105 protein-coding genes and 4 pseudogenes (2 of these 109 cut by a window edge) are annotated in these 111,288 nt (G+C 71.1%); 47 read left to right on the top strand and 62 right to left on the bottom strand.

Translation table 11 applies throughout. From position 1 onward, the window contains the following. The 3 genes in view from cobO to cobI are tightly spaced (each overlapping or abutting the next) and all read left to right on the top strand, a layout consistent with a single transcriptional unit that may run on beyond the window. Window positions 1–494, top strand: partial view of a cob(I)yrinic acid a,c-diamide adenosyltransferase gene (gene cobO, locus ACZ5NH_RS21345; RefSeq protein ID WP_468777319.1) — the 3' portion only. 106 nt of this gene lie to the left of the window's left edge; 494 of the gene's 600 nt are visible here — the last part of the coding sequence; its start codon lies beyond the left edge, outside the window; its stop codon occupies window positions 492–494. Further along, a complete protein-coding gene (locus ACZ5NH_RS21340) occupies window positions 491–1,867 on the top strand; it encodes a cobyrinate a,c-diamide synthase (protein WP_468777317.1) in 1,377 nt (458 codons plus the stop codon). The genes cobO and ACZ5NH_RS21340 overlap by 4 nt, the downstream gene beginning before the upstream one ends. After that, window positions 1,864–2,613, top strand: coding sequence for a precorrin-2 C(20)-methyltransferase (gene cobI, locus ACZ5NH_RS21335; protein WP_468777316.1), 750 nt, complete (start codon window positions 1,864–1,866; stop codon window positions 2,611–2,613). The genes ACZ5NH_RS21340 and cobI overlap by 4 nt, the downstream gene beginning before the upstream one ends. Window positions 2,614–2,663: 50 nt before the next feature. On the opposite strand, the gene ACZ5NH_RS21330 is transcribed toward cobI, so the two are convergent. Continuing rightward, window positions 2,664–3,398, bottom strand: coding sequence for a ZIP family metal transporter (locus tag ACZ5NH_RS21330; RefSeq protein WP_451554425.1), 735 nt, complete (start codon window positions 3,396–3,398; stop codon window positions 2,664–2,666). Between the two features lie 117 nt (window positions 3,399–3,515). On the opposite strand from ACZ5NH_RS21330, the gene cobM reads away from it, so the two are divergent. The 6 genes from cobM to cobC are packed head-to-tail and all read left to right on the top strand — an operon-like array spanning window position 3,516 to window position 9,848. Then, a complete protein-coding gene (cobM, locus tag ACZ5NH_RS21325; protein ID WP_468777314.1) occupies window positions 3,516–4,334 on the top strand; it encodes a precorrin-4 C(11)-methyltransferase in 819 nt (272 codons plus the stop codon). Continuing rightward, window positions 4,331–5,578, top strand: a complete 1,248-nt coding sequence (cbiE, locus tag ACZ5NH_RS21320) for a precorrin-6y C5,15-methyltransferase (decarboxylating) subunit CbiE (RefSeq protein ID WP_468777312.1) — start codon at window positions 4,331–4,333, stop codon at window positions 5,576–5,578. The genes cobM and cbiE overlap by 4 nt, the downstream gene beginning before the upstream one ends. After that, window positions 5,575–7,269: a precorrin-3B C(17)-methyltransferase gene (gene cobJ, locus ACZ5NH_RS21315; RefSeq protein WP_468777310.1), complete on the top strand. Its 1,695-nt coding sequence runs from the start codon at window positions 5,575–5,577 to the stop codon at window positions 7,267–7,269. Before cbiE ends, cobJ begins: the two co-directional genes overlap by 4 nt. A gap of 5 nt (window positions 7,270–7,274) precedes the next feature. Beyond that, on the top strand, window positions 7,275–7,862 hold the full coding sequence (locus ACZ5NH_RS21310; RefSeq protein ID WP_468777412.1) for a precorrin-8X methylmutase: 588 nt from the start codon (window positions 7,275–7,277) through the stop codon (window positions 7,860–7,862). Continuing rightward, window positions 7,859–8,797 carry a sirohydrochlorin chelatase gene (locus ACZ5NH_RS21305; RefSeq protein ID WP_451554422.1) on the top strand — a complete coding sequence of 313 codons (939 nt, stop codon included), beginning with the start codon at window positions 7,859–7,861 and terminating at the stop codon, window positions 8,795–8,797. The genes ACZ5NH_RS21310 and ACZ5NH_RS21305 overlap by 4 nt, the downstream gene beginning before the upstream one ends. Beyond that, entirely contained in the window at window positions 8,787–9,848 is a 1,062-nt protein-coding gene (gene cobC, locus ACZ5NH_RS21300; RefSeq protein ID WP_468777308.1) for an Rv2231c family pyridoxal phosphate-dependent protein CobC, read from the top strand. Before ACZ5NH_RS21305 ends, cobC begins: the two co-directional genes overlap by 11 nt. A gap of 108 nt (window positions 9,849–9,956) precedes the next feature. On the opposite strand, the gene ACZ5NH_RS21295 is transcribed toward cobC, so the two are convergent. The 5 genes from ACZ5NH_RS21295 to ACZ5NH_RS21275 all read right to left on the bottom strand — a co-directional run bounded on the left by ACZ5NH_RS21295 (window position 9,957) and on the right by ACZ5NH_RS21275 (window position 14,604). Beyond that, complete coding sequence (locus ACZ5NH_RS21295) at window positions 9,957–10,859, bottom strand: SCO1860 family LAETG-anchored protein (RefSeq protein ID WP_468777306.1); 903 nt, start codon at window positions 10,857–10,859, stop codon at window positions 9,957–9,959. Between the two features lie 168 nt (window positions 10,860–11,027). Beyond that, window positions 11,028–12,119: an amidohydrolase family protein gene (locus tag ACZ5NH_RS21290; RefSeq protein WP_468777304.1), complete on the bottom strand. Its 1,092-nt coding sequence runs from the start codon at window positions 12,117–12,119 to the stop codon at window positions 11,028–11,030. A gap of 18 nt (window positions 12,120–12,137) precedes the next feature. Next, entirely contained in the window at window positions 12,138–12,932 is a 795-nt protein-coding gene (locus ACZ5NH_RS21285; RefSeq protein ID WP_468777302.1) for an amino acid ABC transporter ATP-binding protein, read from the bottom strand. Next, a complete protein-coding gene (locus ACZ5NH_RS21280) occupies window positions 12,929–13,762 on the bottom strand; it encodes an amino acid ABC transporter permease (protein WP_468777301.1) in 834 nt (277 codons plus the stop codon). Before ACZ5NH_RS21280 ends, ACZ5NH_RS21285 begins: the two co-directional genes overlap by 4 nt. Next, window positions 13,759–14,604 carry a transporter substrate-binding domain-containing protein gene (locus tag ACZ5NH_RS21275; RefSeq protein ID WP_468777299.1) on the bottom strand — a complete coding sequence of 282 codons (846 nt, stop codon included), beginning with the start codon at window positions 14,602–14,604 and terminating at the stop codon, window positions 13,759–13,761. The genes ACZ5NH_RS21280 and ACZ5NH_RS21275 overlap by 4 nt, the downstream gene beginning before the upstream one ends. A 124-nt stretch (window positions 14,605–14,728) precedes the next feature. Here ACZ5NH_RS21275 and ACZ5NH_RS21270 point away from each other — a divergent pair. The 6 genes and pseudogenes from ACZ5NH_RS21270 to thpD form a co-directional block, all read left to right on the top strand. After that, window positions 14,729–15,415, top strand: a pseudogene (locus ACZ5NH_RS21270) (aminotransferase class V-fold PLP-dependent enzyme); the annotation flags it as partial. 78 nt (window positions 15,416–15,493) lie between these two features. Beyond that, window positions 15,494–16,024 (top strand): DinB family protein, encoded by a 531-nt coding sequence (locus tag ACZ5NH_RS21265; RefSeq protein WP_468777298.1) that lies wholly within the window; start codon window positions 15,494–15,496, stop codon window positions 16,022–16,024. A gap of 255 nt (window positions 16,025–16,279) precedes the next feature. After that, a complete protein-coding gene (gene ectA / locus ACZ5NH_RS21260; protein ID WP_468777296.1) occupies window positions 16,280–16,798 on the top strand; it encodes a diaminobutyrate acetyltransferase in 519 nt (172 codons plus the stop codon). Between the two features lie 13 nt (window positions 16,799–16,811). Further along, window positions 16,812–18,083: a diaminobutyrate--2-oxoglutarate transaminase gene (gene ectB, locus ACZ5NH_RS21255; protein ID WP_451552291.1), complete on the top strand. Its 1,272-nt coding sequence runs from the start codon at window positions 16,812–16,814 to the stop codon at window positions 18,081–18,083. Between the two features lie 34 nt (window positions 18,084–18,117). Beyond that, window positions 18,118–18,522: an ectoine synthase gene (locus ACZ5NH_RS21250; protein WP_388634930.1), complete on the top strand. Its 405-nt coding sequence runs from the start codon at window positions 18,118–18,120 to the stop codon at window positions 18,520–18,522. 6 nt (window positions 18,523–18,528) lie between these two features. Beyond that, window positions 18,529–19,422 (top strand): ectoine hydroxylase, encoded by an 894-nt coding sequence (gene thpD / locus ACZ5NH_RS21245; RefSeq protein WP_468777294.1) that lies wholly within the window; start codon window positions 18,529–18,531, stop codon window positions 19,420–19,422. Window positions 19,423–19,731: 309 nt separating this feature from the next. Here the strand turns inward: thpD and ACZ5NH_RS21240 are convergent, their stop codons facing one another. The 5 genes from ACZ5NH_RS21240 to ACZ5NH_RS21220 form a co-directional block, all read right to left on the bottom strand. Beyond that, the gene (locus ACZ5NH_RS21240) at window positions 19,732–20,793 is read right to left on the bottom strand and encodes an aminotransferase class V-fold PLP-dependent enzyme (RefSeq protein ID WP_468777293.1); all 1,062 of its coding nucleotides are present in this window, start codon (window positions 20,791–20,793) and stop codon (window positions 19,732–19,734) included. A gap of 95 nt (window positions 20,794–20,888) precedes the next feature. Next, window positions 20,889–21,617 carry a DsbA family oxidoreductase gene (locus ACZ5NH_RS21235; RefSeq protein ID WP_468777292.1) on the bottom strand — a complete coding sequence of 243 codons (729 nt, stop codon included), beginning with the start codon at window positions 21,615–21,617 and terminating at the stop codon, window positions 20,889–20,891. 97 nt (window positions 21,618–21,714) lie between these two features. Beyond that, window positions 21,715–22,218 carry a GNAT family N-acetyltransferase gene (locus tag ACZ5NH_RS21230; protein WP_468777291.1) on the bottom strand — a complete coding sequence of 168 codons (504 nt, stop codon included), beginning with the start codon at window positions 22,216–22,218 and terminating at the stop codon, window positions 21,715–21,717. A gap of 62 nt (window positions 22,219–22,280) precedes the next feature. Beyond that, entirely contained in the window at window positions 22,281–22,889 is a 609-nt protein-coding gene (locus tag ACZ5NH_RS21225; protein ID WP_468777290.1) for a DUF1349 domain-containing protein, read from the bottom strand. Window positions 22,890–23,189: 300 nt separating this feature from the next. Then, window positions 23,190–24,719 carry an aldehyde dehydrogenase (NADP(+)) gene (locus ACZ5NH_RS21220; RefSeq protein ID WP_468777288.1) on the bottom strand — a complete coding sequence of 510 codons (1,530 nt, stop codon included), beginning with the start codon at window positions 24,717–24,719 and terminating at the stop codon, window positions 23,190–23,192. A 131-nt stretch (window positions 24,720–24,850) separates the two neighbouring features. Between ACZ5NH_RS21220 and ACZ5NH_RS21215 the strand changes: the two genes are divergently transcribed. From ACZ5NH_RS21215 to ACZ5NH_RS21190, 6 genes are all read left to right on the top strand, one after another. Further along, window positions 24,851–25,621: an IclR family transcriptional regulator gene (locus ACZ5NH_RS21215; RefSeq protein ID WP_365722126.1), complete on the top strand. Its 771-nt coding sequence runs from the start codon at window positions 24,851–24,853 to the stop codon at window positions 25,619–25,621. Between the two features lie 49 nt (window positions 25,622–25,670). Next, window positions 25,671–26,141 (top strand): GNAT family N-acetyltransferase, encoded by a 471-nt coding sequence (locus tag ACZ5NH_RS21210; RefSeq protein WP_468777286.1) that lies wholly within the window; start codon window positions 25,671–25,673, stop codon window positions 26,139–26,141. Window positions 26,142–26,219: 78 nt separating this feature from the next. After that, the gene (locus tag ACZ5NH_RS21205; protein WP_468777284.1) at window positions 26,220–27,161 is read left to right on the top strand and encodes a hypothetical protein; all 942 of its coding nucleotides are present in this window, start codon (window positions 26,220–26,222) and stop codon (window positions 27,159–27,161) included. Then, window positions 27,158–28,396 (top strand): sensor histidine kinase, encoded by a 1,239-nt coding sequence (locus ACZ5NH_RS21200; protein ID WP_468777282.1) that lies wholly within the window; start codon window positions 27,158–27,160, stop codon window positions 28,394–28,396. Before ACZ5NH_RS21205 ends, ACZ5NH_RS21200 begins: the two co-directional genes overlap by 4 nt. 30 nt (window positions 28,397–28,426) lie before the next feature. Then, window positions 28,427–29,086: a response regulator transcription factor gene (locus ACZ5NH_RS21195; RefSeq protein WP_388634950.1), complete on the top strand. Its 660-nt coding sequence runs from the start codon at window positions 28,427–28,429 to the stop codon at window positions 29,084–29,086. Between the two features lie 54 nt (window positions 29,087–29,140). After that, window positions 29,141–30,595: a peptidoglycan D,D-transpeptidase FtsI family protein gene (locus ACZ5NH_RS21190; protein WP_468777280.1), complete on the top strand. Its 1,455-nt coding sequence runs from the start codon at window positions 29,141–29,143 to the stop codon at window positions 30,593–30,595. A gap of 22 nt (window positions 30,596–30,617) precedes the next feature. Here ACZ5NH_RS21190 and ACZ5NH_RS21185 read toward each other — a convergent pair whose 3' ends face one another. After that, a complete protein-coding gene (locus ACZ5NH_RS21185) occupies window positions 30,618–32,015 on the bottom strand; it encodes an NCS2 family permease (RefSeq protein WP_468777278.1) in 1,398 nt (465 codons plus the stop codon). A 169-nt stretch (window positions 32,016–32,184) separates the two neighbouring features. On the opposite strand from ACZ5NH_RS21185, the pseudogene ACZ5NH_RS21180 reads away from it, so the two are divergent. Both ACZ5NH_RS21180 and ACZ5NH_RS21175 read left to right on the top strand, forming a co-directional pair. Beyond that, window positions 32,185–32,514, top strand: a pseudogene (locus ACZ5NH_RS21180) (sigma factor); the annotation flags it as partial. A gap of 40 nt (window positions 32,515–32,554) precedes the next feature. After that, window positions 32,555–32,938: a hypothetical protein gene (locus ACZ5NH_RS21175; RefSeq protein ID WP_468777414.1), complete on the top strand. Its 384-nt coding sequence runs from the start codon at window positions 32,555–32,557 to the stop codon at window positions 32,936–32,938. 3 nt (window positions 32,939–32,941) lie between these two features. Here ACZ5NH_RS21175 and ACZ5NH_RS21170 read toward each other — a convergent pair whose 3' ends face one another. From ACZ5NH_RS21170 to ACZ5NH_RS21130, 9 genes and pseudogenes are all read right to left on the bottom strand, one after another. Next, window positions 32,942–33,739, bottom strand: coding sequence for an HAD family acid phosphatase (locus ACZ5NH_RS21170; RefSeq protein WP_388634960.1), 798 nt, complete (start codon window positions 33,737–33,739; stop codon window positions 32,942–32,944). 165 nt (window positions 33,740–33,904) lie between these two features. Then, window positions 33,905–34,266: pseudogene (locus ACZ5NH_RS21165) on the bottom strand (beta-xylosidase family glycoside hydrolase); the annotation flags it as partial. Further along, window positions 34,260–34,890: pseudogene (locus ACZ5NH_RS21160) on the bottom strand (carbohydrate ABC transporter permease); the annotation flags it as partial. The pseudogenes ACZ5NH_RS21160 and ACZ5NH_RS21165, both read right to left, overlap by 7 nt. Window positions 34,891–35,030: 140 nt before the next feature. Continuing rightward, window positions 35,031–36,764 (bottom strand): L-arabinonate dehydratase, encoded by a 1,734-nt coding sequence (gene araD / locus ACZ5NH_RS21155; RefSeq protein WP_468777276.1) that lies wholly within the window; start codon window positions 36,762–36,764, stop codon window positions 35,031–35,033. After that, on the bottom strand, window positions 36,761–37,672 hold the full coding sequence (locus tag ACZ5NH_RS21150; protein WP_468777275.1) for a dihydrodipicolinate synthase family protein: 912 nt from the start codon (window positions 37,670–37,672) through the stop codon (window positions 36,761–36,763). The genes araD and ACZ5NH_RS21150 overlap by 4 nt, the downstream gene beginning before the upstream one ends. Continuing rightward, entirely contained in the window at window positions 37,669–38,316 is a 648-nt protein-coding gene (locus ACZ5NH_RS21145) for a GntR family transcriptional regulator (RefSeq protein WP_468777273.1), read from the bottom strand. The genes ACZ5NH_RS21150 and ACZ5NH_RS21145 overlap by 4 nt, the downstream gene beginning before the upstream one ends. A 120-nt stretch (window positions 38,317–38,436) precedes the next feature. After that, window positions 38,437–39,189, bottom strand: a complete 753-nt coding sequence (locus ACZ5NH_RS21140; RefSeq protein ID WP_468777271.1) for an MBL fold metallo-hydrolase — start codon at window positions 39,187–39,189, stop codon at window positions 38,437–38,439. Between the two features lie 952 nt (window positions 39,190–40,141). Continuing rightward, window positions 40,142–40,723: a TIGR03086 family metal-binding protein gene (locus tag ACZ5NH_RS21135; RefSeq protein WP_468777269.1), complete on the bottom strand. Its 582-nt coding sequence runs from the start codon at window positions 40,721–40,723 to the stop codon at window positions 40,142–40,144. Between the two features lie 3 nt (window positions 40,724–40,726). Then, on the bottom strand, window positions 40,727–41,173 hold the full coding sequence (locus ACZ5NH_RS21130) for a DUF6010 family protein (protein WP_388634972.1): 447 nt from the start codon (window positions 41,171–41,173) through the stop codon (window positions 40,727–40,729). Between the two features lie 143 nt (window positions 41,174–41,316). Here ACZ5NH_RS21130 and ACZ5NH_RS21125 point away from each other — a divergent pair, with 143 nt between their 5' ends. Next, window positions 41,317–42,546 (top strand): MFS transporter, encoded by a 1,230-nt coding sequence (locus ACZ5NH_RS21125; RefSeq protein WP_468777268.1) that lies wholly within the window; start codon window positions 41,317–41,319, stop codon window positions 42,544–42,546. Here the strand turns inward: ACZ5NH_RS21125 and ACZ5NH_RS21120 are convergent. Both ACZ5NH_RS21120 and ACZ5NH_RS21115 read right to left on the bottom strand, forming a co-directional pair. Next, entirely contained in the window at window positions 42,483–43,646 is a 1,164-nt protein-coding gene (locus ACZ5NH_RS21120) for a hypothetical protein (protein ID WP_468777266.1), read from the bottom strand. The two genes, ACZ5NH_RS21125 and ACZ5NH_RS21120, sit on opposite strands and share 64 nt — an antisense overlap. Window positions 43,647–43,677: 31 nt before the next feature. Then, entirely contained in the window at window positions 43,678–44,619 is a 942-nt protein-coding gene (locus tag ACZ5NH_RS21115; protein ID WP_468777264.1) for a 5-dehydro-4-deoxyglucarate dehydratase, read from the bottom strand. Window positions 44,620–44,832: 213 nt separating this feature from the next. Here ACZ5NH_RS21115 and ACZ5NH_RS21110 point away from each other — a divergent pair, with 213 nt between their 5' ends. The 7 genes from ACZ5NH_RS21110 (at window position 44,833) to ACZ5NH_RS21080 (ending at window position 52,281) form a co-directional block, all read left to right on the top strand. Then, window positions 44,833–45,642 carry an NAD-dependent epimerase/dehydratase family protein gene (locus tag ACZ5NH_RS21110; RefSeq protein ID WP_468777262.1) on the top strand — a complete coding sequence of 270 codons (810 nt, stop codon included), beginning with the start codon at window positions 44,833–44,835 and terminating at the stop codon, window positions 45,640–45,642. A 421-nt stretch (window positions 45,643–46,063) separates the two neighbouring features. Then, window positions 46,064–46,834, top strand: a complete 771-nt coding sequence (locus tag ACZ5NH_RS21105) for a DeoR/GlpR family DNA-binding transcription regulator (protein ID WP_468777261.1) — start codon at window positions 46,064–46,066, stop codon at window positions 46,832–46,834. A gap of 76 nt (window positions 46,835–46,910) precedes the next feature. After that, window positions 46,911–48,275, top strand: coding sequence for an ABC transporter substrate-binding protein (locus tag ACZ5NH_RS21100; protein ID WP_388634984.1), 1,365 nt, complete (start codon window positions 46,911–46,913; stop codon window positions 48,273–48,275). Then, window positions 48,272–49,207: a carbohydrate ABC transporter permease gene (locus tag ACZ5NH_RS21095; protein WP_388634986.1), complete on the top strand. Its 936-nt coding sequence runs from the start codon at window positions 48,272–48,274 to the stop codon at window positions 49,205–49,207. Before ACZ5NH_RS21100 ends, ACZ5NH_RS21095 begins: the two co-directional genes overlap by 4 nt. Next, complete coding sequence (locus tag ACZ5NH_RS21090; RefSeq protein ID WP_468777259.1) at window positions 49,204–50,031, top strand: carbohydrate ABC transporter permease; 828 nt, start codon at window positions 49,204–49,206, stop codon at window positions 50,029–50,031. The genes ACZ5NH_RS21095 and ACZ5NH_RS21090 overlap by 4 nt, the downstream gene beginning before the upstream one ends. After that, a complete protein-coding gene (locus ACZ5NH_RS21085; protein ID WP_388634990.1) occupies window positions 50,028–51,017 on the top strand; it encodes a zinc-dependent alcohol dehydrogenase family protein in 990 nt (329 codons plus the stop codon). The genes ACZ5NH_RS21090 and ACZ5NH_RS21085 overlap by 4 nt, the downstream gene beginning before the upstream one ends. Window positions 51,018–51,087: 70 nt before the next feature. Beyond that, entirely contained in the window at window positions 51,088–52,281 is a 1,194-nt protein-coding gene (locus tag ACZ5NH_RS21080; RefSeq protein WP_468777257.1) for a TerD family protein, read from the top strand. 80 nt (window positions 52,282–52,361) lie between these two features. On the opposite strand, the gene ACZ5NH_RS21075 is transcribed toward ACZ5NH_RS21080, so the two are convergent. The 5 genes from ACZ5NH_RS21075 to ACZ5NH_RS21055 form a co-directional block, all read right to left on the bottom strand. Then, window positions 52,362–52,928, bottom strand: coding sequence for a TetR/AcrR family transcriptional regulator (locus ACZ5NH_RS21075; protein WP_468777256.1), 567 nt, complete (start codon window positions 52,926–52,928; stop codon window positions 52,362–52,364). A gap of 61 nt (window positions 52,929–52,989) precedes the next feature. After that, window positions 52,990–53,553, bottom strand: a complete 564-nt coding sequence (locus ACZ5NH_RS21070; RefSeq protein WP_388634996.1) for a 2'-5' RNA ligase family protein — start codon at window positions 53,551–53,553, stop codon at window positions 52,990–52,992. A 174-nt stretch (window positions 53,554–53,727) separates the two neighbouring features. Beyond that, window positions 53,728–55,311, bottom strand: coding sequence for a TROVE domain-containing protein (locus tag ACZ5NH_RS21065; RefSeq protein WP_468777254.1), 1,584 nt, complete (start codon window positions 55,309–55,311; stop codon window positions 53,728–53,730). Between the two features lie 359 nt (window positions 55,312–55,670). After that, the gene (locus ACZ5NH_RS21060; RefSeq protein ID WP_468777252.1) at window positions 55,671–57,125 is read right to left on the bottom strand and encodes an alkaline phosphatase PhoX; all 1,455 of its coding nucleotides are present in this window, start codon (window positions 57,123–57,125) and stop codon (window positions 55,671–55,673) included. A gap of 184 nt (window positions 57,126–57,309) precedes the next feature. Then, complete coding sequence (locus ACZ5NH_RS21055; protein ID WP_468777251.1) at window positions 57,310–58,737, bottom strand: hypothetical protein; 1,428 nt, start codon at window positions 58,735–58,737, stop codon at window positions 57,310–57,312. Between the two features lie 266 nt (window positions 58,738–59,003). Here ACZ5NH_RS21055 and ACZ5NH_RS21050 point away from each other — a divergent pair, with 266 nt between their 5' ends. Then, window positions 59,004–60,830 (top strand): endonuclease/exonuclease/phosphatase family protein, encoded by a 1,827-nt coding sequence (locus tag ACZ5NH_RS21050; RefSeq protein WP_468777249.1) that lies wholly within the window; start codon window positions 59,004–59,006, stop codon window positions 60,828–60,830. Between the two features lie 90 nt (window positions 60,831–60,920). Here the strand turns inward: ACZ5NH_RS21050 and ACZ5NH_RS21045 are convergent, their stop codons facing one another. The 3 genes from ACZ5NH_RS21045 to ACZ5NH_RS21035 form a co-directional block, all read right to left on the bottom strand. Next, a complete protein-coding gene (locus tag ACZ5NH_RS21045) occupies window positions 60,921–61,445 on the bottom strand; it encodes a DUF3618 domain-containing protein (protein ID WP_388621102.1) in 525 nt (174 codons plus the stop codon). A gap of 301 nt (window positions 61,446–61,746) precedes the next feature. Then, on the bottom strand, window positions 61,747–62,448 hold the full coding sequence (locus ACZ5NH_RS21040; protein WP_468777247.1) for a hypothetical protein: 702 nt from the start codon (window positions 62,446–62,448) through the stop codon (window positions 61,747–61,749). Next, window positions 62,445–62,594, bottom strand: coding sequence for a hypothetical protein (locus tag ACZ5NH_RS21035; RefSeq protein ID WP_388621105.1), 150 nt, complete (start codon window positions 62,592–62,594; stop codon window positions 62,445–62,447). The genes ACZ5NH_RS21040 and ACZ5NH_RS21035 overlap by 4 nt, the downstream gene beginning before the upstream one ends. A 168-nt stretch (window positions 62,595–62,762) precedes the next feature. On the opposite strand from ACZ5NH_RS21035, the gene dapA reads away from it, so the two are divergent. Together dapA and ACZ5NH_RS21025 are read left to right on the top strand one after the other, a co-directional pair. Beyond that, a complete protein-coding gene (dapA, locus tag ACZ5NH_RS21030; protein ID WP_468777245.1) occupies window positions 62,763–63,665 on the top strand; it encodes a 4-hydroxy-tetrahydrodipicolinate synthase in 903 nt (300 codons plus the stop codon). A gap of 106 nt (window positions 63,666–63,771) precedes the next feature. Then, the gene (locus ACZ5NH_RS21025) at window positions 63,772–64,275 is read left to right on the top strand and encodes an HAD domain-containing protein (RefSeq protein ID WP_388621109.1); all 504 of its coding nucleotides are present in this window, start codon (window positions 63,772–63,774) and stop codon (window positions 64,273–64,275) included. A gap of 68 nt (window positions 64,276–64,343) precedes the next feature. Here ACZ5NH_RS21025 and dapD read toward each other — a convergent pair whose 3' ends face one another. From dapD to ACZ5NH_RS21010, 3 genes are all read right to left on the bottom strand, one after another. Next, window positions 64,344–65,330, bottom strand: coding sequence for a 2,3,4,5-tetrahydropyridine-2,6-dicarboxylate N-succinyltransferase (gene dapD / locus ACZ5NH_RS21020; protein ID WP_388621111.1), 987 nt, complete (start codon window positions 65,328–65,330; stop codon window positions 64,344–64,346). Between the two features lie 64 nt (window positions 65,331–65,394). Then, window positions 65,395–65,928: a TetR/AcrR family transcriptional regulator gene (locus tag ACZ5NH_RS21015; RefSeq protein WP_468777243.1), complete on the bottom strand. Its 534-nt coding sequence runs from the start codon at window positions 65,926–65,928 to the stop codon at window positions 65,395–65,397. Continuing rightward, on the bottom strand, window positions 65,928–66,251 hold the full coding sequence (locus ACZ5NH_RS21010; RefSeq protein ID WP_451553602.1) for a DMT family transporter: 324 nt from the start codon (window positions 66,249–66,251) through the stop codon (window positions 65,928–65,930). Before ACZ5NH_RS21010 ends, ACZ5NH_RS21015 begins: the two co-directional genes overlap by 1 nt. Window positions 66,252–66,379: 128 nt before the next feature. On the opposite strand from ACZ5NH_RS21010, the gene ACZ5NH_RS21005 reads away from it, so the two are divergent. Continuing rightward, window positions 66,380–67,171, top strand: a complete 792-nt coding sequence (locus tag ACZ5NH_RS21005; RefSeq protein WP_468777241.1) for an AbfB domain-containing protein — start codon at window positions 66,380–66,382, stop codon at window positions 67,169–67,171. Between the two features lie 68 nt (window positions 67,172–67,239). Here the strand turns inward: ACZ5NH_RS21005 and ACZ5NH_RS21000 are convergent, their stop codons facing one another. Genes ACZ5NH_RS21000 through ACZ5NH_RS20965 form a run of 8 tightly spaced genes read right to left on the bottom strand, consistent with a single transcriptional unit; the run spans window position 67,240 to window position 73,787 of the window. Next, complete coding sequence (locus ACZ5NH_RS21000) at window positions 67,240–67,572, bottom strand: metal-sulfur cluster assembly factor (protein WP_100825566.1); 333 nt, start codon at window positions 67,570–67,572, stop codon at window positions 67,240–67,242. Beyond that, the gene (sufU, locus tag ACZ5NH_RS20995) at window positions 67,569–68,036 is read right to left on the bottom strand and encodes a Fe-S cluster assembly sulfur transfer protein SufU (RefSeq protein WP_468777239.1); all 468 of its coding nucleotides are present in this window, start codon (window positions 68,034–68,036) and stop codon (window positions 67,569–67,571) included. The genes ACZ5NH_RS21000 and sufU overlap by 4 nt, the downstream gene beginning before the upstream one ends. 18 nt (window positions 68,037–68,054) lie before the next feature. Then, on the bottom strand, window positions 68,055–69,311 hold the full coding sequence (locus tag ACZ5NH_RS20990; protein ID WP_388621119.1) for a cysteine desulfurase: 1,257 nt from the start codon (window positions 69,309–69,311) through the stop codon (window positions 68,055–68,057). Next, entirely contained in the window at window positions 69,308–70,072 is a 765-nt protein-coding gene (sufC, locus tag ACZ5NH_RS20985; protein ID WP_399171927.1) for a Fe-S cluster assembly ATPase SufC, read from the bottom strand. The genes ACZ5NH_RS20990 and sufC overlap by 4 nt, the downstream gene beginning before the upstream one ends. 7 nt (window positions 70,073–70,079) lie before the next feature. Further along, window positions 70,080–70,397: a bifunctional 3-phenylpropionate/cinnamic acid dioxygenase ferredoxin subunit gene (locus tag ACZ5NH_RS20980; protein WP_153535175.1), complete on the bottom strand. Its 318-nt coding sequence runs from the start codon at window positions 70,395–70,397 to the stop codon at window positions 70,080–70,082. Further along, on the bottom strand, window positions 70,394–71,578 hold the full coding sequence (gene sufD / locus ACZ5NH_RS20975) for a Fe-S cluster assembly protein SufD (RefSeq protein ID WP_451553600.1): 1,185 nt from the start codon (window positions 71,576–71,578) through the stop codon (window positions 70,394–70,396). Before sufD ends, ACZ5NH_RS20980 begins: the two co-directional genes overlap by 4 nt. A gap of 56 nt (window positions 71,579–71,634) precedes the next feature. After that, complete coding sequence (sufB, locus tag ACZ5NH_RS20970) at window positions 71,635–73,056, bottom strand: Fe-S cluster assembly protein SufB (protein ID WP_076092455.1); 1,422 nt, start codon at window positions 73,054–73,056, stop codon at window positions 71,635–71,637. Next, on the bottom strand, window positions 73,053–73,787 hold the full coding sequence (locus tag ACZ5NH_RS20965) for a helix-turn-helix transcriptional regulator (RefSeq protein WP_468777236.1): 735 nt from the start codon (window positions 73,785–73,787) through the stop codon (window positions 73,053–73,055). Before ACZ5NH_RS20965 ends, sufB begins: the two co-directional genes overlap by 4 nt. A 182-nt stretch (window positions 73,788–73,969) precedes the next feature. On the opposite strand from ACZ5NH_RS20965, the gene ACZ5NH_RS20960 reads away from it, so the two are divergent. The 4 genes from ACZ5NH_RS20960 to ACZ5NH_RS20945 are packed head-to-tail and all read left to right on the top strand — an operon-like array spanning window position 73,970 to window position 77,570. Next, window positions 73,970–74,764: an AAC(3) family N-acetyltransferase gene (locus ACZ5NH_RS20960; RefSeq protein WP_468777234.1), complete on the top strand. Its 795-nt coding sequence runs from the start codon at window positions 73,970–73,972 to the stop codon at window positions 74,762–74,764. Between the two features lie 53 nt (window positions 74,765–74,817). Beyond that, window positions 74,818–75,741 (top strand): ABC transporter ATP-binding protein, encoded by a 924-nt coding sequence (locus ACZ5NH_RS20955; protein ID WP_388621128.1) that lies wholly within the window; start codon window positions 74,818–74,820, stop codon window positions 75,739–75,741. A 53-nt stretch (window positions 75,742–75,794) separates the two neighbouring features. Continuing rightward, window positions 75,795–76,511 carry an ABC transporter permease gene (locus ACZ5NH_RS20950; protein ID WP_451553607.1) on the top strand — a complete coding sequence of 239 codons (717 nt, stop codon included), beginning with the start codon at window positions 75,795–75,797 and terminating at the stop codon, window positions 76,509–76,511. A gap of 48 nt (window positions 76,512–76,559) precedes the next feature. After that, window positions 76,560–77,570: a COX15/CtaA family protein gene (locus tag ACZ5NH_RS20945; protein ID WP_468777410.1), complete on the top strand. Its 1,011-nt coding sequence runs from the start codon at window positions 76,560–76,562 to the stop codon at window positions 77,568–77,570. Window position 77,571: 1 nt separating this feature from the next. On the opposite strand, the gene ACZ5NH_RS20940 is transcribed toward ACZ5NH_RS20945, so the two are convergent. The 4 genes from ACZ5NH_RS20940 to ACZ5NH_RS20925 form a co-directional block, all read right to left on the bottom strand. Further along, window positions 77,572–78,312, bottom strand: a complete 741-nt coding sequence (locus tag ACZ5NH_RS20940; protein WP_468777232.1) for a DUF4111 domain-containing protein — start codon at window positions 78,310–78,312, stop codon at window positions 77,572–77,574. 18 nt (window positions 78,313–78,330) lie between these two features. Next, complete coding sequence (locus tag ACZ5NH_RS20935; RefSeq protein ID WP_451553597.1) at window positions 78,331–79,437, bottom strand: amidohydrolase family protein; 1,107 nt, start codon at window positions 79,435–79,437, stop codon at window positions 78,331–78,333. Window positions 79,438–79,585: 148 nt separating this feature from the next. Further along, entirely contained in the window at window positions 79,586–79,906 is a 321-nt protein-coding gene (locus ACZ5NH_RS20930) for a hypothetical protein (protein ID WP_388621135.1), read from the bottom strand. Between the two features lie 69 nt (window positions 79,907–79,975). After that, window positions 79,976–80,932, bottom strand: coding sequence for a heme o synthase (locus tag ACZ5NH_RS20925; RefSeq protein ID WP_468777408.1), 957 nt, complete (start codon window positions 80,930–80,932; stop codon window positions 79,976–79,978). A gap of 376 nt (window positions 80,933–81,308) precedes the next feature. Between ACZ5NH_RS20925 and tkt the strand changes: the two genes are divergently transcribed. The 5 genes from tkt to pgl are packed head-to-tail and all read left to right on the top strand — an operon-like array spanning window position 81,309 to window position 87,919. Continuing rightward, a complete protein-coding gene (tkt, locus tag ACZ5NH_RS20920) occupies window positions 81,309–83,396 on the top strand; it encodes a transketolase (protein ID WP_451553596.1) in 2,088 nt (695 codons plus the stop codon). 33 nt (window positions 83,397–83,429) lie between these two features. Then, window positions 83,430–84,548 (top strand): transaldolase, encoded by a 1,119-nt coding sequence (tal, locus tag ACZ5NH_RS20915; RefSeq protein WP_468777230.1) that lies wholly within the window; start codon window positions 83,430–83,432, stop codon window positions 84,546–84,548. 1 nt (window position 84,549) lies between these two features. Continuing rightward, on the top strand, window positions 84,550–86,088 hold the full coding sequence (gene zwf / locus ACZ5NH_RS20910) for a glucose-6-phosphate dehydrogenase (protein WP_388621142.1): 1,539 nt from the start codon (window positions 84,550–84,552) through the stop codon (window positions 86,086–86,088). Beyond that, window positions 86,085–87,140 carry a glucose-6-phosphate dehydrogenase assembly protein OpcA gene (opcA, locus tag ACZ5NH_RS20905; protein ID WP_468777228.1) on the top strand — a complete coding sequence of 352 codons (1,056 nt, stop codon included), beginning with the start codon at window positions 86,085–86,087 and terminating at the stop codon, window positions 87,138–87,140. The genes zwf and opcA overlap by 4 nt, the downstream gene beginning before the upstream one ends. Beyond that, on the top strand, window positions 87,137–87,919 hold the full coding sequence (gene pgl, locus ACZ5NH_RS20900; protein ID WP_388621145.1) for a 6-phosphogluconolactonase: 783 nt from the start codon (window positions 87,137–87,139) through the stop codon (window positions 87,917–87,919). The genes opcA and pgl overlap by 4 nt, the downstream gene beginning before the upstream one ends. 65 nt (window positions 87,920–87,984) lie before the next feature. Here pgl and ACZ5NH_RS20895 read toward each other — a convergent pair whose 3' ends face one another. From ACZ5NH_RS20895 to ACZ5NH_RS20875, 5 genes are all read right to left on the bottom strand, one after another. Then, entirely contained in the window at window positions 87,985–88,824 is an 840-nt protein-coding gene (locus ACZ5NH_RS20895) for a carbohydrate ABC transporter permease (protein WP_468777406.1), read from the bottom strand. 22 nt (window positions 88,825–88,846) lie between these two features. Further along, the gene (locus ACZ5NH_RS20890) at window positions 88,847–90,199 is read right to left on the bottom strand and encodes an ABC transporter permease subunit (protein ID WP_468777226.1); all 1,353 of its coding nucleotides are present in this window, start codon (window positions 90,197–90,199) and stop codon (window positions 88,847–88,849) included. A 12-nt stretch (window positions 90,200–90,211) separates the two neighbouring features. Beyond that, on the bottom strand, window positions 90,212–91,537 hold the full coding sequence (locus ACZ5NH_RS20885; RefSeq protein WP_451553593.1) for an ABC transporter substrate-binding protein: 1,326 nt from the start codon (window positions 91,535–91,537) through the stop codon (window positions 90,212–90,214). 28 nt (window positions 91,538–91,565) lie between these two features. Continuing rightward, the gene (locus ACZ5NH_RS20880) at window positions 91,566–93,176 is read right to left on the bottom strand and encodes a glycoside hydrolase family 13 protein (RefSeq protein WP_468777224.1); all 1,611 of its coding nucleotides are present in this window, start codon (window positions 93,174–93,176) and stop codon (window positions 91,566–91,568) included. Window positions 93,177–93,311: 135 nt separating this feature from the next. Continuing rightward, window positions 93,312–94,583: an ABC transporter substrate-binding protein gene (locus tag ACZ5NH_RS20875; RefSeq protein WP_468777222.1), complete on the bottom strand. Its 1,272-nt coding sequence runs from the start codon at window positions 94,581–94,583 to the stop codon at window positions 93,312–93,314. Window positions 94,584–94,713: 130 nt separating this feature from the next. On the opposite strand from ACZ5NH_RS20875, the gene ACZ5NH_RS20870 reads away from it, so the two are divergent. Genes ACZ5NH_RS20870 through ACZ5NH_RS20860 form a run of 3 tightly spaced genes read left to right on the top strand, consistent with a single transcriptional unit; the run spans window position 94,714 to window position 98,281 of the window. Next, complete coding sequence (locus tag ACZ5NH_RS20870) at window positions 94,714–95,229, top strand: PadR family transcriptional regulator (RefSeq protein ID WP_468777220.1); 516 nt, start codon at window positions 94,714–94,716, stop codon at window positions 95,227–95,229. Then, window positions 95,187–95,978, top strand: coding sequence for an ABC transporter ATP-binding protein (locus tag ACZ5NH_RS20865; protein ID WP_388622306.1), 792 nt, complete (start codon window positions 95,187–95,189; stop codon window positions 95,976–95,978). Before ACZ5NH_RS20870 ends, ACZ5NH_RS20865 begins: the two co-directional genes overlap by 43 nt. 2 nt (window positions 95,979–95,980) lie before the next feature. Further along, window positions 95,981–98,281, top strand: a complete 2,301-nt coding sequence (locus tag ACZ5NH_RS20860) for an ABC transporter permease (protein WP_468777218.1) — start codon at window positions 95,981–95,983, stop codon at window positions 98,279–98,281. A gap of 5 nt (window positions 98,282–98,286) precedes the next feature. Here the strand turns inward: ACZ5NH_RS20860 and ACZ5NH_RS20855 are convergent, their stop codons facing one another. The 11 genes from ACZ5NH_RS20855 to ACZ5NH_RS20805 form a co-directional block, all read right to left on the bottom strand. Beyond that, on the bottom strand, window positions 98,287–99,060 hold the full coding sequence (locus ACZ5NH_RS20855; protein ID WP_468777216.1) for a DsbA family protein: 774 nt from the start codon (window positions 99,058–99,060) through the stop codon (window positions 98,287–98,289). A gap of 87 nt (window positions 99,061–99,147) precedes the next feature. After that, entirely contained in the window at window positions 99,148–100,800 is a 1,653-nt protein-coding gene (pgi, locus tag ACZ5NH_RS20850) for a glucose-6-phosphate isomerase (protein WP_468777215.1), read from the bottom strand. 52 nt (window positions 100,801–100,852) lie between these two features. Then, on the bottom strand, window positions 100,853–102,097 hold the full coding sequence (locus ACZ5NH_RS20845) for an MFS transporter (protein ID WP_468777213.1): 1,245 nt from the start codon (window positions 102,095–102,097) through the stop codon (window positions 100,853–100,855). 146 nt (window positions 102,098–102,243) lie between these two features. Then, window positions 102,244–102,579: an RNA polymerase-binding protein RbpA gene (locus tag ACZ5NH_RS20840; RefSeq protein WP_078066843.1), complete on the bottom strand. Its 336-nt coding sequence runs from the start codon at window positions 102,577–102,579 to the stop codon at window positions 102,244–102,246. A gap of 217 nt (window positions 102,580–102,796) precedes the next feature. Next, window positions 102,797–103,027: a preprotein translocase subunit SecG gene (secG, locus tag ACZ5NH_RS20835; protein ID WP_023551598.1), complete on the bottom strand. Its 231-nt coding sequence runs from the start codon at window positions 103,025–103,027 to the stop codon at window positions 102,797–102,799. 114 nt (window positions 103,028–103,141) lie between these two features. Beyond that, a complete protein-coding gene (gene tpiA, locus ACZ5NH_RS20830; protein WP_468777212.1) occupies window positions 103,142–103,918 on the bottom strand; it encodes a triose-phosphate isomerase in 777 nt (258 codons plus the stop codon). A 6-nt stretch (window positions 103,919–103,924) separates the two neighbouring features. Continuing rightward, window positions 103,925–105,136: a phosphoglycerate kinase gene (locus tag ACZ5NH_RS20825; protein ID WP_468777210.1), complete on the bottom strand. Its 1,212-nt coding sequence runs from the start codon at window positions 105,134–105,136 to the stop codon at window positions 103,925–103,927. 145 nt (window positions 105,137–105,281) lie between these two features. Then, the gene (gene gap / locus ACZ5NH_RS20820; protein ID WP_069781521.1) at window positions 105,282–106,289 is read right to left on the bottom strand and encodes a type I glyceraldehyde-3-phosphate dehydrogenase; all 1,008 of its coding nucleotides are present in this window, start codon (window positions 106,287–106,289) and stop codon (window positions 105,282–105,284) included. Between the two features lie 343 nt (window positions 106,290–106,632). Next, window positions 106,633–109,596 (bottom strand): M14 family metallopeptidase, encoded by a 2,964-nt coding sequence (locus tag ACZ5NH_RS20815; RefSeq protein ID WP_468777208.1) that lies wholly within the window; start codon window positions 109,594–109,596, stop codon window positions 106,633–106,635. 173 nt (window positions 109,597–109,769) lie between these two features. Next, window positions 109,770–110,759: a DNA-binding protein WhiA gene (gene whiA, locus ACZ5NH_RS20810; protein ID WP_030583311.1), complete on the bottom strand. Its 990-nt coding sequence runs from the start codon at window positions 110,757–110,759 to the stop codon at window positions 109,770–109,772. Beyond that, window positions 110,750–111,288, bottom strand: the 3' portion of a protein-coding gene (locus ACZ5NH_RS20805) for a gluconeogenesis factor YvcK family protein (RefSeq protein ID WP_468777172.1). The gene runs 553 nt beyond the window's last position; only the last 539 of its 1,092 coding nucleotides appear in the window; its start codon lies off the right edge, out of view — the gene reads right to left on this strand; it ends in the stop codon at window positions 110,750–110,752. The genes whiA and ACZ5NH_RS20805 overlap by 10 nt, the downstream gene beginning before the upstream one ends.

The following is a 111,288-nucleotide window of genomic DNA, read 5'->3' as shown; positions in this document are numbered from 1 at the left end:
CCACCGCCGCGTTCGGGCTCGCGCTGCGCGCCTGGAACCAGGGGTGGCCCATCGGGGTGTTCCAGTTCGTCAAGTCGGCGAAGTGGAAGGTCGGCGAGGAGAACGCGCTGCGCGTGCTCGGCGCCTCCGGCGAGGGCGGGACCGTCGCCTGGCACAAGATGGGTGAGGGCTGGTCCTGGGTGCAGCGGGACGCCCAGATGGACAACGAGGAGAAGGCCCGGGAGGGCTGGGAGCAGGTCAAGCGGGACCTGGCCGCCGAGACCTACCGGATGTACGTGCTGGACGAGTTCGCCTACCCCATGCACTGGGGGTGGGTGGACACCGACGAGGTCGTGGACGTGCTGCGGAACCGGCCCGGTACCCAGCATGTGGTGATCACCGGGCGGAACGCGCCGGAGAAGCTGGTGGACTTCGCCGACCTCGTCACCGACATGTCCAAGGTCAAGCACCCCATGGACGTGGGGCAGAAGGGCCAGAAGGGCATCGAGTGGTGACGACGTCGGTGCCTCGGCTGGTCATCGCCGCGCCCTCCTCGGGCAGCGGCAAGACCACCGTCGCCACGGGGCTGATGGCCGCGTTCACCGCGCGGGGGCTCGCCGTGTCCCCGCACAAGGTCGGGCCGGACTACATCGACCCCGGGTACCACGCCCTCGCGACCGGTCGGGTGGGGCGCAACCTCGACGCGTACCTGTGCGGGCCGGAGCTGGTCGCTCCGCTGTTCCTGCACGGGGCGCGGGGGTGTGACATCGCCGTCGTCGAGGGTGTGATGGGGCTGTACGACGGGGCGGCGGGCGAGGGTGAACTCGCGTCCACCGCGCATGTCGCCAAGCTGCTGCGGGCGCCGGTGGTGCTGGTCGTCGACGCGTCGTCGCAGTCTCGGTCGGTGGCGGCGCTGGTGCATGGGTTCGCCTCCTGGGATCCGGAGGTGCGGGTCGGGGGCGTGATCCTCAACAAGGTCGCGTCCGACCGGCACGAAGAGCTGCTGCGGGACGCGTTGGACTCGGCGGGGGTGCCGGTGCTGGGTGCCTTGCGGCGGGCCGAGCAGGTGTCGACGCCGTCTCGGCATCTGGGGTTGGTGCCGGTCGCCGAGCGGGGCGCTGCGGCGGCGGAGGCTGTGGCGGCGATGGCGGCGCAGGTGGCCCGTGGTTGCGACTTGGCCGCGCTGGAAGGACTTGCCCGTAGTGCAGGTGCCCTCCCAGGGGCCTCCGCCCCCTGGACCCCCGTCTGCCCACCCGTCCACCCGGAACCGTCCCTTGAAAGGCGAGCGCCCGTCGTCGCCGTAGCCGGTGGGTCCGCGTTCACCTTCTCCTACGCCGAGCACGCCGAGCTGCTCACCGCCGCCGGTGCCGAGGTCGTCACCTTCGACCCCCTGAGGGATGAGCGACTCCCCGACGGCACCGCCGGGTTGGTCATCGGCGGCGGCTTCCCCGAGGTGTACGCGGCCGAGCTGTCCGCCAACGAGCCGCTGCGCAAGGCGGTCGCCGAGCTGGCGCTGAGCGGTGCCCCGGTGGCCGCCGAATGCGCCGGACTGCTGTACCTGTGCAAGGAGCTGGACGGGCGACCGATGTGCGGCGTGCTGGACGCCACCGCGCGGATGACGGAACGGCTGACGCTCGGCTACCGGGACGCCGTGGCCGTCGGGGACAGTGTGCTGGCCGTCGCCGGGACGCGGATGCGGGGGCATGAGTTCCATCGGACCGTGGTCGAGCCCGGCGCCGGGGCCGCTCCGGCGTGGGGTGTGCGGGCCCCCGTCCGGCGGGTCGAAGGTTTCGTACAGCACGGCGTGCACGCGAGTTATCTGCACACGCACTGGGCGTCCGAGCCCGGTGTCGCCCGTCGGTTCGTGGAGAGGTGCCGGACGTCATGAGCAGCAGGCTGGTCGGAGTCGGGGTCGGTCCCGGTGATACGGAGCTGGTGACCGTCAAGGGGGTCAACGCGCTGCGGGCCGCCGAGGTGGTCGTCGTGCCGGTGATGGCCGCATTCGATGGCACAGATGGCGGGGAGCGCGGGCGGGCCGAGGCGACCGTGTTGCACTACGTGCCCGAGGACAAGGTCGTCCGGGTGGTGTTCGCGCTGAACGAGCGGACCGACCGGGCGCGCCGGGAGGCCGCCTGGGACGCGGCGGGTGCCGCGGTCGCCGGGCTGCTGGAGCGGCACGGGTCGGTCGCCTTCGCCACCATCGGCGATCCCAACGTGTACTCGACGTTCACGTATCTCGCGCAGACGATCGCCGGGCTGGTGCCCGGTGTCGTCGTGGAGACGGTGCCGGGGATCACCGCCATGCAGGATCTGGCGGCCCGGTCCGGTGCCGTGCTGACCGAGGGCACCGAGCCGCTGACGCTGGTGCCGGTGACCGCCGGGTCCGCCGTGCTCAAGGAGGCTCTGGCCGGGCCGGGGACCGTCGTCGCGTACAAGTTCGGGAGGCAGGCCGCCGAGGTCGCCGAGGCGCTCGTGGAGACCGGGCGGCTGGCCGGTGCCGTGTGGGGTTCGGCGCTGGGGCTGCCGGAGGAGTCGGTGCGGCCGGCGGCCGAGCTGGACGGGGCGCCGCTGCCGTATCTGTCGACGCTGATCGCGCCCCCGCGGCGGGACGGCGGACGGGGCGGGAAGCTGTGAGGCGGACGAGCCGGCCGGCCCCCCGGGACGCGTGCCGCCGGCCGGACGGGTCAGCCGCCGGACAGACCCACCACCAGCCAGATGAAGGCCACGCCCGCCACCGTGCACAGCAGGGTGGAGCGCGCTGGGTGCTCGTGGTGGGCCTCGGGCAGGATCTCGGCGGCGGCGAGGTACAGCAGGACGCCGCCGAACAGGCCCAGGTAGCCGCCGAGCGCCGCCTCGGGGATGTGGAAGAAAGCGGTCGACAGCGCGCCCAGCACGGGTGCGCAGGCGTCGGCCACCAGCATCGCGATCGCCCGGCGGCGGGCGTTGCCGTACAGGCTCGTGATGGTGAAGGTGTTGAAGCCGTCGGCGAAGTCGTGCGCGATCACGGCGAGCGCCACGGCGGCACCCATGCCGCCGCCCACCTGGAAGGCCGCGCCGATGGCCACGCCGTCCATCGCGCTGTGGCCGACCATCGCGGCCGCCGCCACCAGGCCCACCTCGGGCGCCCGGTGGCCCAGCCCCTCGGCGCCGCCGTGCGCGGCCTGGCGGGCGGCCAGGGTGCGTTCCACCAGGTGGGCCAGGAGAAAGCCGGCCACGAACAGCAGCAGGGCGGCGGGTACGCCGAAGATCTCGCGGCCGGCGGCGCGCAGTGCCTCCGGCAGCAGGTCCAGGCCGACCACGCCCAGCATCAGGCCGCCGGCCAGTCCCAGGACGAGATGGCGACGGTCGGTCACGCGCTGTGCCGTCCAGCCGCCGGCCAGCGTCATCAGGAACGCGCCGAGCGCGACGAAGACCGCCATGGGCCCTTGCTATCCGATGGAGGCGCCTTCGCGCACATCCGGCGCCGACCGCATCCCGCCAGACCCTGACATTTCACCCGCTTTTGATGTGTGTTCCCGTACGAGAGGACCCTTCCCATGGCCGATGCCCCCACCGGCAAGGTGACCTTCGTCGGCGCCGGCCCCGGCGCCGCCGATCTGCTGACGTTCCGCGCCGCGCGCGCCATCGCGGAGGCGGACGTGGTGATCTGGGCGGCGAGCCTGGTCCAGGCGGAGGTCCTCGAACACGCGCGTGCGGACGCGGAGGTCCTGGACTCGGCGACCATGCCCCTGGAGGAGGTCGTCGCCGTCTACCGGCGCGCCCACGCCGAGGGTCTGAAGGTGGCGCGGATCCACTCCGGCGACCCGGCGCTGTGGGGCGGCACGCAGGAGCAGCTGGACCGGTGCGCCGAGATCGGGATCGAGACCGAGGTCGTACCCGGGGTGTCCGCCTTCTCCGCCGTCGCCGCACTCGCACGCCGCGAGCTGACCATCCCCGAGGTCGCGCAGTCCGTCGTCCTCACCCGGCTGGGCGGCGGCAAGACGCCGATGCCGCCCGGGGAAGAGGTGCGGGAGTTCGCCCGGCACGGTACGACGATGGCGATCTTCCTCTCCGCCGCACGCAGCGGGCAGCTGGTGCGCGAGCTGCTGGAGGGCGGCTATCCGACGGACACCCCGGTGGTCGTCGCCTACCAGGCGACCTGGCCGGAGGAGCTGGTGGTGAGGTGCACGGTCGGCACGCTGGAGGAGACGGTCAAGGAGCACAGGCTCTGGAAGCACACGCTCTTCCTGGTCGGCCCGGCGCTGGACACACACGGCACCCGCTCGCACCTGTACCACCCCGGCCACTTCCACGGGTACCGCAAGGCCGACCCCGAGGCCCGGCGGGCCCTGCGCGAGCGGGGAGCGAGCAGTTGATCACGGTCGTCGGCACGGGGACGGGGGCGCCGGTTCCGGAGGATCTCCCCGCCGGGGCCGCCCTCGTCGTCGGCGGCCGCCGGCACCTGGACGCGGTACGGCTGCCGGCGGGCGCCGAGCGGATCGTGCTCGGGCCGCTGGCACCCGCCCTGGACACGATCGCCGAATATGTCGACAAAGAGCTTCCCGTGGTGGTGCTGGCCTCCGGCGACCCGGGGTTCTTCGGGATCGTGCGGGCGCTGGCCGAGCGGTTCGGGTCGCGGCGGCTGGAGGTGCGGCCCGGGGTCTCGTCCGTCGCCGCCGCGTTCGCGCGGGTGGGGCTGCCGTGGGACGACGCCGTGGTGGTCAGCGCGCATGGCCGGGAGCTGCGTACGGCGGTCAATGTGTGCCGGGCGCGCCCGAAGGTGGCGGTGCTGACGGGGCCGGGCGCGGGGCCGGCGGAACTGGGCGCGGCTCTGCTGCACGGCCCGGGTGTGCCCGGGCGGGTCCTCGTCGTCGCCTCCGCGCTCGGCTCCGCGCAGGAGCGCGTCGAACGGCTCACGCCGGCCGAGGCCGCGGCCCGGGACTGGGGAACGGCGGTGAGCGTGGTGCTGTGTCTGGACGAGGCACGGGCGCTCGGGCCGGTGCGTACGGTTGCCGGGGTTCCCGCGCGGCCTTCCCGGTGGGCCCTGGACGAGGACGAGTTCGCGCACCGTGACTCCATGATCACCAAGTTCGAGGTGCGGGCGCTCGCCCTGGCCCGGCTGGGGCCGCGCCTCGGCGACCTGGTGTGGGACGTGGGCTCGGGTTCCGGCTCCGTGGCCGTCGAGTGCGCGCGGCTCGGCGCGGCCGTCGTCGCCGTGGAGAAGGCGGCGGACGGGGTGGAGCGGATCCGCGCCAACGCCCGCGCGCACGGCGTGGACGTGGACGTGGTGCACGGCTCGGCGCCGGACGTCCTTGCCGGGCTCGCCGGCGATCCCGACGCCGTGTTCGTCGGCGGCGGAGGGCGTGAACTGCCCGCCGTCGTGGGCGCGTGCGCGCGGCGGGCCCGGCGTGCGGTCGTCGTCGCCATGGCCGCCGTCGACCGGGTGCCGGCGGCCCGCGAGGCGCTCACGGCCGCCGGGTTCACCTGCGACGGGGTGCTGCTGCAGTCCTCGCGCCTGGCGCCGCTCCCCGGGGACGTGACCCGGCTCGCGGCGACCAATCCTGTGTTTCTGCTGTGGGGCGTCAGAACCCCGGTGCCTAGTGAAGGAGTTCTCCAGTGATCGGCCTGATTTCCGCCACCGCGGCGGGAGCGGCGGCACGGGACCGGCTGGCCGCGGCCTGGCCGGACCGGACGCGGGTGTACGAGGGACCCGTCAAAGAGGCGGTGCGGTCCGCGTTCGCCGAGTGCGAGCAGCTGGTGTGCTTCCTGGCGACGGGTGCGGTGGTACGGCTGCTCGCACCGCTGCTGGGCGACAAGACGGCCGATCCGGGTGTGGTCTGCGTGGACGAGGGTGGCCGGTTCGCGGTGTCGCTGGTCGGCGGGCACGGCGGCGGGGCCAACGAACTCGCCCGCGAAGTCGGTGAGTTGCTCGGTGCCGAGCCGGTGGTGACGACCGCGACGGACTCGGTGGGGCTCGCGGGTCTGGACACGCTGGGACTGCCCTACGAGGGCTCGGTCGCGGCCGTGTCCCGCGCCCTGCTGGACGGTGAACCGGTCGCGCTGGAGGCCGAGTTGGCCTGGCCGCTGCCGCCGCTGCCGACCTCGGCTCAGGCGGCGTACACGATCCGGCTCACCGACCGGGCCGTCGAGCCCGGCGAGCGCGAGGTGCTGCTGAGGCCGCCGTCGCTGGTGGTCGGGGTCGGCGCCTCCAAGGGCGCGCCGGTGGAGGAGGTGCTGGGTCTGGTCGAGGGCGCGCTGCGGGAGGCGGGGCTCTCGCCGCGGTCCGTGGCCGAACTCGCCACCGTGGACGCCAAGTCCGAGGAGCCGGGCATCGTGGCCGCCGCAGCGCGGCTGGGGGTGCCGCTGGTGACGTACTCCGCCGAGGAACTGGCCGCCGTCGAGGTGCCCAATCCGTCAAACGCGCCGCTCACGGCCGTCGGCACGCCGTCGGTGGCGGAGGCGGCGGCTCTGGTGCGCGGCGGCGAACTCCTCGTGCCCAAGAAGAAGTCGCACGGCCGCCCCGCCATGGCGACCTGTGCCGTCGTACGGCGTCCGGGGCGCGGGCGGCTCGCGGTGGTCGGGCTCGGGCCCGGCGCCCGGGACCTGCTGACCCCGCGGGCGGCGGCCGAGTTGCGCCGGGCCTCGGTGCTGGTCGGGCTCGACCAGTACGTGGACCAGATCCGCGACCTGCTGCGTCCCGGCACCCGGGTGCTGGAGTCGGGGCTCGGCGCCGAGGAGGAGCGGGCGCGCACGGCGGTCGCCGAGGCCCGCGAGGGGCATGCGGTCGCGCTGATCGGCAGCGGAGACGCGGGCGTGTACGCCATGGCGTCCCCGGCGCTCGCCGAGGCCTCCGACGACATCGACGTGGTCGGGGTGCCCGGGGTGACGGCCGCGCTGGCCGCCGCGGCGGTCCTGGGCGCGCCGCTGGGCCACGACCACGTGTCCATCAGCCTGTCCGACCTGCACACGCCGTGGGAGGTCATCGAGCGGCGGGTGCGGGCGGCGGCCGAGGCGGACATCGTCGTCACCTTCTACAACCCGCGCTCCCGGGGCCGCGACTGGCAGCTGCCGAAGGCGCTCGCGATCCTCGCCGGGCACCGGGAGCCGACGACGCCGGTGGGTGTCGTGCGCAACGCGTCCCGGCCGGACGAGTCGAGCCGGGTCACGACCCTCGCCGAACTGGATCCGGCGTCGGTCGACATGATGACGGTCGTCACCGTGGGCAACACGGCCACCCGGATCATCGCGGGACGCATGGTGACACCGCGCGGCTACCGCTGGCAGGAACGCACCCAGGAGGGCGCCCAGTGAACCCTGTGGCCCGTGTGGTCCACCCCATCGAGCAGGAGTCCTTCCGCCGGCTGCGCGCCCGCCTGGACACCTCGCACTTCCCGCCGCTCACCCGGGCGGTGGTGGAGCGGGTCATCCACTCCGCCGCCGACCCGGAGTACGCGACCGATCTCGTCATGGCCGAGGACGACCTGGTCAAGGCGCACGCGGCGCTGCACGCCGGGGCGCCGGTCGTCGTGGACGTGGAGATGGTCGCGGCCGGCATCACCCGCCGGGAGACGGTCTGCCGGCTGAAGGAGGCCTCGTCCGGCCCCGGGCTGACCCGTTCGGCCCATGCCGTCCGGCTCGCCTACGAGCAGGTCGGACCCGGCGCCCTGTGGGTGATCGGCTGCGCGCCGACCGCCCTGGAGGAGCTGCTCACCCTGGACGCCTCCCCCGCGCTCGTCATCGGCCTGCCCGTCGGTTTCGTCGGCGCGGCCGAGTCCAAGGCCGCGCTGCGCGCGAGCGGGCTGCCCGCCGTGAGCAACGTGTCCGAGAAGGGCGGGTCGGCGGTCGCCGCCGCCGCGCTCAACGCCCTGCTGTACCACCCCGTTTCGCCTGAGGAGACCTCGTGACCACCCCGCCCGCCCTGCTCATCGCCGGACACGGCACCCGTGACGACGCCGGAGCCGAGGCGTTCCGCGACTTCGTGCGGCAGTTGCAGCTCCGCTCCGACATGCCGGTCGCGGGCGGCTTCATCGAGCTGTCCGCGCCGCCGCTGGGCGAGGTCGTCGCCGGACTGGTGGCGCGGGGCGTACGCCGGTTCGCCACCGTGCCGCTGATGCTGGTGTCCGCCGGGCACGCCAAAGGCGACATCCCGGCCGCGCTGGCCCGCGAGAAGGAACGGCACCCGGGCATCTCGTACACCTACGGCCGTCCGCTGGGCCCGCACCCGGCGCTGCTGAGCGTGCTGGAGCGGCGGCTGGACGAGGCGCTGGGCTCCGCCGCGAGGAGCCCCGAGGACCGGGCCGATGTGACCGTGCTGCTGGTGGGGCGCGGCTCCACCGACCCCGACGCCAACGCCGAGGTCTACAAGGCGGCGCGGCTGCTGTGGGAGGGGCGCGGGTACGCCGGGGTGGAGACGGCGTTCGTGTCGCTGGCGGCGCCGGACGTGCCGAGCGGGCTGGACCGGTGCGCGGCGCTGGGGGCACGGCGGATCGTCGTACTCCCCTACTTCCTGTTCACCGGGATCCTGCCGGACCGGGTGCGGCAGCAGACCGAGGGGTGGGCGGCCGCGCACCCGGAGATCGAGGTGCGGTCGGCGGATGTCATCGGACCCGAGCCGGAGCTGCTGGACCTGGTGACGGAGCGGTACGAGGAGGCTGTCAAGGGCGATCTGCGCATGAACTGCGACTCGTGCGTCTACCGGATCGCGCTGCCGGGCTTCGAGGACAAGGTGGGGCTGCCGCAGCAGCCGCACTTCCACCCGGACGACGACGGCCACCACGGCTCCGGGCACGGTCACGGGCATCACCATCACGGGGGGCACTCGCACAGCCATGCGCACTGACGGGACTGGGTCCGGGCACGATCTGCGGCATCACGGGGACGCCGAAGTGCGCGACGACGGGGCGGCGTTGACCGACCTCGCCGTCAACGTCCGTGCGGACACGCCCCCGCCGTGGCTGCGGGAGGAGATCGCCGGCTCGCTGTCGTCCCTCGCGGCCTATCCGGACGGGCGGGCCGCGCGGGCGGCGGTGGCGGCGCGGCACGGGCTGCCGGTGGAGCGGGTGCTGCTGACGGCGGGCGCGGCGGAGGCGTTCGTGCTGCTCGCCCGCGCGCTGAAGGTACGGCGACCGGTCGTGGTGCATCCGCAGTTCACCGAGCCGGAGGCGGCGCTCCGGGACGCGGGGCACAGCGTGGACCGGGTGCTGCTGCGGGCGGAGGACAGGTTCCGGCTGGATCCGGCGGCGGTGCCGGAGGAGGCGGACCTGGTGGTCATCGGGAATCCGACCAACCCGACGTCGGTGCTGCATCCGGCGGAGGCGATCGCCCGACTCGCCCGGCCCGGGCGGGTGCTGGTGGTCGACGAGGCGTTCATGGACGCGGTGCCGGGTGAGCGGGAGGCGCTGGCCGGGCGGACCGATGTGCCGGGGCTGGTCGTGCTGCGCAGTCTGACCAAGACCTGGGGGCTGGCCGGGCTGCGGATCGGGTATGTGCTGGCTCCTGTGGAGATCATCGCCGAACTGGAGCGGGCTCAGCCGTTGTGGCCGGTGTCCACGCCCGCGCTGGCCGCCGCTCGGGCGTGTGTGACGCCGCGGGCGCTGGCGGAGGCGGGGCATGCGGCGCATCGCATCGCTGCGGACCGGGTCCATCTGGTGGCGGGGCTGTCGGAGTTCGCCTCCCTGGGAGTACGGGTGGTGGGGCCTGCGGAGGGGCCGTTCGTGCTGGTCCGTATGCCGGGGGCCGCGGCGGTACGGCACCGGTTGCGTGAGCTTGGCTATGCGGTGCGGCGGGGGGACACGTTTCCGGGGCTCGGTGCGGAATGGGTGCGGGTGGCGGTGCGGGACCGGGTCACGGTGAGCGGGTTTCTGTCGGCGCTGTCCGTCGCGCTCCGGTAGCCGGGCTCCGCCTCGCCCACCCGCTCGGGCCGGGAGGCCGCTCCCTACCCGGCGTGACGGCCGAGCCCCCGCCGCACGGCCGAGCGGGGAGCGGCACCGGCAGGTGACTCAGCCCTTGCGGCGCCGGGCCACCGTCACCGCTCCCCCGCCGAGCAGCACCAGCGCCAGCGCGCCGCCCGCGATGTACGGGGTCGCGGAGCTGCCGCCGGTCTCCGCGAGGTCCTGTCGGGCTCCCTGGGGCTTCACGCCGGCGGCCGGGTCGTGGCTCGGCACCGGGTGCCCGCTCGGCGGGACGGTCGGGGACTCGCAGGTGGCCTTCGCCAGGGTGACCGTGCCTTCGACGTCGGCCACGTTGAGCTTCAAGGGGTTGACGGAGACCTTGAGTTCGAGGGCGGTGGCGGCGGCCGTGCGGGTCGTGGTGCGCCGCTGGGCGAGGTCGAGGCGGACCTCGCCGACGCCGGGCACCTTGACCTCGCTCGGGCCGCCGGCGGTCAGGGTGACGCGCTTGCCGAGGACGGTGACGGAGCCGAGGACGTTCGCGTCGGCCACGGGCGCCTTGCCCGCCTCGCAGGTCGCCCTGGCGGTGACCGTGCCGACCTCGATCAGGGACAGCAGGGGCAGGCCGGGGACGTGCAGCTTGGCGTCGACGAGCCGGACCGAGCCCTCGGCGCGCCGGGCGGTCACGGTGGCCTTCGCCGAGGCGACGTCCGCGCCGAGGACCGTGAACGGCCTGCCGTCGGCCACGCCGTCGAGCCGGGCGGACAGCGCGGTCCGGTCGGCGCTCTGCGGTGCCTGGACCTCGTTGAGGGAGACGGCGAGCGGCACGTCGACGGTCTTGTTGAGCAGGGACACGTCGAGCCCGGTGCGCAGGACGACGGCGGAGGCGCGACCGTGGTCACCGGTCGCGTGCGCGGCGCCCGCGCCGAGGACCGCGGGCGCCGCCGCGAGGGCGGTGACCGTCGCCGCGGCGGCGAGTCGGCGTGCGGGCATGCGGAAGTTGTTGCTGTTCAAGGCGGTGGGACCCCCAGTGGGAACATGCTTGGGACCCGTCAACCTTGTACGCACTGTGGGTGAACGGTCAGCAATCCTGCGTCACTTCACTCAAACGTGAATCTCCCGCACGTCGGTTCGAATCAGCGGGCACAGGTGTTCCCGACGGTCCCTTGCGCCCCTGCGCGCCTACTCGATCACGATCCCGTTCAGCACCACCCGGCGCGGTGCCGCCAGCACCCGTACGTCCGCGCGCGGGTCGGCCTCGTACACCACGAGGTCGGCCGGTGCGCCCTCCACGAGGTTGGGGGCGGCGAGAAAGGCGCGGGCGCCCCAGCACGCCGCCGAGACGGCGTCCACGGCGGGGATGCCTGCGGTGACGAGTTCCGCCACCTCCGCCGCGACCAGTCCGTGGGCCAGCGAGCCGCCGGCGTCCGTGCCGGCGTAGACCTGGATACCGGCGTCGTAGGCGTTGCGGACGGTGTCGTAGCGGCGCTCGTGCAGCCGGCGCATGTGTGCCGACCAGCGCGGGAACTTCTTCTCGCCGCCGTCCGCGAGCCGCGGGAACGTGGCGATGTTCACGAGGGTGGGGACGATCGCGACCTCCCGCTCGGCGAAGAGCGGGATCAGGTCGTCCGTGAGACCGGTGGCGTGCTCGACGCAGTCGATGCCCGCCTCGACCAGGTCGCGCAGGGAGCTCTCCGCGAAGCAGTGCGCGGTGACGCGGGCGCCGAGCCGGTGTGCCTCGGCGATGGCCGCCTCGACCGCCTCGCGCGGCCAGCAGGGGGCGAGGTCGCCGAGATCGCGGTCGAGCCAGTCGCCGACCAGCTTCACCCAGCCGTCGCCGCGCTCGGCCTCCTGGGCGACGTAGGCGACCAGGTCGTCCGGCTCGATCTCCCAGGCGTAGTTGCGGATGTAGCGACGGGTGCGGGCGATGTGCCGGCCGGCCCGTTTGATCTTCGGCAGATCCTCGCGGTCGTCGATCCAGCGTGTGTCGGACGGCGAACCGGCGTCCCGGATCAGCAGGGTGCCGGCATCGCGGTCGGTGAGCGCCTGCTTCTCGGCAGTGCCCGCGTCGACCGGGCCGTCCGGGCCGAGGCCCACATGGCAGTGCGCGTCGGCCAGGCCGGGCAGCGCCCAGCCCTCGACGGTACGGACGTCCCGGGCCCCGGCGGGGCGGTCGTAGGTCACCCGGCCCCCGACCACCCACAGCTCGTCGCGGACGTCCTCGGGTCCGACGAGGACCCGCCCCTTCACGTGCAGCACCGCGCCATCGCTCATGCTCTGCACCTTAACGACCTACGGCTGGTCCTTACCCACCTGGTCCGAGGTCTCCTCCTCGACCTCGGCCATCGCCGGGTCCAGGAGCCGGGACAGGAAGTGGCGGGTGCGTTCGTGCTGCGGGTCGCCGATGACCTGGTCGGGGGTGCCGTCCTCGACGATCACGCCGCCGTCCATGAAGACGACCCGGTCGGCGACCTCGCGGGCGAAGCTCATCTCGTGGGTGACGACCATCATCGTCATGCCCTCGCGGGCGAGCATGCGCATGACGGCGAGGACATCGCCGACCAGTTCCGGGTCGAGGGCGGACGTCGGCTCGTCGAAGAGCATGACCTCCGGGCCCATCGCCAGCGCCCGGGCGATCGCCACGCGCTGCTGCTGGCCGCCGGAGAGGGAGGAGGGGTAGGCCTCCGCCTTCTCGGCCAGGCCGACCCGGGCGAGGTTCTCGGCGGCGATCCTCACGGCCGTCGCCTTGTCCCGCCTGAGGACCCTGCGCTGGGGCAGCGTGAGGTTCTCGGTGACGCTGAGGTGGGGGAAGAGGTTGAACTGCTGGAAGACCATGCCGATGCGGCGGCGTACGGCGTCGATGTCGACGTCCGGGTCGGTGAGTTCGGTGCCGCCGACGAAGACCTGGCCCTTGGTGGGCTCCTCCAGCAGGTTCACACAGCGCAGGAGGGTCGACTTGCCGGAGCCGGAGGGGCCGATGACGCAGACGACCTCGCCCCGGCCGATCTCCAGGTCGATGCCGCGCAGGACGTGGTTGTCGCCGAAGGACTTGTGCAGGTCCTGGACGCGGATCTCGGGGCGGGTCACTTGATCTCCTTCTGGGCCTTGGCCTCCAGACGGCGGGCGACGAAGCCGAGCGGGATGGTGACCAGCAGATAGCACAGGCCCGCGACCAGGATCGGCGTGGAGTTGGCGGTGGTGCTCGCCAGGTCCCGGCCGTACTTGGACAGCTCGCGCTCCTCCAGGGTCACGCCCAGCAGCAGCACCAGGGAGGAGTCCTTGAAGAGCATGATCAGCTCGTTGGTGAGCGGCGGGAGGATGATCCGGAAAGCCTGCGGGATGATGATGGAGATCATCGCGCGGGCGGGCGAGAAGCCCAGCGAACGCGCCGCCTCCATCTGCCCCTTGGGCACCGCCTGGATGCCGGCGCGGAACGTCTCCGCCATGTAGGCGGCACCGATGAGTCCGAGGCCGAGCGCACCCTTGCCGTAGGTGCCGCCGGGGATCTCCGTGCCCGGGAAGGCCAGCGGGACGGCCACCGCGATGAAGACGAAGATCAGCAGGGCGGGCAGGCCGCGGAAGATCTCGATGTAGACGCCGGCCACCCAGCGGTACGGCCCCACGGAGGACAGCCGCATCAGCGCGATGACCAGGCCGAGCACCAGTCCGAGGACGAAGCCGGACACCGTGTACAGGACGGTGTTCTTCAGCGCCAGCGTGATGACGTCCGGCCACATCTGCTTCGCGATGCCGCCCTGCGCGAACTGGTTCTGCAGCCGGCCCCAGTCCGCCGTGACCGCGATGGCGACCACGGCGGCGACGAAGACGGCGTACTGGACACCGCGCGACAGCCGGCGCTTCTGGCGTCGCGTCAGCCCCTGCTTCTTCGGCTGGAGTTGTACGTCCGCGTCGGTCATGAGGCGGCGAGAGAGGCCACGGAGGCGTGGTACGGCCCGATCCACTGCTCGTAGAGCTTCTTGTAGGTGCCGTCGGCCTTGGCGTCCTTCAGTGCCTTGTCGATGGCATCGCGCAGCGCCGTGTTGCCCTTCTTGACCGTGAAGCCGTACTGCTCGCCGGTCTTGAGGTTGTCGACGACCTTGAACTTGTCCGCGTTGGCCTTGTCCTTCAGCCAGCCCTGGACGACCGGGTAGTCGATGACGACGGCCTGGACCTGGCCGGTGCGCAGGCCGTTGAGGACCGCGTCGGAGGACTCGAAGGAGATCGGGTCGTAGCCCTTGCCCTTGACGTAGTCCTCGCCGGTGGTCTGCGCCTGGGCGCCGAGCTTCCTGCCCTTGGCCTTGACGTCGGCGAGCGAGGTGATGCCGCTGTTCTTGGCGACGAGGACGGCCTGGGTGGCCTCGAAGTACGGGTCGGAGAAGTCGACGTTCTTCTTGCGCTCGGGCGTGATCGTCATGCCGGCGGCGGCCAGGTCGCACTGGCCGGAGTTCAGGAAGGCGCCGGTCTTGAAGTTCTCGAACGGCGTGTCGACGATCTGCTGCTTGACGCCGAGGTTCTTGGCGACGAGGTCGATGAGGGAGACGTCGAAGCCCTGCACCTTGCCGTTGATCTCCGACTGGAACGGCGGGTACGGCAGGTGGGTGCAGGTGGTCAGCTGACCGGCCTTGACGACGTGGACGCCCTTGACGGTGGCACCGCCGCTCCCCCCGCTCGAGGAGCAGCCGGCCACGACGAGGACCAGCCCGGCGGTCGCGGTGGTGGCAGCCAGGAGGCGGGTCCGGCGTCCGAGGAGCGTTTTCATGGGGGAATCTTCTCTGTGGGGGAACTGTGGGTTCCGATTATAAGGAAGAGTTTGAGTCTCTCAAACCAAACCGATGGTCAGGGGGTGGTTGGACCTAAGATCGGTGGAGTTGCCCCCGCTGGCGGTGTACGACCTCTCCGTTCCCTTCCACACGGCGGTCACCGCAGGCCGGATCCGGGGGGCATTCGCCGTGCACCCGGAGATCGGCTTCGTGTCGCTGGCGCACGCGGAGGCGGCGAGCGGGAACACCGATCCGGTCGCGGAGATCGGCGAGGCGATGCGGGCGCAGGGCGCGCTGTTCTACCTGGACGCGGTCGCCATCGCGGGCGCGGAGCCGGTGCTGCCGGACGCGCCGCGGCGCTCCTGTCTGTCCCTGCTGGACCGGAAGGAGCGCTGGACCGACGCGGGCCGCAAGGTGCTGCCGCACGCTCCGGCGCAGTTGGAGATGCCGACGCTGGAGGCATGCCTGGAGCGGATCGAGTCGGTGGGGCTCGACGGGGTGATGGACCGGCACCGGAGCGTCGCGCCGGCCACGCGGGCCGGTGCGGTGGCCCTGGGCGGGGGCCTTGAGCCGTATGTGTACGAGGAGAAGGACGCGGCGCCGGTGGCCACCACGCTTCGGGTGCCGTCGGGCATGCTCGCCGCGGAGTTGGTGACGCACGCCCTGGCCGACGACCCGACACTGCCGGTCGCCGCCGGCGGTGGGGCGCTGCCCGAGGAGATGATCCGGGTCGACCACTACGGTGCGGATGCCTCGCCGGAGACGGTGCAGAGGTGCCTGGCGGCGCTCGGGACGGCGCTCGGAGCCTGACGCCGGGCCCTGGGAGCTCCGGCCCCCTGCGTGTCGCTCCCCCACGTCGATGTCAGTGGCCCGTGCCATCCTCCCCGTATGACCACGCCCCAGACCCCGCACACCCTCCCCGACGGCCGGCCCGTCCCCCCGATGACCGGGTCCGAGCGCGCCATGCTGGAGGGCTGGCTGGACTTTCACCGGGCCACGCTGGAGCTGAAGTGCCGGGGGCTGGACGACGCGCAGGTGCGGCAGGCCTCCGCCGAGCCTTCGTCGTTGACGCTGCTCGGGCTCGTGCAGCACCTCGCCGAAGTCGAACGGAACTGGTTCCAGCGGGTGCTGGCCGGGCTGGACGTGCCGCCGGTGTTCGAGGAGGAGACGGGGTACGCCCTCGATCCGGGGCGGGGGCTGGAGGCGGTCCTGGGCGTGTGGCGGCGGGAGATCGCGCGCGGCCGGGAGCTGCTCGCCGGGCGGGACCTGGCGGACACCGGGCGGATCGTCGACGAGCCGATGACGGGCGTCGAGGTCAGTGTGCGCTGGGTGCTGATCCACCTCATCGAGGAGTACGCCCGGCACAACGGGCATGCCGACATTCTGCGTGAACGAATCGACGGGGTCACCGGAGCCTGAATTCAATTTAGTTTCACAATTCCCGCCACTTTTCCGGGTGGCAGCTTCCCGTCTTCTTCTGCCCGCTTTTTGCAAGACTAAACAGGGAAGTTTCCCAGCGATTTTTTGACGGTTTCCACCATGTGACACACTCCACAGTGCGGTAACTTTGTCCCGATTTGATGCGGGTCAATTCCGGCATTTCGCCATGCCCTCGCTGCGGCCCAGCAACCACGCCCGTGCATTTCCTAATTCACCTCGCTAAATTCGTGCCGCATGACTGCCGCACCCGCAGACCTGCTCATCGACCAGCCGGCGGTGACTGACGGAGCCGCGCTCTGGCGTCTCGCCAAGGACTCGAAAACCCTCGACCTGAACTCCTCGTACAGCTATCTGCTGTGGTGCCGGGACTTCGCCGGCACCTCGGCGGTGGCGCGCGGTGCGGACGGGGAACCGGTCGGTTTCGTCACCGGCTATGTGCGGCCGGAGCACCCCCGCACCCTGCTCGTCTGGCAGGTGGCCGTCGACTCCGGCCACCGGGGCCTCGGCATCGCGGCCGCACTGCTGGACGGGCTGACGACGCGCCTGGTCGCCGAGCGCGGCGTCACCGACGTGGAGACCACCATCACCCCGGGCAACACCGCCTCGGAGCGGCTGTTCACCTCGTTCGCCGCCCGGCACGGCGCGCGCCTGGAGCGTGCGGTGCTGTTCCCCGCCGAGCTTTTCCCGGACGGCCCGCACGACCCCGAAGTCCTCTATCGCATCGGCCCGTTGACCGACATCACCGCCCACTGAGGAGCGATTCACCGTGACCATCACCCAGCCCGACCTCAGCGTCTTCGAGACACTCGAGTCCGAGGTGCGCAGCTACTGCCGCGGCTGGCCCACGGTCTTCGACCGCGCGCAGGGCAGCCGGATGTTCGACGAGGACGGTCATGCCTACCTCGACTTCTTCGCCGGTGCCGGCTCACTCAACTACGGCCACAACAACCCCGTGCTCAAACGGGCGTTGATCGACTATCTGTCCCGGGACGGGGTGACCCACGGGCTGGACATGTCGACCACGGCCAAGCGGTCCTTCCTGCAGACCTTCCAGGATCTGGTGCTGCGCCCGCGCGATCTGCCGTACAAGGTCATGTTCCCGGGGCCGACCGGCACCAACGCCGTGGAGTCGGCGCTGAAGCTGGCCCGCAAGGTGAAGTCGCGCGAGGCGATCGTGTCGTTCACCAACGCCTTCCACGGGATGTCGCTGGGCTCGCTCGCGGTCACCGGCAACGCCTTCAAGCGGGCCGGCGCGGGCATTCCGCTGGTGCACGGCACGCCGATGCCGTTCGACAACTACTTCGACGGCACGGTCCCGGACTTCCTGTGGTTCGAGCGGCTGCTGGAGGACCAGGGCTCCGGGCTCAACAAGCCTGCCGCGGTGATCGTGGAGACCGTGCAGGGCGAGGGCGGCATCAATGTGGCCCGGCCCGAATGGCTGCGCGCGCTGAAGGAGTTGTGCGAGCGGCAGGACATGCTGCTGATCGTCGACGACATCCAGATGGGGTGCGGGCGGACTGGTGCCTTCTTCTCGTTCGAGGAGGCGGGCATCACGCCCGACATCGTCACCGTCTCCAAGTCCATCAGCGGCTACGGGCTGCCGATGTCGCTGTGCCTGTTCAAGCCGGAGCTGGACGTCTGGGAGCCGGGCGAGCACAACGGCACCTTCCGGGGCAACAACCCCGCTTTCGTCACCGCCACCGCGGCGCTGGAGGCGTACTGGACCGACGGCTCGGCCATGGAGAAGCAGACCCGCGCCCGTGGCGAGCAGGTCGAGCAGGCACTGATCGCCATCACCGAGGAGAACCTCGCCGACGTGAAGGAGTACCGCGGGCGCGGGCTGGTGTGGGGCATGGAGTTCCACGACAAGGACCGGGCCTCGCGGATCGCGCGGCGGGCCTTCGAGCTCGGGCTGCTCATCGAGACGTCCGGCCCGCAGGGCGAGGTCGTCAAGCTGCTGCCCGCCCTCACCATCACCCCCGACGAACTGGACGAGGGGCTGAGCATCCTGGCCCGCGCCGTCCGCGAGACCGTCTGACCCACCCTCTGATCAACCGAGAGAGAACATCACCGTGATCGTCCGATCGTTCAAGGACATCGAAGGCACCGACCGGCACGTCAAGTCGAAGTCCGGCACCTGGGAGAGCAAGCGGATCGTCCTCGCAAAGGAGCGGGTCGGCTTCTCCCTGCACGAGACCATTCTGTACGCCGGCACCGAGACGTCGATGTGGTACGCCAACCACATCGAGGCCGTCGTCTGCACCCGGGGCGAGGCCGAACTCACCGACCACGAGGCCGGGACGACGTACACCATCACGCCCGGCACCATGTACCTCCTCGACGGGCACGAGCGGCACACGCTGCGCGTCAAGGAGGACTTCCACTGCATCTGCGTGTTCAATCCGCCGGTGACCGGACGGGAGGACCACGACGAGAACGGCGTCTACCCGCTGCTCACCGAGCCCGAGGAGGTGTGAGAACCCATGACCACTGCCCCCGTGAAGGATCTCTACCCGACCCGTGGCGCCACCGAGGTGACCGTCCCGCGTCAGGACCCGGTCGTCTGGGGCTCCCCGGACACCCCCGGCCCGATCACCGCGGCCGAGCTGCAGGGGTACGAGCGTGACGGCTTCCTCGCCATCGACCAGCTGATCACCCCGGACGAGGTCGAGGTCTACAAGCGCGAGCTGGACCGGCTGGTCACCGACCCGGCGATCCGCGCCGACGAGCGGTCCATCGTGGAGCCGAAGTCCAAGGAGATCCGCTCGGTCTTCGAGGTGCACAAGATCAGCGAGGTGTTCGCGAACCTGGTGCGCGACCCGCGCGTGGTCGGGCGAGCCCGGCAGATCCTCGGCTCGGACGTGTACGTCCACCAGTCCCGGATCAACGTCAAGCCCGGCTTCGGCGCGAGCGGCTTCTACTGGCACTCGGACTTCGAGACCTGGCACGCCGAGGACGGTCTGCCGAACATGCGCACGGTGTCCGTCTCGATCGCGCTGACCGAGAACTTCGACACCAACGGCGGCCTGATGATCATGCCGGGCTCGCACCGGACGTTCCTGGGCTGCGCCGGCGCCACTCCCGAGGACAACTACAAGAAGTCGCTGCAGATGCAGGACGCGGGCACGCCCTCGGACGAGGCGCTGACCGCGCTGGCCGGCGAGCACGGCATCCGGCTGTTCACCGGCAAGGCCGGCTCGGCGACCTGGTTCGACTGCAACTGCATGCACGGCTCGGGCGACAACATCACCCCGTTCCCGCGCAGCAACGTGTTCATCGTGTTCAACAGCGTGGACAACGCGGCCGTCGAGCCCTTCGCGGCACCGGTGCGCCGGCCCACGTTCATCGGAGCAAGGGATTTCACTCCCGTCCGGTGAGCGGAGATCGGCCGGGGGTCCGGGGGTTGCCCCCCGGAGAATGCAGCATCGGAGCAAGGGATTTCACTCCCGTCCGGTGAGCGGAGATCGGCCGGAGGTCCGGGGGTCGTCCCCCGGAGAATGCAGCATCGGAGCAAGGGATTTCACTCCCGTCCGGTGAGCGGAGATCGGCCGGGGGTCCGGGGGTCGTCCCCCGGAGAATGCAGCATCGGGGCGCGGGACTTCACGCCGGTGAAGTAGTCGCCGGACGTACGGCTCCGGGCCGGGGCCTCCTCGTGTGGGACGGGGGGCTCCGGCCCGGTCATGCCGTCAGCCGGACAGCACGTCCAGCAGGCGGTCCACGTCCGCTTCCGTGTTGTAGAGGTGGAAGGACGCCCGCAGATTGCCGGCGCGGTTGGAGACCTCGATGCCCGCGCGGCTCAACTCCGGCTGGCGGGCGCCCAGTCCGGGCACGGAGACGATGGCCGACCCCGGGGCGGCCAGCGGTTCGTGGCCGAGCGAGGCGAGTCCGGTGCGGAACCGGTCGGCCAGCGCCAGGTCATGCGCCTGCACGGCGGCCACACCCAGCTCCTCGATCAGGGCCAGCGACCGCGCCACCCCGGTGTAGGTGAACAGGGCCGGGCTGACGTCGAAGCGCCGTGCGGAGTGGGCCAGTTCGGTCACCGGGCCGTAGCAGCTGTTCCACGGTTCCTCGGCCGCGACCCAGCCCGCCAGCAGCGGGGACAGCCCGCCGAAGTCCTCGGGGACGACGAGGAAGGCCGCCCCGTGCGGGCCCAGCAGCCACTTGAAGGTCGTCGCGACGGTGAAGTCGTGGGCGTCGGCGTCCATCGACAGCCAGCCGGCGGCCTGGGAGAAGTCGACGTAGGTGCGCGCACCGTGGGCCCGGGCCGCCTCGCGCAGGGCGGGCAGGTCGGCGATCCGGCCGTCGGCGGACTGGGCGGCGCTGACCGCGACCAGGACGGTGCCCGGACGGACCGACTCGGCGAGCCGTTCCAGCGGCACCGCGCGCACCTTGAGGTCGCCGCGCGCGTGGAACGGGTTCAGCACGGAGGTGAAGTCGTCCTCGGCGGTGAGCACTTCTGCGCCCGCGGGCAGCGAGGCGGCGATCAGGCCGGTCTGGGCGGAGACCGAAGGGCCCGCCGCCACCCGGGTGACCGGCACTGCGGCCAGCCGGGCGAACGCGGCCCGGGCGACCTCGACGTCGTCGAACAGCGGATCCAGCGGCCGGCCCTCGGCCCGGATGGCCACCGCCTCGTGCAGCGCGGCGACCGTGCGGGCCGGGAGCAGGCCGCTGCTCGCGGTGTTCAGGTAGGTGTTCTTGGGGGCGAACTCGGCGCGGACGAGGCTGTCGAACGTCTCCCTGTTCTTCATGGGTCCACTCTGTGGCCCCGTGAAGTCCCCGTCCATTGCGAATTTTTGCGTGGATCCCCTCAGGACTTCTTATACGTCCGCCCCGACCTGCGGTTTCAGCCCTGCTGCGGCACCGCGCACCCGTCCGGCCCACAGGCTGCCCCGTCCGCCTGGTCTCCCTGCTCGACCAGCTTCAGCGGGGAGCGCTCGCCCCAGGCCTGGCTGAGCGCCTGGGTGAAGACCTCGGCGGGCTGGGCGCCGGAGACGCCGTACTTCCGGTCCAGGACGAAGAAGGGCACGCCGGTCGCGCCGAGCTCGGCGGCCTCGCGCTCGTCGGCACGGACCTCGCCGGCGTAGCGGGACGGGTCGGCGAGCACCTCGCGGACGGCCTCGGCGTCGAGACCGGACTCCACGGCCAGCTCGACGAGCCGCTCGTCGCCCTCGGTGAAGACGGAGCGCTCCTCGGCGAAGTTCGCCCGGTAGAGGATCTGGATCAGCTCGTCCTGCCTGCCCTGCTCCTTGGCGAAGTGCAGCAGACGGTGCATGTCGAAGGTGTTGCCGTGGTCGCGGCCCCGGGTGCGGTAGTCCAGGCCCTCGGCCGCGGCCTGGGCGCCGAGGTTGTCCTCGCCCGCCTGGGCCTGCGCCTCGCTCATGCCGTACTTCCTGGTCAGCATGGTGATCACCGGCTGGACGTCGCCCTTGGCGCGGCCCGGGTCCAGCTCGAAGGAACGGTGTACGACCTCGACGTCCTCGCGGTGCGGGAAGGCAGCGAGCGCCTTCTCGAAGCGGGCCTTGCCCACATAGCACCAGGGGCAGGCGATGTCGCTCCAGATCTCGACGCGCATGTCTTCGGCTCTCTCCAGGTCGTACGGGCGCGGAGGCTCTCTCCCGCCGGTACGTGAACGTTCAAGCAGCGCGGTTCATTCCCGGGGCACGCCCGGTTCATTCCCGGGGCACGGAGAGGCGCAGGAAGAGGTGGTGGTCGCCCTCGGCCGGCGGGTTCTCCGGGTCCGGGACCCAGCCCTGGCGGGCGTAGAAGGCCTGGGCGCGCCGGTTGTCGGCGTGCACGTCGAGTACGGCCGTGCGCCTGCCGTCCGCCTGCCACTCCTCCACGCAGGCCGCGTGCAGGGCCGTACCGATGCCGGAGCGCCAGTGCTCGGGGTCGACATGGAACTGGAACAGCTTGACCGTGTCCGCGGGGGCCCCGTCCGGGGTGCGGAAGGAGGCGATGCCGATGATCGCTCCGTCTTCCACCACGCACAGCACATGACCGTCGGGCCGCTCGACGGCGCCGCGCCAGGCGGCGGTCCAGTCGATGCCGTCGTCCGGGAGGCCGTCCGGGTAGTACGTCGCGCGGGCCCGGTGGTGCAGCGCGGCGATCTTCTCCGCCTCGGCGGGCAGAGCGGTACGGATGACGCGGGTCCCTGTCACACGGTCACTGATCATGCAGTACAGGACGCGGCCGTCCGCTGCCCGGTTCCGAGACCCACCGCACGTGAGCGGGCCGTTCAGGTGCCGTCTCGCAGGTCGCTCGGCCAGGAGTTCCTGAACTCCAGGTGGTCGTACGTCACCACGCAGCCCTCCCCCAGCGGCGACTGGGTCATGAAGCCGACCAGCGCGTCACCGGTCTCCTTCTCGTCGCCGAGGGTGAAGAGCCGGACGAAGGTCCAGTGCGCGCCGTCCCGGGAGGCGTGGAAGGCGAAGGCCCGCCCGGTCCTGCTGACCCGCAGCCACACCGAACTCCCTTCCACGGTGAAGGAGTTGGCGTCGTCCGAGTGTCCCCGGGTGACCACCGTGCAGACGGTGGGCACGTCCGGGGAGTACTCCAGGCAGAGCTTGGCCCAGGCCCGTTCGCCCACATGGACGTAGAGCACGCCCGCGTCGAAGGACGCGTTGAACCCGACCGTGACCCGCGCGATCAACTGGAAGTCGCCTTCCGGTGCACCCAGCAGCCGGGGCGCGTCGGAGGCGGGGTCCAGGCCTTCCCCGGTGGGGGTGACGAACCGGTCCTGCCGGGGGCCGGCCCAGCCGGTGAGCACGCCGTCCTCGTACGACCAGTGCCCGTCGGGGCCGTATGTGCGCAGGAGGAAGGGGAGTTCGGGGAGTTCCACGTCCATGGTCCGATTGTCTCAGGCGTCCCGACGCAAGGTTCGAAGGCCCGGGTCCGCGCTAGGTCCTGTCGTCAAACTCCCGCCGTCCGCCCGGAGGGCGAACCTCGCGGCGTCAGGTGCGTGCTCTGGGGGTCCCCCCGGCCGAAGGCTGGGGGAGTGCCGGGCCCTGGCCCTCGTACTGGGCGTACTTGGGCCCGGGTCCGGTGCGGCGAGTGGGGGTGCCCCCTTTGGGGGAGCGTGCATGGCGTCGCGGGGCTGGGGGCACCGCCCGGCCGAAGGCTGGGGGAGGGAGTTTGACGACAGGGCCTAGCGCTCCAGGACCCCGTTGAACCGCCGGGGAAGCCCCAGCGGGTTCTCGTCCCGCAACTCGGCGGGCAGCAGGGCCGACGGCGCGTTCTGGTAGGCGACCGGCCGCAGCCACCGCTCGATGGCCGTACCGCCCACGGAGGTGGAGGTGGAGGTCGTCGCGGGGTAGGGCCCGCCGTGATGCTGGGCCGGCGCCACCGCGACCCCCGTCGGCCATGCGTTGACCACCACGCGCCCCGCCAGCGGGGTCAGCTCGGCGAGGAGCTCCGCACCCCGCCCCTGACCGGCAGCCTCCTCGGCGGACAGCTGCACCGTCGCCGTCAGGTTGCCCGGCAGCCGGGACAGCACCGCCGCCGCCTCCCCCTCGTCCTCGTAGCGGACCACCACGGTGACCGGCCCGAAGCACTCCTCCAGGAGCCGGTCGTAGGCCCCCTCCTCGGCCAGCCTGCTCGCCGGCACCGTGAGGAACCCGGCGCTGACCGTGTGCTCGCCGCCCGCGCCCGGGGTGACCGGGGAGTCCACCTCGGGGAGCTGGGCGCGCTCGGCCACCCCGGCGATGAAGTTGTCCCGCATCCGGTGGTCGAGCAGCACGCCGGCCTCGGTGTTGCTCACCGCTGCCGTCAGGGCCTTGACCAGGCCGTCGCCCGCCGCGCCGGACGGCACGAGCACCAGGCCGGGCTTGACGCAGAACTGCCCGACCCCCAGCGTCATCGACCCGGCGAGCCCGGTGCCGATCTCCTCGGCGCGCTCGGCCGTGGCGGCCTCGGTCACCAGGACCGGGTTCAGCGAGCCCAGCTCACCGTGGAACGGGATCGGCACGGGCCGGGCGGCGGACGCGTCGAAGAGGGCGCGTCCGCCCCGTACCGAACCGGTGAAGCCCGCCGCGGCGACCAGAGGGTGCTTGATCAGTTCGACGCCCGCCTCGAAGCCGTGCACCAGGCCGATGACACCCTCGGGGATGCCGTGCTCGGCGGCGGCCCGGCGCAGCACCTTGGCGACCAGCTCGGACAGGGCCGGATGGTCGGGGTGGGCCTTGACCACGACCGGGCAGCCCGCGGCGAGCGCGCTCGCGGTGTCGCCGCCGGCGACGGAGAAGGCGAAGGGGAAGTTGGAAGCGGAGTAGACGGCGACGACACCGAGCGGCACCTTGTAGCGGCGCAGGTCCGGGACGGGTGGGGTCGCCGTGTCGTCGGGGTGGTTGATGACGACGTCGAGGAAGGCGCCCTCGTCGACGATGTCGGCGAAGGCCCGCAGCTGGTAGCTGGTGCGGGCGAGTTCACCGGTCAGCCGGACCGGGCCGAGCGCGGTCTCGGCGTCGGCGGTCTCGACCAGGCCGTCCCTGGCCGCGTCCAGACCCGCGGCGGCCGAGCGCAGGAAGGCGGAGCGCACCGCACGGTCGGCGAGGGCGCCGCGCGCGGCGTGGGCCGCGCGGACCGCCGTGTCCACCTCCTGGGCTGTGGCCTCCACCGCAACCTGTTCACGCTGCTTCCCGGTACGCGGGTCGACACTCCAGACTGGTGCTGCTGCCACCGCGGGTCCCTCCAGTAAGGCCGCAAGAACTAGGGTCACCCATCAGCCGCGTTCGATATACTGAACACTGTCTCTGATGATGAATGTGCTGCTCGGAGACTATTTCCCGGCGATTGAAGGGGTCAAGGGCGATGTCGGCTGGCGAGACAGGCGGGGCCCAGGTCAAGTCCGCGGTGCGGACCGTTGAATTGCTCGAGTACTTCGCCGGCAAGCCCGGCATGCACTCCCTCGCGGCCGTGCAGGAGGCCGTGGGTTACCCCAAGTCCAGCCTGTACATGCTGCTGCGCACACTCGTGGAGCTGGGCTGGGTGGAGACCGACGCGACGGGCACGCGCTACGGCATCGGGGTGCGGGCGCTGCTGGTCGGCACGTCGTACATCGACGGCGACGAGGTGGTGGCCGCCGCCCGGCCGACCCTGGACCGGCTCTCCGACGACACCACGGAGACCATCCACCTGGCGCGGCTCGACGGCACCAACGTCGTCTATCTGGCCACCCGCCAGTCCCAGCACTATCTGCGCCCCTTCACCCGGGTCGGACGCCGGCTGCCGGCCCACTCCACCTCCCTCGGCAAGGCGATCCTCGCCACGTACACCGACGAACAGGTGCGCAAGCTGCTGCCGGAGACGCTGCCCGCGCTCACCGAGAACACCATCACCGACCGGGAGAAGCTCATCGAGGAGCTGCACCAGGTGCGGGAGCAGGGCTTCGCGGTCGACCGCGAGGAGAACACCCTCGGCCTGCGCTGCTTCGGCGTGGCGATCCCCTACCGCACCCCGGCACGGGACGCCATCAGCTGCTCGGTGCCGGTGGCCCGGCTGACCCCCGCCCACGAGCAGATGATCAGGGACGCGCTGTTCGACGCCCGCGACCGGCTGACGCTGGCGACCCGCAGGCTCTGAGCGCGGGCGGTCGTGTGCCCGCTGCCCCGCTGTCGTAGGGTCGGCTCCCATGGAGATCGCGCTGCGGCCCGTCGAGGACAGTGACCTGCCCGTGTTCCACCGGCAGATGACCGACCCGGAGGCCGTCCGGATGGCCGCGTTCGGCCCGGAGAACCCGGACGACCACGAGGCCTTCGCGGCCTACTGGCAGCGCGTGCGCGACTCCGCCCACGTGCTGCGCACGGTCCTGGCCGACGGCGAGGTGGCCGGTAACGCGGCGGTCTACGGAGTGGCCGGCGAGCGCGAGGTGACGTACTGGATCGACCGCGCCCACTGGGGCCGCGGTGTGGCGACGGCCGCGCTGCGGGCCCTGCTCGCCGAGGTGCCCGAACGGCCGCTGTACGCGCGGGCGGCGGCCGACAACGCCGCGTCGCTGCGCGTGCTGGAGAAGTGCGGCTTCCGCGAGACGGCCCGGGCCCAGGGGTACGCGAACGGACGCGGGAAGGAGATCGAGGAGGTCGTGCTCGTCCTGCAGGGCTGAGCGCCTCCCCCATGCGGCGGAGACGGATCGTCGGGCCGCAGGAGGTGAACTCCCCGCTCCGCGCGGAAGCGTTGAGCCATGCCGATCTCAACAGCCCCTGTTCCCGCCGGTGTCTCCGCCCGGCGGCGCGCGCTCCGGCTCGTCGCCATCGCCGCCTGCCTGCCGTATCTCTCCCTCAAGCTCGCCTGGATCGCCGGGAGTCACCTCGGCATCCCGGACGGCAGTCCGCTGCTGGAGCACCGGCTGACCATGGCGCTCATCAACGGCCTCACCGTGCTGATGGACGCGACCGTGGTCGTGCTGGCGCTGCTGCTGACACGCCCGTGGGGGCGGCGGGTGCCCGCCTGGCTGCTCGCGGTGCCGATGTGGCTCGCCGTGGGACTCCTCGCGCCCATCATGGTGGGCTTCCCCCTGCAACTGGTCCTGCACGGCGGCGAAGGCGGCCGCAGCGACGGTAGACCCTTCCTGGCCGACTGGGTCTTCAGCGTGGTCTACAGCGGGTTCATCGTGCAGGGACTGGCTCTGGGCACGCTGTTCGCCGGGTACGCCCGTGAGCGCTGGGGGCATCTGTGGCGGGGGCGGGTCGGGGAACTGCCGGCCGGGAGCAGGCCGGCGAAGGCACAGCGGCGGACGGCCGTGACGGCGGCTCTCGTCGCGCTGTTCCCGGGCACGGTGCGGCTGTTGTGCGCCTGTGGGGCGGCGGACCTGGACCGCGGCGGCCATCGGTCCATGCAGTGCGTCTACGTCCTCTTCCTCGCCGCGGCCGTCACCGGTGCCTGGCAGCTCGCCTTCCGCAGGGGCCGCGGGCTGCCGGTCGCCGTACCCCTGACGCTGGCCTGGACCGGTTCCGGGGCGGTGGCCTGCTGGGCCGGATGGGTGTGGCTGGCGGTGCTGGTGTCGGGTGACAGGCCGACAGCGCTGACCGATCTCACCTACGCTGGGCAGATGGTCAGCGGCTTCCTCGTGGCGAGCGTCATCGCCCGCTTCCTCAGGGACCGGACCGTCAAGGCGCCGCGGTGACAGGAGCGTTGCAGCCGCTGTTCGGCGGCCGGGCGCGGCGCCGGTGGATCCATCTGATCCTCGGCGGCGCGCTCGCCATGCCGTATGTCCTCGTCGGCTCGGTGATCGTCGGCCTGCTCACCGGTGTGGACGACGTCTTCCGGTCCCTGCCCCTCCAACTGGACTCGTTCGCGGTCGGGTTGCCGATCGCCGCCGTCACCTCGCCGTTCCCGCTGACCCGGCCGCTGGAATCGGCGGCGGTACGAGCCCTGTGCGGGATCGACGCGGACCTGCTGGCCCACGGCCCGGCCCGGACGCGGGCCGAACGGGGCCGCACGGCCATCTGGTTCACGCTGCACCTCGGCCTCGGCGGAATCATCGCCGGGATGTCGCTGGCCTTCCCGCCGTTCGCGGCGACATTGATCGTCCTACCCGTGCTCGCCGGGCTGGGCCACTCCCCGCTCGCTCCCGAACTCATCGGCTCCCCCTGGGCTTTGGCGCTGTCACCGGTCGCCGGCCTGGCCATGCTGCTCACGCTCGCCGCGTGCGCCGCCGGCTGCGGGGCCCTGCTGGCCCGCTGGGCGCCCGCGCTGCTCGGGCCCACCCCTCAGGACCGGCTGGCCGCCGCCGAGGCCCGCGCCGCCGACCTCGCCGTACGCAACCGGCTGGCCCGTGAGCTGCACGACTCCGTCGGCCACGCCCTGAGCGCCGTCACCCTCCAGGCGAGCGCGGCCCGCCGGCTCCTCGACACCGACCCGGAGTTCGTCCGCGAGGCGCTCGCCGCCATCGAGGAGACCACCCGGCGCACGGTTGGCGAACTGGACGCCGTACTGGGCGTGTTGCGGGAGGGCGACGCGCCCGGCGCCGCGCCCGCGCCGACCCTGGAGACCGACCTGGACGGGCTGCTGCGCCGGACCCGGGCCGCCGGGCAACCCGTGACGGCCACCGTCGGCACGGATCCCGCCGCACTGCCGCCGCTGGTCTCCCGCGAGGCGTACCGGATCGTGCAGGAGGGCCTGAGCAACGCGCTGAAGCACGCCGGCACGGCGGTCGCCGTCCGGATCGCCACCGCCGCCGGGCACCTGGAGATCACCGTCGAGAACCCGCTGGGCGACGTCCCGGCTCCCCGCCCCGGCGGCGGCCACGGTCTGCGCGGCATCGCCGACCGGGTGCGGCTGCTCGGCGGCACGGCTCAGGCGGGGCCGTCGGGAGACGTCTGGCGCCTGTCCGTACGACTGCCGTTGAAGTCTGCCTGATACCGCGGCGTGACCGCTGAAAGGACTCGTATGCCCCAGTCCGCGATCCGGATCGTCCTCGCCGACGACGAGCGCATGGTCCGCACCGCCCTGCGTGCCATCCTCTCCGTCGAGCCCGATGTGGAGGTGGTCGGTGAGGCGGCGACCGGTGCCGAGGCCGTGTCCGTCGTCCGGGAGCTGCGGCCCGATGTCGTCCTCATGGACGTCCGCATGCCTCAGATCGACGGCATCCGGGCCACCGAACAGATCCTCGCCACGCTCGACGAGCCGCCCCGGGTCGTGGTCGTCACCACCTTCGAGAACGACTCCTACGTGTACGACGCGCTGCGCGCCGGAGCTTGTGGGTTCCTGCTCAAGCGGGCGGACGCCGACGCCCTGGTGCAGGCGGTACGGCTGGTCGCGCGCACCGACAGCCTGCTGTTCCCGTCGGCCGTCCGGGCCCTCGCGGCCGAGCACGCCCGTACGGCGCCCGCACCGCCGGCGTGGGTGAGCAAGCTCACCGGACGTGAGAGCGAGGTGCTGCGGCACCTGGCCGCCGGACTGACCAACGCCGAGATCGCCCGGCGCATGGACGTCGGCCCCGCCACCGTGAAGTCGCACGTCGCGGCCGTGCTGGCGAAGACGGGCACCCGGGACCGCACCCAGGCGGTGATCGCCGCGTACGAGGCCGGTTTCCTGAGCACAGGATGAGAAAACGGGGCGTACGGGAACGATCGTCCCCCTCTCGATCGTCTTCGGAGCGGGATGAACAAGACGATCAGGCGGGCGTCCGTCTTCGCGCTGCTGCTCGTGCTCGCTCTGCTGGTCAGGGCGACCTGGGTGCAGTTCTACGACGGCAAGGCCCTCGCGGACGACAACGACAACCGGCGGAACGCGATCCGGACGTACTCGCGGCCGCTCGGGAACATCATCGTGGCCGGAAACGCGATCACCGGCTCCACCCGGACCAAGGGGAGCGACCTCGTATACAAGCGGACGTACACGGACGGCAGGCTCTACGCGGCGGTGACGGGCTACGCCTCGCAGGCCTATGCCCCCACCCAGCTGGAGGGTATCTACAAGGACCTGCTCAACGGCACGGACAACCGGCTGAAGAACGTGCTGGACACGCTCACCGGCAAGCGCGCCGACCCGGGCAACGTGCTCACCACGCTCGACCCGGACGTGCAGAAGGCGGCCTACCGCGCGCTCGGCGACACGAAGGGCGGCGCGGTGGCGATCGACCCGAAGACCGGCAAGATCCTCGCGGCGGTGTCCACGCCGTCGTACGACCCCGCCTCGCTCACCGACGCCAACACGGCCGGCACCGCCTGGAAGCAGCTCAACGCCGACAAGGACAAGCCGCTCACCAACCGCGCGCTGCGCCAGCCGCTGCCGCCGGGATCGACGTTCAAGCTGGTCGTGGCGGCGGCCGCATTGGAGGACGGGCTGTACAAGAACGTGGACGATCCGACCGACAGCCCCGCCCCGTACACCCCGCCCGGCACGACGCACGTGCTGGAGAACGAGAACAAGTCGGCGCCGTGCAGGAACGCCTCGATCCGCGTCGCCCTGCAGTACTCCTGCAACAACGTCTTCGGCCACATGGCCGTCCAGCTCGGCCAGGACAAGGTGAAGGCCATGGCCGAGAAGTTCGGCTTCAACGACGACAAGCAGGACGTGCCGGTGCGGGCCTACGCCAGCGGGTACCCCTCCGGCATGGACCAGGCGCAGACCGCGCTGTCCGGTATCGGCCAGTTCGATGTGACCGCGACCCCGCTGCAGATGGCCATGGTGTCCGCGGCCATAGCCAACGGCGGCAAGCTGGTCTCGCCGCATATGGTGTCGCAGATCACCGACAGTGGCGGTGAGGTGTTGCAGAACTACGACGGCAGCGCGGACACCAAGCAGATCGTCAGCTCCTCCACCGCCGAGCAGCTCCAGTCGGCGATGGAGACGGTGGTCAAGGACGGCACCGGGACGAACGCCCTGATCGACGGCGCCACGGTCGGCGGCAAGACCGGCACCGCCCAGCACGGCGAGAACAACAGCAAGACGCCGTACGCCTGGTTCACGTCCTTCGCCAAGTCCGACACCAACGGCAAGGAAGTGGCTGTCGCCGTGATGGTGGAGCAGTCGGACGCGGCTCGGTCGGAAGTGAGCGGCAACGGTCTGGCGGCGCCGGTGGCGAAGGCGATGATGCAGGCGGCGTTGAAGTGAGGCTCCCCGTGAGGAGCGTGCCTCACTTCACCCCGAGAACCTGCTCGATCGGATCGATCGCGAAGTACACGAGGAACAGCGCCGACACGGTCCACAACAGCCAGTTGACCTCTCTCGCCCGGCCCAGCACCGACTTGATCACCACGTAGGACACGAAGCCCGCGCCGATCCCGTCGGTGATGGAGTACGTGAACGGCATCGCCGCGATGGTGAGAAACGCCGGGATGGCGATCTCGTACCGGTCCCAGTCGATGTGCTTGACGTGGGTCATCATCAGGAAGCCCACCGCGATCAGCGCGGGCGCCGCCGCCTGGAGCGGGACGATGGTGAGCAGCGGGGTGAGGAAGAGGGCGAGGCCGAACAGGCCCCCGGTGACGAGGTTGGCGAGGCCGGTGCGGGCACCCTCGCCGACGCCGGCCGCGGACTCGATGTAGGCGGTGTTGGAGGAGGCGGAGCCGATGCCGCCGACGGCGGCCGCGGCGCCGTCGATGAACAGCACCCGGCCGATGCCGGGCACCTGCCCCTTCTCGTCCAGCAGTCCGGCCTCCGCGCTGATGCCGACGATCGTGCCCATGGCGTCGAAGAAGTCGGACAGGATCAGGGTGAAGACCAGCAGGACGGCGGTGAGGACGCCGGCCTTGGCGAAGCCGCCGAACAGGCTGAAGTGACCGATGAGCCCGAAGTCCGGTGCGGCCACGATCTTGTCGGGGACCTTGGGCGTGGTCAGGCCCCAGCTCTTGATGTCGGCGACGGCGTTGACGATGATCGCGACGACGGTCATCGTGACGATGCTGATGAGGATCGCGCCCTTCACCTTCCGGGCGAGCAGGGCGATGGTCAGCAGCACACCGAGGCAGAACACGAGCACGGGCCAGCCGGTCAGGCGTCCCACGGCGCCCAGTTGCACGGGCACAGTGGTGTGCGCGGCGTCCGGGATGCGGCTGACGAACCCGGCGTCCACGAGGCCGATGAAGGCGATGAACAGGCCGATGCCGACGCCGATGGCCTGCTTCAGCTGCTGCGGGATCGCGTTCATGATGGCCTCCCGCAGTCCGGTGAGGACCAGCAGACAGATGATCAGGCCCTCCAGGACCACCAGGCCCATCGCATCCGGCCAGCTCATCAGCGGGGCCAGTTGGAAGGCGACGACGGCGTTGAGGCCGAGGCCGGCGGCGATGGCGAGCGGGAGGTTGCCGCCGACCCCCATGACGATGGTCATCACACACGCCACCAGCGCGGTGGCGGTGACGAGTTGCCCGGTGTCGAGTGTGTGCCCGAACTTGTCCTTGGCGCTGCCCAGGATGATCGGATTCAGGACAAGGATGTAGGCCATGGTGAAGAACGTGGCGAAACCGCCGCGTATCTCCCGGCTGAGGGTGGATCCCCGCTCGGAGATCCTGAAGTACCGGTCCACTGACATGGTCCCACTCCTCGTCATCTGATGATCGGCTTGCGGATGCTGGCTGGATTGTTCCCCCGTTCAACCTGTTTCAGGTTTTCCCTGTGTTACGGAATCTGGTTCGGTGGACCATACGTTGTTCGACCCCCCGTACAGTCACTCACCGAGCCGCACCGAGAAGAGGTCACCCGTGGGCACAGTCGTCGACGACGCCGCCTCCGTGGAGTTCCATGCCTTCTTCGACCGGCACTACGCCGAACTCTCCCGCCTCGCCGCCCTGTTGACCGGTGAGCCGGACGCCGCCGACGATCTGGCGGCGGACGCGCTGCTCGCGCTGTGGCACCGCTGGGACCGGGTGCGCGCAGCCGACCACCCGGTGGCGTACGCGCGGGGCGTGGTCGCCGACCTGGCCCGCACCCGGATCCGCAGCGCGGTGCGCGAGCGCCGGCGGATCGCGGTGTTCTGGTCGCACGGCGAGGAGAAGACCCAGAACCCGGACGTCGCCGGGGTGGTGGACGTGCACGCTGAAGACGTCGAAGCAACTCTCCTCGCTCACGGCGGTGTTGAAGGTCGCACAGACCGGTGGGGTGTCCTCGACGGGGGCGTGGCGCTCGCTGCCGGAGGGCGACTTCACGCAGACGGTCGAGGAGCAGGCCGGGCTCGTCGTCTACACGTGGCGGCTCAAGGTGGGCCGTACGGTGCCCGCGGGGCAGTGGATGTTCGCGGGGCAGTACGACCATGCGCGGGGCGGGCGCGACGCGAAGGGCGACAGCTACACGATCACGGGTGCCGCCGAGGGGCGTATGTACTCGGTGACCGGTGATTTGCCGCGCTCTCGTGAAAACAGCCGAACGGACCACGCGCTTCCGGCCGGCCCCCGCCACGGCACGGTGCTGCCGGTGACGGGAGCCGGGTACGAGCGGCTGCTCAGGACGTACGGCTGACGCTCAGCCGACGAAGTACGTCGGGTTCGGCAGCTTGTACGTGCGGTCGGCGTAGCCGCCGTCGAGGTCCGAGTACTGGTCGCCGAAGTTGGCGATGATCTCGTACCCCAGGTCGTCCTCGATGTGCTTGCGCGTCCCGGACTTGTACTGCACGGTCGTGCAGTTCCAGGCGGTCGGGGTGGCGCAGTCGCTCAGGTAGGCGGGCGGGTTGGCCTTGTCCTTGAGGAACATGTGGTCGGCGTCGAGGTTCACATCGGCGCCGACCTTCTTCAGGTTCGCGACCGCGGCGGCGCGCTGGGCCTCGCTCAGGCCGGAGTTGTAGAAGACCTCGACGCCCTTGGACTCGGCGTACTGCACCAGCTCGGGGCTGCCGAAGACGGCCGGGCGGTCGGCGCGGTTCACGTAGTCGTTCCACGTGGCGGGGTTGTACGTGTAGTTGTAGCGCTTCTCGTAGTCGAGGCTGAGCAGCAGCGTGTCGTCGATGTCGAACATGACGGCCGGCTTCTCGCCGTGGCGGTGCGCCTTGCGGGCCGCCTTGTCGATGTAGCGCTCGGCGTCGGCGTCGATGCCGGCCAGGTCCTGGGCGTACGGGCTGTCCGGGGACGCCTGATAGACGCCGTTGCTGTCGGCGTGGGTGCCGTAGTAGGTGTCGATGTCCTTCACCAACTGCCCGATGTTGTAGGGCTCGTGGGTGGAGTTCGCCGTCGACTGACCGGCGGTGGCCACGCCCGCGCCGTACAGCGCGACACCGGCGAGCGCACAGGCGGCACCGGCGGCGACGACTCTGTGGGACTTCCGCATGGATTCTCCGGATCTGGTGGATGAGAGTGATGTACCAGGTCGGAGTATGTCTACGCGCATAACACCCCAGCGTGCGAGGCCTGTTATCCGATCGATAGGTTCAATTGTCGCGGACACATCAGTTCGTCGTCGCGCCGATCATCATGCTCCCCGGGTTTTACACCGTCACAGGGGTGTGATCCGGAACCGGGTGAAGCCGGCCGCCCCCGCGTGTCCCGGTCCCTCGGGCGCGACGGCGAACAGGCCGAGCAGGGCGCCCACCCAGCGCCAGGGGGTGGCCGTGAAGACCGGCCCGGACGGGCACGGGCCGTCCCACGACGTCGTACGAGAACCGGCAGCGCGCCCCGGCGCCGACCTCGATCCGCAGCCGGGCCCGTCTCTCGGGCGTGCAGCAGGGCACACCCGTCGGCGACCGCCTCCGCGAACCGGTGCACGAGCCGGACCGTCCCGTCGGCCGCCCGCTCCAGGCCGATCCAGCAGAACGCGTCCCCGAGCACCACGAGCCCGGCCCACGCCCCCGGTACGCCACCGTGGTCAGGGCGGAGGCGTAGCCCAAGTTGTGGGCGCAGACACTGGTGTTGGCGATGTAGAGGGGCAGGGTCGTGGTCTCCCCCGCCGGGCCGCCGCCCGTCAGGGTGTAGAGCAGGTCGACGTTGTTGAACTCCCACACCGCCCGCAGCAGCGTGGACAGGACGATCGCGTCCTTCAGATGGGGCAGGGTGATGTGCCAGAACTGCTTGAGCCGGCCGGCCCCGTCGAGAGATCGGCGACGACCGCCGCCGGGAAGACGGTCGAGGTGTCCGAGAGCCGGCTGGTGCCGCACGACCCGATCCCCGCATCGGCGAGGTAACGGGTGATGCCCGTCTGGGAGTTGTAGAGCAGCACCAGATCGCGGAGGTCAGCACGCCGGAGACGGCCCACAGGGAGAAGACCAGGACGCGGCCCAGCGCCAGACCGAACAGCAGCTGCAGGCCGACCTCGGCCACGACCCACTTGGCGCTGAAGGTCAGCGTGTCCCGGAGCTGGGGGTCGTGGGCGAAGATCTGCGTGAAGTTGCCTGGGCCCGCGAAACCGTTCCGCCACGGCTTGGTCGGGTTGTAGTTCCGCAGGCTGTAGTAGAAGACGCTGAGCACCGGGTAGGCGATGAAGCCTCAGCAGGGCCGCCGGTTTCGCCACGGCTGCGGCTTGGGCCATGACTGTTCTCCGTTCGCAGTGGGGCGGTTACAGCGGGGATGGGAAGCGCTTGCTACATATACATGGGCGAAGCGCTTCACCTCTCTCGATGCGTGGGTCAGCCGGCGTGCGGGTCCGGCACCTGGCCCGGCCGGGCCAGGAACTCGAAGTCGCAGCCGGTGTCGGCCTGGGTGATCTGGCCGTTGTAGAGGACGCCGTAGCCGCGCTCGTAACGGGCGGGCGGCGGCGTCCACGCGGCGCGCCTGCGCTCCAGTTCCGCGTCGTCCACGTGGAGACGGAGGCTGCGGGCCTCGACGTCCAGGGTGATGAGGTCCCCGGACCGCACGAGCGCCAGCGGGCCGCCGATGTACGACTCCGGAGCCACGTGCAGCACACAGGCGCCGTAACTCGTGCCGCTCATCCGGGCGTCGGAGATCCGGACCATGTCCCGCACGCCCTGCTTCAGCAGGTGGTCGGGGATGGGGAGCATGCCGTACTCGGGCATGCCCGGGCCGCCCTTGGGACCTGCGCCTCGCAGCACCAGCACGCTGTCGGCGGTGATGCCGAGCGCCGGGTCGTTGATGGTGCGCTGCATGGTCCTGTAGTCGTCGAAGACGACCGCAGGGCCGGTGTGCTTGAGCAGGCGGGGCTCGGCCGCGATGTGCTTGATCACCGCGCCGTCCGGGCAGAGGTTGCCGCGCAGGACCGCGACGCCGCCCTCGCTCGCGACCGGGTTGTCGCGGGGGCGGATGACGTCGTCGTGGTGCACCTGGGCGCCCCGCAACTGCTCGCGCAGGGTGTCGTACGACACCGTCGGCCGGTCCAGGTGGAGCAGGTCGGTGATGCGGGAGAGGAAGCCGGGCAGGCCGCCCGCGAAGTGGAAGTCCTCCATCAGGTACTTCCGGCCGCCGGGGCGGACGTTGGCGAGGACGGGCACGGTCCGGGCGATGCGGTCGAAGTCGTCGAGGGTGAGCTTCACGCCGGCCCGGCCCGCCATGGCGATCAGATGGATCACGGCGTTGGTGGAGCCGCCGAGTCCGAGCACCGTCGTGACCGCGTCCTCGAACGCCTCACGTGTGAGGATCCGCGACAGCCTACGGTCGTTGCGTACCAGCTCCACGGCCGTCATCCCGGCCTTGGCGGCCATCCGCTCGTGTCCGGAGTCGACGGCGGGAATGCTCGACGCGCCCGGCACGGTCACACCGAGGGCCTCGGCGGCGGCGGTCAGCGTGGACGCCGTACCCATGGTCATGCAGTGCCCCGGGGAGCGCGCGAGCCCGCTTTCCAGCTCGGTCATCTCGCAGTCGCCGATCAGGCCGGCCCGCTTGTCGTCCCAGTACTTCCACATGTCCGTACCGGACCCGAGCACCTCGCCCCGCCAGTGCCCCGGCAGCATGGGCCCGGCGGGCACGAAGACGGCGGGCAGATCGGCGCTGGCCGCACCCATCAGCAGCGCGGGCGTGGACTTGTCGCACCCGCCCATCAGGACGGCCCCGTCGACCGGGTAGGACCGCAGCAGTTCCTCGGTCTCCATCGCCAGCAGGTTCCGGTAGAGCATCGGCGTCGGCTTCTGGAAGGTCTCGCTCAGCGTCGAGACCGGGAACTCCAGCGGAAACCCGCCGGCCTGCCACACCCCCCGCTTCACCGCCTGGGCGCGGTCCCGCAGATGCGCATGGCACGGGTTGATGTCCGACCACGTGTTGAGCACGGCGATCACGGGCTTGCCCAGGTGCTCCTCGGACAGGTACCCGAGCTGCCGGGTCCGGGCCCGATGACTGAACGACCGCAGTCCGTCGGTTCCGTACCACTGATGGCTTCTCAGTTCCTCGGGCTTCCTGCGGGGCGCGTTCACATGGACCACCCCTCGGCGATGGCGGCGACCTCGGCGCGCTCGTCCTCGGGCAGCGGCCTGCTCGGCGGGCGGACGTCGCGGCGGCACAGGCCGAGCGCGGCGAGGGCTTCCTTGACGACCGTGACGTTGTTGGCGGAGCCGTGGGCGGCGCGGAGTTCCTCGAAACGGCGGATCTGCTTCCAGATCTTCATGGCGGCCGGATAGTCGCCGGATCGAAGCGCTTCCATCATGTTCAGCGAAACGGACGGGGCGACGTTCACGAGCCCGGAGGTGAAGCCGGTGGCGCCCGCGGAGAAGTAGGAGGGGGCGTACGGCTCGGCGAGGCCGGCGACCCAGACGAACCGGTCGAGGCCCGCGTCCCGGGCGAAGGCGGCGAACTTGGCGGCGTCCGGGACGGCGTACTTCACGCCGACGACGTTCGGGCAGTGGTCGGCGAGTTCGGCGAGCCGGGCGCCGGGCAACTGCGCGTTGCGGATGTACGGCACCACGCCCAGCTCGGGCACGGCCTCGGCGATGGCCCGGTGGTAGTCGACCCAGCCTGCCGCGGAGACGTACGGGTGGACGGGCTGGTGGACCATGACCATCCCGGCTCCGAGGTCGCGGGCGTGGCGGGCGGAGGCGACGGCGGTGGGCAGGTCGTGGCCGACGCCGACGAGGACCGCGGCGCGGTCGCCGGTCTCCTCGACGGTCGACTCGGTGACCAGGCGGCGCTCTTCGGGGGTGAGGGCGTAGAACTCGCCGGTGTTGCCGTTCGGGGTGAGGGTGCGGATCCCGCCGTCGAGCAGGCGACGCAGCAGGGCCCGGTGGGTGCCGGCGTCGACGGAGCCGTCCGCGGCGAAGGGGGTCACCGGGATGGCCACCACGTCGGCCAGGGCCGCCCGTTGGGGCTCGAACGTCACGCTGCTCATGAATGGCCTTCCTCTGCGGGGAACGCGCGCCGGACGAAGGAGGCGATGTGGGCGTGCAGGGCGGCGGCCGCGCCGTCGGCGTCGCCGCCCAGCGCGATCCGGAGGATCTCCCGGTGCTCGGCGGCCTCCCGCTCCCAGGAGGGGTCGGCGGCCCAGGCGACGGCGGAGACCAGCGCGGCCTGGTCGCGGACCTCGTCCAGCATCCGGCCGAGCAGCGGATTGCCGCACGGCAGATAGAGGGCGCGGTGGAACTCCCGGTTGGCGAGCGACCGTTCGGCGGTGTCGTGGGCGGCGTCGGCCCGGTTCAGGGCGTCGCGCGCGTCGTCCAGGGAGGCACCTCGCCGGACGGCTCTGCGCAGCGCCTCCGGCTCCAGCAGCAGCCGCACGTCGTAGACGTCGCGTGCCATGTCCGCGTCCACCATGCGCACCGTGACGCCCTTGTACTGGCTCATCACGACGAGCCCGGTCCCGGCGAGCGTCTTCAGCGCCTCCCGCACCGGGGTCTTCGACACCCCGTACTGCGCGGCCAGCTCCGTCTCGACCAGAGCCTGACCTGGCGTCAGCTGACCGGTCAGGATGCGGTGTTTGATCGCGTCCAGCACGTACTGCGTGCGGGACGGGATCGGGGTGGGCACAGAGGTCATGCGGCCCTCTCGGATCTCACATATCGCGTCTCATATATGACGTACGAAGTACGACGCGTTGAAGGTAGGAGGGGTGCCGTGTTTCGTCAATGCCTATGACAAAGCAGGTGGGTGGCGACCTCAGACGGTTCGGGTGTCGCCCTCGACGGCGGTGTGCGTGGGCCGACCGGAGACCGCGGCGGCGCGGGCGGTGGCTTCCTCGCGGGTGAGCGTGGGCCCGACATGGGTGACGAGCAGTTCGCGCACCCGGGCCTCAAGGGCGATCCGGCCCGCGTCCTCCGGCGTCAGATGGACCTGTTCGCCGTCGGGACGTTCACCGATGTCCGCCTCGCACAGGAACAGGTCGGCTCGGGCGGCGAGTTCACCGAGTGCGGCACAGGGTCCGCTGTCCCCGGAGTAGGCGAGCACGCTCCCCTGGCACTCGGCGCGCAGCCCGTACGCCTCGGTGTCGTGGGCGACTGCGCGTGCGGTGAGGCGGAGGTTCCAGTGCCGCACGTCATGGCCGTCGTACAGGGCCCGGAAGTCGAAGACGCCCTTGAGGAAGTCGACGTCCGCCCGCCCGAGGAACCCGGCCAGCCGGCGGGCGCAGTCCTGCGGGGCGTACACCGGGATCGGCGCGGCCGGGGTCATCCCGCCGAAGGCGAACGCGTAGGCGGCGGGCAGCAGATCGGCGCTGTGGTCGGCGTGCAGATGGGAGATCCAGATCGCGGTCAGTCGCGCGGGGTCCGTGTGCCGCTGCAACGCGGCGAACGTACCGGGCCCCGCGTCCACCCACACCTCGGCACCCCCGCCGGACAGCAGGTATCCGGAACAGGGCCGGTCCGGGCCGGGGTGCGGGGAGGCGGTACCGAGGACGGTGAGCGTGAGTGGCATGGGGGGAGAGTACGACGGCGGGTGCGCCTGCCCCGGCTCACCTGGACAAGTGGAACCCGGGCTTCTCGTGATGGTGCTCCCTTACGGGGCGGGCAGTGTGAACACGGGTACAGCACCGTGAGGGGCGGTATCAGCGCGACGGCCGCCCTCCAGGCCCGCGGCACCGACCAGCGGCGCTTCCAGGGCAGCACCCAGGCCATGAGCAGCGCCACGGCGGAGAGCGGTCCGCCGTAGGAGATCAGGCCGAAGATCCAGGACAGGGACGTGTTCAACGCGGCCGAGCAGTCATCGGGGCCGCAGCTGTCCGTCGCCATCACGGAGAGCCCGGCGAACGTGACCGCGGCCGGACCGAGCACAATTATCAGAGCCGTCGCGATCGCCGGAGCCACCCAGGCACGGGGGTCCCGCTCACCCCGGTCGGCCGGTCCCGGACGCGGTGCGATGTGCTGTGTCGTCATGCGAGCAGTCACCTTCTCGGCCGTGAACGGCCGAGCTTGTTCTCTCGGTCGTTCACACCTCGTCGCGCTCCCGACTGCCCCCTACGCCAGGACGGTCACGGGTCGCATCCACCCAGTCCCCAGCAACTGTCAGGGGAAGAGTGCGGGTGCGGTGACAAGCACCCACGCCGAGCGCGCGCGGTCGCGCACGTGGACCCCGGCGACCACATCGGCCGGCCCAGCGAGGGGGCACTCCGGCCTTGCGTGCTTTGCCGGCGAGGTGCTGTCCGAGCTGGTGGAAGGGCCAGGGTTGCAGGCACGCAGGGTCGCCTCCGGAGCCGGCGCCTGCTCGGGCGTCGGCAGCAGCTTCACCTGCACCACCAGCTTCACGGCATCGGACCGCGGTACGACCACCGCACAAACGACCGTCATTCGTCCGGCGACCACCCTGACCGACGACTCGCAGGACAGTTGTTCGCATTCTCTCGGCGCCGAGCCGATGCCCTCCTACTCAGTCATGGACGCCACATCGGGTCCCGGCCGCTCAGCCCCACCACCCGGTCCAGCAGGGGTGCCTCCGCCGGCACCGGGACGACCGGACCGAAGATGCCGCCGCCGCGGCTCGGGTCCTCGGCGGCCCCCAGCAGGAAGCCGTGGGCCGAGTCCAGGGCCGCGGGGTCGGGAGCATAGTCCCGGCCGACGGCGCGGGCCAGGTCCCAGCCGTGGACGACCAGTTCGTCGGCGACGACGGCGCCGGCCACCTCGCCCGGCAGGTTCACCCCGCCCGCGCGGGTCATGCCGGTCCAGGCCGCCGGATCACGCCAGGCGTCGGCCAGTTCGTCCAGGACCTTGGGCAGCTCCTCGCGCCAGCCGGCGCCGATGTCCGGCACCGCGGCGTTCGGGCTGGTGTCCGTCGTCGTACCGAGGTCCTTGCGGGCCGCGTCACGGAAGGCGATGGACAGGTACAGCACGTGGCCCAGCAGATTCCGCACCGTCAGCTCGGGAGACGGGGTGCGGGCCGACAACTGCTCGTCGGTCACGGACTCGGCGAGCCGCGCCACGACCAGGGTCTGGGGGCCGAGGTCGATCATGGTCATGCCTCACTCCTTCACGGGTGCACTCCTCGTACGAAGGACTGACCGGCCGGCCCGCGCAAACTCATCGGTGCCCCGCAGCCACTCCCACGGCGAGCGCCCGCCGCCCAGGCACCACACCGCGATCACCGGGTCGCACAGCGCGCAGCCGAACGAGGAGTCGTGGGCGAACGGGATGATCGGGTGTCCCTTGAGGTGGTGCACGACGTCCCAGGCCGTGTGCAGCAGCCAGCCGACGCCGATCCAGACCCAGGAGTCGAGGCCCTGGTAGGCGACGTAGGTGGCGACCGCGGTGAACGCGAACTCCCAGCCGCCGAGGCCGCCGCCGCTGAGGTAGGCGGCGCCCGCGCCGGCCACCATGACCGCGTTCAGGCGGCGCCGGTGGCGTTCCGGGACGAGGGACATCAGCAGGACGTAGACGAGACCGATCAGGATCGGTGCGATGTAACGCATGGCGCCGACAGTAGGTTCGGTCGTGCGGGCGCCCCAGGGGCATTACCGACAGGTTCCGACGGATTGCCGCCGTCTGCCGGGCCTCCGGGATAAGGCACCTCACCGATCCGCGCGGGCCCTCCTTAGACCCACGATGAGCAGGCATGACGACTTCCTGGACCCTGCTCCGCGTGCTGCGGGACCGCAACGCGGGGCTGTATCTGGCGGCCGTGGTGGTGTCGGGCTTCGGCAACTCCGCGCTGTTTCTGGCCTCGGGTGTGTGGGTGAAGGACCTCACCGGGTCCGACGGCCTGGCCGCGCTGTGCATGCTCGCCCTGTGGGCCCCCACCGTGGCCGGCCCGCCGCTCGGCACGATCGCCGACCGCGTGCCACGCAAGCCCCTGCTGGTGGCCCTGAACGCGGGCCTGGCGGCCCTGCTGCTCGCCATGTGCACCGTGGACTCCCCGGGCGGCCTGTGGCTGCTCTTCGCCGTCCTGCTGGTCTACGGCGCCGCCGAGGTCGTGCATGACGCGGCCGAGTCGGCCCTGGTGACCGCGGCGATCGGCCCGGAGCGCCTCGGCGACTTCAACGGGCTGCGCATGGCCGTCACCGAGGGCATGAAGCTCGTCGCCCCGCTGACCGGGGCGGGGCTGTACACGGCCTTCGGCGGTCCGGCCGTCGCCTGCCTGGACGCGGGCACCTTCGCGGTCGCCGCCGGGCTGTACGCCCTGCTGCGGGTGCGCGAGCAACGGCCCGCCCGGTCCGTCGGTTGGCGCGCGGAGACCGCGGAGGGCGTCCGGCACCTGTGGGGCCACCCGGAGCTGCGCCCGCTGGTCCGGGCGGGCGGTACGACGATGCTCCTCACCGCCCTGTGCAGCACGACGCTGTACGCCGTCGTCGACCGGCTCGGCCATTCCCCCGCCTACACGGGCGTGCTGTACGCCGTCCAGGGCGCCGGTTCGGTGACGGCCGGGCTCGTCTCGGGCGCCGCGCTGCGGCGGCTCGGCGCGCGCCGGTTCGCGGCGGCGGGGATCGCGCTGACGGCCCTCGCGGTGGCCGCGCGCGCCGTGCCGTCGGACCCGGTGGCCCTCGCGTCCTCGGCGGCGGCCGGTCTCGGCCTGCCCTGCGTGCTCGTCGCGGTCTTCACCGCCGTGCAGCGGGAGACACCCGGCCCCCTGCTCGGCCGGGCGACGGCCACCGCCGGGACCCTGGTCTTCACCCCCAACGCCGTAGGACTGGCCGTCGGCGCGGCGCTGGTCGAACTCGTCTCCCCGGCACTGCTGTTGCCGCTGTACGGCCTCGCACTGATCGGAACGGCCGCGTCCCTGGCTCAGCGCGCCGACAGCGCCTCGCGCACCGCGGCGAGGTCCGAGTCCGACGCCAACCCAGCGTGATAGAGACGCAGTTCGGTCGCACCCCGCGCACGCGCGCGTGCCGCGTCCGCCACGAGCGTGCCGGGGCTGCCGCCCATCCCGGAGACGACGGTGAGGTTGGCGGCCACTACCGTCCGCTTCCTGGCCGCTTCGGCGAAGGGCGACAGCAGGGCCGTACCGCCGGTGCAGGGGACCACCACGCCGTCGGCTGCGGCGAGGACGCGGGCGGGGTCGACGCCGGCGTTGGCGCCGCAGTGGTAGGAGACCGGGTCGGCGTGCAGCAGGACCTGGAAGCCGGCCGGGGCGGCGGCGCGTACGGCGGCGACGGCCTCCTCCTGGAGCGTGCCGGCGACGTCGTCGCGCCACGCGCGCGTGCGGGCGGCCTTCTCCTCGCCGAGCAGCTTCTCGACCGTCGGCCAGCCCTCGTCGCCGGCCACGCCCCGCCACAGCGGCTCCAGCGCGGCCCGCGCGGAGGCGGCCAACTCCTCGGAGTCGAGGCCGTGTTCGGCGTACCCGGTGCGGCAGTACGGACAGAGGCACAGGGACATCAGGTACTGGCCGGCCTCGCCGAGGCCCACCCCGGAGATCTTGTCGTGGGCGTGCAGATGCTGGAGCCCGTACCAGCCGAGGGACTCCAGCTCGGTGCCGTGCGCGCCGGGGCGTACCGCGGCCTCGGCGGCCAGGTCGACCAGGTACGCGCGCGTGGCGGGCTGGGCGATGCAGGGCGCCCACGGATAGTGGTCGCCGTAGGCGTTGACCACCGAGGTGTCCGGATGCTCGGCGCCCAGGCGGGAGTTGTGGGCGAGGACGACCCAGGTGTGCACCTCCAGGCCCGCCGCGGTCAGCGCCGCCGCCGCCTCGCCGTAGGCGTCGCCGGGGGCCCAGCGGCCGGCGGGGTACGGCCTGATGCCACGGCCCGCCCAGCGGTCGCCCGGTGGGTAGAGCACGGCCGCGTACTCGGCGGTGACGATGCGGTGGCGGGGGTGGCGGGGGGTCAGGGCGCGGGTGGAGTGGTAGGCGGCGGCGAGGGTCACCTGCTCCACGCCGAGTCCGGCGATGCGCGCGGGGGCCTCGGGGTCCCCGACCACGTCCCACGGGTAGACGAACGCCGACGCCTTCACACACCCTCCTTCGAGCCGCACCCACGCTCGTTCACGCGTTCTCCTCCAGCAGCGCGTAGCCCCGCTCGATCAGCTGGGCGAGCTGTTTGACATGCTCCTCCGCCGGCTCGTGCAGCGGGGGCCGGACCTCGCCGACGTCCAGGCCGCGCAGCCGTACGCCCGCCTTGACGAGCGATACGGCGTAGCCGCGGCCCTGGGCGCGCAGCTCCACGAAGGGGTGGTAGAAGCCGTCCAGGAGGCGCCGCAGGGTCACGGAGTCACCCGCGGTCAGGGCCCGGTGGTAGGCGAGGGCGATCTCGGGGGCGAAGCAGAAGACGGCCGAGGAGTACAGGGTGACGCCGAGGGCGTGGTAGGCGAGCTGGGTCTGCTCGGCGGTGGGCAGACCGTTGAAGTACAGGAAGTCGCCCGGGACTTCGGTGCGTACGGCACTGATGATCCGCTGCATCAGGTCGAGGTCGCCGAGGCCGTCCTTGAGGCCGATGATCCCGTCGGTGCGGGCGAGCTCCACCACCGTCCGCGGGGTGAAGACGGCGTTGTCGCGCTGGTAGACGATGACCGGAAGGGCAGTGGCCGCGGCGACCTCCCGGTAGTGCCGCAGCAGGCCCTCCTGGCCGGCGAGGACGAGGTAGGGCGGCATGGCGAGGAGGCCGTCGGCGCCCGCCTGCTCGGCGAGACGGGCGTAGCGGACGGCGAGCGCGGTGCCGTAGCCGGCGCCCGCGACGACCGGGACGCGCCCCTCGGCCGCCTCCACGGCCGCCCGGACGCACGCCTCGAACTCCTCCGGCAGCAGCGCGTGGAACTCCCCGGTGCCGCAGCAGGCGAACACGGCGGCGGCACCGGCGGCGACGCCCCGGCGGACGTGGGTGCGGTAGACGTCGAGGTCGAGCGAGCCGTCGGGGCCACAGGCCGTGACGGGAAAGAAGAGCGGCCCGCTCGGTTCGTCGAGCCGTGCGGTGAGAGGGGCTGGCGTCACGGGCTCTCCCTTGCGACACACCGGTGCATGTTTCTGATCCACGTCCATATTTCTGAACGCGACCACGCTACGGGCCCTTCTTACGGCAGGTCAAGCAGGCAAACTCGCAACACCCGGAGCGAATTCACCGACATCACGCGACACTTGACGGTGCACGGCGAAAGTCTCTAGCGTGTCCACGTATGTGAATGTCGGCCACAAGGAGAACCGAGGATGCCCGCTCCGCGCACCGTTCTGCTCACCGGCGCCGCCGGCGGGCTCGGCACCCTGATGCGGTCCCTGCTGCCGGAGTACGGCTACACATTGCGCCTGTTCGACGTGCGGCCCATCGAGGACGCGCCGGACGCGATCACCGCCGACCTCGGCGACACGGCGGCCCTGCGCGAGGCCGTACGGGGCGTGGACGCGGTCCTGCACCTCGCGGGCATCTCCCTGGAGGCGCCCTTCGAGAAGATCCTCAAGTCCAACATCGAGGGCACCTACAACCTCTACGAGGCAGCCCGCCAGGAGGGCGTGCCCCGCATCGTCTTCGCCTCCTCCAACCACGCCGTCGGCTTCACCCCGGCCCCGCGCCCGGGCGAGCCGCTGATCCCGGTCGACACCCCGCGCCGGCCGGACACCTTCTACGGCCTGTCCAAGTCCTTCGGCGAGGACCTCGCCCAGCTGTACTGGGACAAGCACGGCCTGGAGACCGTGTCCGTGCGCATCGGCTCCTGCTTCCCGGAGCCGACCAGCGTGCGCATGCTCTCGGTGTGGATGAGCCCGGCCGACGGTGCCCGCCTCTTCCACGCGGCCCTGACCGCCGAGGAGGTCGGCCACACCGTCGTCTACGGCTCCTCCGCCAACACCCGGCTGTGGTGGGACCTGACCACCGCCCGGGCGCTCGGGTACGAACCGCGGGACGACTCCGAGCCGTACGCCGAGAAGCTGATCGCGGAGCAGGGCGAGCTGGACCCGGAGAACTCGGCGCACACCCACCTCGGCGGGCACTTCGTGAACGATCCGCCGATCTGGCCGTACTGAACCTGCCGGACGGGGACGTCGCGCCCCGACCGGACACCATGCCGCCAGGCCGCCCGGCACCACGGTGAGGGCCTGACTGCCGCCACGACTGCGACCCGGCCGCCGTGCAGCCCCGAGCCCCGGCCGGCGCCGGAAGCCCGGAAAAGCCCGGCCGAAAGAGCTACGACGGCTCGAAACCGTCGTGCACGCGCGCGAGCGGGCACCGAACGGGCCCGCCCGCCGGCGCATACGGGCATCCAGGACGCCCGCTCCCACCCCGCCGGACACGGCCTCCCAGGTCCGCGCCGGGCAGTGCCCTCGGTGAACGGGCACGAACGGGCAGTATCGGGACCGCAACAGGCCTGGTCAGTGCCGCACAGCCGCTGTAGAACTTCCCCCATGGGCCCGAACGGGCAGTTCCGCGGGAAGGTCGGTGACGAACATGAGCACAGGGACGGCGGAGGAACGCCAGCGCGCGATCGTGCGGGCCGCGCGCGCCACCGGCTCGGTCGACGTCACCGCGCTCGCCGCCGAGCTGGGCGTGGCCAAGGAGACCATCCGGCGCGATCTGCGCGCCCTGGAGGACCACGGACTGGTCCGCCGTACGCACGGCGGTGCCTATCCGGTGGAGAGCGCCGGCTTCGAGACCACGCTCGCCTTCCGGGCCACCAGCCATGTGCCCGAAAAGCGCCGGATCGCGGCCGCGGCGGCCGAGCTGCTCGGGGACGCGGAGACGGTCTTCGTGGACGAGGGCTTCACCCCGCAGCTCATCGCCGAGGCCCTGCCCGCCGGCCGGCCGCTCACCGTGGTCACCGCGTCCCTGCCGGTCGCGGGCGCCCTGGCCGAGGCCGAGCAGATCCAGGTCCTGCTGCTCGGCGGCCGGGTCCGGGCCGGCACGCTGGCCACCGTCGACCACTGGACGACGAAGATGCTCGCCGGTTTCGTCCTCGATCTCGCCTACATCGGCGCCAACGGCATCTCCCGCGAGCACGGCCTGACCACCCCCGACCCGGCGGTCAGCGAGGTCAAGGCGCAGGCGATGCGGGCCGCGCGCCGCACCGTCTTCGCGGGGGTGCACACCAAGTTCGGCGCGGTCAGCTTCTGCCGGTTCGCCGAGGTCGGCGCGCTGGAGGCGATCGTGACCAGCACCCAACTCCCGGCCGCCGAGGCCCACCGCTACTCCCTGCTGGGCCCGCAGGTCGTCAGGGTCTGAAAGTCCAGCCCACTCCCCTAGAGGCCCTCCACACCCCCAAGTGCCCTTTATTTCCCCATATTTCCAGGAGCGATCCATGCGAACCCAGAGCCGACGGAGGCCGCGAGCCACGCTCGCCATGGCCGCCGCAGGGACGCTGCTCGCCCCGCTGCTCTCCGGCTGCTGGGTCGGTGCGGGCGGGACCGGTGGTGGCAACTCCATCAACGTGCTGATGGTCAACAACCCCCAGATGACCGAACTCCAGAAGCTCGCCCCCCGCTTCACCAAGGAGACCGGCATCAAGGTCAACTTCACGGTCCTGCCCGAGAACGACGTCCGCGACAAGATCAGCCAGGACTTCGCCAACCAGGCGGGCCAGTACGACGTGGCGACCTTGAGCAACTACGAGATACCGATCTACGCCCGCAACGGCTGGCTGCACGAGATGAGCTCGTACGTCGCCAAGGACCCGTCGTACGACGAACAGGACGTCCTCGCGCCCATGCGCCAGTCCCTGACCGCCTCCGACGGCAAGCTCTACGGCCAGCCCTTCTACGGCGAGTCGTCCTTCCTGATGTACCGCAAGGACGTGTTCGCGGCGAAGGGCCTGACCATGCCGGCCCACCCCACCTGGCAGCAGGTCGCCGACCTCGCCGCCCAGGTGGACGGCGCGCAGTCCGGCATGAAGGGCATCTGTCTGCGCGGCCTGCCCGGCTGGGGCGAGATGATCGCGCCGCTGACCACGGTGGTGAACACCTTCGGCGGCACCTGGTTCGACAAGAACTGGAAGGCCCACCTCGACTCCCCCGCGTTCGAGAAGGCGACGAAGTTCTATGTCGACCTGGTGCGGGGGCACGGCGAGTCCGGTGCCGCCCAGTCCGGCTTCGCCGAGTGCCTCAACGACATGACCCAGGGCAAGGTCGCCATGTGGTACGACGCCACCTCCGCGGCCGGCCTGCTGGAGGCGAAGGGATCCCCCGTCAAGGGCAAGCTCGGCTACGCCCCGGCCCCGGTGGAGAAGACCGCGTCCTCCGGCTGGCTCTACACCTGGGCCTGGGGCATCCAGCAGGCCTCCCGCAATCCGGACAAGGCCTGGAAGTTCGTGTCCTGGGCGTCCGGCAAGGAGTACGAGCGGCTGGTCGGCGAGACCAGCGGCTGGCCGAACGTCCCGGCGGGCAAGCGGGCGTCGACGTACACCAACGCCGACTACCGCGCGTCGGCCGCCGCCTTCCAGGACATGACGAAGCAGGCCATCGAGAACGCCCGCCCGAACGACCCCGGCGTACAGCCGCGCCCCGCGCCCGGCATCCAGTTCGTCGACATCCCCGAGTTCACCGATCTCGGCACCAAGGTCTCCCAGGAGATCAGTGCGGCCATCGCCGGACGCCAGTCCGTCGACTCGGCCCTGAAGAAGTCTCAAGCGCTCGCCGAGAAGATCTCCAAGGAGTACGAGGGACGATGACCGCGACGACAGCACCCCTTGCGACCACGCCGGTACGCGCCACGCGGCCTCCCTCGGCCCGCCTGCGCGCCTGGGCCACCCGGGCCCCCCTCATGCCCGCCCTCGTCTTCATGATCGTGGTGACCCAGCTGCCGTTCGTGGCCACGCTGGTGATCTCCTTCTTCGACTGGAACGCCCTCTATCCCAAGGCCCGCCACTTCACCGGCCTGGACAACTACCGCCAGGTCCTGACCGACGCGGACCTGCGGCACTCGGTCTGGACGACCGTGCTGCTCACGGTGACGGTGGTGCTGGTCAGCCTGGTCCTCGGGCTGGCGCTGGCCCTGCTCCTGGACCGGAGGTTCCGCGGCCGGGGCGTCGTCCGCACCCTGCTGATCGCCCCGTTCCTCGTGGTCCCGGTGGCCGCGGCCCTGCTGTGGAAGCATGTGCTCTACAACCCTGAATACGGCCTGTTCAATGGGTTGTTGCACTATGTGGGCGGCCCACAGCCCGACTGGATCTCCAACACTCCGCTGCTCGCGGTCGAGGCCTCCCTGGTGTGGCAGTGGACGCCGTTCATGATGCTGATCCTGCTCGCCGGGCTGCAGAGCCGTGACCACGAGCAGATCGAGGCCGCGCGGGTGGACGGCGCGAACGACTGGCAGGTCTTCCGCCATCTGACGCTCCCGCACCTGCGCCGCTACCTCGAACTCGGCGCCCTGCTGGGCTCGATCTACATCGTGCAGAACTTCGACGCGGTCTTCACGATCACGTCCGGTGGACTCGGCACCGCCAACCTGCCCTACACCGTCTACCAGAGCTTCTACCAGGCCCACGAGAACGGCCTCGCCTCGGCCGCCGGCGTCCTGGTGGTCATCGGCTCGATCATCATCGCGACCTTCGCCCTGCGCGTGGTGTCGTCCCTGTTCCGCGAGGAGGTGTCCCGCGCATGAACGCCGTGCTCCGCCGCAACGGGCTGGGTCTCGTGGCCTGGCTCGTCGGGATCCTGTTCTTCCTGCCCATCGCCTGGATGGCGCTGACGTCCTTCCACTCCGAGGCGGACGCGGCGACCAACCCGCCGTCCTTCGCCGCCTCGCTGACCCTCGACGGCTACCGCGAGTTCTTCGGGGCGGGCGGCGGCGCGAGCCCCTGGCCGGCGCTGATCAACTCCGCCGTGGCGTCCGTGGTGTCGACGATCTGCGTGCTGCTCCTCGCCCTGCCGGCCGCCTACGCGCTGTCCATCCGGCGGGTCCGCAAGTGGACGGACGTCCTGTTCTTCTTCCTGTCCACGAAGATGCTGCCGGTGGTGGCCGGTCTGCTGCCGATCTACCTGTTCGCGAAGAACACCGGGGTGCTCGACAACATCTGGCTCCTGGTCATCCTCTACACCTCCATGAACCTGCCGATCGCGGTGTGGATGATGCAGTCGTTCCTCGCCGAGGTCCCGGTGGCGGTGATCGAGGCGGCGCAGATCGACGGCGCCCGGCTGCCGACCATCCTCGCGCGCGTGGTCGCCCCGATCGCCCTGCCCGGCATCGCCGCCACCGCGCTGATCTGCTTCATCTTCAGCTGGAACGAACTTCTCTTCGCCCGAGTTCTCACGGGCGTGGTCGCCGAGACCGCCCCCGTCTTCCTGACCGGCTTCATCACCAGCCAGGGCCTGTTCCTGGCCAAGGTGTGCGCCGCGTCGCTCGTCGTCTCCCTGCCGGTGCTCGCCGCGGGGTTCGCCGCCCAGGACAAGCTGGTCCAGGGCCTGTCGTTGGGAGCTGTGAAATGAAGGCCGCCGTCATCGAGTCCGTGGGCCGCGCCGTCGTCACCGAGGTGCCCGACCCGACCCCGGGCCCCCGCGAGGTCGTCGTCGAGGTGGCGGCCTGCGGCCTGTGCGGCACGGATCTGCACATCCTCCAGGGCGAGTTCGCGCCCAAGCTGCCGATCGTCCCCGGGCACGAGTTCGCGGGCGAGGTGGTCGGCGTCGGCAGCCGGGTGACCGAGGTGGCGGTCGGCGACCGGGTGGCCGTGGACCCCTCCCTGTACTGCTACGAGTGCCGTTACTGCCGCGACGGCCACAACAACATGTGCGAGCGATGGGGCGCGATCGGCGTGACGACGGCGGGCGGGGCGGCACAGTACGCGGTCGCCCCCGTGGCCAACTGCGTGAAGCTGCCCGAGCACGTGCGCACCGAGGACGCGGCCCTGGTCGAGCCGCTGTCCTGCGCGGTGCGCGGCTACGACGTCCTGCGGTCCCGCCTGGGCGCCCACGTGCTGATCTACGGCTCCGGGACCATGGGGCTGATGATGCTGGAGCTGGCCAAGCGGACGGGCGCGGCGAGCGTGGACGTGGTCGACGTGAACCCGGCCCGGCTGGAGACCGCCCGTCTGCTCGGCGTCTCGGGCGCGGCGGGAAGCGCGGACGAGCTGGACCGCCCGCAGGGCTGGGACGTGGTCGTGGACGCGACCGGCAACGCGGCGGCGATCCAGGACGGCCTGGACCGGGTGGCGAAGGCGGGCACGTTCCTGCAGTTCGGGGTGGCCGACTACGCGACCCGGGTGACCATCGACCCGTACCGCATCTACAACCAGGAGATCACCATCACCGGTTCCATGGCGGTGCTGCACAGCTTCGAGCGGGCGGCCGAGCTGTTCGCGAACGGGGTGCTGGACCCGCGGGTGTTCATCAGCGACCGGATCCCGCTGGCGCGCTACCCGCAGGCGCTGGAGCAGTTCGCGGCCGGGGTGGGACGGAAGATCGTGGTCGTGCCGTAGGCCGTTCGGCGGGTTTCTGCGGGTAAGGGAACGGTAAAGCGGTGTCGTTCGTTCACCCGGCATGACAGCTATGACCCCTGGCTCGAACATCCCTCTCTCGGCCGCGCGCGTGACGGTGGACGTCGCCGCTCCGGTGCGGCTCGACGTGTCGGGCCTGCTGCTCACGGCCGACGGCAAGGTGCGCTCGGACGACGACTTCATCTTCTACAACCAGCCGGCGGGGCCGGGCGTGACATACGCCTCCGGCGGCGGTGCGGCGCCGGACGCGATCACGGTCGACACCGCAGCCGTCCCGCCGGACATCGACAAGATCGTGGTCACGGCCAGCCCGGACGCGGCCGGACAGACCTTCCAGGGCATCGAGCCGACGGCCACGATCCGCGACGCGGACGGCGGTGCGGTGCTGGCCACGTTCACCCCGCCGCAGCTCGGCGCGGAGACGGCGCTGGTGATCGTGGAGATCTACCGCCGGGGCGGCGTCTGGAAGGCCCGCGCGGTCGGCCAGGGGTACGCCAACGGTCTGGCCGGCATCGCGACGGACTTCGGGGTGACCGTGGAGGAGCCCGCGGCGGCGGCCCCGCCACAGCCGGCCGCCCCGCCGGCGCCCACCATGCAACCCCCGGTCACCCCGCCCGCCCCGCCGATGTCCGCTCCCCCGGCCCCGCCCTCCCCGGCACCGGGCGCGGGGAAGATCAACCTCGACAAGGGCCGGGTCAGCCTCCAGAAGAACCAGACGGTGTCCCTGGTCAAGGGCGGCCGCCCGCTGCTCTCCCAGGTCAAGATGGGGCTGGGCTGGGAGCCGGCGTTCCATGCCGCGGACATCGACCTGGACGCCTCGGTCATCGCCTACGGCCCGCAGCGCAACCACATCGACAGCTGCTACTTCGGCAAGCTGACGATCCTGAACGGCGCGATCAGACACTCCGGTGACAACCTCACCGGTGAGGGCGCGGGCGACGACGAGGTGATCACGGTCGACCTCGGCCGCCTCTCCCAGGAGGTCACCGGTCTGGTCTTCACGGTCAACTCCTTCTCCGGGCAGAAGTTCACCGAGGTCGCCAAGGCCTACTGCCGTCTGCTGGACGCCACGACCGGCGAGGAACTGGTCCGCTTCGACCTCACCCACGCCGAGCCGCAGACGGGCGTGCTGATGGCCAAGCTCATCCGCCAGTTCTCGGGCGAGTGGGACATGACGGCGCTGGGCGACTTCGTGAAGGCCCGGACGGTGAGAAACATGGTGGAGCCGGGGGCGCGAGCCCTGTAGCCCGTCGGGTGCGGGGATATGGGGGCCGGAGATCGCCGCTTTGGTGCGGACCGTCGCCGGCCGCGAGTTCCTCGCGCCCTTCAGGGCGCCAGCCCCTGCGTCAGCAGCGTCAGATACCGCCGGATCTCCCGGCCCTGCCCTCCCCCCAGTTCCGAGGCCGTCGCCACCCCGTGGGCCAGCCGCAGCAGCTCGATCGGCCGCAGGTCTGCCCGCAGGGCACGCTCCTTCTGAGCCGCCTCCACCAACCGGCCCGCCGCCCTCTGCACCGTCGTGGCGCACGCCGTCGACGCGGCCGAGCTGCCGTCCGTGACCGCCGACCCCAGCAGCGCCTTCATCCCGCGCACCTGAATCGTGGCGACGCACAACTCGTGCAGCCACTCCATCAGCGCCTCACCCGGCGGCAGTTCCTTCGCCAGCTCGTCGGCCCGAGCCCCCAGCGCCTCCATCCGGTCCACGTACGCGGCCTCCAGCAGCGCCTGCCGGGTGGGGAAGTGCCGGTAGAGAGTGCCGGAGCCGACGCCCGCCCGCTTGGCGATGTCGTCGAGCGACGCGTTCTCCCCGTGCTCGGCGAACGCTTCGGCCGCGGCCTTCAGCAACCGCTCGTAGTTGCGCCGGGCGTCCGCGCGCATGGGCCTGACCTGCGGCATCCAGCAACTCCTCGCACCCCGGGGATCGTCTTCACAGCCTAGCGAGACCCGGTTCGCCCGGTCAGTGCCGCTCCGGTGGCTCGTATCCGCCGGTCGCCGGGTCCGGTCCGAGGTGGCGGCGTACCGCGCCGGTGCCCAGGCCGATCGTGGCACGCGTCCGCATGGGGCCGTCCCCGCGGCGGGACAGCACGGTGACCTCGTCCACGCGCGCGTGCAGCACGCCGAGCCGGGCGGCGCATTCGGCGGCGAGGACGCGTGGGGTGCGGGTGCGACCGAGCGAGAGGTGCGGGGTGAAGCGCGGAAAGCGGTCCGTGCAGGACGGGAAGGGCTCCGCCAGCACACGCCGGAGCTCCGTCCAGGGCGCGGCACCGGCCGCCGCGGGGTCGAGCCACACGGTGGAGTAGGACCGGTGGCGGAAGGAGCGGACCCCGCCGAGGCGGATGTCGAAGGGCTCGCATTCCACGGCCGCCGCGGCCAGCAGCGGGAGCGCCGCCGGGAAGTCCTCCTCCGGCACGAAGCCGAAGATCAGGTTCACATGCGGCGGCCAGCGCCGGATCTGCGGGTCGTGCTCGGCACGGATGCCCTGGATGGCAGGCCACAGCCCGGCCGGCGGCAGCCACGCCACGGCGCTCCGCGGCGTGGGGTCCGACTCCAGACGACCGGGAGCGGCGGCGGGACGGGCGGCCTCGGACGGGCCGGGCGTCGTGGGACGAGGCGCCGGGGGGCAGGGCACTGTTCCATCATGGCCCCGCCCCCCGGGCGGGGCGTCCGCACAAGCTCCGCCGCGCAGGGCCAGAACTCAGGCAAGCCATGGCCAACGGCTGTCGCGACCACTCTCGATCAGGGAAACCATGCGGAAGGCGGCATCCGAAAGGCCGGCGAATACATGCCGATTCCCGCTTCCCGACGGTCCGTGGCCCGGCCGGTACCCCTCCAGGTTCCAGGTGTAGACGGGCACATGGGCCGGGATCTGGTCGGTCGGGGCGCCGTGCCGGTTCGGGGCGTACTGCTCGTCGGTGACGATCAGCACCCGGTCGTGCTTGCGGTAGTGCCGGCGCACCGCGTCGGTGGTGTCGGTGCCGCCCAGGCTGCCGAAGCGCTCCAGGGTCTTCAGCACCGACTCGCCCTTGCGGAACGGCACCCTGTCGCTGGTCGTACCGAACTGGACGAGGTCGGCGTCGGCCGCCCGCAGCGCGAGCGCGGTGCCGAAGATCGCCGCCGCGTCGGCCCGGGTGAGCTCAGAACGGTCCTGGGACTGCGTCCAGAACATCGAGCCCGACCGGTCGACCAGGACCAGCGTCCGGCCCGGTAGCGCGGGCACGTTGGCCAGCGAGTGGCCGAGCGCCTGCTCCAGCGGGTACGACCAGCGCAGCGACGGTGCGTGCCGGTAGGCGGCGAGGTAGCGGAAGGGGAACTGCCGCGAGCGCGCCACCTGCTCCGGGTCGCTGATCTTCGCCGCCACCCGGGCCGCGACCTCGTCGGACACCCCGGCCTCGTCGAAGTTGCGCAGGTTGCGGAGCAGCGCCATCGCACCCATCGACGGGATCACGGCCTCCCAGGCCGCCTTGTCCATGGGGCCCTGGAGCCAGCCGGCCAGCGCCTCCCAGGTGATCCCGGCCGCCGCGAGCCGCTCGGCACCGCCGGGCGAGGTGACGACCGACCGCCGCTCCGGCACCGGCAGTGCCATCAGCTCGCGGTGCGCGGTGAGCACCGGCAGGGACGGGGGCGGCACGGCGGTGTCGGGGTGATGCCGGCGGTCGAGCGCGTACTGGAACAACGCGCCCTGCCACGGCTTGTCCGGGTCCGGTGCCGCGTGCACCAGGTTGAGGATGTCGCCGAAGCGGTAGCCCTTGGACGCGGTGTCGTACTTCAGCAGCGACTTGGCGTGGTAGAGCCGCCGTACGGCGTCGGCGACCCCGCGCTTGACGGGCTTGGGGACGGCACGGCCGTACCTCGACGTCCAGTACCCGAGCAGCTCGCCGGGCTCGTCCGGGCGCTGGAGCACACAGTCCATGACCTGCCGGTTGGCCGGGCCGTCGGTCGCGCCGGCCGTCAGCCGTGCGTGCACGTACTCGGCGGCGCCCACGAGCGACGCCGTCCGCATGTGCCCCTCACCGCGCAGCCAGCCGAGCAGGCCGGCCGTCCAGTCGGGGTCGCTGACGGCGAGGTCGCGCACGAGCTGGGCGAACCGGTCGTCGCGGTCGGTGCCGGACTCGTAGAAGGTGTTCTGCGTGACGAAGTTGGAGACGGCGAGCAGGAAGAGCTCGGAGCGTGCGTCGCGCTCGTGGCCCCGGCCGCCCTCGTAAGTCCGCAGAGTGCGGCCGGTGGTGGTGACGGGCGAGGCCGGCTGTGCCTTGGCGGCACGCGTGTTGAATCGCGCCATGGTGAATTCCCCCGAATTCATTGCTGTTTCGGAGGGAGGCGCGGCAAATGGAGGGTGTCCGAGGTCGAGGGTCGGCGACGGTCCTTAGTCAGATGCTCTGTCCGTTGAGCTACACCGACCCGAAGTCGGTGACGGGATTCGAACCCGCAACCTTCCGATCCCAATGAAGTATCCGCTGCCTGCGCACCGGACACCCACCATGAGCTGCGCCTCCCGAGATCAAGTCGGCTGCGGCTGTTGTTTCATTCCTGGAAAGGGAAGTAGCCGCTGCCATCGCACCGGGAGGTGCGTGACGTTGTGATCTCACTGTAGGAGGCGCAGCTGTGGACGTGCGAGCGAATTAGTCCCCGCTTCGGGCGTTACCGCCGCTGCCGCTTCCAGGGCCCGGTGATGGCGAGCATGATGCCGGGCGTCTGGATGTTGGCGAACAGGGTCTTGCCGTCGGGCGAGAAGGTGACGCCGGTGAACTCGCTGTACTCCGGCGCCGCTTCGGTGCCGATGTTCAGTTCGTTGCGGGCGATCGGGTAGGTACGGCCGCTCTCGGTGGCGCCGAACAGGTGCTGGACGCCTTCGCCGTCCTCGGCGATGACCAGGCCGCCGTACGGGGAGACGGTGATGTTGTCGGGGCCGTCGAAGTCGCCGTCCTTGCCCGGGTCGGGGTTCACGCCGAACAGCACCTTCAGGGTGAGGGTCCGGCGCCGCGGGTCGTAGAACCAGACCTGGCCGTCGTGCTGGACCGGGCTCTCCGCACGGGCGTAGGAGGAGACGATGTAGGCGCCGCCGTCGCCCCACCACATGCCCTCCAGCTTGCGGGCGCGGGTGATCTGGCCGTCGGCGAACTGCTTGCGTACCGACACGGTCTTCGCATCGCGGTCGGGGACGTCGATCCAGTCGACGCCGTAGACCGTGCCGGTCTTCGTGGCGCGGGACAGGTCGTCCACGAACTTGCCGCCGGAGTCGAAGCACTTGAAGGCCTGGAGCACGCCGGCGTCGTCGGCGAGGGTGCGCAGCGCGCCGCGGCCGTGGCGGAAGCCCTCCGGCGGGGTCCAGCGGTAGAGCAGGCCGTTGGGGCCGGCCGCGTCCTCGGTCAGGTAGAGGTGGCCGCGCTTGGGGTCGACGACGACGGCCTCGTGGGCGTAGCGGCCCAGCGCCTTGACGGGCTTGGGGTCGCGGTTGGCCCGGCGGTCCTCCGGGTCGACCTCGAAGACATAGCCGTGGTCCTTGGTGAAGCCGTATCTGCCGGCCTTGTCCTCGGTCTCCTCGCAGGTCAGCCAGGTGCCCCAGGGGGTGCTGCCGCCCGCGCAGTTGGTGGCGGTGCCGGCGATGCCGACCCACTCGGCGACCTCGCCGCCGCGGCGGACCTCGACGACGGTGCAGCCGCCGGCCGCCGCCGGGTCGTAGACGAGCCCCTCGGTCAGCGGCACCGGGTGCGGCCAGTTGGCGCGGGCGCCGGCCAGCTCGTGGTTGTTGACCAGCAGGGTGGTGCCGCGGGGGCCCTCGAAGGTGGCGGTGCCGTCGTGGTTGGACGGGGTGAACTCGCCGGACTCCAGCCTGGTCCTGCCGCTGTAGGTGATGATCTCGTACGCGAAGCCGGCGGGCAGGGCGAGGATGCCGTTCGGGTCGGGGACCAGCGGGCCGTAGCCGGCGCCGCGGTGGTCGCCGTACGCCGAATCCGTCTCGGCGCTGTCGATGTCGGTGTCCGTCGCAGCGAGGGCGTTCGGCGCCGTGGCCAGCGCGCCGACACTGCCCGCCAGGGCGACCCCGGCACCGGTGATCGCGGATTTTCTGGCGAAGTCCCTGCGGGTGAGCGACATGGTGTGTCTCCTGAGACGGTGGGAGTGCCGTGGAGGGTGGCGGACCTCGGTTCGGCGCACACGCTCCCGCCGCACCTTGAACGGGACTTGAACAACGGACTACTTCAAAGGCCCTTGTTCAAGAATCCGTATGCGCCACCCCATGACCGCCCCAAGTCGCGCCATGACCAGCTCAAGGATTTTTTCAGGCCCCGTGCTGCGACCGTGCCTTGAACGCGGCCTTCCGCGCCTCCTTCGCGACCTTCTTGTCCGGATGCAGCCGCCCCATCGCCTCCAGCACATCGGCCGTGGCCGGGTGCCCCACCCGCCAGGCCGCGGAGAAGAACCCGCTGTGCTGCGCGGCCAGCCCCTCCACCAGCGCCTGGAGCTCCTCGGAGTTGCCCTCGGCCGCCAGCTGCGCGGCCACCGTGTCGATGGTCAGCCAGAACACCAGCTCCTCGGACGGCGCCGGCACACCCGCCGCGCCCCGTTCGCTGAGCCACACCCGGGCCAGCCCGCCCAGTTCCGGATCGTCCAGCACCTCCCGCAGCGCCGGCTCCGCCTCCCCGCCGATCAGCGACAGGGCCTGCTGGCAGCGCAGCCGGCGCAGCGGCGCGCCCGCGTCCGCACCCCGTGCCGCCGCCAGCAACTCCCGTGCGGCATCGAGCGGTTCGCGCCGCGCGAGCCACAGCTCGGTCTCGGCGCGGGCGGCGGACTGCCCGAACCCGGCCGTACCGTCGAGCAGCGCGTCCGCGCCCTTGTCGGCGAGCTCGCCGACGGCCGGTGCCTGGAACCCGGCCTCCAGCAGCCGCGCCCGCAGCCCGTACACGCCGAGCGGGGTCAGTCGGACCATGCCGTAGCGCGAGACATCGGTGTCGTCGAGCTGCGCCGCGGGCTCCTCCTCGGCATCGGTCATCAACACCTCGTCCACCGGCTGGTACTCCACGAGCCCGACCGGCTCCAGCGCCCGGAACTGGTCGTCCAGCCGCATCATCGCGTCGGAGACCTGTTCCAGGACGTCGTTGGTGGGCTCGGCCATGCCGTCGGGGAGGATCATGGAGGCGGCCAGGGCGGGCAGCGGCACCGGCCCCTCGCCGGGGCCGTCCTCACTGACCGTCAGCAGATAGAGGTTGCCGAGGACGCCGTCCAGGAACTCCGCCTCCGCCTCGGGGTCCCAGTCGAGTGACGAGAAATCGATCTCGCCGCCCTCGTCCAGGGCATCGACCAGGTCGTCCAGGTCGGGGACGCTCGCGTCGGCGACGACGGTCTCCAGCGCGGCGAGCCACACGGCGAGCACATCGGCCGGGGCGCCCCCGGTGAGCAGCTTCAGCTCCTCGCCGGCCCGGACCGTCCCGGCCTCCTCGTCCACGATCTCGACCAGCCCCGCGTCCATGGCGACCCGCCAGGCCTCACTGGCATACGCGGCGGCGTCGTCACCGCTCAGGGCGAGCAGGTCGGCGGCGGCCGGAAGCTGCTCCTCGACCAGTCCGCCGCCGGCGTCCACCCGGGTGTCGGGCCCGGCCCAGCGGGCGAGGCGGGCGGCGCGGGAGAGCAGCGGGGTGGACAGCGCGGCGCGTGCCAGCTCCGCTTCGGGGTGCAGCCGTACGGGCGGCAGGGGGGCGCTGTCTGACATCGGCTGGTTCTCCTCGGACCGTGATACGGGCTCAGCCGCTCAGCCTAGACGGATTTCCACCCATGCCGCCCGGTTCATCTCTCCGTCGGCCGCCGTACATGGCCGAAACCTTGACAACTCCCGTCGTCAGGCAGGAGATTGACGCGCGTAGAAGTTGGGGGGACAACTGTTCACTCGGCTCTACGCGTGTCACGGAGGGCTACGACCCCCACACGCTCCTGTTCCACCCTCGTCCCGGCGCATCGTCACGTCCCCGGAGGGAACCCTTGCCGAGCAGGTCTACCGCGCGCCTCGCCGCGCTCACCGTCGCCGCCGTCTGCAGCGCGGCGTCCGCCGTCGTCCTCACCTCTCCCGCGCACGCCGACTCGGTGCGCATCCACGACGTTCAGGGCACCACCCGAATATCGCCGTTCGCGGGCCAGAAGGTGACGGATGTGCCGGGCATCGTCACGGCCACGCGGACGTACGGCTCGTCCAGAGGCTTCTGGATCCAGGATCCGAGCCCGGACGACAACCCGGCCACCAGCGAGGGCGTCTTCGTCTTCACCAGCTCCACGCCGAAGGTCGCGGTCGGCGACTCGGTGACGGTGACCGGCACGGTCTCCGAGTACGTCCCGGGCGGCACCGCCTCCGGCAACCAGTCGGTCACCGAGATCACCAAGCCGACGATCACGACGGTCTCCACCGGCAACGCGGTCCCGGCGCCGGTCGTGATCGACGAGGACTCGGTCCCGGACGAGTACGCGCCGCAGGGCGACACCGCGGCCGGCGGCTCGATCAACGGCCTGACACTGGACCCCTCGAAGTACGCCCTGGACTACTACGAGTCCCTGGAGGGCATGAACGTCCAGGTCGAGGACACCCGCGTGGTCGGCCGCACCGACCCGTACAGCGAGCTGTGGGTCACGGTGAAGCCGTGGGAGCACCGCAACGTGCGCGGCGGCACGGTCTACGGCTCCTACGACTCCCAGAACACCGGCCGGCTGCAGATCCAGTCGCTGGGCTCGACCGCCGACTTCCCGAAGGCGAACGTCGGCGACACCCTGGAGGGCGCCACCACCGGCCCGCTGGACTTCAACCAGTACGGCGGCTACACCCTGGTGGCGAGCAAGCTCGGCACTCTGCAGAGCGGCGGCCTGGAGCGCGAGACCACGCGCAAGCAGTCGGGCCGCGAGCTGGCGGTGGCCACCTACAACGTCGAGAACCTCGACCCGTCGGACAAGACGTTCGACCAGCACGCCGCCGCGATCGTGAACAACCTGCAGTCGCCGGACATCGTGTCCCTGGAGGAGATCCAGGACAACAACGGCGCCACGGACGACGGCACGGTCGACGCGAGCGTCACCGTGAACAAGCTGATCGACGCGATCGTCGCGGCGGGCGGCCCGAAGTACGACTGGCGCTCGATCGACCCGGTCAACGACCAGGACGGCGGCGAGCCGGGCGGCAACATCCGCCAGGTGTTCCTGTTCAACCCGGAGCGGGTGTCCTTCGTGGACCGCGCGGGCGGCGACTCCACCACCGCGGTCGGCGTCACCAAGGAGAACGGCAAGGCCGAGCTGACGGTCTCCCCCGGCCGGATCGACCCGGCGAACGCGGCCTGGAAGGACAGCCGCAAGCCGCTGGTCGGCCAGTTCGTCTTCCGGGGCAAGACCGTCTTCGTGATCGCCAACCACCTGATCTCCAAGGGCGGCGACCAGGGCCTGACCTCGCAGTACCAGCCTCCGACGCGCAGCTCGGAGATCCAGCGCCACGCACAGGCGACCGAGGTGAACGCGTTCGTCAAGGACATCCTGGCCGTCCAGAAGAACGCGAACGTCATCGCGCTCGGCGACATGAACGACTTCGAGTTCTCCGGGACGGCGAAGATCCTCGAGGGCGACGGCGAGCTGTGGTCGGCGATCAAGTCGCTGCCCAGGAGCGAGCGTTACACCTACGACTACCAGGGCAGCGAGCAGGTCCTGGACCAGATCCTGATCAGCCCGGCGATCCGGCGCGGCTGTGACTTCGACTACGACTCCGTGCACATCAACTCGGAGTTCAACGACCAGATCAGCGACCACGACCCGCAGGTGCTGCGCTTCCGTCCGTGAGCGAAGCCGCTCTCAGGGCTGGCTGAACACTCCGTTCAGCCAGCCCTGCCAGGCGGACGACCTCGAATTCCTCCGACCCCCATGGGGCGGTCAATGGTGACGCTGCCGGCGCCGGACGACACCGGCCGTCACCGCGGCCGCGCCCAGCACGCCCACGGCGAGGACCGGTCCCGGATGCCGCATGCCCGCGCGCAGCGCGCCGCGCAGGGGCTGCGGGACGGAGTCCTCGACGGCATGGCCGGCGCGTCCGGCCCGGTGCTGGACGGCATGCCCGGCACGACTCGCCCGGCCCTGCGCCGCATGCCCCACCCGCGCGGCCCGGCCCTGCACCACATGCCCCGCCTGAGCGGCCCGGCCCTGCACCACGTGCCCCGCCTGTGCCGCCCGCCCCTGCACCACGTGGCCGGCCTGGGCGGCGCTCTCGCGCAGCTGCACGGTCATGGCACCGGCCTTGTCCTTCAGGTCGGCGGCCCGCACCCGGGCCCGACCCTTCACATCGGCCCTGCCGACCAACTGGGCCACGGTCTCGCCGAGTTGGTGCCTGGTGTGCTCGATCTGCTGCCGCAGCTCGTCGGGCCCCTTGGCGCCCGACCCGTGCGGAATCCTGTGCTTCATCGATGTGCCCTTTCCCTGATCGCGTCGACGAACGGCTCCGCCTTCGCCGCTGTAGCGCTGAGCACGATGCCTCCTGAGGCCGCGCCCGGCGGGGGGACGTGGCGCGCGGTCTCCGCCCGCAGCGGCCGGCGAAAACGCGCGCCCTCGAAGGACAGCGCGCCGCACCGAGGCCGGACACCACCCGGCGCGGCACCGACCCACAACCCACCGTAGGCGCGACCCCGGCCACGACGCACCCGCACGAGCCGCCCCAGGCATCCGCACCAACGCTCCAGACGTCGGGTACCCGGCCCGAAGACCGTCAGTCCCGCTCGACGCCCCCGCCGCCGCCCCCGCGCTCGCCGAGGCGCGCGAGTTGGCTCTGAAACCAGTCGAGTCGCGCCTGCAACAACGCTGCCTCGGCGACGAGTTCAGGCACCCCGGGCTCCACTCCACCCGCCGACTCGGCGGCCGGGACCCCGATGTCACCACCCCGTGCCACCACCCGCACCCCGTGCCCGGCCAGCCGGACGAAACCGGCGAGCGACACCGACGTACGGCCGCGCACACAGCCGCCGCAGACGGGAGCGAGGGCCCGCCAGCCGGGCCTGCCCCAGCCGGCGTCACCGAGCGCGACCGCGGTGGCACCACAGGCGCACGGACCGGCGGTGGCCGAGCGCACCCGCTGCCGGGCATAGCGAAAGCCGCGCTCGAAGCGGATGTAGGCACCGAGCACGGAGACCTCCAGCAGCAGGGCGGTCCGGTGCTCGGCGGTGCACAGCATGGCCTCGGCGGCACCGCGGTCGTGGACACAGTGGAAGCCGCAGTCGCACAGCCGGGCCGGCGGCCGGTGCCGGCGGCCATAGACACACGCGGCGTCGTCGAGCACGGCGTACGGCAGCGCGCCGCCGAGCGACACGCCGGTGAACCCGGCCCGGGTGCCGTCCTGGGACAGCACCGGGTGGGCGATCTTGTATCCGGTCGGCGGCTCCGTCGGGCGTTCCGCGGGGAGCCGGAACCTCATCGGACGGCCGGAACCTCTTCACGGGCCGGCTCGGCCGGTCCGACTTCGCCGGGGACGGCGATCTCCGCGGGGAGCGAGGCCTGCTCCTCCTCGACGTGCGGCCGCTCCTCGGCGACTCCCGTGGCCAGTGCCTTGCCGAGCTTCATGGTGCCTCCCATGACGGACGTCGGTGACCCTCCGGCCATAGTGACCCATGATGGGCCGAGTTGGACACAGGACCTTCGGCCACCGACCCCAAACCCTCAGCAATGCTTATCAATACCATGTAGAGAATTTAAGTAGAGCTTCACCGACAGGCCGCCGACACTACCCGTATGACAACCTCACGCACCACCACCCGCCCCTTCGGCCGCACGCTCTGCGCGATGATCACGCCGTTCACCGAGGACGGCGCCCTCGACCTGGACGGCGCCCGGAAGCTGGCCGCGTGGCTGGCGGCCGAGGGCTGCGACGGCCTGGTGCTGAACGGCACCACGGGCGAATCGCCCACCACCACGGACGCGGAGAAGACGGAGCTGGTCACGGCCGTCCGGGAGGCGGTCGGCGACCGGGTGTCCCTGGTCGCGGGCGTGGGCAGCGCCGACACCCGGCACACCGTCGAGCTGACCCTGGCGGCCGAGCAGGCGGGCGCCGACGGCGTGCTGGTGGTGACGCCGTACTACAGCAGGCCGCCACAGCAGGCGGTGGAGGCGCACTTCCGCGCGGTCGCCGACGCGAGCGGACTGCCCGTGATGCTCTACGACATCCCGGGCCGCACCGGCACCCGGATCGAACCGGACACGATCATCCGCCTCGCCGCGCACCCGAGGATCGTGGCCGTCAAGGACTGCTCCTACGATTTCCTCGGCACCCAGAAGGTGCTGGCCCACACGGACCTGGCGTACTACGCGGGCTGCGACGAGCACGTACTCGCACTGTACGCGATCGGCGCGGCGGGCTGTGTGAGCACGGTGGCGAACGCCGTACCCGGCCGGATCGCCGCGATCCTCGACGCCTTCGACGCCGGCGACACCGCCCGGGCGGCCGAACTCCAGTTGCGCGCGACGCCGTTGATCGAGGCAATGATGGGCGCGGGCCTGCCCGGCACGGTCACCGCCAAGGCCCTTCTCGCCCGCCTGGGCCTGCCCGCGGGCCCGGTGCGCGCACCCCTGCTGCCCGCCGACCAGGAGGCGGCCGACGGACTGCTGGCGCGCCACGAGGCGCTCACGACGGCCTGATCAAGCTCGGCACCGTTTGCCGCCCCGAGCGACGACCGAGGATCCCGTCCGGAGCCGGAGAAAAACTCCGAGGACCGGCCCGCCTCCCCTGTCGTACGGTGGCCCGGTGAGCCGCCCCCTGCTGTTCCTGGACGTCGACGGCCCCCTCAACCCGTACGCGGCCCAGCCGGAACGCCGCCCCGAGGGCTATACGACGATCCGGGTGCCCGAGTTCTCCCGGCGCCCGCTGCGCGTCTGGCTGAACCCCCGCCACGGCCCGGCCCTGCTCCGGCTCGGCTACGAACTGGTCTGGGCGACGAGCTGGATGGCCGAGGCCAATGTCTGGATCGCCCCCGTCGTGGGCCTGCCGGAGCTGCCGTACCTCGACTTCGGCACGGGCCTGTTCGCCGAGCGACCGGACGGCGTGCACTGGAAGACCGAGGCGATCGTGGCGTACGCCGATGGCCGCCCGTTCGCCTGGGTGGACGACGAGCAGAGCGCGGCGGACACCGCGTACGTGGCCGCCCGTCACCCCGCCCCGGCCCTGCTCCATCACGTGAACCCCAGAATCGGCCTGCGCGAGGACGACTTCGCGGCACTGCGGGAGTTCGCGACGCCGACGTCCGTATGACACAGCGCCTTCCGCATGACACAGCGCCCTCCACCACACACGGCGGAGGGCGCTGAGGCGCGGTCGGGTCAGTTGTGGCTGTGCAGGATGTCGTTCAGGCCGCCCCAGACCGCGTTGTTCGGGCGGGCCTCGACCACGCCGGTGACCGAGTTGCGGCGGAAGAGGATGTTCGAGGCGCCGTTCAGCTCGCGGGCCTTGACGATCTGGCCGTCGGGCATGGTGATCCGGGTGCCGGCGGTGATGTAGAGGCCGGCCTCGACCACGCACTCGTCGCCGAGCGCGATGCCGACTCCCGCCTCGGCGCCGATCAGGCAGCGCTCGCCGATGGAGATGATCACGTTGCCGCCGCCGGACAGGGTGCCCATGGTGGAGGCGCCGCCGCCGATGTCGGAGCCGTTGCCGACCACGACGCCGGCGGAGATCCGGCCCTCGACCATGGAGGTGCCGAGCGTGCCGGCGTTGAAGTTGACGAAGCCCTCGTGCATGACCGTGGTGCCCTCGGCGAGGTGCGCGCCGAGGCGGACCCGGTCGGCGTCGGCGATGCGGACGCCCTTGGGGACGACGTAGTCGGTCATGCGCGGGAACTTGTCGATCGAGGTGACCTGCAGGTGCAGGCCCTCGGCGCGGGCGTTCAGCCGCACCTTCTCGATGTCGTCCACGGCGACCGGGCCGAGCGAGGTCCAGGCGACGTTGGCGAGGTGGCCGAAGATGCCGTCCAGGCTCTGGCCGTGCGGCTTGACCAGGCGGTGCGAGAGCAGGTGCAGACGCAGATAGACGTCATGCGCGTCGATCGGCTTCTCGTCGAGCGAGGCGATGACCGTGCGGACCGCGACCACCTCGACGCCCCGGCGGGCGTCCGGGCCGATCGCCGCGGTCGCGCCGCCGCCCAGCAACTCAGCCGCCTGCTCGGCGGTGAGTCGCTCGGTGCCGGCCGGGCCCGGCTCCGCGACCAGCTCGGGGGCCGGGAACCAGGTGTCGAGAACGGTGCCGTCGGAGGCGAGGGTGGCGAGGCCGGCGGCGACGGCGCCGGTGGTGCGGGAAGCAGAGTCGGTCATGGAAGAAAACCTAACGTGGGCGGGGTGGTCAGGGCGAACCGCGTCTCACGTGCCGGGCGCCGCTTCAGGGGATCAGCCGAGACAGGGCGGCGCGGGCGTACCCCTCGTCGTACGAACCGCCCGTCAGCAGCACCTGGAGACAGATCCCGTCCAGCAGGGCGAGCAGGGCGCGGGCGGTGACCGGGTCCGTGCGGCGGGCCAGCAGGGCCGCCGCCGCCTCGGTCCACTCGGCGGCGACGGGGCGCAGGGCGGGCCGGCGCAGGGCCTCCAGATACAGCTCGTACTCCAGCTCCACGCCCCTGCGGTCGCCGTCCAGCCACGCGCCGAGCGCGCGGGCGAGTTCGGCGGCGAGATCGCCCTCGCCGTCCTTGGGCAGCTGCTCGGCCAGCACCCGGCCGAAGTTCTCGTTCGACTGCCGCAGCGCGGCCACCATCAGCTCTTCGAGGGTGGCGAAGTGGTACGTCGTGGAGCCGAGCGGTACGTCCGCCTCGGCGGCGACCGAGCGGTGGCTGAGGCCTGCGATGCCGTCCCGGCCGACCACGCGGATCGCCGCGTCGATGAGGCGCCGGCGCCGGTCGGGGTCGTAGCGGCGGGGCATCAGTGACTCGCCCCGCCCAGGTTCAGCACGACCACTCCGCCGACGATCAGCAGGATGCCGCCGACCTTGGCGAGGCCCAGCCCCTCCCCGAACAGCAGCAGTCCGAGGAGGGCGATGGCCGCGGTGCCCACGCCGGACCAGATCGCGTACGCCGTGCCGATCTGGACGGTCTTCAGCGTCCGGGCGAGCAGCGCGAAGGAGACGAGGTAGCCCAGAGCCGTCACGAGCGAGGGCCAGAACCGGCTGAACCCCTCGCTGTACTTCATCGCCGTCGTCGCGGCGACCTCGGCGGCGATGGCGCCGGCGAGTGTCAGATATCCCATGTGTACAAGCGTACACAAGGATGCGTACGGGCGTACAAAACCGATACGTACGAGCGTACGCAAGGAGGAAATTTCACTTTCATAGAAACCGCTCGCTGAGCCGTCTTCCGGCGCTAATGTGCGGGGCCATGCCCGACCACACCCCCCATCCCTGGGAGACCGGCTGGACCGCCGATTCCTCCCGCCCCTCCGGCACCCGAAGACTCTGGCTGGCCGGCGCGCTGGCGCTCGCGGTGGTCACCGCCTGCGTCACGGCGCTGGCGGTGAACGACGGACCGCCGCACACCACGACCGCCGCACAGCCGACCGGAGCCCCCACGGACAACGGCCCCGGCCTGCTCTCCTTCGCCTCGCCGTCGGCGAGTACGGCCGCTGCGGCCGGGGACAGAACCACGACGACGTCGGTGACACCACCCGCCACCGTCCCGTACCCGACCCAGAGCCCGAAACCCACACCGTCCAAGTCACCGGCCGAGCAGGGGAGTTCCACAAAACCCGCCTCCACCCGGCGATCGGTCCGCTCCCTGAACTACCCCAACCGCTACTGGCACATCAGCGGCGACTTCGTACGGCTCGACCCGGTCACCACCCCGGCCGACCGCCGCGCCGCGAGCTTCACTGTCGTCAAAGGCCTTGCCGACAGCTCCTGTTACTCCTTCGCCACGGCGGACGGCGGCTATCTGCGCCACCGGAACTTCCTCCTGCGCGCCGAACACGACGACGGCACGCCCCTGTTCCGCCAGGACGCCACCTTCTGCCCCCGCCCCTCCTCCATCGGCGGAGCGACCATGCTGGAGTCGGTCAACTACCCCGGCCGCTTCCTGCGCCACCAGAACTTCCAGCTGAAGCTGGACCCGTACCAGAACACCGGCCTCTACCGCGCCGACTCGGCGTTCCTGCTGGTGGACGGGCTGGGCTGAGCACCCGAAGCCCGGCCACGCGAAAGGGGCCACGGCACACGGCCATGGCCCCTTTCACAGGCGCTGTGTCAGACGTTGAAGCCGAGCGCCCGAAGCTGCTCGCGGCCGTCGTCCGTGATCTTGTCGGGGCCCCACGGGGGCATCCAGACCCAGTTGATGCGGAGTTCGTTGACGAGGCCGTCCGTGGCGGACTTGGCCTGGTCCTCGATGACGTCCGTCAGCGGGCAGGCCGCGGAGGTCAGGGTCATGTCGACGGTCGCCACGTTGGAGTCGTCGATGTGAATGCCGTAGATCAGGCCGAGGTTGACGACGTCGATGCCCAGCTCGGGGTCGACCACGTCCATCAGGGCCTCGCGCAGCTCCTCCTCGGAGGCGGGCTTCATCTCTGCGGTGTCGGTCATGCCGTCTTCCTTTCGGCGTCGGCGCCACCCAGAGCCTGGGCCGTCGCGTCCTTCCACGCCATCCAGCTCAGGAGGGCGCACTTGACCCGCGCGGGGTACTTGGAGACACCGGCGAACGCGACCGCGTCCTCCAGGATTTCCTCCATCGCGTCGTCGGGCTCGATCCTGCCCTTGGACTGCATCAGCTCCAGGAAGGTCTCCTGGATCTTCTGCGCCTCGGTCAGGTCCTTGCCGACCAGCAGTTCGTTGAGGACCGACGCGCTCGCCTGGCTGATGGAGCAGCCCTGGCCCTCGTACGAGACGTCCGCGATCTTCGTGCCGTCGTACTTCACGCGGAGGGTGATCTCGTCGCCGCACGTCGGGTTCACATGGTGCACCTCGGCGTCGCCATCCCGCAGACCACGCCCATGGGGGTTCTTGTAGTGGTCCAGGATGACTTCCTGGTACATCGAGTCCAGCTTCACGGTTTCAGCTCACGCCTCTCAGCCGAAGAAGTTCCGTACGTGCTCCAGCCCCTCGACCAGTGCGTCGATCTCGGCCGGCGTGGAGTATAGATAGAACGACGCTCGCGTGGTCGCAGGAATTCCGTACCGGAGGCAGACGGGCCGCGCGCAGTGGTGACCCACACGGACCGCGATGCCCTGCTCGTCGAGGACCTGGCCCACGTCGTGCGGGTGGATGTCACCGAGCGTGAAGGAGATCGCGGCACCCCGGTCCTCGGCCGTGGTGGGGCCGATGATCCTCAGGTCCGGGACCTTCTGCAGTCGCTGCACCGCGTACTCGGTGAGCGCGTGCTCATGGGCGAGGATCTTCTCCATGCCGATCGACTGGAGGTAGTCGATCGCCGCGCCGAGACCGACCGCCTGGGCGATCGGGGGCGTGCCCGCCTCGAACTTGTGCGGCGCCGGGGCATAGGTGGAGGAGTGCATCGAGACCGTCTCGATCATCTCGCCGCCGCCCAGGAAGGGCGGAAGGTCCTCCAGCAGCTCCTGGCGGCCCCACAGGACGCCGATGCCCGTCGGGCCGCACATCTTGTGGCCGGTGAAGGCCACGAAGTCGGCCTGCAGGGCCTGCACGTCCAGCGGCATGTGCGGGGCGGCCTGGGAGGCGTCGATGCAGACCAGCGCGCCGACCTCCTGGGCGCGGCGCACTATCGCCTCGACCGGGTTGACCGTGCCCAGGATGTTCGACACCAGCACGAAGGAGACGATCTTCGTCTTCTCGGTGATGATCTCGTCGATGTTGGTCAGGTCCAGCCGGCCGTCGTCCGTCAGACCGAACCACTTCAGCTTGGCGCCGGTGCGCTGCGCCAGCAGCTGCCACGGCACGATGTTGGAGTGGTGCTCCATCTCCGTGATGACGATCTCGGTCTCGTGGTCCACCCGGTAGGGCTCCTCGGCCCAGCCCAGCATGTTCGCCACGAGGTTCAGCGACTCGGAGGCGTTCTTGGTGAAGATCACCTCGTCGCGGCTCGGCGCGTTGACGAACGCGGCGACCTTGTCGCGCGCGCCCTCGTACAGCGCCGTGGCCTCCTCGGCGAGCACATGCACACCGCGGTGGACGTTGGCGTTGTAGCGCTCGTAGTACTCGCTCAGGGCGTCCAGCACCTGGCGCGGCTTCTGCGAGGTCGCCGCGTTGTCCAGGTACACGAGCTTCTTGCCGTCGTGGACCTGTCGGTCCAGGACGGGGAAGTCCTTGCGGATCGCCTCGGTGTCGAGGAGGCCCGGCAGCTGTGTCACGCGGATACGCCACCCTTCGTGTATGCCTCGTAGCCCTCGTCCTCCAGCTTGTCGGCCAGCTCGGCACCGCCGGACTCGACGATCCGGCCACCGGAGAAGACGTGGACGAAGTCGGGCTTGATGTAGCGCAGGATGCGCGTGTAGTGCGTGATCAGCAGGGTGCCGACCTCGCCGGTCTCGCGGACGCGGTTGACGCCCTCGGAGACGATGCGGAGCGCGTCGACGTCCAGACCGGAGTCCGTCTCGTCGAGGATCGCGACCTTCGGCTTGAGCAGCTCCAGCTGGAGGATCTCGTGGCGCTTCTTCTCACCGCCGGAGAAGCCCTCGTTGACGTTGCGCTCGGCGAAGGACGGGTCCATGTTGAGGCGCTCCATGGCCTCCTTGACCTCCTTCACCCAGGTGCGCAGCTTGGGGGCCTCGCCGCGGACGGCGGTGGCGGAGGTGCGCAGGAAGTTGGAGACCGAGACGCCGGGGACCTCGACCGGGTACTGCATCGCCAGGAACAGGCCGGCGCGGGCGCGCTCGTCGACGGACATCGCCAGGACGTCCTCGCCGTCGAGGGTGACGGTGCCGTTGGTGATCGTGTACTTCGGGTGACCCGCGAGGGAGTAGGCGAGGGTCGACTTGCCGGAGCCGTTGGGGCCCATGATGGCGTGCGTCTCGCCCTGCTTCACGGTGAGGTCGACGCCCTTGAGGATCTCCTTCGTGGCGTTGTCGGCCTCGACGGTGACGTGCAGGTCTCGGATTTCAAGCGTTGCCATGGGTGCCTCAGGACTCCTGGGTGAGGGAGACGAGAACGTCGTCCCCTTCGATCTTGACGGGGTATACGGGGACGGGGCGCGTGGCCGGGAGGCCGGACGGCTTGCCGGTGCGCAGGTCGAAGGAGGAGCCGTGCAGCCAGCACTCGATCTGGCAGTCCTCCACCTCGCCCTCGGAGAGCGAGACGTTCGCATGGGAGCAGATGTCGTGGATCGCGAACACCTCGCCCTCGGTCTTGACGACCGAGACCGGCGTGCTGTCGATCTCCACCCGCTTCGGGGTGTCCTCCTCCAGCTCGCTCAGCCCGCAGACGCGTACGAAGGTCATGCGACCGAAGCCTCCAGCTCCTCCTCGATCTTGGCGAGCAGGCGCTCCTGGATGTCGGCGACACCGATCTGCTGGACCAGCTCGGCGAAGAAGCCGCGGACCACCAGACGGCGGGCCTCGTGCTCCGGGATGCCGCGGGCCATCAGGTAGAAGAGCTGCTCGTCGTCGAAGCGGCCGGTGGCGGAGGCGTGGCCGGCGCCGACGATCTCGCCGGTCTCGATCTCCAGGTTCGGCACCGAGTCGACGCGCGCGCCGTCCGTGAGGACGAGGTTGCGGTTCATCTCGTAGGTGTCCGTGCCCTCGGCCTTGGCCTCGATGAGCACGTCGCCGATCCAGACCGCGTGCGCGTCGTCGCCCTGGAGTGCGCCCTTGTAGACGACGTTCGACTTGCAGTGCGGGGTGTTGTGGGTGACCAGCAGGCGGTGCTCCTGGTGCTGACCGGCGTCGGTGAAGTACAGGCCGAACAGCTCCGCCTCGCCGCCGGGGCCGGCGTAGGTCACGCGCGGGTGCAGGCGGACGACGTCACCGCCGAAGGTGACGACCACGGACTTGAAGGAGGCGTCCCGGCCGAGCAGCGCGTTGTGCTGGGCCACATGGACGGCCTTGTCGTCCCAGTCCTGGACGGAGACGACGGTCAGCTTGGCGCCGTCGCCCAGGACGTAGTCGACGTTGGCGGCGAGCACGACGTCACCGGTGTGGTCGATGACCACGACGGCCTCGGCGAAGGCGCCCAGCTCGATCACCTGGTGGGCGTAGGCGACCCCGCCCTCGCCGTGCGCGGCGATCCGGATCGGCTCGGTGAGCACCGTCTCCTTGGGGACGGTGACCACGCCGGCCTTCTCGAACGCCGAGTACGCCTGGGCGGCGACGCGGTCCACCGGGGTGCCCGCCCTGCCGAGGCGGGCGTCGTCGCGGCCGACGGTCTCGACGGTGACGCCCTCGGGGGCCTGGACGGTGACCTTCACGCCCCCGCCGTTCGCGACGGCGGTGCCGTCGTGCAGCCCGCGCAGGCGCTCCAGCGGGGTGAACCGCCACTCCTCCTCGCGGCCGTGCGGGACCGGGAAGTCCGCCACGTCGAAGGACGGGGGCGCGCTCATGCGCGAGACGACGGTCGACTCCGCGGCGACCGCGATCTGGCCGGCGGTGGTGGAGCCCACCGGGGTGTTCTGAGCCTCAGCCATGGCTGTCGTAGTGCTCGCTTTCTGAGTAAGACGTGTGCTGACCGATGGGGCGGGCCTTAGCCGACCGCGCCTTCCATCTGCAGCTCGATCAGCCGGTTGAGCTCGAGGGCGTACTCCATGGGCAGCTCCTTGGCGATCGGCTCGACAAAGCCGCGCACGATCATCGCCATCGCCTCGAACTCGGAGAGGCCGCGGCTCATCAGGTAGAAGAGCTGGTCCTCGGAGACCTTGGAGACGGTCGCCTCGTGACCCATGGACACGTCGTCCTCGCGGACGTCGACGTAGGGATACGTGTCGGAGCGGGAGATGGTGTCGACCAGCAGCGCGTCGCACAGCACGTTCGACTTGGAGCCGTGGGCACCCTCGCCGATCTCGACCAGGCCGCGGTACGAGGTACGGCCGCCACCGCGCGCCACCGACTTGGAGACGATGTTGGACGAGGTGTTCGGCGCCATGTGGACCATCTTCGAACCGGCGTCCTGGTGCTGGCCCTCGCCCGCGAAGGCGATGGAGAGGGTCTCGCCCTTGGCGTGCTCGCCCATCAGGTAGACGGCCGGGTACTTCATCGTCACCTTGGAGCCGATGTTGCCGTCGATCCACTCCATGGTCGCGCCCTCGTAGGCCACGGCGCGCTTGGTGACCAGGTTGTAGACGTTGTTCGACCAGTTCTGGATGGTCGTGTAGCGGCAGCGGGCGTTCTTCTTGACGATGATCTCGACGACCGCGGAGTGCAGCGAGTCCGACTTGTAGATCGGGGCGGTGCAGCCCTCGACGTAGTGCACGTAGGCACCCTCGTCGACGATGATCAGCGTCCGCTCGAACTGGCCCATGTTCTCCGTGTTGATGCGGAAGTAGGCCTGGAGCGGGATCTCGACGTGCACGCCCTTCGGCACGTAGATGAAGGAGCCGCCGGACCACACGGCCGTGTTCAGGGCCGCGAACTTGTTGTCACCGGCGGGGATGACGGTCCCGAAGTACTCCTTGAAGAGCTCCGGGTGCTCCTTCAGGGCGGTGTCGGTGTCGAGGAAGATGACGCCCTGCTCCTCCAGGTCCTCGCGGATCTGGTGGTAGACGACCTCCGACTCGTACTGGGCGGCGACACCGGCGACCAGGCGCTGCTTCTCGGCCTCCGGGATGCCCAGCTTGTCGTAGGTGTTCTTGATGTCCTCGGGCAGGTCCTCCCAGGACTCCGCCTGCTTCTCCGTGGAGCGCACGAAGTACTTGATGTTGTCGAAGTCGATGCCCGAGAGGTCGGAGCCCCAGTTCGGCATCGGCTTCTTCTCGAAGAGCTTCAGGCCCTTCAGGCGCAGCTTGGTCATCCACTCCGGCTCCGACTTCTTGCCGGAGATGTCGCGGACGACCTCCTCGTTCAGGCCGCGCCTGGCGGAGGCACCGGCCACGTCGGAGTCGGCCCAGCCGTATTCGTACTTGCCCAGGCCCTCGAGCTCAGGGTGGACAGTCTCCGTGGGGAGAGTCATGCGGGGTTCCTCCCGGCCGTCGTTGCAGATGCGTCAGTGGATGTCTTGGGGATGAACGTCGTGCAGACGCCGTCGCCGTGCGCGATGGTCGCCAGTCGCTGGACGTGGGTACCCAGCAGCTCGGCGAAGATCTCCGTCTCCGCCTCGCACAGCTGCGGGAACTGCTCCGCGACATGAGCGACCGGGCAGTGGTGCTGGCACAGCTGCTCGCCGACCGGTGCGTTGCGCGCCGTAGCAGCGTACCCGTCGACACTCAAGGCCTTGGCCAGGGCTTCGGCTCGCTTGTCCGGCGTGACCGCCTCGATCGCCTTGCGGTACGCGCTCGCCTGGGCGGCGATCCGGGCGCGGGCGAAGGCCGCGACCGCCTCGGGGCCTCCGCCCTGCTCTGCGATCCAGCGGAGCGCGTCCACGGCGAGCTTGTCGTACGACTGGTCGAAGGCGTCCCGGCCGCAGTCGGTCAGCGCGAAGACCTTGGCGGGGCGGCCGCGCGTGCGCGTGCCGTACACACGCTGTTCGCGGGCCTCCACGACGTCGTCGGCGACCAGTGCGTCCAGGTGGCGCCGAACGGCCGCCTGGGTCAGTCCCAGCCGGCCGGCGAGTTCGGCGACGGTCGACGGGCCGTGGTCCAGGATGGAGCGCGCGACGCGGTTGCGCGTGGAGCGCTCACCGGTCGCGAGTTCCTCCTGCGGGGCCCCCAGGGGGGTCTCCCGAGCCTCGCCGACGTTTTTCACAACGCCATTGTTGCGTAATTCCGCGGAGCCTGACAAGCGCCGTCCGGATCATCGAGCGGTGCCCTGCGTCACTTAGGCATACCTAATGTGACCTGCGGAAACGATCTCTGATCGATCACGGGCACTGTCCTGAGCAGGCAATTCGGTGGCGGCACGCGGGCCCGTCCGGAAGACTCGCGACCATGCCGACACCCCCTCCCACCGGCCCTCTCGTCACCCGCGACATCCTCGCCGCACAGCTGCGCCTTCTGGGTGTCGAGACCGGGGAAACCCTCCTCGTCCACTCCTCGCTCAGTTCTCTCGGCTGGGTGAACGGAGGGGCCGTCGCGGTCGTCCAGGGACTGCTCGACGCCCTCGGCCCCTCGGGCACGCTCGTCGTCCCCGCCCAGTCGGCCGACCTGTCGGACCCCGCGCTGTGGAGCAGACCGCCCGTGCCCCGGCAGTGGTGGGACCGGATCCGGGCGACCATGCCGCCGTACGACCCGCTGATCACCCCCACCCGCGGGGTCGGCGTGATCCCGGAGACCGTACGGACCTGGCCGGGTGCCCTGCGCAGCGCGCACCCGCACACCTCGTTCGCGGCGCTCGGCCCCCGCGCGCGGGAGATCACCGACGGCCACGCCCCCGACTGCCGGCTCGGCGAGCACAGCCCGCTGGCCCGGCTGGAGAAGCTGGGCGCCCGGGTCCTGCTGCTCGGCGCGGGCTACGACTCCTGCACCGCCTTCCACCTGGCCGAGTACCGGATACCCGCCCCGCTGGTGGAGGTCGGGCGGCCCGCTCCCGGTGGCGGCTGGGAGACGGTGGTCGAGGTGTCGATCGACGCCGACCGGTTCGACGAGCTGGGGCACGACTTCGAGCGGGACCGGCCCGTGGTGCGCGGGAAGGTGGGCGCGGCGGACGCCCGGCTGTTCCCGGTGGCGGACGCGGTGGCCTACGCCGAGCGGTGGCTGCCGCTGCACCGACCCCGGGAGGAGTGAGTTCCCCTACCCGCCGGTCCGGACGGCAAGCGGTCTCCCTAGACTCTGGGACCATGCGAAGTGAGCCTGTGGTCCAGGTCCAGGCCCTGGTGAAGCGGTACGGCACGAAGACCGCGGTGGACGGCCTCGACCTGGTGGCCGGGGCGGGCGTGACCGCCGTACTCGGTCCCAACGGGGCGGGGAAGACGACGACGGTCGAGACCTGTGAGGGGTACCGGAAGCCGGATTCCGGCACGGTGCGTGTCCTGGGCCTCGACCCCGTACGCCAGTCCGCCGAGCTGCGTCCCCGTATCGGCGTGATGCTCCAGTCCGGCGGCGTGTACTCCGGCGCCCGGGCCGACGAGATGCTCCGGCACGTGGCCAAGCTGCACGCGCACCCGCTGGACGTGGACGCCCTGATCGAGCGGCTGGGCCTCGGCAGCTGCGGCCGGACCGGCTACCGGCGGCTGTCCGGCGGCCAGCAGCAGCGCCTCGCGCTCGCCATGGCCGTCGTCGGACGCCCGGAGCTGGTGTTCCTGGACGAGCCGACGGCCGGCCTGGACCCGCAGGCCCGCCGGGCCACCTGGGACCTGGTGAAGGACCTGCGCGCCGACGGCGTCTCGGTGATCCTCACCACCCACTACATGGAAGAGGCCGAGCAGCTCGCCGACGACGTGGCGGTCATCGACGGCGGCCGGGTCATCGCCCAGGGCTCCCCGGAGGAGCTGTGCAAGGGCGGCGCCGAGAACACCCTGCGCTTCACCGGCCGCCCCGGCCTCGATGTGGGCTCCCTGCTGAAGGCCCTGCCGGCCGACTGCACGGCCGCAGAACTCACCCCGGGCGCCTACCGGGTCGTCGGCAAGGTCGACCCGCAACTGCTGGCCACCGTGACCTCCTGGTGCGCCCAGCACGGAGTGATGCCGGAGCGGATCTCGGTGGAGCGGCACACCCTGGAGGACGTCTTCCTGGAGCTGACCGGCAAGGAGCTGCGCTCGTGACGACTGCAACCGGTACGTACGCCCCCAAGCCGGGCGCGGCGCCGCTCCCCCGCATGATCGCGGCGCAGGCGGCCCTGGAGACGAAGATGCTGTTGCGCAACGGCGAGCAGCTGCTGCTGACCGTGGTCATCCCGACCCTGTTGCTGGCGCTCTTCAGCTCGGTGGACATCGTGGACACCGGCAAGGGCAAGGCGGTCGACTTCCTCGCCCCCGGCATCCTGGCGCTGGCGGTGATGTCGACCGCGTTCACCGGGCAGGCCATCGCGACCGGCTTCGAGCGCCGCTACGGCGTGCTCAAGCGGCTCGCCTCCTCGCCGCTGCCTCGCTGGGGCCTGATGACCGCGAAGACCGCGTCCGTGCTGGTCACCGAAGTCCTCCAGGTGATCCTGCTCACGGCGATCGCGTTCGCGCTGGGCTGGTCCCCGCACGGCAACCCAGCTGCCGTCCTGCTCCTGCTGATCCTCGGTACGGCCGCCTTCTCCGGCCTCGGCCTGCTGATGGCGGGCACGCTGAAGGCGGAGGCGACCCTGGCCGCCGCCAACCTGGTCTTCCTGCTGCTCCTCGTCGGCGGCGGCGTCATCGTGCCGCTGGAGAAGTTCGGCTCGGGCGCACAGCACGTGCTCGGGCTGCTGCCCATCTCGGCGCTCTCCGGCGGGCTGCGGGACGTGCTCCAGCACGGCGCCGGGATGCCGTGGGGCGACCTGGGCATCCTCGCGGTGTGGGCGGTCGTCGGGCTGGCCGCGGCGGGCAAGTTCTTCCGCTGGGAGTGAGCCCGCACGGTGGACCCTCGTGAAAGCGTGCACAAGCGGCGGCCTACGATGGTGGGCGTGCCCAAGCTGAACCCCGCCGACGCCGCAGCGGCCGTGCGCAACCCGCTCGCCTTCATCGCCGAACGCTGGACCCCCTCTCCCCGGACGGTCCAGCGGGCGGCCCTCGCCGCGCTCGTGATGTCGGTGGTCATCGTCGTCACCGGCGGCGCCGTCCGTCTGACCGGCTCCGGCCTCGGCTGTCCGACCTGGCCCGAGTGCACCGACGGCTCGCTGACGCCGACGACCGCGCTGAGCTACCACAGCGCGATCGAGTTCGGCAACCGGATGCTGACGTACGTGCTGTGCGCTGCGGTCGGCTGGGCGATCATCGCCGCCCGCTCCGAGAAGCCGTACCGGCGCAGTCTGACCCGGCTGGGCTGGGCGCAGTTCTGGCTGGTGATGAGCAACGCGATCCTCGGCGGCGTCGTGGTGCTGGTGGGCCTCAACCCGTACACGGTCGCGGCCCACTTCCTGCTGGCGACGGCCCTGACGACCGTCGCCGCGCTGATGTGGCAGCGCACCCGCGAAGGCGACGGCGCGCCCCGGCCGCTGGTCGGCAAGGCCGTGCAGCAGCTGGTGTGGTTCCTGGTGGCCGCGTCCCTGCTGCTCATCGCGATCGGCACGGTGGTGACCGGAGCCGGGCCGCACGCGGGCGACTCCAGCGACGTCAAGCGGATCCCCATCGACTGGGAGACGGTGGCCAAGCTGCACGCCGTGCTCGCCTGGATCGTGGTGACGCTGACGTTCGCGCTGTGGTTCGTGCTGAAGGCGGTGGACGCGCCGAAGAGCCCGCTCGCGCGCACCCGCGATCTGTTCCTGATCCTGCTCGGCCAGGGTGTGATCGGTTACGTGCAGTACTTCACCCACCTGCCCGAGCTGCTGGTGGGCCTGCACATGCTCGGCTCATGCCTGGTGTGGATCGGTGTGCTGCGCGTCCTGCTGGCGCTGCGCGAACGCCCGGAGGCCACGCCGGACCTGCCCGGCCCCTCGGCCGAGATGACGGTGGGCACGCGCGCGTGAGTCACCCGTAGGTGGTGACCAGCGTGTCGATCGCCGGGCCGAGGTAGGCACGGGTCAGCTCGGCACGGCGGTCGCGCCAGTCCTGGGCGGCCGGGGCGGGGTCGTCGTCGTAGCGCCGGCGGGTGATGTCCTCGACGACCTCGACGGGAGCGCCCAGCGCCGGGAGTTCGGCGAGTGCCTCCCGCTTGGAGACCAGCCGCCCGTCGCGCAGGGTCACGGTGGCCCGGGCGAAGGTGAGCAGGCCCAGGTCCACCCACACGTCCTGCCGCCACAGCCGGGCCTTGTCCACCGCCGGGCGCCAGTAGTCCCGCTGGTCCCGTACGACGAAGTCGTGCAACTGCCGCTCCGGCACCGGCGGGAGCAGCCCGGCCGGGGATCCGCCGTACAGCACCCGCCCGAAGTCGTGCAGCTCGCGCCGGGTGACGGGGGTGACCGGGCGGCGCAGCAGGCGTCCGTGGGCCCAGGTGAGGTGCGGGCGGTCCGGGTCGCCCAGGGTGGCCGGGGTCAGATAGCTGCAGTGGAGTTTCGGGGCGAGGGGTTCGGCCCGCAGCCGCCGGTGCAGGGCCGCCACCCGCCGTACGGTCCCGAGGCGCACCGGGCCCGGCAGTACGGCGATCAGGTCCAGGTCGCTGCGGCCCTCCTGATAGTCACCGCCGGCCAGTGAGCCGTGTGCCCACACCCCGCGGGGCCGCAGCGGCGTGAGTCCGTCGAGGAACCGGTCGAGCAGCGATGCGGTCGGCATCCGCCCAGTCTGGGCAGCTCACTCCAGTCCGTAAACCCGGCGCGCGTTGTCCGCCGCGACCATCCGGGCCACCCTCTGGGCGTCCTCCAGGGACCAGGCTCCCTCGGCGACCCAGATGCCCAGGACCCGGGCCAGGGCCTCGCGGAACAGCCGGGCGCCGACGACGTGCAGCTCGGGCAGGCCATGGGCGCCGGTGGAGAAGAGGATCTTGCCGAAGGGGGCCAGCTCCAGGATCTCGGCGAGGACGGTGGCCGCACGGGCGCCGGTGCGGACCAGTGCGGCGCCGGAGTCGGTGTAGACGTGCGGGAAGACGCCGGCCAGATGCGCGGCGTGGCGATGGTACGGGTAGCCGTGCAGCAGGATCAGGTCGGTGCCGAGGCCTGCCGTGGCCCGCACGAAGTCGGTGAGCAGCACGGGGTCGGTACGGTCGATGCGGGACGCCGGTTCGCCGAGCCCGGCGTGCAGTTGGAGCGGGAGGCCGGAGGCCACGGCGATCCACAGCAGATGCCGTAACAGCACCGGGTCGGTGAGCGGCCCGCCGACCCGCCGACCGGCCAGCCAGCGGCCCGCCGCGCCCCGCACCTCCCCCGGTCCCGGCGGCTCGGGCGCGAGCGCCAGGCCGTGTCCCAGCCCCGCGACGGAGGTGAAGGCGACCGCGTTCGCGGCGGCGCCGTGCACCGACTCGGCGAGGTTGGCGAGGAAGGACTCGACGGTGCCGGAGGTGTCGGCGACCTGCTCTGCGAGCTGCTCCAGCCGGACGATTTCACGGGCGTCGGCATCGCCCGTGGACGCCAGCTCAGCCGGGCCGGTGAGGTCACCGGGCAGGCCGGTGTCGACGAGGTAGGTGGTGATGCCGCTGCCGCGCAGCAGCCTGCGCCCCGCTTCCAGGACGCCCAGTTCCCGGCGCCGGGCCAGATAGCGGGCGGGCGGGCAGTGCGGTTCCAGTCCGAGCAGGGGCGGGCACCAGCGCCGTACGGCGAATCCCGTCTGGGTGTCGAAGAGGGTGGTGCCCGCTGCGGGTGGGCCCTCGGTGCGGGCGAGTTGGGCCTCGAAGGTGCCGAGGCCCAGCTCTGTTCGCAGTACGCCGTGGCAGTACTGGTCCACGAGGGACGGCGTTTCGATCATCCCGGACTCCCCGTGTGCACCGGCTTTCGCGGCTTAACGAGTGAACGGGGTTCGAGGTCGCGGATGGGCTCGGGAATGCGCGTTCGTCTGCGGCTACCGGTCCGTCATGGTCGCCCGCAGTTCCCTGCCCCCTTCAGGGGCGCGCTGTTCAGCCGCCGATCTGAATGCCGGCCATCCGCTTCCATTCGTACGAGCCCGTCTTCACCTTCGCCGCGAACTCGCCGTCGAAGGACTCGTGGACGGTGATACCGGCCTTCTCCACCGCCTGCTGGGCGATCTCGGTGCTGGGGGCCACCAGGTCGCCCCAGCCGCCGTCCTCGCCGACGAGGACGATGCGGGCGCCGCGCTCGCCGATGTAGGCCACCTGGCCCTCGGCGCCGCCGTGGGCCTTGGCGAAGGCGCTGATCTCCCGGGCGAGCTTTGCGGCCTTGCGGTCGGCCCTCGCGTCAACCTGCTGCGTGTCTGCCATGGCCAGGATGCTACTCGTGGGTAGATCGACTGGCGAGAGCAGGGCTCTGTGACGTACGCCCGGCGTGTGTCAGCGCAGGAACGGGTCCACCGCGATCGCCACGAACAGCAGCGACACATAGGTGATCGACCAGTGGAACAGCCGCATCTCCTTCAGCTTCACGCCGGTGGCCTCGGCCTTGGCCCGGTTCTGCAGCGCGTGCGCCTCCCACAGCCACCAGCCGCCGGCGGCCAGCGCGACGGCCGTGTAGAACCAGCCGGTGTAGCCGAGCGGGGTGAGCAGCAGGGAGACGGCGACCATCACCCAGCTGTAGATCACGATCTGCTTGGCGACGACCTTGTTGGAGGCGATCACCGGCAGCATCGGTACGCCCACGCGCGCGTAGTCGTCCTTCACCTTCATGGACAGCGGCCAGTAGTGCGGCGGGGTCCAGAAGAAGATCACCAGGAACAGGATGACCGGCGCCCAGGAGAGCGAGTCGGTCACGGCCGACCAGCCGATGAGCACGGGCATGCAGCCCGCGATGCCGCCCCACACGATGTTCTGCGAGGTACGCCTCTTGAGGAGCATCGTGTAGACGACGACGTAGAAGAGGAGTGCGCCGAGGGACAGCCAGGCGCTCAGCCAGTTGACGGTGAATCCGAACAGGAGCGTCGAGACGACCGCGAGGGTGATGCCGAAGGCGAGGCACTCGGGCGGGCTGACCATGCCGGTCACCAGCGGGCGCTGCGAGGTGCGGTCCATCAGGGCGTCGATGTCCCGGTCGATGTACATGTTGAGCGCGTTGGCGCCGCCCGCGGAGAGGTAGCCGCCGATGCAGGTGAGCAGGACCAGCCCCAGGTCCGGCACACCCTGCTGCGCCAGGAACATCACCGGAACGGTGGTGATGAGCAGCAGCTCGATGATCCGCGGCTTGGTCAGAGCCACGAACGCCTTGACACGGGCCCCGAACGGCCGGTGAACCGGGCCCTGGCTCGCACCACGAACCACACCCGCTGGACGGGATTCGACGGCCGTCACGCACACCCCTGACAGAGACTCCCAGCGAGCCTTCCCGGTGAAGTCGCGGTAAAGGCTCGCGCGTACCACGCCACTTTAGACGTTGCCCATACCCCGGCCTTCGCGGGGGTGGGGTCGTGTTGGCGTACGCCCCATAAGAGGGGACGGGTCACTCGATTGAGCGCTCAGATGACCAGGTCCGTATTCATGTGCCAAATGCCGTGTCGGCGCAGTCGGGAGGCGGATCCGACAGAGTCCCGGCAGTCTGGAAACACTCGAAAAAATGCACGTCCTTGCGAGGGTAGGCTCGTCAGCGGCCGGCGGGCAGAAGCGCGCCGGCGGCCGGGTGGGCGCATGCCCCGAAGACCGGCGACCGACATGTGGAGAGGAGCCCTGACCCAGGGTGAGCACCAAGCCGACCACCACAGACCTTGAGTGGACCGAGCTGGACCAGCGGGCCGTGGACACCGCCCGGGTCCTGGCCGCCGACGCCGTACAGAAGGTCGGCAACGGCCATCCCGGTACGGCGATGAGCCTGGCCCCGGCCGCCTACACCCTCTTCCAGAAGGTGATGCGGCACGACCCGGCCGACCCGGAGTGGGTCGGGCGCGACCGCTTCGTGCTGTCCGCCGGCCACTCTTCCCTGACCCTCTACACGCAGCTCTACCTGGCCGGCTTCGGCCTGGAGCTCCAGGACCTGGAGTCCTTCCGTACCTGGGGTTCGAAGACCCCGGGTCACCCGGAGTACGGGCACACCAAGGGTGTCGAGACCACCACCGGTCCGCTCGGCCAGGGTGTCGCCAACGCGGTGGGCATGGCGATGGCCGCCCGCTACGAGCGCGGCCTGTTCGACCCGGACGCGCCGCAGGGCGAGTCGCCCTTCGACCACTTCATCTACTGCATCGCCGGTGACGGCTGCCTCCAGGAGGGCATCTCCGCCGAGGCGTCCTCGCTGGCCGGCCACCAGAAGCTCGGCAACCTGATCCTGCTGTGGGACGACAACCACATCTCGATCGAGGGCGACACCGAGACGGCCGTCTCCGAGGACACCGTCAAGCGCTACGAGGCCTACGGCTGGCATGTGCAGCGCGTGGAGGCCCAGGAGAACGGCGACCTGGACCCGCGGGCCATCTACGCCGCGATCCAGGAGGCGAAGAGGGTCACGGACAAGCCGTCCTTCATCGCGATGCGCTCGATCATCGCCTGGCCGGCCCCGAACGCCCAGAACACCGAGGCCGCGCACGGCTCGGCGCTGGGCGATGAGGAGGTCGCGGCCACCAAGCGCGTCCTCGGCTTCGACCCGGAGAAGAGCTTCGCCGTCGAGGACGAGGTGATCACGCACACCCGCAAGGCCCTGGAGCGCGGCGCCCAGGCGCGCGCCGAGTGGGAGAAGTCCCTGCAGGTGTGGCGGGACGACAACCCCGAGCGTGCCGCCGAGTTCGACCGCATCAGCAAGGGCGAGCTGCCCACCGGCTGGGAGGAGAAGATCCCGGTCTTCGAGCCGGGCAAGGGCGTCGCGACGCGTGCCGCCTCCGGCAAGGTGCTGCAGGCGCTCGGCGCGGTGATCCCCGAGCTGTGGGGCGGCTCCGCCGACCTCGCCGGGTCGAACAACACCACCATCGACAAGGAGAGCTCGTTCCTGCCCGAGGGCAACCCGCTGCCCGAGGCCAAGCCGTACGGCCGCACCATCCACTTCGGCATCCGCGAGCACTCCATGGGCGCCGAGATGAACGGCATCACGCTGCACGGCAACACGCGTGTCTACGGCGGTACGTTCCTCGTCTTCTCCGACTACATGCGCAACGCGGTGCGCCTGTCGGCCCTGATGCACCTGCCGGTGACGTTCGTGTGGACGCACGACTCCATCGGCCTCGGCGAGGACGGCCCCACCCACCAGCCGGTCGAGCACCTGGCCTCGCTGCGCGCCATCCCGGGCCTGAACATCGTCCGCCCGGCGGACGCCAACGAGACCGCCATCGCCTGGCGGGAGATCCTGGGCCGCTGGACGAAGGAGTTCGGCAAGGGCCAGCCGCACGGCCTCGCGCTCACCCGCCAGGGCGTGCCGACGTACGAGCCCAACGAGGACGCGGCCAAGGGTGGCTATGTCCTGTTCGAGGCCGACGGCGGCGAGCCGCAGGTGATCCTGATCGCCACCGGTTCCGAGGTGCACGTGGCCGTGGAGGCGCGTGAGCGGCTCCAGGCCGAGGGCGTGCCGACGCGTGTCGTGTCGATGCCGTCCGTCGAGTGGTTCGAGGAGCAGGACCAGGGGTACCGGGACTCCGTGCTCCCGCCCTCCGTCAGGGCCCGTGTGGCCGTGGAGGCGGGCATCGGGCTGACCTGGTACCGCTATGTCGGGGACGCCGGCCGCATCGTTTCCCTGGAGCACTTCGGTGCTTCCGCCGACGGCAAGGTGCTCTTCCGCGAGTTCGGCTTCACTGCCGAGAATGTGGCCGCCAAGGCCCGGGAATCCATCGCCGCCGCCCAGCGCTGACGCTCATATACGACACGTAGGAGATGTAATTCCATGACAGACGCACTGAAGCGCCTCTCCGAGGAAGGCGTGGCGATCTGGCTGGACGACCTGTCGCGCAAGCGGATCACGTCCGGCAACCTCGCCGAGCTGATCGACCAGCAGCACGTCGTGGGCGTCACCACCAACCCGACGATCTTCCAGAAGGCGATCAGCGGCGGTGACGGCTACGAGCAGCAGGTCGCCGACCTCGCCGCCCGGAAGGTCACCGTCGAGGAGGCCATCCGCATGATCACCACGGCGGACGTCCGCGACGCCGCCGACATCCTGCGCCCGGTCTTCGACGCCACCGGCGGCAAGGACGGCCGGGTCTCCATCGAGGTCGACCCGCGCCTGGCGCACAACACCAGGGCCACCGTCGCCGAGGCCAAGCAGCTGGCCTGGCTGGTGGACCGTCCCAACACCCTGATCAAGATCCCGGCCACCGAGGCGGGTCTGCCGGCCATCACCCAGACGATCGGTCACGGCATCAGCGTCAACGTCACCCTGATCTTCTCCCTGGAGCGGTACCGGGCCGTCATGGACGCCTACCTCTCCGGCCTGGAGAAGGCCAAGGAGCGCGGCCTGGACCTGTCGCTGATCCACTCCGTGGCGTCCTTCTTCGTGTCCCGCGTGGACACCGAGATCGACAAGCGCCTGGACGGCATCGGCACCGACGAGGCCAAGGCGCTGCGCGGCAAAGCCGCCGTCGCCAACGCGCGCCTCGCCTACCAGGCGTACGAGGAGGTCTTCTCCTCCGACCGCTGGCAGGCGCTGGAGAACGCGGGCGCCAACAAGCAGCGTCCGCTGTGGGCGTCGACCGGTGTGAAGGACCCGGCGTACCCGGACACGCTGTACGTCACCGAGCTGGTCGCGCCGAACACGGTCAACACCATGCCGGAGGCCACGCTGGAGGCCACCGAGGACCACGGCGAGATCAGCGGCGACACCATCGCCGGCACCTACGAGCAGGCGCGTGCCGACCTCGACGCGCTGGAGAAGCTCGGCATCTCGTACGACGACGTCGTGCAGGTGCTGGAGGACGAGGGCGTCGAGAAGTTCGAGGCGTCCTGGAACGACCTGCTGAAGTCCACTCAGGCGGAGCTCGAGCGCCTTGCCCCTTCGGAGGGCTGAGTTGTCACCCCTTTCCGGTTCCGGAGCGAACCCGCTTCGTGACCCGGCCGACCGACGGCTCCCGCGTATTGCGGGGCCGTCCGGTCTGGTCATCTTCGGTGTCACGGGCGACCTGTCCCGCAAGAAGCTGATGCCCGCGGTGTACGACCTCGCCAACCGGGGTCTGCTGCCGCCGGGCTTCTCGCTGGTGGGCTTCGCCCGCCGCGAGTGGGCGCACGAGGACTTCGCGCAGGAGGTCCACGACGCCGTCAAGGCGCACGCCCGTACGCCGTTCCGCGAGGAGGTCTGGCAGCAGCTCATCCAGGGGATGCGCTTCGTCCAGGGCACCTTCGACGACGACGACGCCTTCGAGCGCCTGCGCTCCACCATCGACGAACTGGACAAGGCACAGGGCACGAGCGGCAACTTCGCCTTCTACCTGTCGGTGCCGCCGCGCTCCTTCCCGGTCGTCATCCAGCAGCTGAAGAAGCACGGGCTGGCCGACCAGTCGAGCGGTTCCTGGCGGCGCGCGGTCATCGAGAAGCCGTTCGGCCACGACCTGAAGTCGGCCGAGGAGCTCAACAAGGTCGTGCACGAGGTGTTCGAGCCGGACCAGGTGTTCCGCATCGACCACTACCTCGGCAAGGAGACCGTCCAGAACATCCTGGCGCTGCGTTTCGCCAACACGATGTTCGAGCCGATCTGGAACCGGTCCTTCGTGGACCATGTGCAGATCACCATGGCCGAGGACATCGGCATCGGCGGCCGGGCCGGCTACTACGACGGCATCGGCGCCGCCCGTGACGTCATCCAGAACCACCTGCTCCAGCTCATGGCGCTGACCGCAATGGAGGAGCCCGCCTCCTTCGACGCGGACGCGCTGGCCGCGGAGAAGGAGAAGGTGCTCGGCGCGGTACGGCTGCCCAGGGACCTGGGCCGCAGCACCGTGCGCGGGCAGTACGCGGGCGGCTGGCAGGGCGGCGAGAAGGTCATCGGCTACCTCGAAGAGGACGGCATCGACCGGAAGTCGAAGACCGACACGTATGCGGCGATCAAGCTGGAGATCGACAACCGCCGCTGGGCGGGCGTCCCCTTCTATCTGCGCACCGGCAAGCGCCTCGGCCGCCGGGTGACGGAGATCGCCGTCGTCTTCCAGCGGGCCCCGCACTCCCCCTTCGACACCACGGCGACGGAGGAGCTGGGCCAGAACGCGATCGTCATCCGCGTCCAGCCGGACGAGGGCGTGACCGTGCGGTTCGGTTCGAAGGTGCCGGGCACCTCGATGGAGATCCGGGACGTCTCCATGGACTTCGCCTACGGCGAGTCCTTCACGGAGTCCAGCCCGGAGGCGTACGAGCGCCTGATCCTGGACGTGCTGCTGGGCGACGCCAACCTCTTCCCGCGCACCGAGGAGGTCGAGCTGTCCTGGAAGATCCTCGACCCGATCGAGGAGTACTGGGACAAGCACGGCAGGCCCGCGCAGTACCAGTCGGGCACCTGGGGCCCCGCCGAGGCGGACGAGATGCTCGCACGAGACGGACGGAGCTGGCGCCGCCCATGAAGATAGACCTGACCGACACCACCGCCGGCGACATCAACAAGGCGCTCGTCCAGGGCCGCCGCGCCATCGGCACCCCCGCCGTCGGCATGGTCCTGACCCTCGTCATCGTCACCGACGAGGAGAACGCCTACGACGCGCTGAAGGCCGCCAACGACGCCTCCCGCGAGCACCCCTCGCGCACGCTGGTGGTCATCAAGCGGGTCTCCCGCAGCCCGCGCGACCGCACCTCCTCGCGTCTGGACGCCGAGGTGCGGGTGGGCGCGGACGCGGGCACCGGCGAGACGGTCGTGCTGCGGCTGTACGGCGAGGTCGTGGGCCACGCGGACTCGGTCGTGCTGCCGCTGCTGCTGCCGGACGCGCCGGTGGTCGTATGGTGGCCGGTGAACGCCCCGCTGGACCCGGCGAAGGACCCGCTCGGCGCGCTCGCCCAGCGCCGGGTCACCGACACCTACGCCGCCGAGCAGCCGGTGCGGGAGCTGTCCGCCCGCGCCGAGGCCTACACGCCCGGCGACACCGACCTGTCCTGGACCCGGATCACGCCGTGGCGTTCGATGCTCGCGGCGGCCCTGGACCAGGTCACTTGTGAGGTGCGGGCCGTCGAGGTGGAGGGCGAGGAGTTCAACCCGAGCTGTGAGCTGCTGGCGATGTGGCTCGCGGACCGGCTGGACGTACCGGTGAAGCGGTCGCTGTCGGGCGGCCCGGGCCTCACCGCGGTCCGCCTGGACACCAGCTGCGGCCCGATCGTCCTGGACCGCGCGGACGGCACGCTGGCCACGCTGTCCATCGAGGGCCAGCCGGCCCGCGCGGTGGCGCTGAAGCGGCGGGAGACCGCCGAGCTGATCGCGGAGGAGCTGCGCCGGCTCGACCCGGACGACACCTACGCGTCGGCGCTGCGCTACGGCGTGGAGCGGCTGAACACGGTCCCGGAGCAGTCCGGTCAGGAGCCGGTCGCCGAGCCCCAGCCCGAAGCGGAAGCGGCCAAGGCACCGGCCAAGAGGGCGACGGCCAAGACCGCGAAGAAGGCACCTGCGAGGAAGGCGGCGGCGAAGTGAGCACTCCGCAGCTGGTCGTCCACCGCGACAAGGAACTGATGGCACAGGCCGCCGCGGCCCGCCTGATCACGAAGATCGTGGACGCGCAGGCCTCCCGGGGCACCGCGTCCGTGGTCCTCACCGGCGGCCGCAACGGCAACGGCCTGCTGGCCGCGCTGGCGGCGGCCCCGGCCCGGGACGCCATCGACTGGGGCCGGCTCGACCTGTGGTGGGGCGACGAGCGCTACCTGCCCGAGGGCGACCCCGAGCGCAACGTCACGCAGGCCCGCGAGGCCCTGCTCGACTCGGTCCCGCTGGACCCCGAGCGCGTGCACGCCATGCCCGCCTCCGACGGGCCGTACGGTACGGACGTCGACGCGGCGGCGGAGGCGTACGCGGCGGAGCTGGCGAAGGCGGCCGGGCCGGAGAACCACGGCTCGGTCCCGACCTTCGACGTCCTGATGCTGGGCGTCGGCCCGGACACCCACGTGGCCTCGCTCTTCCCGGAGCATCCGGGGGTGCGGGAGACGGAACGCACGGTGATCGGCGTCCACGGCGCCCCCAAGCCGCCGCCGACCCGGGTCTCCCTCACCCTCCCGGCGATCCGCGCGGCCCGCGAGGTCTGGCTCCTCGCGGCCGGCGAGGACAAGGCGGAGGCCGCGGCCATCGCCCTGTCGGGCGCGGGCGAGATCCAGGCCCCGGCGGCGGGCGCGCACGGCCGCTCGCGCACGCTGTGGCTGCTGGACGCCGCCGCGGCTTCGCAGCTGCCGCGGTCGCTGTATCCGCCGGCTTCGCCGTGACGCTCTTTCACGGATAGGGACGGCGCACGGATGGGGACGGCGGGGACTTCGGTCCCCGCCGTCCCTCATTTCACCGAACCCGCCATCACGCCCTGCACGAAGTGCCGCTGGAACGCGAAGAACACGACCACCGGCACGATCAGGGACAGGAAGGCGCCCGGCGCCAGGACGTCGATGTTGCTGCCGAACTGGCGGATCTGGGACTGGAGTTCCACGGTCAGCGGCTGGGAGGAGCTGTCGGCGAACAGCAACGCCACCAGCATGTCGTTCCAGACCCAGAGGAACTGGAAGATGGCGAGGGAGGCGATCGCGGGCCGGCCCACGGGAAGGACCAGGCGCGTGAAGATGCGCCACTCGCCGCCCCCGTCCATCCGGGCCGCCTCCAGCATCTCCTTCGGCATCTCCGCGAAGTAGTTGCGGAGCAGGAACACGGCGAAGGGGAGGCCGTACGCCACGTGGAACAGGACGACTCCGGGGATCGTGCCGAACAGGCCCAACATGCCGAAGAGTTTGGCCACCGGCAGCAGGCCGATCTGCACCGGCACCACCAACAGGGCCACCACCAGCAGGAAGAGGGGCTCCCGGAAGGGGAAGTCCAGCCAGGCGAAGGCGTATCCGGCGAGGGCGGCGATGACCACGACGAGCGTCGTGGCCGGCACCGAGATCAGGACCGTGTTCCAGAAGGCCTGCGTCATACCGGAGTTCTTCAGCAGGGCCGAGTAGTTGTCGAAGGACAGCCGGCCGGGGCTGGTGAGCGCGGTCCACCAGCCGCCCTTCGCGGTGTCCTGGGCCGAGCGCAGGGAGGACACGAAGAGGCCGGCGAGCGGGGTCAGCCAGACCAGGCCGATCACCACCAGGAAGGCCTGCACCAGGCCGTTGCCCAGGCCCCGCCTGATCGCGTTCATGGCCGAGTTCATCGCTGGCTCCTCATCGTTGACTACGGCGGAAACGGCGGACGTTGAAGACCATCGCCGGGATGACCAGCAGCAGGAGCAGCACGCCCAGCGCGCTGCCGAGGCCCTGGTTGTTGCCGCCGCCGAAGGACACGAGCCACATCTGGGTCGCGAGCACCGTGGCGTCCTCCTGCACCGGTCCGGGCGCGATGATGTAGACGAGGTCGAAGACCTTCATCACATTGATGACGAGGGTCACGAAGACGACGGTGAGCACGGGCGCCAGCAGCGGCACGGTGATGCGGCGGAAGATCTGCCACTCGTTCGCCCCGTCCATCCGGGCCGCCTCCAGCGCGTCCCGGGGCAGGGTCGACAGGCCCGCGCCGATCAGCACCATCGCGAAGCCCGTCCAGATCCACAGGTACGCGCCGATGATCGCCGGGGTGACCAGCGTCGGCCCGAGCCAGGAGACGCCCTGGTAGGGCGCCGCGAAGTTGGACTCGGGCAGTTTCACCGTGTACGAGCCCGCGCGCAGCCCGGGGAAGCGGAAGGAACCGTCGGCCGCAGTGGTCGTGCTCGCGACCGTCTGCCCGTCGCGCACCGCCTGGACGCGCATGCCGGGCAGGCCGCTCTCCTTCGGGTCGACCCGGCCCGGCTTGCCGCCCCCGCCGGGGGTGAAGTCGAGGTAGACGACACCGCGCAGCTCGCCGGGCGCGGCCTTGCGAGAGGCCGCCGCAGCAGCGGGCTCGGCTCCCTTCGGCAGGTCCTTGGGCAGTACCCCGACCATCGGGAGCGCCACCGTGTGGCCGGCGGCGGCGGTCGTACGGTACGAGCCGTCGGGGTCCTGGGTCAGCAGGCCCTGGCGGCCGCGCGCCGTCGGGTACGACGACGTGCCCTCGAAGGCGTCGTGGACGGAGACGACGGCCGCGTTCAGCACGCCCTTGTTCGGGTCCTGGTCGTAGGCGAGCCGGAAGATGATGCCGGCGGCCAGGAAGGACACGGCCATCGGCATGAAGAGCAGGAGCTTGAAGGCGGTGGCCCAGCGGACCTTCTCGACCAGCACGGCCAGGATCAGGCCGAGGCCGGTCAGCAGGGACGGGGCCACCACCACCCAGATGGCGGTGTTGCGGATGGCCTTCAGGGTCGCCGGGTCGCGGAACATCTCGGCATAGTTGTCGCCGCCCACGAACCGGGTGCCGGAGGCGTCGAAGAAGCTGCGGCCGACGGAGAACAGCACCGGGTAGACGACGAGCGCGCCGAGCAGCAGCAGCGCGGGGAAGACGAAGAGCAGGGCGATCAGCCGGGCGCGCCGCCGGCTGCGGCGCCCGCGCGCCTCGCCGGCGGCCCGCGGGCCCGCCTGCTGTTTCACAAGAGTGGTGACGGTCATGTTCGCTGCCGGTCAGCCCTGGTAGGCCTTGGCCGCCGCGGATTCCAGCTTCGCCGCGGTGCCCTTCGGGTCGGACGGGTCGCGCAGGAAGTCCTGGAGCAGCTTCCACTCGCCGGCGCCCTTGGTGCCGCCGAAGGCCGCCGGGGCCTGGTCGGACATGTCGAAGCGGACCGAGTCGCCCGCGTCGATCAGGGACTTGGCGGTGGCGCGGGCGACGTCGTCGCCGTAGGAGGCGAGGTCGAGCTTCTTGTTCGGGGACAGGAAGCCGCCCGCCTTCGCCCACACGGCCGCCGCCTCGGGGCTCGCCAGGTACTCCAGGAGCTTCATGCCGGCCTTGGCGTTCTTCCCGTCCTTCAGCACCACGGCCGCGTCACCGCCGCTGACGACCGGTGCCGTGCCGCCGTCGACCGCCGGGAACGGGAAGAAGTTCGCGTCCTTGCCGATCGTCTTGCCGAACTGGTCGTGCGCGACCCCGGCCACGAAGTCGCCCTCGTAGACCATGCCGGCCTCGGGCTTGGGCCCGAACACCTTCTCCACCGAGCTCGGGAAGTCGGTGTTCAGGGCCTCCTTCTGGCCGCCCGCGATCAGCTGCTTGTCCTTGAACAGCTTGCCGAGGGTGGTGAGCGCCTTGACGACGGAGGGGTCGGTCCACTTCAGCTGGTGCGCGGCGAGGGCGTCGTACTTCTCGGGGCCCGCCTGGGAGAGGTAGATGTTCTCGAACCAGTCGGTGAGGGTCCAGCCGTCCTCACCGGCGACGGAGAAGGCGGCGAGCCCGGAGTCGGAGACGGTGTGGCCGGCCTTGAGCAGCTCGTCGTACGTCTTCGGCGGCTTGACCCCGGCCTGGGTGAGCGCGTCGGGGCTGTACCAGACGGTGGACTTGTGGGCGGCCTTGAAGTACAGGCCGTACAGGGTACCGTCGACGCTGCCGTACTTCTTCCACACGGGCGCGTAGTCGGCGGTGACCGTCTGCTGGGCGGTCGGGGACAGCGGCTTGAGCCAGCCCTTCTTGGCGAACTGCTGCAGGACGCCGACCTGCGGGACCATCACGACGTCGGGCGCGTTGCCGCCTTCGATCTTGCTGCCGACGACGGTGGAGACGTTGTCGCCGGTGGAGATGAACTGCGTCTTGGCGCCGGTCTTGGCGGTGAACGCGTCCAGGACCTTCTGGAAGTTCTTCTGCTCGCTGCCGGTCCAGACGCCGGCCACGGTGACGGTCTGGCCGCTGAGCGCCTTGTCGCCGCCGCCGGCCGAGACGGGGCCGCCGCCGCAGGCGGTCGCGCCGAGCGCCAGGGCGAGGGCGGTGCAGCTGGTGAGCAGGGTGGTACGGCGTCGCATCATCGTCGATGTCCCTTCGAGAGGTGGTTGATCACAGGTCGCTGAGCCACCAGGCGGCCGTGGCGGCGGGCAGGACGCCGGCCGGGCAGGGGCCGCTGGAGAGCAGGGGGGTGCCGGAGACGGGGGCGGGCGTGGGAGCCGTGCCGAAGTTGACGGCGCAGACCAGGCCGTCGCCGCGGGTGAAGGCGAGGACGCCGGGCGGGGTGTCCAGCCAGCTCAGCGCACCCTCGCCCAACTGCGGGAGGGAGCGCCTGAGTTGGAGTCCGTCGCGGTACAGGTGCCAGAAGGAGCGGGTGTCGGCGAGGGCGCGGTCGGTGGCGTACTCGGCGAAGTAGTCCGGCTGGGGCAGCCAGGGCTTCGCCCCTTCGACACCGGAGGTGAAGCCGAACGGAGAGGCCTGACCGGACCAGGGCAGCGGCACCCGGCAGCCGTCCCGGATGCGGGCGCGGCTTCCGGTGCGGCGGAATATGGGGTCGGTGAGGACGTCGTCGGGCAGGTCGACGACCTCGGGCAGGCCCAGTTCCTCGCCCTGGTAGATGTACGCGGCTCCGGGCAGGGCCAGCATGAGCAGCGCGGCGGCGCGGGCGCGGGCGGCGCCGAGGCCGCTGCCCTCGGGGGCCGGTTCGCCGTAGCGGGTGACGGTGCGGACCTGGTCGTGGTTGTTGAGGACCCAGGTGACCGTGGAGCCGGTGCCGGCGATGTCCTGCATGGCCTCGGAGATGACCTTGCGGAAGGCGTCGGCGTCCCAGGGCGCGCCGAGCAGGTCGAAGAAGAAGGCCTGGTGGAGTTCGTCCGGGCGGACGTACAGGGCGTGTTCGCGGGCGGTGGGGACGGAGACCTCGCCGACGAGGAGGCGTTCGCGGCCGTCGCGTGCGGTGTACTCCTCGCATGTCGCGCGCCACTGCCGCCACACCGCGTGCACCTCGGGCTGGTTCCAGGCGAGCGGGTTGACCGAGTCGCGGGTGCGGGCGTCGGCCTCGGGGTCCTCGGAGTCGGGCAGTTCGGGGTGCTTGTAGAGGCCGGCGGCGACGTCGATACGGAAGCCGTCGACGCCCCGGTCGAGCCAGAAGCGCAGGACGCGGTCGAACTCGGCGGCGACCTCGGGGGTGCGCCAGTTCCAGTCGGGCTGCTCGGGCGTGAACATGTGCAGGTACCACTGGCCGTCGGCGACCCTGGTCCAGGCGGGGCCGCCGAACATGGCGTGCCAGTTGTTGGGCGGCTCGCCGCCGTCCGGGCCGCGGCCGTCGGCGAAGTGGAAGCGCGCGCGGGCCGGGCTGCCGGGCTCGCTGTCCAGCGCCTCGCGGAACCACGGGTGCTCGCTGGAGCAGTGGTTGGGGACGATGTCGAGGAGCACCTTGATGCCGAGCCGGTGCGCGGCGGCCATCAGCAGGTCGAACTCGGCGAGGTCGCCGAAGAGCGGGTCGACCCCGCAGTAGTCGGCCACGTCGTAGCCGTGGTCGTGCTGCGGCGAGGGATAGAACGGGCTCAGCCAGATCCCGTCGACGCCCAGCTTCTTCAGGTACGGCAGCCCGGCCCGGACGCCGGCCAGATCGCCGACGCCGTCGCCGGTGCTGTCGAGAAAGCTGCGGACGTAGACCTGGTAGATCACCGCGTCACGCCACCAGTGGTACTTACTCAGCATGCATGCATGTTAGGTAGGCGTGTCGTGAGGGTGTCAACGAAAAGAACGGAAGCTACTGGTGAGTTGAGGGCGCAAAATCGGACTTACCCGGGCATCGCGCATCAAGATGAGATCTGCGCGTTACTTAACAAGTAACTATCGGCGGGCGATCGCGTCGAGCTCGCGCGCGAGCCGGCGCACGGCCTGCTCGGGCGTCTGGCGCCCGGTGAGCGCGTCCTGCATCACGGCCTGCACCACCAGGCTGACCTGGTCGTAGTGCGGGCTCTTGGGACGCGGCCGGGCGGTGAGCACGGCGGTGCGCAGGGTCGGCAGATACGGGAAGCGCCGTACGAGTCCGGGGTCCTCGTAGAGCGCGGCGCGCACCGGAGGCAGCGCACCCCGGGTGAGCACCTGGCGCTGGACGGGCGCACTGGTGAGATAGGCGATCAGGCGGGCGGCCGAATCGGGGTGCGGCGTATGGGAGTTGACGGCCAGGTTGGAGCCACCGAGCACACTGGTCCCCGGTCCGTCGGGTCCGGGCAGTGGTACGGCGCCGATCTTCCCGGCGACCTTGGAACCCTTGGCGGAGGCGACGACGTAGGCGTAGGGCCAGTTGCGCAGGAAGAGCAGTCTGCCGTCCTGGAAGGCCTGCTTGGACTCCTCCTCCTTGTACGTCAGCGCCGCCTTGGGTATCCAGCCCTCGCGGACGCCACGGGCGAGGAAGCCGATGCCCTCGCGGGCGGCGGAGGAGTCGACGGTGACCCGGGTGCCCTCGCCGCCGAGGATCGTGCCGCCCGCCGAGTAGACGGCCTCGGCCGCGTTCACGGTGAGGCCCTCGTAGGGCAGGAACTGGCCCGCGTAGCCGCCGAGTCCGTACGTGGGCGCGATGGTCTTCGCGTCGTGCTCCAGCTCGGCCCAGGTGCGCGGCGGCGGTACGCCCTCCTTGGCGAGGATGTCCTTGCGATACAGGAGAAGTCCGGCATTCGTGACGTACGGCACCGCGTACAGCCGGCCGTCGTAGGTGGCCGTGTCCACGACCGGCGGCAGAAAGCTCTTCAGCGGGAAGCGGTCGCGCGGCAGCGGGCGGATCCAGCCGGCCGCCGCGAACTCCGAGGTCCAGTTGACGTCGATGTTGAGGACGTCGAACCGGCCCCGGTCGCCGCCGCGCAGGTCGGTGGTCATCTGGGCGTGGGTCTCGTCGGCGGAGTCCGGCAGCTCGACGAGGGTCACCTTCTCACCGGGGTGGGTGCGGTTCCAGCCCTGCAGCAGCGGGGCGAGATAGCCGGTGAGATCGCCGGCGGTGGCCAGGGTGAGCGGGCCGCGGCCGTCGCCCGCGGCCTCGTCGGCATGGGCGCCGGAGGCGACGTACCCGGTCATGGTCACGGCGAGAACGAGAAGGCCCCTACCGGCGGCGCGCATCCACCGCATAGGTTCCTCCCTGAACACGTACACACGGCTCCGGGCACCCTCGCCCGGGAGTCAGAGGCCATGTATACCTGTTAGGTATGGGCGATACTAGGGCCTGGAGCACATTACGCAGACTAGGAGGAGAGCACGAGTGCGCCTGCCCCTCCTGGCACTCCTCGCCCGCGGCCCCGCCCACGGCTACGAGCTGAAGCAGGACCTTGAGCAACTGCTGGGCTCCGCGTACCCTCAGCCCAACGTCGGCCAGATATACGTCACCCTCGGCCGCCTCGAGAAGTCGGGACTGATCGAGGGCGAGGACGTCGAGCAGTCCAGCCGGCCCAACAAGAAGGTCTACCACCTCACCGACGCCGGGTGGGAGGCGCTGCACGCCTGGTTCGAGGAGACCGAGGACGAGCCGCGGGTTCGGGACGAGTTCTTCATGAAGCTCGCCCTCGCCCCGCAGACCGGTCTCACCGACCAGATCGCCCTCATCAACCGCCAGCGGCGCCAGTACCTCAACACCATGCGCAACCTGTCGAAGCTGGCCGCGGCCGAGAACCGGGACAACCGCATCGCCCATCTGCTCATCGAGGGCGCGATGCTGCATCTGCAGGCCGACCTCGACTGGCTGGAACGGTGCCAGGAGGAACTGGAGGACCTTCAGTGAGCACGGACGGCACTCCGGTGCTGCGCGCCGCGGGTCTGGTGAAGACCCATCACGGCGAGGGCGCGCCCGCGCACGCCGTACGCGGGGTCGACCTGTCCGTGGCGCGGGGCGAGTTCGTGGCGATCACCGGCCCGTCCGGCGCCGGCAAGTCGACGCTGCTGCATCTGCTCGGCGGGCTGCAGCGCCCCGACGAGGGCAGCATCTGGCTGGACGGCCGGTGCACGGACTCCTTCAGCGAGGCGCGCTGGGCGGTGGAGCGCCGCAAGGCCATCGGGATCGTGTTCCAGTTCTTCAACCTGGTGTCGAACCTGTCCGTCGCCGACAACGTCGAGCTGCCCGCCCTGCTCGCCGGTGTCCCGCCGAAGAAGGCCCGCGCCGAGCGCGAGGAGCTGCTGGCCGAGCTGGGGCTCCGGGGCAAGGAGCGCAGCATGCCGGGCGAGCTGTCCGGCGGCGAACAGCAGCGGGTCGCGCTCGCCCGGGCCCTGGTCAACCATCCCCCGCTGCTGCTGGCCGACGAGCCCGCCGGCAGCCTGGACAGCAAGGGCACGCGCGAGGTCATGCGGCTGCTGTCCCGCTTCCACGGACGGGGCCAGACGATCGTGCTGGTCACGCACGATGCCCGGCTGGCCAGCGCCGCCGACCGCGTGATCAGCTTCTTCGACGGCCGGATAGCCGACGACGCCGCGCTGGACGGCACCCCGCCGCCCAGGAAGCCGGGGATCTCGGGCGTGCTGGAGCTGAGGGACTGACGGTGCTGGATCTCCGGGACGTACGAGCCACCCTGCGCTGGGCGCACTCGGACCTGCGCACCCACCGTGGTGAAGCGCTGTTCCTCGTGCTGGCCACCGCCGGGATCGTCGTCTCGCTGCTGCTGGCCACCGCCCTGTTCGGATACGCCACCAACCCCTGGCAGCGGGTCTTCACACAGGCCCGCGGGGCACACGTGTGGATCCACACCGTGCCGTCGGCCGACGCCCGCGGGCTGGCCCGGCTGCCGGGTGTCGAGTCCGTGGCCGGCCCCTACCGCACCGAGTCCGCCACCGTCTCCGTACGCGGCACCCGCGCCTCCGTGGAGCTGCGCGGCACCCCCGAGCTGCCCGCTGTCGGCCGGCCGCTGCTCACCGCCGGGCACTGGCTGGATCCGGCCGAACCGGACGGCGTGGTGCTGGAGAGCAGCCTGGCCCGGGCACTGCTGGCGGAGCCCGGGGACACCCTCACCCTGCCCGGTGCCGCCCGCGCCCTGACCGTCGAGGGCATCGCGGACAGCGCCGAGCCCCGTTACAGTGCGGGCGAGCAGCCGGGGCTGGTGTGGGCGCTGCCCGCCGCCGTACATGCTCCCGGCGGCCAGGTGATCGGGCTGCGTCTCGGCGACCCGGGCGACACGGACTACGCGGTGCAGCGGGCCGTCACGGTGCTGGGCGCGGGCGCGGTCGGCGAGGTCTCCACCTGGCAGCAGGAACGCGCCGCGGCCCAGGGTGACAACCGGCTGCTCGGCCAGGTGCTCGGCCTGTTCGGTCTCGGCGCCCTGATCGCCGCGGGGTTCGCCGTGCACGGGGCGATCGCCACCCGCATCCGCGGGCATCTGCGGGACATCTCGGTGCTGAAGGCGATCGGCTTCACACCCGGTCAGGTCGTCCGGATCTTCCTGCTCCAGCACCTGACGTACGCGCTGCTCGGCTCGGTGGCCGCCGCGGCGCTCACCGATGCCCTGGGCCGCCGGATCCCCGGCCGGCTCGGTGACGCCGTGGGCGTGTGGCAGGGGTTGCCCGGGCACACCGTGGCGCTGCTCGTGGTGCCCGTGGGCGCGGTCCTGTTCATCGGTCTGACCACGGGGCTCGCGGCGTGGCGGGCCGGGCGGGTGCCGCCGGTTCCGGTGCCGCGCCCGGCCGCACCGGCCGGCGGCCGGCTGACCGGACCGGCCCGGCGGGCGCTCGGGCTGCGGCTGCCGGCCGCGCTGGTCCTCGGCTGCCACAAGGCGTTCACCGGGCGTGGCCGCTCACTGGCCACCGTGGCCCGGCTGACGCTGCCGCTGCTGCTGATCGTGGTGGCGCTCAGCGCCTGGACCACGATCGACCGCTTCCACAACAGCCCGGACCGCATGGGTCTGCCGACGGCTCTGACGGTCCGCTCCGACGGCGATCTGGACGCATCCGCCGTACGGGCCCTGCTCACCGGCGATCACGGGGTCGCCGCCGCCTATCCCGGCGTCGAGGTCGCCGCGCTGGTCCCCGGCCAGACCGGCACCATCGCGCTGCGCGGCGTCGGCACCCGCGCCGAGCCCTACCCCTATGCCCTCGCCGAGGGCCGGGCCGCACGCGGACCGGACGAGGCGGTGGCCGGCCAGGGCCTGCTGGACCTGCTGCACGCCCGGGTCGGTGACTGGGTGCGCATGACCGTGGGCGACCGGCCGCAGATCCTGCACATCGTGGGGCGCAGCATCGAACCGCAGAACGCCGGCCGGGTGGTGACCACCTCCCTGGACACCCTCCGCGAGAACGACCCCGCGCTGACCCCCGCCTTCTACGAACTGCGGCTGCGCCCCGGCACCGCCCCGCAGCACGTGGCCGCCGCACTGGCCCGGGCCGGCCACGGCCACCTCGACGTGCACACGGTGACGAACCCGGCCGACGGCCTGTCCCCGCTGCGCGCGGTCGTCGCCGGGCTGATCGCCGTACTGGCCCTGATCGGTCTGGTCGAGCTGCTCACCGCGATCGGCGGCAGCGTCCGGGAGGGCGAGCGGGACGTGCTGGCGCTGAAGGCGATCGGCATGTCGCCGCGGCAGATCACCGCGATCACCGTCACGGCGACGAGCTGTACGGCCCTGGCCGCGGTGATCGCCGGCACGGCGCTGGGGCTGCCGCTGGGCCGCCGGCTCATCGACGCCCAGGGCAGTTCCAGCGGCATCGGCGCCGGGATCGCCCAGTCCCCGTCGCCGGTGCTGCTGCTGTCGGTCGGCCTCGCCGCGGTCCTGGGTGCCGCTCTGCTGTCCGCGCTGCCGGCGGGCCGTGCCGCCCGCAGACGGCTCGCGGACACGCTCAGCGCGGTGGCCTGACCGGGTCAGGGAGTCGTCTGCCGCCACTGCTCGGGGTGTGCCCGGATCTTGGTGAGCAGACCGGCGAACGCGTCCGCGTCGAACAGCACGGCGTTGTACTCGGGCGGTATACGCACGTCGTCGATCTCGGCGGTGGGGGTGCCGGGGCCCCGGGGGTCCTGCGCTCCGCCCGCGTCTTCGTAGGCCTTCTCGGCCCGGGTGACGAACGAGCGGTACTTCATGGTCCGCACCGCGGAGTCGAAGTCCGGCCCGCGCAGCCCCGGGACCCGCGCGGCCAGCTTGAGGAGGCAGGCGTCGGTGAACCCGTCGACGCTCTCGGCGGGCTGGTGGGCGTAGAGCACGTCGTGGTACTCGGCGAACCTGCCCTTGTCCAGCGCGGCCCGCAGCGCGTTGACCGCCTTCGCGGAACCCGAGCCGCCGAGCCGGCCGTCCAGGAAGGAGGCCAGGGTGTACTTCGTCTCGGCCTGACGCCGGATGGTCGCCTCGCGCAGCCGCGCGGCACCGCCGGTGGTCTCGAACTGCTTGCACACCGGGCACCGCGGGTCCTCGTACAGGTGCACGGTCACCGGGGCGGCGGGGTCCCCGACCATGATGGTCGTGCCGTCGTTTCCCAACCGCTCCGGCACCTGGGACAGCCCGGAGTAGGCCGGCGCGGCCTTCGTCGTGGCGGGCGACCGGCCGCTCCTGCCCTCCGCCGACGGGTCGCCGCTGCCGCAGCCCACCGCCGACATCCCCACCACGGCCACCGCGACGGCCGCGGCGAACCCTCTGTGCACCATGCGCCTTCCTCCCCTGAAGTCGCCCAACCCTAGGGGATGCGCACAGCGGGCACACAGAGGGTTCTGCCGCGGCGGCTCGGGCGGGGATCAGCTCCGGCCGCGCAGCTGCCTGTACTTGGCGACCAGCGTCTTGGTGGAGGCGTCGAGGCCGGGCACCTCCGCGCCCTCGGTCAGCGCCGGCTCGACCCGCTTGGCCAGCACCTTGCCCAGCTCCACGCCCCACTGGTCGAAGGAGTCGATGTTCCACACCGCGCCCTGCACGAACACCTTGTGTTCGTAGAGCGCGACCAGCTGGCCGAGGACGGACGGGGTGAGTTCCTTGGCCAGGATGGTCGTCGTCGGCCGGTTGCCCCGGAAGGTCTTGTGCGCGACCAGCTCCTGGGGCACGCCCTCCGCGCGGACCTCCTCGGCCGTCTTGCCGAAGGCCAGCGCCTGGGTCTGGGCGAAGAAGTTGGCCATCAACAGGTCGTGCTGGGCCTTGAGTTGGTCACTCAGCTCGCCCACCGGCTCGGCGAAGCCGATGAAGTCCGCCGGGATGAGCTTGGTGCCCTGGTGGATCAACTGGTAGTAGGCGTGCTGCCCGTTGGTGCCCGGCGTGCCCCACACCACCGGCCCGGTCTGCCACTCGACCGGCCGGCCGTCCCGCGCCACGTACTTGCCGTTGGACTCCATGTCGAGCTGCTGCAGGTAGGCGGTGAACTTCGACAGGTAGTGGCTGTACGGCAGGACCGCGTGCGACTGGGCGTCGTGGAAATTGTCGTACCAGATGCCCAACAGGCTCAGCAGCAAAGGTGCGTTGGCCTCGGCGGGTGCGGTGCGGAAATGGTCGTCGACCAGCCGGAAGCCGTCGAGCATCTCGCGGAACCGGTCGGGTCCGATCGCGATCATCAGGGACAGGCCGATCGCGGAATCGTACGAGTACCGGCCGCCGACCCAGTCCCAGAACTCGAACATGTTGTCCGGGTCGATGCCGAACTCGGTGACCTTCTCGGCGTTCGTGGACAGCGCGACGAAGTGCTTGGCGACCGCCGAGTCGTCACCTAGCGCGTCCACCAGCCACGTCCGCGCGGAGGTCGCGTTGGTGATGGTCTCGATGGTGGTGAAGGTCTTCGACGCGATGATGAACAGCGTCTCGGCCGGGTCCAGGTCCCGGGTGGCCTCGTGCAGGTCGGCGCCGTCCACGTTGGAGACGAAGCGGACCGTCAGAGCGCGGTCGGTGAAGCTGCGCAGCACCTCGTAGGCCATCGCGGGGCCCAGGTCGGAGCCGCCGATGCCGACGTTGACCACGTTCTTGATGCGCCTGCCGGTGTGGCCGGTCCACTCGCCGGAGCGGACGCGGCCGGCGAAGTCGCTCATCTTGTCGAGGACGGCGTGCACCTTCGGGACGACGTTCTCCCCGTCGACCTCGATCACCGCGTCCCGCGGGGCGCGCAGCGCGGTGTGCAGGACCGCACGGTCCTCGGTGACATTGATCTTCTCGCCGCGGAACATGGCGTCCCGCAGGCCGAACACGTCCGTGGCGGCGGCCAGCTCGCGCAGCAACCGCAGTGTCTCGTCGGTGACCAGGTGCTTCGAGTAGTCGAGGTACAGATCGCCGACCTGGAGCGTGTACTCCTCGCCGCGTCCGGGATCGCCGGCGAACAGCTCCCTGAGATGGGTGTCGGCCAGCTCCTCCCGGTGCTTGGCGAGCGCGGTCCATTCGGGCGTCTGGTTGAGCCTGGTACGGCCGTCTGCGTTCATTTCCGACTTCAGCCTTCTTTCGTGCCTGTCCCAGCTGTTCCAACCTATTTGATCAGCGCGCGGCACGAGCCGTCGTGACGTCGTCGCCCGGCGCAACAACAGGTACGTCCGCCTTGCGGGCCGGTATCAGCGAGGTGACGGCGAGGGCGAAGAGGACGGCGGCGAGCAGCGCCGGACCGTTCAGTCCGTACGTCCGCGCCGCCACTCCGCCGAGGAGCGCGCCGAGCGGGGCGCCGGACGTGGAGGAGGTGCGGAACGCGGAGGCGATACGGCCCACCATCGCCTCGGGGCTGCGCTGCTGCATCAGAGTGACCTGGTTGACGTTCCACACCATGTTCATGGCGCCGAGCAGCAGCATGCCGGTGGCGAGTGCGGTCAGGTGCCGGACGGATCCGATGAGCAGCAGGGACGATGTCTGGACGCAGCCGGCGACCAGCAGCGCCCGCACCCGGCCGGTGCGGCGCGCGAGGCGCTGGGCGAGGAATCCGCCGGTGATGCTGCCGGCCGAGAATGCCGTCATCGCGGCCGCGTATCCGGTGTTGCCCGCATCCAGCCAGCGCGTCACGTGCAGCGCAAGCGTGGCGATCAGGGCACCCATGCCGATGTTGCACAGCAGCGTGGCCACGCAGGTCGCGCGCAGTGCCCGGTCGCCCCACAGGGCGCGCAGGCCCGCCGCGATCTCCGTCCGCAGGGTGCTGCCGGCCGGGTGCGGCTCGCGCTCCGGCGGACGTATCCGCAGGGACGCCACCAGGGCGGCGGCGGCCAGGAAGGTGCTCGCGTCGGCCGCGAACGGCATGAAGGCGCCCGCCGTCAGCAGCAGTGGCACCAGCGGGGCGGCGAGCAGACCGCCGGCGATCTGCTGTCCGGTCATCAGCCGGGCGTTGGCGCCGCCCAGGGCCGCGCGGTCCACGAGCGCGGGCAGCAGGGCCGTGGAGGCGTTGTCGAAGAGGGTCTGGAGCGTGGTCAGCGCGAAGGCGAGGGCGAGCAGCAGCGGGATCGAGGCGTGGCCCAGTGCCACGACGACGGCGAACGCGGCCACCAGCAGGCCACGGACCGTGTCCACGGCCCACATCGCCCGGCGTTGGTCGACCCGGTCGGCCACGGCCCCGCCGAGCAGCCCGAACAGCAGCCACGGCACATAGCCGCAGGCCGTCACCGAGGCGATGACCAGGGGCTCGTCGCTGAGCCGCACCGCGAGCAGGGGCAGGGCGGAGGTCCGTAACGCGTCCCCGAACCGGGAGACCACGGCGGCCGTCCACAGCCGCCCGAATCCCCCGCGCCAACCGGGCGCCGTCACGCGCCCTTCCTCGACCGTCGCCACAGCTCCCCCTCACCATGCGTCTATGGACACAAGGTAGAGGGAGCCACTGACAATCGTCCGGCCGCCGGCGGGCGGATACGGCTCCGGCCAGGCACCTCAAGGCGCCCGGCCGGTGTCAAGTGCTAGATCTCGCCCCGCAGTTTGGCGAGCGCCTCGGCGAGGATCGCCTCGCCGTCCGCGTCGCTGCGCCGCTCCCGTACGTACGCGAGATGCGTCTTGTACGGCTCGGTGCGCGGTGGGTCCGGCGGGTTGTCCCGGTCCTGACCTGCCGGGAAGCCGCAGCGCGGGCAGTCCCAGGTGTCGGGAACCTGCGCGTCGCTGGCGAAGCTCGGCTGCGTCTCGTGCCCGTTGGAGCACCAGAAGGAGACGCGCAGCCGCGGCGCGGACTCGCCGCGCTCGGCCTCGCCCATCGGCCCCGCCCCGACCCGGCTTCCTCGGATCGCGTTGCCACTTGCCACGGTCGTAACTCCCTGCGTGATGGTGCCGCGAAGCGAGTCGGCGTTTCGCTTCGCCGCGAGCGCCTCAGTCTACGTAAGGCCCAACGCGCGTCCAGTGATTGGAGTTACAAGGGCCCCGCTCCTAGACGCAAGCCCCATGATAGGCCGCGCCCAGGAGCGCGTACCGAACATGGGGCCATACGTGCCGAATATGCGTGATGTGGGTGCTGTGCGGGTGTCAGCTGTTCGTCTTCATCAGGATGCCGAGGACGATGATGCACGCGAACCACAGCAGGCCGACCACGATGGTGATCCGGTCCAGGTTGCGCTCGGCGACGGAGGAGCCGCCGACAGAGGACTGCATGCCGCCACCGAACATGTCGGAGAGGCCGCCGCCCTTCCCCTTGTGCATCAGCACCAGCAGCATCAGCAGCAGGCTGAAGACGATCAGGGCGATCGAGAACCCCAAAACCACGGCTGGACCAACTTCCTCGGATTCGGATGGACGACGGGGGCACAGCGTCTCGGCTGTGCCCCCGCAAGGGTACGACGTATCGCCGCTACCGCCTACTCACGGCGTGCGTCACTGATCGCGGAACCGCACGATCTTGACGAACTCGTCGGCGTCCAGCGAGGCGCCCCCGACCAGGGCGCCGTCGATGTCGGCCTGCGCCATGATCTCGGCGACGTTGCCGGACTTCACGGAGCCGCCGTACTGGATGCGGACCTTGTCGGCCACGTCCTGCGAGTACAGCTCGGCGATCTTGGCGCGGATGGCGGCGCAGACCTCCTGGGCGTCCTCGGCGCCGCAGACCTTGCCGGTGCCGATGGCCCACACCGGCTCGTAGGCGATCACGACGGTCTCGGCCTGCTCGGCCGGGAGGTCCTTCAGACCGCCCTCGACCTGGGCGAGGGTGTGGGTGACGTGGTTGGCCGCCTCGCGGACGTCCAGTTCCTCGCCGACACACAGGATCGGGGTCAGGCCGTGCTTGTAGGCCGCCTTGACCTTGGTGTTGACGAGCTCGTCGGTCTCGTTGTGGTACTGGCGGCGCTCGGAGTGGCCGATGACCACGTACGAGCACTTCAGCTTGGCCAGCATCGGACCGGAGATCTCGCCGGTGTAGGCGCCGGAGTCGTGCTGCGAGATGTCCTGGGCGCCGTACTTGATCTTCAGCTTGTCGCCGTCGACCAGGGTCTGCACGGAGCGCAGGTCGGTGAAGGGAGGCAGGACGGCGACCTCGACGGCCTCGTAGTCCTTGTCGGCCAGGGCGAAGGCGAGCTTCTGGACGTGCGCGATGGCCTCGAGGTGGTTGAGGTTCATCTTCCAGTTGCCCGCCATCAGCGGCGTGCGAGTGGTCATGCGGGGTCAGTCCTCCAGTGCGGCGAGGCCGGGGAGCGTCTTGCCCTCGAGGTATTCGAGGGAGGCGCCGCCACCGGTCGAGATGTGGCCGAATGCGTTCTCGTCGAAACCGAGCGTACGCACGGCCGCGGCCGAGTCACCGCCGCCGACGACGGTGAAGCCGTTCGAGTCGACGAGGGCCTGGGCGACCGCCTTGGTGCCCTCGGCGTAGTCGGGGTGCTCGAAGACGCCCATGGGGCCGTTCCAGAACACGGTGGCGGCGTCGGCGAGCTTCGAGGCGTACAGCTCTCGGGTCTTCGGGCCGATGTCCAGGCCCTCCTGGTCGGCCGGGATCTTGTCCGCGTCGACGGTCGTGGGGTTGGCCGGGGCCTTGGTCTTCAGGTCGGGGAACTCCGGCGAGACGAGGACGTCGACCGGGAGCACGAGCTCGACGCCCTGCTTCTCGGCGCGCTCCATGTACTCGGTGACGGCCGGGATCTGGTCCTCCTGCAGGAGGGAGATGCCGACCTCGTAGCCCTTGGCCTTGAGGAAGGTGTAGGCCATACCGCCGCCGATGAGCAGTCGGTCGGCCTTGCCGAGCAGCTGGTCGATGACGGCGAGCTTGTCGGAGACCTTGGCGCCGCCGAGCGCGACGACGTACGGGCGCTTGACGTCCTCGGTGAGCTTCTTCAGGACGCCGACCTCGGTGGCGATGAGGTGGCCGGCGTAGTGCGGAAGCCGCTTCGGCAGGTCGTAGACGGAGGCGTGCTTGCGGTGCACGGCACCGAAGCCGTCACCGACGTAGACGTCGGCGAGCGCGGCGAGCTGGTCGGCGAAGGCGCCGCGCTCGCTCTCCTCCTTGCTGGTCTCGCCGGGGTTGAAGCGCAGGTTCTCCAGGACGGCGACCTGGCCGTCGGTGAGGCCCGCGACTGTGTCCTGGGCGGAGGGGCCCACCGTGTCGGTCGCGAAGGCCACGGCGGAGCCGAGGAGTTCACCCAGGCGGGAGGCGGCCGGCGCGAGGGAGAAGGCGGGGTCCGGGGCGCCCTTGGGGCGGCCCAGGTGCGAGGCGACGACCACCTTGGCGCCCGCCTCCGCGAGGGCCTTGACGGTGGGCAGGACGGCGCGGATCCGGCCGTCGTCGGTGATGGTGCCGCTCTCCAGCGGCACGTTGAGGTCGGCGCGGACGAAGACCCGCTTGCCGCTCACGCCGGCGGCGAGAAGTTCGTCGATCGTCTTCATTGAGGTGGACTCCAAAGGAGGGCTCGTGGTGCACCTGATCGTAAAAGGACGTGGTCCGTACGCGAGACAGGGCCCGGACAGCGCGGCGGTGCGCTGCCCGAGCCCTGCTCTCACTTCAAGGTCCTGCTGCCGCGGTCTGCGGCGATCAGAGCTGGTTGCCGACGAAGACCGTGAGGTCCACGAGGCGGTTGGAGTAGCCCCACTCGTTGTCGTACCAGCCGATGACCTTCACGTTCTTGCCCTCCTGGACCATGGTCAGGGAGGAGTCGAAGGTGCAGGAGGCCGGTGCGTTGACGATGTCGGAGGAGACGATCGGGTCCTCGGTGTAGTCGAGGAGGCCCTTCAGCTCGCCCTCGGCGGCCTTCTGGAAGGCGGCGTTGACCTCTTCCTTGGTGACCTCGCGGCCGAGCTCCACGACCAGGTCGGTGACCGAGCCGGTCGGGACCGGGACGCGCATGGCGATGCCGTCCAGCTTGCCCTTGAGCTGCGGCAGGACCAGCGCGGTGGCCTTCGCGGCACCGGTGGTGGTCGGGATGATGTTCTCGGCGGCGGCACGGGCGCGGCGCAGGTCCTTGTGCGGGAAGTCCAGGATGCGCTGGTCGTTCGTGTACGCGTGCACCGTGGTCATCAGACCCTTGACGATGCCGAAGTTCTCGTCGAGGACCTTCGCCATCGGGGCCACACAGTTGGTGGTGCAGGAGGCGTTGGAGATGACGTGGTGGTTCGCCGGGTCGTACTTGTCCTGGTTGACGCCCATCACGATGGTGATGTCCTCGTCCTTGGCCGGAGCCGAGATGAGGACCTTCTTGGCGCCGCCGGCGATGTGCTTCGCGGCGTCTTCCTTCTTGGTGAAGATGCCGGTCGACTCGATGACGATGTCGACGCCCAGCTCGCCCCAGGGAATGTCGGCCGGGTTGCGCTCGGAGAGCACCTTGATGGTGTGCCCGTCCACCGTGATGGTGTCGGCGGTGTGGGAGACCTCCTGCTTGAGGCGACCCAGGATCGTGTCGTACTTGAGCAGGTGAGCGGTGGTCGCGGTGTCACCCAGGTCGTTGACAGCCACAACCTCGATGTCCGCCCCCTGCTCCAGCAGCGCGCGGAAGTAGTTACGCCCGATGCGGCCGAAGCCGTTGATGCCTACGCGGATCGTCACGAACCGATCTCCTCGTTGGTACGCCGGCCATGCGGTGCCGGCGAGCTCTGTTTGGGATGTCCCCGACCACCACCGACCCTACCTCCCGGAGGGCCCCGGGGTGACATCGAGATGGCCCATACACGGGCAGGCGGTCCGTACCCGCCAGTAGGGGTACGGACCGTGCCGGAACGGCAGTGGTTTCACTCGTATTTAGTACGGAATGCCGGGCGGTTTTCGCGTCGTCTTCACTCGTTCGTGAGCGGGTCGGCTCACTTGATCAGGGCCCGTTTCGCGCACCGTTGAGAGGGCTCCCGCTCACCTGTTGGAACAAGGCGAGCGGGATCTGTCAACGTGGCGCCCCTCACCCGCCGAGTGCCGCGAACGCCTTCCGCACCAGGGTTGCCCGGTCGGCCGCCGACGACACCTGTTCCAGGCCGAAACCGAGCAGCACGGTGTGGTCCGTGGTGACCGCCCCGTACGTCTGGAACAGCGCTCCGGAGCGCGCCCAGTCCTTCAGGACCGGCGGGCTGCCCGCGGGCGGTCCGGCCACGTGCCAGGCGCCCAGCGACGACTCGAAGCCCTCGGTCTCCTTCGCCGTCCCGCCGACGACGAGGGAGGCGTCGTCGGCGAGGACTCCGTGTCCGCCGGTGCCCGGGTCGGTGATGTAGCTGATGGAGACCTCGACGGACTTCCCGGCGTAGGCGCTCAGGTCGAAGCCGACCTGCCGCCAGCCGCCGGAGCTGCCGGTGAGGCTGTTCCAGGAGCCGGTCGTGCCGGTCGCGGTGCAGGCGTTGTTCGCGAGCGTCAGGTAGTGCTTCAGCCAGGGATGCTCGGCGATCAGGAATCCCTGCCCGCAGTCCGCCGGCACGGCCGTCCTCGTGGCGCCCCCGGCCTCCGGCAGCGTGGTCCAGTCGTCGGCGCCCACGGTGTGCGCCTCGATCACCGCGTGGTCGTAGCCCGGCTCGGTGTCCCACAACAGCCGGGTGGTGAGGGCCGGCTTGTCGGCGGCGCTGACACCGGTGAGGTCAATGGTGCGGGTGAGGCGCTTGTAGGCGTCGTCGGTGTGCACGGCGGCGGCCATGTACGAGCCGGAGTACGGCCCGTAGGGGCTCACCGCCCCGGCGAACCGGCCCGCGCCCGCGCTCTTGAACTGCGGGTACACGGACGCCGGAAGCTCGTCGGAGGTGACGCCGTAGGTACCGGCCTCGTCCAGCGGGTTCCCGGGCGCGTCACCGAGGGCGCCGGAGTAGCCGTCCAGGGCGCCGGTGCCGGTGAAGCCGCTGGCTCCCTTGGTCGACGTACGGCTGTAGGCGCCCAGGTAGTACTGGCTGAAGTCGTCCGAGAGGGTGCCGCCGCCGAGGTCGACGCTGCCGCCGGCCAGTTCACCGGCCTCGATCAGCCGGCCGCCCTCGTTGAGGTAGGCGCGCAGCTGGAGCTGGGTGGCGTTGCCGGGGCCGTTCGCGCCCGAGTAGTGCACGACCGTGCGGAAGTGCTTCAGCACGCCGAGCGCGTCCGGGGCGCCCTGCGTGGCGACGTCCCACACGATCGCCCGGTGCCCGGCCGCCTTCACCGCGTCCAGGTACTTCTGCGCCTGTGCGGCCGCCGCGCCCTCCTCGGCGACGACGAGCGTGTCGGCCTCGGGCCGCTCGGCGACGGTGTAGGTGAAGTGCGGGCTGGAGACCTTCTTGCCGCCCTTCTCCTCGCCGGTGAACCAGACCTCCACCTTGTCGCCCGGCTCGCCGCCCCGCACCGTGGCCCGGTACTCGTCGAAGTACAGGTCGTCGTGGCCGCCGTAGGTCCTGCCGCCCTTCCAGCGCCGCAGCGCCCGGTCGTGCGTACGGCCGCCGTCGACGCGGTACTTCAGCTCCTTGTCGCGGATCGCCTTGCGGACGACGACGGAGACCTCCTGGTCCGCGCCCCGGGAGTACGACGTGGCGAACGTGGCCGGGGTGAAGTCGGCGGCGCTCAGCCCGACCGAGGAGACCGGCCGGTCAGGGTGCGCGGCGGTCTCGGCGACGGAGAGCGCGAAGGGGATGTTCTTGGTGAACTCCTGCTGGATGAGTTTCTCGTCGTCGGGGAAGTTGAAGACCGACTGGCAGTTCTCGGGCTTCCAGGCGTCGTTCGGGTCGATCTCCGACGCGGTCTGGCAGGTCGACATCTCGGGGGTGAACATCGCGATGCCGTTGACGTTCGACGCGTGCCCGTCCGCCTCACCGTTGGTGGTGTACAGCTCCGAGGAGACCTGCGAACGGTAGCCGGGGATGGCCGGATCGTCCGGGGTGCCGGCGAGCGCCTTGTAGAGGACGTCGTCCGGGGTGGGGGTGGCGACCTGCCAGCCGACGCCGTAGAGCAGGAGTTCGGCGGCGGAGTGGTAGTTGACGGCGTATCTGAACCCGACGCGTTTCTCGAAGCCGTCCAGCGCCTTGGTCTCGGGCTCGGACTCGGGGCTCGCGCCGCGGTAGGTCTCGCTGGTCGGATCGGGGGACGATCCCTCGTCGTCGTAGCCCCACTTGTAGGGGAAGTTGCGGTTGAGATCGACGCCGTCGCCCGTGCCGATGACGCCGTCGCCGTTGACGTCCCGCAGGTTCTTGCGCCACAGGCGAGTCGTGGAGTTCTTGAACGTGTAGTCGTAGCCGTCGGGGTTGGCCGAGATGACGAACCACAGCTCGGTGGAGTCGACGATCCTCCGGATGCGCTTGTCGGTCCTGTAGCGGTCCAGGTAGTAGTGCATCAGACGCCGGGTCATCTCCGGGGTGATCCACTCGCGCGCGTGCTGATTGGACAGATACAGCACGGACGGCTTGGCGCCGTCCTTCGTCTTCCTGGCGTCCCTGGTCAGCTTGAGGGCGAGGATGTCCTGGCCGTCCACCGTCCTACCGATGGACTCGACCTTGGTCAGGCGGGGGTTGGCCTGGGCGGTGCGCAGGATCTCCTCCTTGAGCCCGCCGCTTCCGCTGTAGGGGCGGAACACGCCCTGGGACGCCTTCTCGATGCGGGCCTCCGCCCTTGCCGGGACGGTGTGCTCGGTGAGGTCGACGCCCTGTCGCCGGAGTTGGGCGGCCTGGTGCTCGGTGAGGTAGACCTCGACCTCGGACTTTCCGGCCTTTCCGCCTCCGCTGACCTGCTCGGCGAGTTCGTCGCCGTCCTGGCCGGCCTTGAGAAGGAGGGGTATCTGCTGCTTGGTGACGTCGGCACGGAAGACCTTGACCGCGTCCGGGTCAGACTTCGCCGGACTTCCGCTCTGTGCCTGGGCTACGGGTGCAAGGCTCGCTCCGCCGATCAGAAGCGCGCCGACAGCGAGGATCGATCTCGCTCTGTGTCTCATGAACCCCCCTAGCGGTGGTCCGCCACAGCGGCGAACAGGTTGCCAGGCTCATGTCAGACGGTGATCGAGTCAAGAGCGCCTCACGGCCATGTAAATGAAGGCTTGCCAGGCACGGGAAGGCCGGTGCCGCAGCCCCGACTGGGCCTCGGCACCGGTCTGTTGAGGTGGGCCGGTCAGCCCGCCAGGTTGTCCGCCAGCTCCTCGCTGAGGTTGGCCTCCGTGCCCGGGATGCCCAGGTCGGCGGCGCGCTTGTCGGCCATGGCCAGCAGCCGGCGGATACGGCCCGCGACCGCGTCCTTCGTCAGCGGCGGGTCGGCGAGCGCGCCCAGCTCCTCCAGCGAGGCCTGCTTGTGCTCCATGCGCAGGCGTCCGGCGGCGGCGAGGTGCTCGGGGACCTCGTCGCCCAGGATCTCCAGCGCCCGCTGCACCCGCGCTCCGGCGGCCACCGCTGCCCGGGCCGAACGGCGCAGGTTGGCGTCGTCGAAGTTCGCGAGCCGGTTGGCCGTGGCCCGCACCTCGCGGCGCATCCGGCGCTCCTCCCAGGCCAGCACCGACTCGTGCGCGCCGAGCCGGGTCAGCAGCGCGCCGATCGCGTCGCCGTCACGCACGACCACCCGGTCCACGCCCCGCACCTCGCGGGCCTTCGCGGCGATCGACAGCCGGCGGGCGGCGCCGACCAGCGCGAGCGCGGCCTCCGGCCCCGGGCAGGTCACCTCGAGCGAGGAGGAACGGCCGGGCTCGGTCAGCGAACCGTGCGCCAGGAAGGCCCCGCGCCAGGCTGCCTCGGCGTCACAGGTGGCCCCCGAGACCACCTGCGGGGGCAGGCCGCGGATCGGGCGGCCCCGGCCGTCCACGAGCCCCGTCTGGCGTGCCAGCTGGTCACCGCCCGCGACGACCCGCACGACATAGCGCGAGCCCCGGCGCAGCCCGCCGGGCGCCATCACGATCAGCTCGGAGCTGTGGCCGAAGATCTCCAGGATGTCCCGCTTGAGACGGCGGGCCGCCATCGCGGTGTCCAGCTCCGCCTCGATCACGATGCGCCCGCTCACCAGGTGAAGGCCGCCGGCGAACCGCAGGATGGCGGAGACCTCCGCCTTCCTGCAGCAGGTCCGGGTGACGGGTAGCCGGGAGATCTCGTCCTTCACCGCTGCCGTCATCGCCATGGGCCGATCCTTCCATGCATCCGAAAAATACGGTCGTACGCGGCGGCCAACAGCTCCGGGTCGTGCCGGGGTGTTCCGTCGGTCCGGGCCACCGGTGCCAGCTCGACCGCGGCTCCCAGCCGCTTGGCGGCCTCGGTGAGCGAGTCGCGGTCGGGCACGGCGGCCTCGTCGGCCAGCACCACGTCCAGGGCGAGTTTAGGGGCGTGTCGCCCCAAAACCTCCAAATGACGCTGCGGTGAGAACCCCTCGGTTTCTCCCGGCTGCGGGGCAAGGTTCAGCGACAGCACCTTGCGTGCCTTCGTCTGCGTGAGGGCGTCCAGCAGCTCGGGTACGAGCAGGTGCGGGATCACGGAGGAGAACCAGGAGCCGGGGCCGAGCACCACCCAGTCCGCGTCCAGGACCGCCGCCACGGCCTCGGGCACGGCCGGCGGGTCGTTCGGCACCAGGTGCACCGACTGGACCTCGCCGGGCGTGAGGGCGACGTTCGCCTGCCCGCGCACGGTGTCCACGTCCTCCGGCCGCTCCGGAT

The organism is Streptomyces sp. NPDC031426 (assembly GCF_055581585.1).
Note: the sequence above shows the minus strand (reverse complement) of the source record. Positions and strands in the feature narration are given on the sequence as shown.

Excerpts from the sequence above, each read along its gene's own strand:
- cobI (WP_468777316.1), top strand. The coding sequence starts at position 1,864 with ATGAGCAGCAGGCTGGTCGGAGTCGGGGTCGGTCCCGGTGATACGGAG.
- ACZ5NH_RS21330 (WP_451554425.1), bottom strand. The coding sequence starts at position 3,398 with ATGGCGGTCTTCGTCGCGCTCGGCGCGTTCCTGATGACGCTGGCCGGC.
- cobM (WP_468777314.1), top strand. The coding sequence starts at position 3,516 with ATGGCCGATGCCCCCACCGGCAAGGTGACCTTCGTCGGCGCCGGCCCC.
- cobC (WP_468777308.1), top strand. The coding sequence starts at position 8,787 with ATGCGCACTGACGGGACTGGGTCCGGGCACGATCTGCGGCATCACGGG.
- ACZ5NH_RS21290 (WP_468777304.1), bottom strand. The coding sequence starts at position 12,119 with ATGAGCGATGGCGCGGTGCTGCACGTGAAGGGGCGGGTCCTCGTCGGA.
- ACZ5NH_RS21280 (WP_468777301.1), bottom strand. The coding sequence starts at position 13,762 with ATGACCGACGCGGACGTACAACTCCAGCCGAAGAAGCAGGGGCTGACG.
- ACZ5NH_RS21275 (WP_468777299.1), bottom strand. The coding sequence starts at position 14,604 with ATGAAAACGCTCCTCGGACGCCGGACCCGCCTCCTGGCTGCCACCACC.
- ACZ5NH_RS21265 (WP_468777298.1), top strand. The coding sequence starts at position 15,494 with ATGACCACGCCCCAGACCCCGCACACCCTCCCCGACGGCCGGCCCGTC.
- ectA (WP_468777296.1), top strand. The coding sequence starts at position 16,280 with ATGACTGCCGCACCCGCAGACCTGCTCATCGACCAGCCGGCGGTGACT.
- thpD (WP_468777294.1), top strand. The coding sequence starts at position 18,529 with ATGACCACTGCCCCCGTGAAGGATCTCTACCCGACCCGTGGCGCCACC.
- ACZ5NH_RS21240 (WP_468777293.1), bottom strand. The coding sequence starts at position 20,793 with ATGAAGAACAGGGAGACGTTCGACAGCCTCGTCCGCGCCGAGTTCGCC.
- ACZ5NH_RS21235 (WP_468777292.1), bottom strand. The coding sequence starts at position 21,617 with ATGCGCGTCGAGATCTGGAGCGACATCGCCTGCCCCTGGTGCTATGTG.
- ACZ5NH_RS21230 (WP_468777291.1), bottom strand. The coding sequence starts at position 22,218 with ATGATCAGTGACCGTGTGACAGGGACCCGCGTCATCCGTACCGCTCTG.
- ACZ5NH_RS21225 (WP_468777290.1), bottom strand. The coding sequence starts at position 22,889 with ATGGACGTGGAACTCCCCGAACTCCCCTTCCTCCTGCGCACATACGGC.
- ACZ5NH_RS21215 (WP_365722126.1), top strand. The coding sequence starts at position 24,851 with ATGTCGGCTGGCGAGACAGGCGGGGCCCAGGTCAAGTCCGCGGTGCGG.
- ACZ5NH_RS21210 (WP_468777286.1), top strand. The coding sequence starts at position 25,671 with ATGGAGATCGCGCTGCGGCCCGTCGAGGACAGTGACCTGCCCGTGTTC.
- ACZ5NH_RS21205 (WP_468777284.1), top strand. The coding sequence starts at position 26,220 with ATGCCGATCTCAACAGCCCCTGTTCCCGCCGGTGTCTCCGCCCGGCGG.
- ACZ5NH_RS21195 (WP_388634950.1), top strand. The coding sequence starts at position 28,427 with ATGCCCCAGTCCGCGATCCGGATCGTCCTCGCCGACGACGAGCGCATG.
- ACZ5NH_RS21190 (WP_468777280.1), top strand. The coding sequence starts at position 29,141 with ATGAACAAGACGATCAGGCGGGCGTCCGTCTTCGCGCTGCTGCTCGTG.
- ACZ5NH_RS21185 (WP_468777278.1), bottom strand. The coding sequence starts at position 32,015 with ATGTCAGTGGACCGGTACTTCAGGATCTCCGAGCGGGGATCCACCCTC.
- ACZ5NH_RS21170 (WP_388634960.1), bottom strand. The coding sequence starts at position 33,739 with ATGCGGAAGTCCCACAGAGTCGTCGCCGCCGGTGCCGCCTGTGCGCTC.
- ACZ5NH_RS21150 (WP_468777275.1), bottom strand. The coding sequence starts at position 37,672 with ATGAGCAGCGTGACGTTCGAGCCCCAACGGGCGGCCCTGGCCGACGTG.
- ACZ5NH_RS21145 (WP_468777273.1), bottom strand. The coding sequence starts at position 38,316 with ATGACCTCTGTGCCCACCCCGATCCCGTCCCGCACGCAGTACGTGCTG.
- ACZ5NH_RS21140 (WP_468777271.1), bottom strand. The coding sequence starts at position 39,189 with ATGCCACTCACGCTCACCGTCCTCGGTACCGCCTCCCCGCACCCCGGC.
- ACZ5NH_RS21135 (WP_468777269.1), bottom strand. The coding sequence starts at position 40,723 with ATGACCATGATCGACCTCGGCCCCCAGACCCTGGTCGTGGCGCGGCTC.
- ACZ5NH_RS21130 (WP_388634972.1), bottom strand. The coding sequence starts at position 41,173 with ATGCGTTACATCGCACCGATCCTGATCGGTCTCGTCTACGTCCTGCTG.
- ACZ5NH_RS21125 (WP_468777268.1), top strand. The coding sequence starts at position 41,317 with ATGACGACTTCCTGGACCCTGCTCCGCGTGCTGCGGGACCGCAACGCG.
- ACZ5NH_RS21110 (WP_468777262.1), top strand. The coding sequence starts at position 44,833 with ATGCCCGCTCCGCGCACCGTTCTGCTCACCGGCGCCGCCGGCGGGCTC.
- ACZ5NH_RS21105 (WP_468777261.1), top strand. The coding sequence starts at position 46,064 with ATGAGCACAGGGACGGCGGAGGAACGCCAGCGCGCGATCGTGCGGGCC.
- ACZ5NH_RS21100 (WP_388634984.1), top strand. The coding sequence starts at position 46,911 with ATGCGAACCCAGAGCCGACGGAGGCCGCGAGCCACGCTCGCCATGGCC.
- ACZ5NH_RS21095 (WP_388634986.1), top strand. The coding sequence starts at position 48,272 with ATGACCGCGACGACAGCACCCCTTGCGACCACGCCGGTACGCGCCACG.
- ACZ5NH_RS21090 (WP_468777259.1), top strand. The coding sequence starts at position 49,204 with ATGAACGCCGTGCTCCGCCGCAACGGGCTGGGTCTCGTGGCCTGGCTC.
- ACZ5NH_RS21085 (WP_388634990.1), top strand. The coding sequence starts at position 50,028 with ATGAAGGCCGCCGTCATCGAGTCCGTGGGCCGCGCCGTCGTCACCGAG.
- ACZ5NH_RS21080 (WP_468777257.1), top strand. The coding sequence starts at position 51,088 with ATGACCCCTGGCTCGAACATCCCTCTCTCGGCCGCGCGCGTGACGGTG.
- ACZ5NH_RS21075 (WP_468777256.1), bottom strand. The coding sequence starts at position 52,928 with ATGCCGCAGGTCAGGCCCATGCGCGCGGACGCCCGGCGCAACTACGAG.
- ACZ5NH_RS21065 (WP_468777254.1), bottom strand. The coding sequence starts at position 55,311 with ATGGCGCGATTCAACACGCGTGCCGCCAAGGCACAGCCGGCCTCGCCC.
- ACZ5NH_RS21060 (WP_468777252.1), bottom strand. The coding sequence starts at position 57,125 with ATGTCGCTCACCCGCAGGGACTTCGCCAGAAAATCCGCGATCACCGGT.
- ACZ5NH_RS21055 (WP_468777251.1), bottom strand. The coding sequence starts at position 58,737 with ATGTCAGACAGCGCCCCCCTGCCGCCCGTACGGCTGCACCCCGAAGCG.
- ACZ5NH_RS21045 (WP_388621102.1), bottom strand. The coding sequence starts at position 61,445 with ATGAAGCACAGGATTCCGCACGGGTCGGGCGCCAAGGGGCCCGACGAG.
- ACZ5NH_RS21040 (WP_468777247.1), bottom strand. The coding sequence starts at position 62,448 with ATGAGGTTCCGGCTCCCCGCGGAACGCCCGACGGAGCCGCCGACCGGA.
- ACZ5NH_RS21035 (WP_388621105.1), bottom strand. The coding sequence starts at position 62,594 with ATGAAGCTCGGCAAGGCACTGGCCACGGGAGTCGCCGAGGAGCGGCCG.
- dapA (WP_468777245.1), top strand. The coding sequence starts at position 62,763 with ATGACAACCTCACGCACCACCACCCGCCCCTTCGGCCGCACGCTCTGC.
- dapD (WP_388621111.1), bottom strand. The coding sequence starts at position 65,330 with ATGACCGACTCTGCTTCCCGCACCACCGGCGCCGTCGCCGCCGGCCTC.
- ACZ5NH_RS21015 (WP_468777243.1), bottom strand. The coding sequence starts at position 65,928 with ATGCCCCGCCGCTACGACCCCGACCGGCGCCGGCGCCTCATCGACGCG.
- ACZ5NH_RS21010 (WP_451553602.1), bottom strand. The coding sequence starts at position 66,251 with ATGGGATATCTGACACTCGCCGGCGCCATCGCCGCCGAGGTCGCCGCG.
- ACZ5NH_RS21005 (WP_468777241.1), top strand. The coding sequence starts at position 66,380 with ATGCCCGACCACACCCCCCATCCCTGGGAGACCGGCTGGACCGCCGAT.
- ACZ5NH_RS21000 (WP_100825566.1), bottom strand. The coding sequence starts at position 67,572 with ATGACCGACACCGCAGAGATGAAGCCCGCCTCCGAGGAGGAGCTGCGC.
- sufC (WP_399171927.1), bottom strand. The coding sequence starts at position 70,072 with ATGGCAACGCTTGAAATCCGAGACCTGCACGTCACCGTCGAGGCCGAC.
- ACZ5NH_RS20980 (WP_153535175.1), bottom strand. The coding sequence starts at position 70,397 with ATGACCTTCGTACGCGTCTGCGGGCTGAGCGAGCTGGAGGAGGACACC.
- sufD (WP_451553600.1), bottom strand. The coding sequence starts at position 71,578 with ATGGCTGAGGCTCAGAACACCCCGGTGGGCTCCACCACCGCCGGCCAG.
- sufB (WP_076092455.1), bottom strand. The coding sequence starts at position 73,056 with ATGACTCTCCCCACGGAGACTGTCCACCCTGAGCTCGAGGGCCTGGGC.
- ACZ5NH_RS20960 (WP_468777234.1), top strand. The coding sequence starts at position 73,970 with ATGCCGACACCCCCTCCCACCGGCCCTCTCGTCACCCGCGACATCCTC.
- ACZ5NH_RS20955 (WP_388621128.1), top strand. The coding sequence starts at position 74,818 with ATGCGAAGTGAGCCTGTGGTCCAGGTCCAGGCCCTGGTGAAGCGGTAC.
- ACZ5NH_RS20950 (WP_451553607.1), top strand. The coding sequence starts at position 75,795 with ATGATCGCGGCGCAGGCGGCCCTGGAGACGAAGATGCTGTTGCGCAAC.
- ACZ5NH_RS20945 (WP_468777410.1), top strand. The coding sequence starts at position 76,560 with ATGGTGGGCGTGCCCAAGCTGAACCCCGCCGACGCCGCAGCGGCCGTG.
- ACZ5NH_RS20940 (WP_468777232.1), bottom strand. The coding sequence starts at position 78,312 with ATGCCGACCGCATCGCTGCTCGACCGGTTCCTCGACGGACTCACGCCG.
- ACZ5NH_RS20935 (WP_451553597.1), bottom strand. The coding sequence starts at position 79,437 with ATGATCGAAACGCCGTCCCTCGTGGACCAGTACTGCCACGGCGTACTG.
- ACZ5NH_RS20930 (WP_388621135.1), bottom strand. The coding sequence starts at position 79,906 with ATGGCAGACACGCAGCAGGTTGACGCGAGGGCCGACCGCAAGGCCGCA.
- tal (WP_468777230.1), top strand. The coding sequence starts at position 83,430 with ATGACAGACGCACTGAAGCGCCTCTCCGAGGAAGGCGTGGCGATCTGG.
- opcA (WP_468777228.1), top strand. The coding sequence starts at position 86,085 with ATGAAGATAGACCTGACCGACACCACCGCCGGCGACATCAACAAGGCG.
- ACZ5NH_RS20895 (WP_468777406.1), bottom strand. The coding sequence starts at position 88,824 with ATGAACGCGATCAGGCGGGGCCTGGGCAACGGCCTGGTGCAGGCCTTC.
- ACZ5NH_RS20890 (WP_468777226.1), bottom strand. The coding sequence starts at position 90,199 with ATGACCGTCACCACTCTTGTGAAACAGCAGGCGGGCCCGCGGGCCGCC.
- ACZ5NH_RS20885 (WP_451553593.1), bottom strand. The coding sequence starts at position 91,537 with ATGATGCGACGCCGTACCACCCTGCTCACCAGCTGCACCGCCCTCGCC.
- ACZ5NH_RS20880 (WP_468777224.1), bottom strand. The coding sequence starts at position 93,176 with ATGCTGAGTAAGTACCACTGGTGGCGTGACGCGGTGATCTACCAGGTC.
- ACZ5NH_RS20875 (WP_468777222.1), bottom strand. The coding sequence starts at position 94,583 with ATGCGGTGGATGCGCGCCGCCGGTAGGGGCCTTCTCGTTCTCGCCGTG.
- ACZ5NH_RS20855 (WP_468777216.1), bottom strand. The coding sequence starts at position 99,060 with ATGGTGCACAGAGGGTTCGCCGCGGCCGTCGCGGTGGCCGTGGTGGGG.
- pgi (WP_468777215.1), bottom strand. The coding sequence starts at position 100,800 with ATGAACGCAGACGGCCGTACCAGGCTCAACCAGACGCCCGAATGGACC.
- tpiA (WP_468777212.1), bottom strand. The coding sequence starts at position 103,918 with ATGACCACTCGCACGCCGCTGATGGCGGGCAACTGGAAGATGAACCTC.
- ACZ5NH_RS20825 (WP_468777210.1), bottom strand. The coding sequence starts at position 105,136 with ATGAAGACGATCGACGAACTTCTCGCCGCCGGCGTGAGCGGCAAGCGG.
- ACZ5NH_RS20815 (WP_468777208.1), bottom strand. The coding sequence starts at position 109,596 with ATGAGACACAGAGCGAGATCGATCCTCGCTGTCGGCGCGCTTCTGATC.
- whiA (WP_030583311.1), bottom strand. The coding sequence starts at position 110,759 with ATGGCGATGACGGCAGCGGTGAAGGACGAGATCTCCCGGCTACCCGTC.